The organism is Flavobacterium araucananum (assembly GCF_002222055.1).
GTDB classification, from domain to species: domain Bacteria; phylum Bacteroidota; class Bacteroidia; order Flavobacteriales; family Flavobacteriaceae; genus Flavobacterium; species Flavobacterium araucananum.
Window position 1 is genome coordinate 1 of the sequence record NZ_MUGS01000039.1, and the last position, 115,343, is coordinate 115,343.

Genomic DNA, 115,343 nt, shown 5'->3' on the forward strand with positions numbered 1-115,343 from the left:
AATCCGCCAAATCCGTGGGCCAAAAAAAATCTAGCTATTTCCTTTTTGATAATCTGCCAGAAAAGTTGCCAGACCAATATCTGTCAATGGGTGTTTCAATAAACCTTCGATAGCACTCAAAGGTCCGGTAATAACATCAGCGCCTGTTTTGGCACAATTAATAATGTGCATTACATTTCGAACCGAAGCTGCCAAAATCTGAGTTTCGAAACCATAATTATCATAGATTAATCGAATGTCTTCGATTAGAACCATACCATCAGTCGAGACATCATCTAACCGACCAATAAATGGCGAAACATACGTTGCACCTGCTTTTGCAGCAAGCAAAGCCTGTCCGGCAGAAAATATTAATGTACAATTGGTCCTGATGCCTTTGTTGGCAAAATAACGAATTGCTTTTACTCCTTCTTTTATCATCGGAATTTTTACCACAATCTGAGGATGTAATGCTGCCAATTTTTCTCCTTCGGCGATCATACCTTCAAAATCTGTTGCAATGACTTCGGCACTCACATCACCATCTACCAATTCGCAAATTTTTATATAATGATCTAAAATATTCTGAGCTCCCGTAATTCCTTCTTTTGCCATCAGGGACGGATTTGTCGTAACACCATCTAAAACCCCCAAATCATTTGCTTCTTTAATATCTTTTAGGTTTGCTGTATCTATAAAAAATTTCATTTTTTCTTTTTGTTTTATTAGATTAAAATTATTTTCTTGTAAACATTTAATGACTTCCTGAGCAGTATTATTAAATTCTAAATAGGTTTGTCCGGAACTATAAATAGAAGTATTACTGTGATTCTGGATTCAATTAAAAAATTAAGTGTAAAATTTACATTTACAAATGTATATAAAATTGTTTCACAAAAACAAAAAATTGTTTCCTTATTTTTTTTCCTAAAAAATTGATTATTTAATGCACTTAAACAAAAATAAATAGATTTTAAGCAATTTAAAGGGAGTTTCTCATAATGAGCGCTGATTTGTTTTCGATTTGTTCTTTCCTTCCTTTAAGCACCATATCTGCCAAAATTTTTCCCATCGTTTCAAATTGTGTAGAAATTGTTGTAATGCCGTTGGCTACAATCTTTTTTAATGGTGTTTCATTATAAGAAATAATTCCAAAATCTACGCCCAGCTTCAGATTTTGATCTCTTGCTTTTTCGATTACCCGAACTAAATCCCGGTCATTTGGGATAATGTACAAATCGCCCGAAGTAATTTCCCGATTGGTAAATTCTGTAATAATTTCCGAGTTAAAATTATATTGTTTACAAAAAGCTTCAAAACCCGTTTTCATTCCCAGAGGTTCTCTAAATCCCGGAAAAATCAATATCAGTTTTTTATACTTATTCAATCTTGTTTTGCCTTTAATCAGGCCTTCAAAAATATCTTTTTCGTGGTTTTGATAAATTGCGGGATACAATTTCAGCTCCGGATTGGTTTGATCCAGTATGATTACTTCGCCTACTGGTAGGGTTTTTATAAATCTGGCTACATCGTTTAAGTTGGTGGGCATAATGATGTATTTTGTATAGTTTCCGTTACTGTCGTTTATGAGTTTCTCGAAAACGGGAGCATTAAAATGATGAAAGAAAATATCGACCTGAACATTTTTTCCAATGTTCATTAAAAAGGAATTATAGATGTCTTCCTTAAAACTGTTTAATTCATCAAATAATAAAAAAACCTTTTGTTTTATAGTAGTTTCAACGCTTTTTACATAATATCCTTTGCCCGGAATGGCATATATTATACCTCTTTTTTTAAGTTCATCATACCCTAATAAAACGGTATCACGGGATAAAGAGAATGCCAGGCAAACTTTGTTTACGGAGGGAAGCCGATCGCCTTTTACCAATTTTTCTTCTTCAATTGCTTTTTCTATTGAAAGAATTATCTGCTTATATTTTGGTAAACCAATGTTATTTTGGATCGAAATAATATTCATAAAAAAAGGATTTTGGTGCAATATACAAAAAACTGGTAGGTACTGGTATGTAATCCTAATGAATGTTTCTATTTTTGAATTTCACTTTTGGCAAAAATAATATGAAAATAAAACATATATCTCATTTTCAAGACACATCTGTTTCTAAATTATTTGGTTTAACCCCAGATAACGAAGAAATACTGTCTTTTGAGTTATCAAATAAAAACGGAATGAAGGTGCAGATCATTAATTATGGTGCAACAATAACTTCTTTACAAATTCCGGTTTTAAATGGCGATCTTGTTGATGTTGTTTTGGGTTTTGATTCTCTTGAATCTTATCTTGCTTCTTATAATTTACCAAGTGCTCCTTATTTTGGTACAACCGTTGGGCGCTATGCCGGACGAATAAACAAAGGTCTTTTTACTTTAAATGATAAAACATATCAATTAAATACCAATAATAACCAAAATGCATTGCATGGCGGAAATATTGGTTTTGGAAAAAAATCATGGAATGTATCCAATATTACTTTCGGTAATAATCCATCGATAACAATGAGTCTTTCGAGTGCCGATTTAGACGAAAATTATCCGGGAGAATTACACGTAGATTTGACCTATACGGTAACCGAAGACAATGAATTGAAACTGGAATACAAAGCAACATCTACAGCAGATACAATTATAAATTTAACGCATCATAGTTATTTTAATCTTGATGGTCATGATTCTAATGTTCTGGATCAAACCATGTTTGTCGATGCTGATAAAATACTGGAAACAACTGTAGAAAACATTCCAACCGGAAATTTTACGGCTCTTGCAAATCATGATTTTGATTTTAGAACCGCAAAAAAATGTCCGGCTATAATAGATAATTCGTTTGTAATTGAATCCTCTAATGCTGTTGCTGCCCGATTGTACAGCTCAAAAAACAATTTGCAAATGAGCGTTTACACAGATCAGCCAAGTGTACATGTTTATGTAGGCGGATCTTGTTTTGATAAATTAAAAGGAAAAGAAAATGCAAATTATCATGCGTCAAGCGGAATTTGTTTTGAAACCCAGAACTTTCCGGACGCGCCAAATCATGAACATTTTCCAGATTCGGTTTTGAAAAAAGGTTCCGCATATCATCAAAAAACAGTTTATAAATTCGAAAATATAAACCAATAAAATTTAAAAAAGCACAAGATATTACCCTTTCAATTACCAAACAATGAATGACATTTTAATACAAAATACGACTACTTTTTTTGAAAAATCTTTTGGGACAACTCCTCAAAAAGTCGTGCTTTCTCCAGGAAGAATAAATATTATTGGAGAACATATTGATTATAATGACGGATATGTTTTGCCTGCTGCAATTGACAAGGTTATTTGTTTTGCTTTTGAGAAAAATGAGACTAAAAAATCTAAGATCATCGCTATCGATTTAAACGAAGAATTTGAAGCTGATCTAACTCAGGAAATCGTATTGAGCGACGTGGTCTGGACCAATTATATTCGTGGTGTCATCAAACAATTGCAAGACAACGGCTTTTTGTTCGAAGGTTTCAATTGTGTTTTTAGCAGTAATATTCCGGTGGGTTCAGGATTGTCGTCTTCGGCTGCTTTAGAATGCGGAATGATTTTTGGAATCGCAGCGCTTTTTGATCTTAAAATAGAAAAAACAGATATCGCTTTATTGGGACAAAAAGCAGAGCATTGGGTAGGTATTAATTGCGGTATTATGGACCAGTTTTCGAGCGTTCATGGTCTTGAAAATAAGGTTATAAAATTAGATTGCAATACGTTGGATTTTGAATACCACAATGCCGATTTTAAAGATTATTCGTTGGTTTTGTTTGATAGCAATGTAAAACATTCTCTTTTTACATCTGAATACAATACCCGAAGAATCGAGTGTGAACAAGGCTTAAAAATTATTAAAAATAATTTTCCTGAAGTAAAAAGCTTTAGAGATTGTACCGAAGTACAACTATTGAGTATTCAGGATAAAATAAATGAAACTGTTTTTAAAAGGGTGCATTTTGTTGTAAAGGAAATTAACCGCGTCATAAAAGCATGTGAGGCTTTGGACAACGGCAATATTGAGCTTTTAGGACAATTGCTTTTTGAGACTCATTATGGCTTATCGCAAGAATATGAGGTAAGTTGTGCTGAGCTGGATATGCTGGTTGATACGGCAAAAAAAGATCCTGCAATTATAGGTTCTCGCTTAATGGGAGGTGGTTTTGGGGGGTGTACCATCAATTTAATTAAAAAAGGTCACGAAAATGAGGTAAAAAGTAAGTTTTCAAATCTTTATTTAGATACATTTGGGATTGAATTAAAATTTTATGATGTAAAAATCTCAAACGGAACAACACTCCTTTAATACCTCAGCAAACAATGAAAAATTTTGACATTAACGAAGATCCTCACAGACGTTTTAATCCCTTACTTAACGAATGGGTTTTAGTATCCCCTCATCGCGCAAAACGCCCGTGGCAAGGACAAAACGAAAAAATTACAACTGAAACATTACCAAAGCACGACCCGAACTGCTATTTATGCCCGGGAAATGTTCGTGCAAACGGGGTAAACAATCCAAACTACGATGGCAGCTTTGTGTTCGAAAATGATTTTGCCGCCATGAAACAGGACGAAATTATTTTTGAAGAAGATATTAAGCATACCTTCTTTAAGGCAAAACCGGAACAAGGTATTTCGAGAGTCGTTTGCTTTTCGCCAAGACATGATCTTACATTACCGGAAATGGAAATTGAAGGTATCGAAAACATCATTGCTACGTGGCAAAAGGAATACACTGATTTAGGAAATATCAAATATATCAATCACGTTCAGATTTTTGAAAATAAAGGAAGCATTATGGGATGTAGCAATCCGCATCCGCATGGACAAATTTGGGCGCAATCATCATTGCCTACTCAGGTAGAAAAAACGCAAAATAGCCTTAAAGCTTATTTTGATAAAAATAAAAGAACGCTTCTTGAAGATTATCTTCAAGCCGAATTAAGAAATGGTGAACGCATTGTGATCGAAAATGATCATTTTGTAGCATTGGTTCCGTTTTGGGCAATCTGGCCTTATGAAACTATAATTATAAGCAAAAGAGCTCTTAATAAGATTACTGATTTTACTGCCGAAGAAACCAATTCTTTTGCTAAAATCTTAAAGCAATTAACCATAAAGTACGACAACTTGTTTAGTACCTCGTTTCCTTATTCATCAGGAATTCATCAAGCGCCAACAGATAGCTTAGAACATCCGGAATGGCATTTTCACATGCATTTTTATCCACCATTATTAAGATCTGCAACGGTAAAAAAATTCATGGTTGGATACGAAATGTTGGGCGAATCGCAACGAGATATTACACCCGAAAAAAGTGCCGAAACTTTAAGACAACAATCAGATGTGCATTATAAACTAAATATTAAATAAGCAGCAAAAAATCATTTTGAAGAATGGTCATTTTAAAATTTAACATAATAATTTGTTTATAAATGTAAAAAACACATTTGTTGTTGGGGTCTGTATGATAATTTGTTTTACATTTGGCTTTGACTCTCATTTTAATAAAAAAAAGACATAATAAAAACATATATCACATTTTTAAACTCATACTACTAACAAATCACAGTTTAAAAATACAATAAATTAATAATTCTTAAAACCCAATAAAACAAACAATCACCTATACTAATTTTTAAAATACTACTAACAATGAACCAGAACCTTGCTGTCGCAGATTATGCGGTTTTTATTATTTATTTTATCGTAGTTTCTGCCTACGGTTTTACTGTTTACCGTAAACGTAAACAGGACGAACAAGATGCCAAAGCATACTTTTTGGCCGAAGGAAACTTAACATGGTGGGCAATCGGAGCGTCTTTAATTGCCTCAAATATTTCGGCAGAACAATTCATCGGGATGAGCGGTGAAGGTTTCTTTTTAGGAATCGCTGTTGCTGCTTACGAATGGATTGCTGCTATTGCTTTAATTATTGTAGCTGTATGGTTTATTCCTGTATATCTTAAAAACAAGATTTACACCATGCCACAATTCTTAAAAACACGTTACAATGAATCTACTGCATTAATCATGGCGGTTTTCTGGTTGTTTTTGTATGTATTTGTAAACTTAACTTCTATACTATATTTAGGAGCTGTTGCGATCAATGGTTTGGCCGGCGGAGAGTATCTGCATGTTATCATGATTGGTTTAGCCATATTTGCTTTATTTATCTCTTTAGGAGGTATGAAAGTAGTGGCTTATACAGATGTAATTCAGGTTGCCGTATTAATCATAGGCGGTTTGGTAACTTCGTATATTGCCTTAACAACGGTTGGACAATATTTTGGAGTGGGCGAAAATGCTATTGCCGGTTTCAAAGTTTTAATGAGAGAAGCTCCTGAGCATTTTAAAATGATTATCCCAAAACCAACTGCAACATCTTCTCAGCTTGATATTGATAAATACCTGACCTTCCCGGGTTTGATGTCGTACCTTGCCGGTATCTGGATCATCAACTTAAACTACTGGGGTTGTAACCAATATATTACTCAAAGAGCTCTTGGTGCTGATTTGCAAACGGCCCGTACAGGTATTTTATTTGCAGGAATGCTAAAATTATTAATGCCGGTAATCGTAATGTTACCAGGTATTGCGGCTTATGTTTTATACCAAAACGGACATTTGCCTCAATTGGTTGGAGGAAAAGATGGCGCTTACTCTGCGGTATTAACTTTCTTGCCAACAGGTTTAAAAGGGCTTTCGGTAGCAGCGTTGACAGCTGCAATTGTAGCTTCGTTAGCCGGAAAAGTAAACAGTATCTCGACTATTTATACTTTAGATATTCATAAAAAATATATCCAGAAAGAAGCGGGCGAAAAACAACAGGTAAATATTGGTCGAATTGCCGTTTTTGCTGCAATGCTTTTGGCAGTATTATTTACATGGAATGATATTTTGGGAATTGGAGGCGTTGGAGGATTTACTTATATCCAGAAATACACCGGATTTATTAGCCCGGGAGTTTTTGCAATGTTCGTTTTAGGTATGTTCTGGAAAAGAACTACGGGAGCTGCTGCAATTGTGGGTGTAATTTTAGGATTTGTATTATCTGTACTATTCAACGAATATGCTCCAATGCTTTTTGGAAACGAGACCTTATTATACACTGCTTATCCTAACGGAAAAGGAGCATACGAAATTCCGTTTCATATCTGTATGGGATTGTCTTTCTTATTTACCACTTTGGTTATGGTTGCAATGAGTTTTGCAGGACCAAAAATTAATCCTAAAGCATTTGATATAGACTCTGAAATGTTTAAGGTAAAACCACAAACTACTGTTTTAATCGTAATTACATTATTGATTATTGTGGCTTTGTATGTTAAATTCTGGTAGTACTATTTTTTACTATATTATTTTTTGAAGAAAAAAGAGGATGTCATTCGGCATCCTCTTTTTGTTTACAAATGATTTTTAATACATTTGATTTCTAACCATCTAACTAAAACCAACCAGCATTAAAAAATGAAAAAACTATTTTTTACATTATTCCTTATTTCCGGAGCTGCGTTTTCTCAGGATATGAATGTCGTTAAGGGAAACTTTGATTTCCTAAAAGATCAAAAAGAAAACAAACCTGAAGCTCAATATGTAGAAGAACACAAAGCTGACTTAGATAAAAAAGCATACAAATAAAAATTATATAATATCGCGTAGGAATACCTCATCAGTAGAAAAAAAATAATTGTTTCGCATTGCATCATATAAGGCCACCTCTTTTTACAGAAATAATACATTTACCCAAATCAAACGTTCCTACTGAACGATCTATAACCGCAATTCAAATTCATTACTACCGATCAAACATTCCTATAAAATAATTTTTTTTAAAAGAGGCTCTCCGAAAAGTAGTTCTTTAGACAGCCTTTTTTACTATTACTTGACAGTTTTAGAAAACAGGATAGATAATTGCTCCTGCGGAGCATCCTATTTATAGTAAATTTAAAGGGTTTGGGGCAAAGCTACAGCGTAGCGATATTTTGGTTTTTCTTCAGATTGTTATATATGTCACCCGCCGCCGCGGGTTATTGAAATATGAATATTGAAATTTCTATAAATATGTCGCCCTTCCAGGACTTAGAGTATCATAAACTTACTGCCTGATTATTGAAATAGAATGTGAGCCCGGAGAGAATTCCCCCACTGCGAAGTCTACCAACTTTGTTTAGCCTCAATAGTCTTTCTTACACATCTTTCTCGCTACGAAGTCGGGAGACTACGCAGAGTGGATTATTAAAAAAAGCTTATCAATAGTATTTTACCAAAATATTTGTTTTTTACCCGTAACTATTCTAAAGAATTTTAAATACCTTTGAATTATGAGCACAGCAATAAAACCAAAGCATATAGGCCGAAATATCAGCCGTATCAGAGAACTTCGCGGTATTAAACAAGAAATACTTGCAGAAGCTATTGGAGTAAGCCAGCAAACGGTTTCCAGCCTTGAAGGAAGTGAGGAAATTGAGAATAAAAAGCTCGTAGAAATAGCAAAAGCACTTGGTGTTACTGTAGAAGCAATTGAAAATTTTTCAGAAGAAAATATGATTAGTTATTTTAATACTTTCAACGATAGTCCTAATAATTTTTTTGCAAATAATAACAACACTTGTACATTTAATCCTCTTGATAAAGTGGTTGAACTTTACGAACGTTTAGTTCAGGTTGAAAAAGAAAAGAATGAATATTTAGAACGAATGCTAAAAGAAAAATAATATTCTTAGAAGAACGTTTTTATAAAAAATGCGCAAAGATCTTTTAGATTTTGCGCATTTTATGTTTTATAAAAATATAAAACAGTTTTAGAGATCCTTTTTAATTTTACCATCAAACTCTTTTTCCGTTATATATTTCCAGCTGAGTATATTGCCTTGCTTCCATTTTCCATTCAAGAAAACAAATTCAAATAAATCATCTACCTCATAACCTTTTTTTTTAAAAAAATATAAATTATCATTTTCATTTGGTATAAAATCAAAGTCAAAGCAATTTTTTGAGTTTAATTGATTAACCACAAATTGTGAGGTTAAGCCGCTCCCCAGATCAGAACGTGGCTGTTCAAATATTCCCATAATATCTCCTCGTCTAAAATCGATAAAACGCTTCAATTCCCAGACATATTGAAATTCATCTACTTGATCGCCTTTTTTATTTTCTTTAGAGTTTTCGTAATCATTTGTTTTCTCTTCACAAGTACATAAGATAAATCCTTTGTTAAAATCACACATAAAAATTTGAATTATTGGTTATTAAATTTATAGCTGTTTATTTATACTTTTTATGGCTTACATTCTTACTCTCAATATATAGCTAATTTATTTAATATAAAACAAAACTTACAAAAGTAATTTTCTTGTTTTGTTAATCACCAAAAACAATAAAGCAGTTTCACGAATTGTAAAACTGCTTTATTTATTGTTACCCCCAAAAAAAAATTATCTACAAACCTATTCTTTACTTGCTTCGGCTTTCTGCATATTCAGTAAATACGCCATATTCTTAATTACATGATCGTGTTTTTTTACAAAAGGATTCTCTTCGTTCCAGACATACCCTGCCAAGACTGAACATATTTTTTCTTTTACTTCCGGATTTTCCGGTTGGTGAAAAAATAAAGTCTGAAGATTTCCGGTATACCATTCTTTCACGTAAGTGGTAAAAACAGCAATTCCGCGTTTCATGTATTCTGTAAATTCAACTTCCCAGTTTACTTCAATTCCTTGAGATTCTTTGAGGTATAATTTTGCTGCCAGCATTCCGGATTCTGTCGCAAAAGCAACTCCTGACGAAAAAACAGGATCTAAGAATTCAGAACTGTTTCCCGTAAGGGCAAAACCATCACCGTACATTCTTTTTACGGCTCTTGAATAATTCTCCAGTTTTACGGGTTCAAACAAAAACTCAGTTCCTTTAAATCTTTTAATATAATAATCCGATAACTGAATCGCATTTCGCAAAGCTTCGGCATTGTCTTTATTTTCAGAAAGTGAATTGATAAAATCCGTTGGCCCCACAACTCCTAAACTTGTATTACCGTTCGAAAACGGAATTACCCATAACCAAACTTCGGTTTCCAAAATATCAAAAGAAATCTGAGTTCCCTCCTCGCCTTCGGTTCTGTTAATATCTTTTACGTGTGTAAATATTGAAGAATGCGGATCTAGTTGCGATGGCGTATCAAGATCTAAAAGCCTTGGTAAGACACGACCATATCCGCTCGAATCAATGATAAATTTAGCATGGATTTCTTTTAGATTTCCGTCCTTATCTTTTACGATTGTTTTAGAATTTTTGCCTTCAAAAGAAACTTCCAATACTTCTGATTCAAATTCAAGATCGATCCCTTTTCTTATTACTTCCTGCGCCATAGTATGGTCAAAATCAGCCCTTGGCACCTGCCAGGTCCAATCCCAGCCTTCGCCAAATTTTTTACTGAAATCAAAAACACAAATCTCTTCTCCTCTTATAAAACGGGCTCCTAATTTTTTTTCAAAATTCATGGCATCGAGACTCTCAAAAAGCTCAGCCTCAGCAAAATGATCCATCACTCGCGGTATAAGACTTTCGCCAACTACCAGCCTTGGAAACTTTGTTTTTTCAACAACTTTTATCTTAACATTGTTTTTATGAAGATACGATGCTGACACACATCCGGAAGGTCCTGCACCAATCACCAAAACATCAACAAACTCCTTTATCATATTAAAAATATTATCAATTATTAGCCTACATTTGCCATCATCAAAATAACTACATTTATTTTGATAAATAAAATTAAATTAGCACAACCAAAAACAATTTAATGAATACAATTAATGAATATTTAAGTTTAGCAGAATTCGAATCCATCATTTTTGGAAATAACAAAGTTTCGATAAGCGATGCTGTATTAAACCGAGTGAATGAAAGCTTCAATTTCCTGAAGGAATTTTCAGGAAACAAAGTAATATATGGTGTAAATACAGGTTTTGGGCCAATGGCACAATACCGAATTAAGGAGTCTGACCAGATTCAATTGCAATACAATTTAATTAGAAGTCACTCTTCAGGAACAGGAAAACCTTTGAGTCCTGTTTGCGCAAAAGCAGCAATTTTAGCCCGATTAAATACACTTTCTTTAGGTAATTCCGGTGTTCACCCATCTGTAATTCACCTTATGGCAGAGTTGATCAACAAAGATATTACACCTCTTATTTTTGAGCACGGTGGTGTTGGTGCCAGCGGAGATTTAGTACAATTATCACACTTAGCTTTGGTCCTAATTGGCGAAGGCGAAGTTTTTTATAAAGGAGACAGAAGACCAACTCCTGAAGTTTTTGAGATTGAAGGTTTAAAACCTATTCAGGTAGAAATCAGAGAAGGTCTGGCTTTAATAAACGGTACATCTGTAATGACCGGAATTGGAGTTGTAAATGTACACCATGCCAATAAACTATTAGACTGGTCATTAAAAGCTTCCTGCGCTATAAACGAATTGGTTCAGGCTTATGATGATCACTTTTCTGAAGAATTAAACCAAACCAAACGCCATAAAGGGCAACAGGAAGTAGCGGCAAGAATGAGACAAAATCTTTCTGACAGTACTTTGATCCGTAAAAGAGAAGACCATTTATATTCTGGCGAAAACACAGAGGAAATTTTCAAAGAAAAAGTACAGGAATATTATTCGTTGCGTTGTGTGCCTCAAATTTTAGGTCCGGTTTTAGAAACAATAAACAATGTAGCTTCTATCCTGGAAGACGAATTTAACTCGGCAAACGACAACCCAATTATAGACGTAAAAAACAAACACGTTTATCATGGAGGAAACTTTCACGGCGATTATATTTCGCTTGAAATGGATAAACTTAAAATTGTTATTACCAAATTGACCATGTTGGCAGAACGTCAGTTAAATTATTTACTGAATTCTAAAATCAACGAAATTCTTCCCCCATTTGTAAACCTGGGAACATTAGGATTTAATTTTGGTATGCAGGGCGTTCAGTTTACGGCAACCTCAACAACTGCCGAAAGCCAAATGTTATCAAACCCAATGTATGTGCACAGTATCCCGAACAACAATGACAATCAGGACATTGTAAGTATGGGAACCAATGCAGCAGTTATTACCTCAAAAGTAATCGAAAACTCTTTTGAAGTTTTGGCAATCGAACTCATTACAATCGTTCAGGCAATAGATTATTTAGTACAAAAAGATCAAATTTCATCGGTTACCAAAAAATGGTACGATGATATTAGAAACATAATTCCTGTATTTAAAGAAGATCAGGTTATGTATCCTTTTGTTCAAAAAGTAAAAGATTACCTGATCAACAGTTAAAACTTTATTTTACATTATTAATATTGAAACCTAAAAAACCATGAAAAAACCACTTATTTTTTTATTCGTATTATTTATTCAATTTGTTAATAGTCAAGAACTGGCTTTGGTTAAGAAAAACGCTAAAATTGGATATATTTCTAAAGACGGGAATTTTAAAATTGAACCTCAGTACAAATCAGCAAAAAGCTTCTCTGAAGGTTTGGCAGCTGTAGAAGACAATGGAAAATGGGGTTTTATTGACACAAAAGGAACCTGGGTAATTCCGGCAACTTTTAAGGATGCCAAAGATTTTAACAGCGGAATTGCAGTCGTACAAAAAGATAAGGAATGGGTTTATATCAATACAAAAGGAGAAGTTCTAAAAGCACCTGCATCAGACAAAGTATTTGATTTTAATGATGGTGTTGCTTTTATAAGACAAGGCGACAAAGTGGGATTGATCAATTCGAAAATGGCAGTTGTTTTAGAGCCAAAATACGATCAGATCAAATCGTTTGAAAATGGTTATGCAAGAGTTGAAAATAATAAAAAATGGGGAATCATTAATACTGCCGGTAAAGAATTAGTAGAGCCTGTTTATGACGAAATAGGAAATTATTTTAAAAATACAACCTGGGCAAGAAAAGATAAAACTTTTGGACTAGTAAGTTCCGGAAACTTTGTTATTGTAGATGGTGCAGACAAAATCTGGGATTTTGAAACTCAGGATTTAACGTATGCCAGAAAGAATGGTAAAATTGGTTTTATTGATTTAAGATCAAATTGGACTATTCTCCCTATATATGATAAAGCAAGAGCATTTTCGAAAAATTTAGCTCCGGTTTGTGTAGGTTCAAAATGGGGATATATTAACCCTAAAGCCGAATTTGTTGTTCCGCCAACCTATAGCGATGCCGAAGTTTTTAGTACAAACGGATTGGCTCCTGTAAAGGAAAAAAACTGGGGATTTATCAATGAATCAGGAAAATTAATAATCCCAACGCAATATGGTATTACTGCAAACGGATTCGTAATTGCTTTATTTGTACAACAAGACAAAGGTTTTATTGATGGTCTTGCAAGAGTAAAAAATGAAGGAAAATGGGGGTTTCTTAAACCGGACGGAACTGTTTTAGGCAACCAATGGTTTGAAAACGCGGAACTGTTTTCGCAAACAAAAGAAAGAAATAACACAAGCGAAATTGCCCCTGAAAAGCCAAAAGCAGAAACAAAGTCAGAGACAAAACCAGCAACAAAAGCAACTACAAAACCAGTAGCCAAAAAGAAGAAATAAAAATATATTAATATCGTATCGGCAATAAAAATGTGATACCATATCTGACCCATAAAAACAAATTCTACATATATGAAATGTGTATTAGTAACTGGCGGTTCAAGAGGAATTGGAAGTGCTATTTGTAAAAAATTAGCCGTAGATGCCAATTATCATATCCTGATTAACTACCACTCGAATAAAACAGCAGCCGAAGAAACACTTCTGGAAATACAAAAATTAGGAGCAACGGGAGAAATCCTGGGTTTTGATGTTTCTAATTTCGACGAAGTACAAAAAATATTAACGCAATGGCAGGAAGCAAATCCTGACGCCATTGTAGAGGCAATTGTAAACAATGCCGGAATTACAAAAGACGGTCTTTTTATGTGGATGACTCCTCAGGACTGGAGCGGAGTTATGAATACAAGCGTAAACGGATTTTTTAATGTAACGCAGTTTTTAATTCAAAAAATGTTGCGCAATAAATACGGCCGAATTGTAAATATAGTATCCGTTTCTGGCGTAAAAGGAACGGCCGGACAAACCAATTATTCAGCAGCAAAAGGTGCGATTGTTGCAGCAACAAAAGCACTGGCTCAAGAAGTTGCCAAACGAAATATTACCGTAAATGCTGTTGCTCCGGGGTTTATAAGAACGGATATGACAAGCCAACTAGACGAAAAAGAATTATTAAAACTAATTCCGGTAAATCGTTTTGGCGAAGCCGAAGAAGTAGCAGATTTAGTAAGTTTCTTGATTTCAAAAAAAGCAAGCTACATTACAGGCGAAATTATCAATATAAACGGAGGAATATATTCTTAAAAATATTTTAAACACATAGAAATACAGCTTTTTATGTGATAAGAATACCAAAGAAAACACATTCCTTTCACATAGATCGCTATGTGTATTTCAAACTAAGTAAAATGCCTATTTTGAGTGTACAAAAGCTATGTTTCTATGTGTTGAAAAAAAACACGTAACGGATATAAAATTACTTTGAAAGATGATGAATAAGAGAGTTGTAATTACCGGAATGGGAATTTATTCTTGTATCGGAACTTCTTTAGAGGAAGTAAAAGAATCTTTATACAACGGGAAATCCGGGATTCAGTTTGATGCTGAAAGAAAAGAATTTGGATTTCAATCTGCCTTAACGGGAATGGTTCCGAAAGCCGATTTAAAAAATTTATTGACCCGCAGACAACGTATGAGTATTGGTGAAGAAACCGAGTATGCTTATATGGCCACAATCGAAGCCTTGAAAAATGCGAATATAGACGATGCTTTTTTTGATGATCGCGAAGTGGGAATCATGTACGGAAACGATAGTGTCTCAAAAGCTATTATTGATGCTACAGATATTGTTCGCGAGAAAAAAGATACTGCACTAATAGGTTCTGGCGCTATTTTTAAATCGATGAATTCTACCGTAACAATGAATTTGTCTACGATTTTTAAACTCCGCGGCATCAATCTAACTATAAGTGCTGCCTGTGCCAGTGGATCACATTCTATTGGGTTGGCTTATTTTTTAATAAAAAGTGGTTTTCAGGATATTATTATTACCGGAGGAGCTCAGGAGATCAATAAATATGCCATGAGCAGTTTTGATGGTTTGGGTGTTTTTTCGAATAGAGAAAATGAACCTGAAAAAGCTTCCCGCCCATTTGATGCTGATCGCGACGGATTAATTCCTAGTGGTGGCGGTGCAACGTTAATTCTCGAAAGTTACGAATCTGCGATTGCAAGAGGCGCAACTATTATTGCCGAAGTTGCAGGTTACGGGTTCTCCTCAAACGGAGGACACATCTCGACTCCTAATGTCGAAGGACCGTCTATAGCCATGCAACGAGCACTTGATGATGCCCAACTAAAAGCAACCGATATTGATTACATAAATGCGCATGCAACCTCAACACCTGTTGGAGACGGCAATGAAGCCAAAGCTATTTTTGAAGTCTTTGGTGAGAAAAATCCGTATGTAAGTTCGACAAAATCTATGACAGGTCACGAATGCTGGATGGCAGGAGCAAGCGAAGTAATCTATTCTATCTTAATGATGCAGCACGATTTCATTGCGCCAAACATTAATTTGGACAATCCTGATGAAGATGCAGCCAAATTAAATTTGGTTAAAACTACTTTAAACAAAAAATTTGACATATTTTTGTCCAATTCCTTCGGGTTCGGAGGAACCAACTCTGCGTTGGTGGTTAAAAAGTTTAAATTAAACGATGAATAAAGAAGAGATTATAGCAAGAATTAATGGTTTTTTAGTAGATGAATTTGAAGTAGATAATGATGATATTGAACCAGATGCTAATTTAAAAGACACACTTGGGTTAGATAGTTTAGACTATGTAGACTTGGTAGTTTCAATTGAAGCCAATTTTGGTGTAAAACTGGTTGAAGTAGATTTCGTAGGAATTGCTTCTTTTCAAAGTTTTTATGATCTTATTGAAAACAAATTAAAAGCCAAAACTGCTTAATGAGCAAATGGGATGGCAAATCAAAAGGAACTGTTTTAGGATATAGAATATTCGTTTTTTTAATACAAAAAGCGGGTGTTAAAGCTGCTTATGTTTTACTTTATTTTGTTGCTTCCTACTACTTTTTATTTCTAAAGAAAAGCAATAAAGCGATTTCCTATTATTTTAAAGAAAGACTAAAGTATTCTGCTTTCAAATCAAAAAAAATGGTTTTCAGGAGTTATTACACTTTTGGGCAAACCATTATTGATAAAATTTCCATTTCGGCAGGAATGCGAAATAAATTTACCTATGAATTTGACGGAATCGAAATCCTGAAAAATCTTTTGGCAGAAAAAAAAGGAGGCGTTTTAATCAGTGCTCATATTGGGAATTTTGAAATTGCCGAACATTTTTTAGGCGATATCGACATTGATTTTCAGATTAATCTGGTTACTACCGATCTGGAACATTCTGCTATTAAAAATTATCTGGAAAGCGTTACTCAAAAACCTACCGTTAAATTTATCATTATCAGAGATGATCTCTCTCATATTTTTGAAATCAATGCCGCACTTGCAAAAAACGAGTTGGTTTGTTTTACCGGAGATCGTTATTTTGAAGGCACTAAATCATTATCTGAAAAAATTCTGGATCAGGAAGCAAACTTCCCGGCTGGACCCTTTTTGATCGCTTCAAGATTAAAAGTTCCTGTAGTTTTTGTGTACGTCATGAAAGAGCCAAACCTGCATTATCACTTGTATGCACGAGAAGCGATAGTCAAACACCGTGACGAAAAAGGTTTATTAAAAGCCTATATCGAAAGCGTAGAATCTATGTTGACAAAATATCCATTGCAATGGTTCAACTACTTTGATTTTTGGAATCAACTCAAATAAAATGATCTCTTTAAAATCTGTGTGAAAAAATATTTAACACATAGCCTTAAGGCAAAGCTATGCGGTAATATTTTAAAATGAAATGTCTTTTAAGCTTTCTAGATCTATGCTTCTATGTGTTTAAATCAAAGCCATAGATTAAACAAGAAAATCTGCATAATCTGCGAGAAAAAACAATAAAGACTTATACTTATTTAAAAATCATCATAGAATCTATTTAAGATTTTTTTACGAATTACGACAAAACGTAAAAATCTTATAATTAAAAATCGTTCTTTTATACTTTACAATTCTTATGGTAAGATATGCAGGAATTTGATACAATTATTATTGGTTCAGGAGTTGGTGGTTTATCAACTGCTATATGTCTTGCTAGAGCCGGACAAAAAGTTTTGGTTCTCGAACAACATTATGTTCCCGGAGGTTGGAGTCATAGTTTTACTTTGCAAGGGCAGCGGTTTAGCCCGGGCGTACATTATGTAGGTCAACTTGAAGAAGGGCAATCTACCAACGAATTGTATCGCGGTTTAGGGATTGCCAATGATATGGTGTTTTTTAGAATGAACAAAAACGCCTACGAACATTGTTTAATAGGAGACGAAACTTTTGATCTTCCGGCAGGAGCCGAAAACCTCAAAGAAAAACTTTCCTCACATTTTCCAGACGAAGAAAAAAACATTCACGAATATCTTTCACTGGTGCAAAAAGTGAGTTATGAATTGCAATTAATTCCAAAACTAAAAGGTTTCTGGCAAAACATTACCGTTCCGTTTCGTACCAAGCATTTTGGTAAATTTGCACTCTTTCCATTAAAAAAAGTCGTTGGCTGGCATGTTAAAGATCCTAAACTAAAAGCAGTCCTGAATATTCAATGCGGCGATCATGGACTTCCGCCAAGTCGTGCTTGTTTCCCGGTTCATTGTTCTGTAATGAGTCATTATTTCGACGGTGGATTTTACCCAATGGGTGGCGGTGGCGGAATCGTAAAAGCCATGACAAACGGTGTAAAAAGACATAACGGAGAAATACGTGTCAAACAAAACGTGCATAAAATCATTATCGAAAACAAAAAAGCAATAGGTATTGAGCTTGAAAATGGCGAACAAATAAGAGCCAAAAATATTGTTTCGAATGCTGATCCTTCTATCACCTATCTCAATTTAATCGACAAAGAACATTTAAGTAAATCACTTCTTAAAAAACTCGACAAGACAAAATATTCCGTTACATCCTTGATTTTATTCCTGACACTTGACATTGATGTTACCCTATACAATATCGATTCCGGAAATTTCTGGATGATGAAAGATGAAAACGACGATGCCAATTTTGAGGCTTTAATGAGCAGCAACATTGATTCCGGAGATTCATTTCCTTCTGTTTTTATCAGTTGCACAACTCTTAAAGATCCCGCTAGTTTTAACGGTCGTTATCATAATTTTGAAATTGTAACCTATGTTAATTATGATCATCTCAAAGATTTTAATGGCTTAGACGATTATCACAATGAAGAGTATAAAATTTTTAAAGACAAGATCGTTAATAAACTGATGAACAACATCGAAAAAATAATTCCAAATGCGAAGCAACATATTATTCAGGCAGAATTAGGTACACCAAAAACCAATGAATTTTATATCAATTCGACAAAAGGCAATGTTTACGGAACTGAGAAAACATTAAATCAGGTTGGACCTTTCTCTTATAAAAACAAAACCGAAATCGAAAATTTGTTTCTTTGTGGTGCCTGTACCTTGTCTCATGGTGTTGCAGGTGCAACATATTCCGGTCTTGCAGCAGCCTCCGCGATTTTAGGTTGTACCGCTGATGATTTGTTAATTGAAGATGAAAATCAAAAAATTAGAATTTATGATGCCGAAGATTCTGCCACATGGCCTGATTGGGTACACACAAAACGAACAGACAAAATAAGGAAATTCGTTTAAAAAAAATACTTATTTTTGCGCAACCACCAAAGCAATCAACCAAAATGAAAAATGTTCTTGTTATTTATTACTCACAATCTGGACAATTAGAAGAGATTGCACGAAACATTGCAAAGCCTTTCTTAAACTCAGAAGAAATAAATGTCACGTTTCACGAAATACAATTAGAGAAACCTTTTCCTTTTCCTTGGGATAAAGATTCTTTCTTCGACGCTTTTCCGGAATCTTTTCTTCAAATTCCAACAAAATTAAAACCGGTTCGGGATGAAATTTTAAATACAAAATTCGACTTGGTATTATTTCATTATCAGGTTTGGTATTTATCGCCATCCATCCCTATAAACTCTTTTTTGAAAAGTGATGATGCCAAAAAAATACTAAACAATACCCCTGTTATTACCATAAGTGGTTCCCGTAATATGTGGATAATGGCGCAGGAAAAAATCAAGACTTTACTAAAAGAAGCCAATGCACATTTGGTTGGAAATATAGCTCTGGTAGATCGTGTTGGAAATTTAATTAGCGTAATTACAATCGTGGAGTGGATGTTCTCCGGAGTTAAGAAAAAATATCTGGGAATCTTACCTTTACCGGGAGTTTCAGACCAGGACATTCAGGAATCGAATAAGTTTGGAGAAGTCATAGTTGCTGCGCTAAATGAGAACAAATTTGAAGATTTGCAACCAAAATTACTCGCAATTGGTGCCGTAAAAATTAGTCCATATCTGGTTACGGTTGATAAAACCGCAAATAAAATTTTTAATAAATGGTCTAATTTGATTTATAAGCATCAAAAAAACAGAAAACAGCTTCTTAAAGTATTTAATGTTTATTTATTCCTCGCAATATGGTTAATCTCACCAATAGTATATATATTGCACCTTATTACCTACCCATTTAAGTTAAAAACCATTAAAAAGGAAACTCGATATTATCAAGGAGTTTAGAAGACGAAATTAGATTATGTTTGAAGTATATATTACCAAAGCCGCAAAGTATTTGCCAAATGAAGCTATTTCTAACGAGGAAATGGAAGATTATTTAGGACTCATCAATGATGCCGCTTCTAAAGCAAGACGCATTATTTTGCGCAATAATAAAATTACAAGTCGTTATTACGCCATAGATAAAACGGGAAAAAGTACACATAATAATGCTGAGTTAACGCGAAATGCTGTTGTGCAATTGTTCGATGAAAACTTTACTGCACAAGATTTAGAAGTGCTTTCCTGCGGAACCTCAACACCCGATATTTTCCTGCCTTCGCATGCGGCAATGGTTCATGGTTTATTAAAAAACAAATCGGTAGAATTAAATTCATCAACTGGTGTTTGTTGTGCCGGAATGAATTCATTAAAATTTGGTTTCCTTTCTGTAAGATCCGGAAATTCTACAAATGCGATTTGCACAGGATCAGAAAAAGTTTCGACCTGGCTAAATGCACAAATGTACAACCACGAAGCAGCCAATCTAAAAAGCCTGGAAGAACAACCAATTATTGCTTTCAAAAAAGATTTTTTGCGTTGGATGTTGTCTGACGGAGCCGGTGCTTTTTTATTAGAAAATAAACCTAAAGGGCCAATTTCTCTAAAAATCGAATGGATGGAAGCTTTTTCATACGCATACGAATTAGAAACCTGCATGTATGCCGGTGGAGATAAATTAGAGAATGGCGAGATCAAAGCCTGGAGCGAATATCCTCCCGAACAATGGTTAAACGAATCCGTTTTTGCCATTAAACAAGACGTAAAATTACTGGACGAATTTATACTTTCTAAAGGAGCTGAAAGTATGGGTGATGCCATGTCTAAAAATAAAATCACATCAGATCAGGTCGATTATTTTATCCCTCACGTTTCTTCTAACTTTTTTGTCGAAGGATTAAAAAAAGGATTAGCTGAAAAAGGAATTGGAATGGCAGACGAAAAATGGTTCATGAATCTTTCTCGAGTAGGAAATGTAGGTTCTGCCTCTATTTACCTCGCTCTTGAAGAATTGATGAATTCAGGAAATTTAAAAAAAGGAGATCGTATCCTTTTATCCGTTCCCGAAAGTGGAAGATTTTCATTTGCTTACGCTTATCTAACTGTTTGCTAATGGAAACAACATTACTTTTAGAAAAAGAAGCTGTTGAAAATTTACTGCCGCAAAAGTTTCCTTTTGTGATGGTAGATAAAATGTATTCGTTTACAGAAACCTCCTTAATTGCAGGTTTAGAAATTAAAAACGATAATATTTTTTTAGACAACGATATTTTTCTTGAAGCAGGTTTAATCGAACACATGGCACAATCTGTGGCTTTGCACACTGGTTATCAATTTTTCCTGAAAAACGAAATAGCCCCAACAGGATATATTGGTTCTATAAAGGAAATTGAGATTAAAAAGTTGCCAAAAATCAATGATACGATTCAATCTACCATAACTATTCTACAAGAATTTGCAGGAATAACATTAGTGGATATTGTAACGTATTTGAATCATGAAGAAATAGCAAACGGACAAATGAAAACTGTTTTAGCAAAATGATAGCAGGAATGAAAACCGGAGTCGATATACAAAATTACTTACCACACCGAGCACCAATGCTTATGGTGGATTTAATTTTGGATATAGATTCTAATTTTGTAGAAACTATCTTCGTGATCAAAGAAGATAACATTTTTATAGACAATAACGTTTTTATAGAAGCCGGTTTAATCGAAAACACGGCACAAACCTGTTCTGCTATTGTAGGTAAAAAATATTTTTTTGACGAAGACGGTACCGAAAATGAAAACGTAAATGTACTTGGTTTCATCAGTGCAATAAAAAACCTTAGAATACATTTGCTCCCAAAAGTAGGCGATACGATTATTACCAAAGCAACTTTGGTTTCAAAATTCGCCGGTGATGATTATACTTTGTGCACAATGCGCTGCGAAAGTTTATGGGGGCATAAACTACTTTTAGAATGCGAAATTAATTTGTTCATTCAAAAGACAGTTTCGGTTCCAGAATAATTCCAATTGAAAATAAAATAGGCCATGGAAAAAGAAAAAGTACCACAAGACAGAGGCAATTTAACCAAAAACAATCTGAAAGAACTTTTGTATGCTACCGATGAAAACGGAGATTATACTACTACTTTAAGTACCGGTTGGGAACCCAAAACTATCGCACTATCCAATTCTATAGACGAAATAAACGAGCGAATTGCCGAAGCAAAAATGCAGGTTGAAATTGGCGAAGTAAGTCCTGTTTGTTACTATATGGAAGTCAACAAAATGGATCTTACTATCTTGTCCAGTTATGTTGGATTATGGAAATGGCGTGTAAAACGACATTTTAAACCAACTGTTTTTGCCAAATTAAGTGACGCTATCTTAAAAAAATATGCCGATGCTTTTGAGATTTCAATAGCCGAATTAAAAAATATCAAAAAAGACTAATGCAAACGAATTTCACACATCATCAAGCCGCGCATTGCGAGAACGGAGTGGCCTCGAATTTGCTAAAAAATAGCGGACTCAACATCAGCGAACCAATGGTTTTTGGTATTGGCTCCGGGCTTTTCTTTGTGTATTTACCCTTTTTAAAAGTCAATTATGCCCCTGCAATCAGTTATAGAACTTTGCCTGGACAAATTTTTAATAAACTAGCAAGTCGTTTAAACCTTAAAATAAAAAGACAAAAATTTTCTTCGACAACAAATGCCAATAAAGCATTAGACGAAAATTTAAAAAACAATATCCCAACAGGTTTACAAGTTGGCGTGTATCATTTGAGTTATTTTCCGGATGAATATCGCTTTCATTTCAACGCGCACAATTTAGTTGTTTATGGAAAAACCGAAACGGATTATTTGGTCAGCGATCCTGTTATGGAAACCGTTACGACTTTAACGCACGACGAATTAGACAAGGTACGTTTTGCCAAAGGTGCTTTTGCTCCAAGAGGACAAATGTATTACCCAATTCAGATTCCGGCAGCCGTAGATTTGAAAAGTGCTATCCTTAAAGGAATCAAAAATACGTGTCGTGATATGTTGGCTCCCGTTCCTATTGTTGGTGTACGCGGAATTAAATTAGTATCCAGACAAATTAGAAAATGGCCTGTAAAACACGGTACCAAAAAAGCCAATCATTATCTGGCGCAAATGGTACGTATGCAGGAAGAAATAGGAACTGGCGGCGGAGGTTTCCGTTTTATATATGCCGCATTTTTGCAAGAAGCTTCGGTTATTTTAGGCAATGACGAATTGAAAGAACTGTCTAAAGAAATGACAAAAATTGGAGACTCATGGCGAGATTTTGCTGTTGAAGCTTCCCGAATTTACAAAAACCGAAGTGCCAAAGAAGATGCTTACAACGCCATTGCCGATGAACTATTGGACATTGCCAATCGAGAAGAAATCTTTTTCAAAAAATTAAAAAAAGCCATTAGCTAAACGATATTGAAACCCATTATAAAAATAGAATCCCTTTCGAAAAAGTACAAAGATGCCGACCAGTATTCTTTGAACGATGTTTCGCTGGATATATATGAAGGCCAGATTTTTGGATTATTAGGCCCAAATGGTGCCGGAAAAACCACTTTAATCTCGATGCTCTGCGGATTGATAAAACCAACTTCAGGACATTTTACCATAGATGATTTAAGCTATAGCAACCATTCATCTAAAATCAAAAAAATCATAGGAGTTGTCCCTCAGGAATACGCTTTGTATCCAACCCTGACAGCCAGAGAAAATTTACATTATTTTGGAAGTATGTATGGCTTAAAAGGTTCTTATCTAAAAGATAAGGTAATCGAAACTTTAGATCTTCTGGGTTTATTAAAATTTGCCGACAAGCGCATCGAAACTTTTTCGGGCGGAATGAAACGAAGAGTCAATTTGATTGCCGGAATTCTGCACAATCCCAAAGTCTTATTTTTAGACGAACCAACTGTTGGTGTCGATGTACAATCTAAAAACGCGATTATCGATTATTTGAAACTCCTGAATCAAAACGGAACTACGATTATATACACCTCTCATCATTTGGCTGAAGCCGAAGATTTCTGTACCAATATTGCCATTCTCGACCGAGGCAGAATTTTTGCACAAGGAACACCATCAAGTTTAATTGCTTCTACTGATGAAGCCCGTAATCTTGAAGAAGTTTTTATTTCATTAACCGGTAAAGATTTTAGAGATGGTCAATAAAATTTGGATGTCCGTTATAAAAGAATTCCTCCTGCTCAAAAGAGATTTAGGCGGATTGATTATTTTGTTTATCATGCCGCTGGTTTTGGTAATCACGGTAACTTTAATACAAGACAGCACTTTTAAAACGATTAGCGATAATAAAATCCCCATTTTACTGGTCGATAATGACAATGGTTCTGTTTCTAAAACTGTTTTCGATAATCTTGAAAAAAGCAATTTGTTTAGTGTTATCACACAAATAGACAACAAACCCATTACCGAAGAAGTTGCCAAAGAAGCCGTTTACAAAGGAAAATTTCAACTGGCGATTATCATCCCAAAAAATCTAAGTGTCGATTTACAATCCAAAATCGATCAGAATGTTACGAACATTGTGAGCAAAATGGGCTTAACAGAAACAGATAGTACGGCTCAAGCCGAAAAACCTAAAGTAATCAAAGAAAAAGAAGTGAAACTGTATTTTGATCCTGCGGTTCAAATGAGTTTCAAAAATGCCGTGATGAATTCGATTGATAAGATGATTTCTCAAATCGAAACCAAATCAATTTATACCACTTTCCAAAATCAATTGGGAGAGGGAAATATCGAATTCGAGCAAAAGAGTTTCATTACATTCAAAGAAATAATTCCTAAAATCAACAACAAAGAAGTTCGACCAAATTCCGTACAACACAATGTTCCCGCCTGGACACTTTTTGCGATATTTTTTATCGTGATTCCGCTGTCTATTAATATTGTAAAAGAAAAATCGCAAGGAACATTTGTACGTTTATTAACGAATCCGGTTTCTAATTTGGTGGTGATTATGGGTAAAACCATTACCTATTCTGCCATTTGTATGATTCAGTTTTACATGATGGTTGCCGTTGCGGTATTTTTATTTCCGCATATTGGTTTACCTTCTTTAAATATCGAAGGCCATTTATTTTTAATGAGCATCGTTGCTTTATTCTCTGGTTTTGCTGCCATAGGTTTCGGGATTTTATTAGGAACCGTCGCAAGCACACAGGAACAATCTGCACCCTTTGGCGCAACAAGTGTACTGATTCTTGCCGCTGTTGGCGGTGTTTGGGTGCCTGTTTTTGCAATGCCAACCCTAATGCAGTATATCGCAAAATCGTCGCCAATGAATTGGGGTCTGGAAGCCTTTTATGATGTATTATTACGCAACGTTTCTTTCCTTGAAATCATTCCAAAAATAAGTTTGTTATTTTTGTTCTTTATTATCACAACATCCATTGCCTTATTTTATGACAAAAAGAAAAGAACAGTATAACGAAGCCACTGCCCTAACCGTCTCCCACGAAATCAGAATTCGTTTTAACGAAACTGATCCGCTTGGAATTGTTTGGCATGGCAATTATATCACGTATTTTGAAGATGGACGTGAAGCGTTTGGTCGCCAACACGGACTTACTTATTTAGACATTGGCAATACAGGTTATACAACTCCTATCGTAAAATCGAAATGCGAGCATAAATTGTCTTTGCGTTACGGCGATGTCGTAACAATAGAAACAACGGTTGTTGATACACCTGCAGCAAAAATGATTTACCGTTTTAAGATTATAGATGCAAAAGGCGAAGTTGCCTGCACTGGCGAAACGGTGCAAGTTTTTTTAGACGGCGACGGAAATTTAATGTTGACCAATCCTCCTTTCTACGAAGAATGGAAACGAAAAGTGGGCTTATTGAAATAGAACGTGTTTCTTGTATCAATTATATAAACTTAAAAAAATATGATAAGCATAGACATATTATCTAATTTATTCACTTCAGCATTTGTTGTTGGTATTGCAACATATTTTATTCAAAAACGTATTGATAATCGTTTTAATAGAATCGAAGAGTTTCAAAAGACATTAATTACAATAAGAAAAGAACGTTATGATACTTTACTAAAAACTTTACAAGAAGTTTGGGAAAAGATTATTGAAACTGAATATTATATACGTCACGATATGCCTGATCAGTTCATAGAAGCTCAAAGAAATGAACTAAATCATATAAATTTTGATTCAACACCATTAAAAGAGGCTTTTATTTTTATTGAAAAACGAAGTATTTTATTGAATGAGTCGTTGAGCAAGGAGACCTCTGATTTTTTTGTTAATCATTTGCAAAGCACATATAATGGGTTCATAACAATTCTAAATAAAATACCACGAGGACAAGTGACGCTTGACGAAGTAAATGCATTCATTCCAACGGCATTAGGTAGACAATACAAAAATGACTTAAATACCTTGAAAAAAAAATACGAAGAACAATCTAAAAAAATACTTTATGAAGATAAACAGATTTAGTAATACCTAAAAATAAAGTATTAAAAAACAGTTAATTTAAACATCCGTTTTAAAGAGATGCAAATCGATATATTCGAAAAAAATCATAAAATGTCAAAAGAAATATACATCACGCAAACCAATTGTATCACACCTTTAGGATTTGATGTTCAGTCGAATATTGAAGCGATTGTTCGTGGCGATTCTGGAATTCAATTGCATGAAGATCCTTCTTTGATGCCAATACCATTTTATGCTTCTATTATTGATGATGAAAAAATAAACAGTGCTTTTGCAAAAATAAGCGCTGACACAAAATATTCTCGTTTAGAGAAAATGATGATTTTGGCTTTAGAGCCGATTATCAAAAATTCGGGAGTTGATTTAAATTCAAAAACTGCTTTTATACTTTCGACCACAAAAGGAAATGTTACCGCTTTAAAAGAGAATTCTGAAGAGAGTTTTAATAGTGCACATTTAGATGTTTTAGCTCAGAATGTTGCCAGTTTTTTTAAATTCAATACACAACCTATCGTAGTTTCGAATGCTTGTGTTTCCGGAATTTTAGCTGTTTCGGTGGCGAAAAGAATGATCCAGTCTGAGCTGTATGATAACATTTTTGTTATTGCGGGCGATGAAGTTTCAGAATTTGTTTTATCTGGATTTAATTCTTTTCAGGCCATGAGCGATTCGCCTTGTAAACCGTATTCTAAAAACAGAACCGGTGTTAGTTTAGGCGAAGCAACCGCTGCTGTTTTAATTTCGGCGAATCCGGCAACTGCCAAAATAAAAATTATTGGAGACAGTTCGATAAACGATGCCAATCATATTTCGGGTCCGTCAAGAACGGGCGAAGGTTTGTTTAGAAGTATTCAGAATGCTTTGAAAGAAGCCCAAATAGAAGTTGACAAAATCGATTATATCTCCGCACACGGAACCGCAACTCCGTTTAACGACGAAATGGAAGCGATCGCACTAAATCGTTTAGGTTTACAAAATGCCCCTATCAATAGTTTAAAAGGATTTTACGGTCATACCTTAGGCGCTTCAGGATTATTGGAAACGGTAATTGGGATTGAATCTGTAAATCAAAACATGCTGTTTGAATCGAAAGGTTTTGATGAAATGGGTGTAAGCGAAACGATTAATATTATTGAGAAAAATAAAGAGGCAACGATTAATTATTTCCTAAAAACAGCTTCTGGATTTGGAGGTTGTAATACGGCTGTAGTTTTTGAAAAGATGAAACACGAATTACACTAATTTTCACAAATTAAAATATAATAAAGTTTGAACTGTTCGGAAATTCCGAACAGTTCAAATGAAAATCGAACTTGTAAGGAAAATTTACAAGTTCAATAATTAAATTAAAATGGAAAACGAAAAAACGTTTAAAACAAAAACTGGTTTTTGTCATGTATTAGCAGATAAAATAATTTTGACTAGAGATGGAATAATTGGAAATGTTTCAAAAACAGTTGTTGGAAATGGCTTATCAAAAATCTTAATTATTTATTCCGGAATTGCCCTTTTCATGTTTTACAATGCTTTTACAAGTTTTCAAAATAACGAAAATGGTTCTGCAATTTTATATGCTCTATTTGCATTTTTTTTAATCTATAGCATTATAAAAAGCTTTAATAATTCTGCGACACCAATAATCGAACGAAATAAAATCAAAGACGCTAAATTTATAAATGGTAGAACTGGTGTTACACGCTCAAGATTCGAAATCATGTTTGAAGATGAAAATGGGAAATTAAAAAAACGCTTGATTTTGCTTCCTGGTTCTTTGAATGATGGACAAAATGAAACTGAAAAAGCATTGGCAATAATGAAAAGTGAAGGAATACTTTCAAATTAAGCAATTCGATTTAAAATGAAATTATCAAAATTCATATTTATAACACTAATTCTTCTTTCCTCTTTTGGATGTAAAAAGAAAGAAGTGTCTGAATCTGATTTAGAAAAAGAGGTGATGAATAGTGTCTTTCTTGAAATTGTAGATTCAATATATATGGATCGAAGAACTATGTATCCGCCTCCGATGCCAAGATTAGATTTTAAAACAAACAAAGAAGATACGATCGGTTATCATGATAAATTAAAAAGATATCAAGTTGAACAAGACAGTATTAAAAATGATAAAAACAGAATTTTAATTGGTGTTTATGATTATGTAGTAAACAATAAAATTAGAAATGAAAAATTTGATTTGACTCCTTTTAAAAATAATAAAAAGTTTGATTTTCAATACACGTCTAAATTTCCTGAAGAAATATATTGGGACATAAATGACAAAAAAAGCAAAATGCTTGTTGGAACAATTCAAATTTCTAATATTCAGTTTAATAAAACCAAAACTTCCGGCACTATATCTGCGAGTGCTTCATGCGGGGGAGGAAAATGCGGAAGAGGATTTGAGATTACAATTGAAAACAAATTTGGAGAATGGCATATTACAAATATTGTTGAAACTTGGGTTTCTTAAAAAATGCACAGACTAATTAGTGTAATTTAAACCCAAAACAATACGTGCTAATTTGTGGAATTAGTGTTAAACAAAAATAATGACTCAAAAAACTCACATACAATCCTACATCACGATCCAAAACAACGAAATTGTTTTGAACGGAACTTCTATATTCAAAATTGAACCAACCGATTTTGGTGATTTCTCAAAACAGGCGTATCGTAATTTTGATATTCAATACCCGAAGTTTTTCAAAATGGACGCTTTGAGCAAACTGGCTTTTTTAGGATCTGAATTGCTTTTGAGTCCAATAACTTCGGCTGAACAAGAAAATAATATCGCTTTGGTTTTGGCCAATAAATCGTCGAGTTTAGATACTGATGTAAAATATCAGGAATCGATTTCAGACAAAGAAAACTACTTTCCGAGTCCGGCAGTTTTCGTCTATACTTTACCAAATATTTGTTTGGGAGAAATAAGTATCCGCCATCAGCTAAAAAGTGAAAATTCTTTTTTTATATTTGATGCTTTCAATACTGAATTTCTGTCTAACTATTCGTCCATTCTATTAAACACAAATAAAGCCGATACAGTTCTGTGCGGTTGGGTAGAATTTTTTAATGACAGTTATAAAGCGTTTCTTTGCACAATTAGCAAAGAAGAAAGCGCAACATACAAAAACGAAAATATCAATACATTATATAATAAATAATCATGGAAGCATTAAAAGAAGAATTAAAAAACAAAATCATTACAACCCTTAACCTTGAAGATATCGCAATCGAAGATATTGCTGATAACGATCCTTTGTTTGGAGATGGTTTAGGTTTAGACTCAATTGATGCACTTGAATTGATTGTGATTTTGGATAAAGATTATGGAATTAAATTAGTGGATCCAAAAGAAGGAAAAACAATTTTTCAATCTATCGAAACTATGGCAGCTTATATTAGCGCTAATAGAACTAAATAGATTGCAGATTTTAGATTTTAGATTTTAGATTTCTTATCTCATTATCTAAAATCTAAAATGGTTTAAAAATCCGTCAACTTTGTCAAAGTTTTAAACTTTGACAAAGTTCTAAGAATCTAAAATCTAAAATCATAAATCTAAAATGACAAAGGGTGTTGCAATAACGGGAATGGGAATTATCTCTTCGATTGGAAATTCAGTCGAGGAAAATTATATTTCGTTAATAGAAAATAAAATTGGCATTTCTCGCATCTCCAATATTTCGACAGTTCATGAAAATGTTATTAAAGTTGGTGAAATCAAAAAAACCAATGATGATCTGATTGCTGAATTGGGATTAGGCAGTGACAATAATTTTTCGAGAACGGCAATGTTAGGTACTTTGGCAGCAAAACAAGCTGTTGAAAATGCCGGAATTACTTCGATAAACGAATTTAGAACCGGACTTATTTCGGCTACAAGTGTGGGCGGAATGGATATGACTGAAAGACATTATTACGATTATTTCAAACATCCTGAACTGGTAAAATATATTACCTGTCATGATGGTGGTGATGTTGCAGAGAAAATTGCCGAAGAATTGGGTCTAAAAGGAATTGTCACTACAATTAGTACCGCTTGTTCCTCTGCAGCAAACTCGATTATGCTGGGTGCAAGATTAATTAAATCCGGAAAATTAGATCGCGTCATTGTTGGCGGAACTGATGGTTTGGCAAAATTCACCATCAACGGATTTAAGACTTTGATGATTTTATCAGACGATTTTAATAAACCTTTTGACAATAAACGCAAAGGATTAAACCTGGGCGAGGCAGCGGCATATTTGGTTTTAGAATCGGATGAAGTTGTTGCAAAACAAAATAAAAAAGTGCTGGCAAGAGTTTCCGGTTATGGTAATGCAAACGACGCTTTTCATCAAACTGCCTCTTCAGAAAATGGTGATGGTGCTTACTTGGCAATGAAAAAAGCTTTTGAAGTATCAGGCTTAAAACCTTCTCAAATAGATTATATCAACGTACACGGAACTGCAACTCCAAACAACGATTTGTCTGAAGGAAGAGCTTTATTGAGAATTTATCAAGACGAAAAAGTGCCTGATTTTAGTTCAACTAAACCTTTTACCGGACATACTCTGGCAGCAGCTGCAGCAATTGAAGCGGTTTATAGCGTTTTGGCAATTCAGAATAATGTGGTTTACCCAAATTTGAATTTCGAAAACCCGATGGAAGAATTTGATTTGCAACCTCAAACTACTGCAAAGAATAAAAATATCGAACACGTTTTATCCAACTCTTTTGGTTTTGGAGGAAATTGTTCTACTCTTATATTTTCAAAAAGCTAAAATGAATAAAACATATATAAATGGAGTAGGTTGTATTTCGACTCAAAAAACATTTGATACTGTTTTTTTAGAAGAAGCCGTTGTCAATCATAATCAAAATGTATTGGCGATTGTTTCGCCGGTTTACAAAGATTATATTTCGCCCGCAGCAAGCAGACGAATGGCTAAAGGGGTGAAAAACGGAATCGTAGCTTCGGCATTGGCAATGAAAGACGCCAATATCGAAAAAGTTGATGCTATTATTACCGGAACCGGTTTGGGATGTATCGAAGATTCTGAAAAATTCCTGAAAAGCATTCTCGATAATAACGAGGAATTTTTAACGCCTACCTCTTTTATTCAATCGACACACAATACCGTTGGTGCACAAATTGCTTTGTTGCAACAATGCAAAGGCTATAATTTTACGTATGTAAACGGTGCTGTTTCTTTTGAGTCGGCTTTATTAGATGCTAAAATGCAAATCGAAGAAGACGAAGCTCAATCGGTTTTAATAGGTGGAGTTGATGAAAATGGCGATTATACCACCGCTCTTTTTAAACTTTCCGGACGCATTAAAGAAGACAATACAGGTCCTTATGACCTCTTGAATTCTGAAACAAGTGGTGCCGTTTACGGTGAAGGTGCCAGTTTTTTTGTTTTAGAAAACGAACGAAAAGAGCACACTTATGCTGAAGTTCTGGATATTGCAATTGTAAATACGCTTGCAGCAAACGAAATTGAAACCGAAATTAAATCCTTTTTGAAATCAAATAATTTAGAAATTTCAGCTATTGATGCTTTGATTTTAGGTTTTGACGGAAATGTAGTTTTCGAAAACTATTATAGAAATCTTACTGAAAATACTTTCTCAGAAACACCTGTTTTGTATTACAAACATTTAAGCGGAGAGTACGACACCGCATCTGCTTTTGCTTTATGGATGGCAGCTAAAATTTTAAAAACACAGGAAATTCCGGAAATCATAAAAGTAAATTCGGTTGAAAAACCAGTTTACAAAACCATTTTATTGTACAATCAATTAAACGGAAAAAACCATAGTTTTACGTTAATCACAAAATGATAACGCACAAAAACATATCACTATTTTTTGTTTTTTTATTGCTCTTATTATTTCTTCTGAATTTTTATGTAGCAATAAACATATGGTGGTTTGTAGTTATAATTTTAATTTGGTTGGGAATAAATGCTATTGGCTCTTCCCGGATTGCATCAAATTATCATCTAAAAGCTTTCTGTAATAATCCGTTAGCAACAGAAAAAAAAATTGCCTTAACTTTTGATGATGGTCCAAGTAAATTTACTTTGGACGTTTTAGAACTTCTGAAAAAATACGATGCCCGCGCCACTTTTTTCTGCATTGGAAAAAACATCGAAACCCATCCTGAAATTGTAAAAAAAATTATTGAAGAAGGTCATTTAGTCGGAAATCATTCCTACAGTCATTCTCCTTTTTTTGATTTTTATAATGCTAAAAAAATCAGAGAAGAAATTCAGAAAACAGATGATCTTCTGGAAAAATATACTTCCGGAAAAATAAACTTCTTTCGTCCGCCTTACGGAGTTACAACGCCATCGATCAGAAGAGCTTTAGAAAAAACCAAACATAAAGTAATTGGCTGGAATATTCGATCGCTCGACGGCGGAACAAAAAATCAAAGTTTAATTTTCAACCGAATTATAAAACGCGTTTCTCCCGGCGGAATCGTACTTTTGCACGACACGGCATCACATTCGGTTTTGGTATTGGAACAGTTTTTGCAATTTTTACAACAAAACAACTATAAAGTGATTTCGATAGAGGAACTTTTGAATCTTAAAGCTTATGAAATGGAACGCTGATTAAACGGATTCGCTAAAGCGAAGGCGCAGATAAAACAGATTTTTAACCAATAAGTTAATGCTAAAAAATTTAATTAAACACCTAGAAACATAGATTGTATGTGTTTAAAAAAGTAAATAAAAAGAAACTCGTTTCTAAAACATAGCTATGTTTGTTAATACAAGTGAAACGCCTTTTTTGAGTTCAATAATTCTATGTTTCTATGTGTTAAAAAATAATCTGTGTAAATCATTATCCGGAAAATTATCGGGAGTGGCAAAAAAAAAATTTAAAGCATAATTTCTAACAAAATATGAAAACTAAAATAGTTCTATTAATTCTATTTATTTCTGGCAATTTGTTCGCTCAGGAACAAAAAATGACAGATGCCGAAATTGCCACTTTTAAGCAAGATGTAAATGTAGTATCGAAAAAAATCAAAACCTTAAGTACTGATTTTGTGCAATACAAACACTTGGATTTTTTATCGAAGGATATTGAAACTTCCGGTAAAATGATTTTTAAAGAACCAAGTCTGTTACAATGGCAATATAAAAAACCATACAATTACAGTATTGTTTTTAAAAACGGGAAAATCCTGATTAATGACGAAGGCAAAAAAAGTGCGGTTGATATTGGTAACAGCAAAATTTTTGGCCGCATCAATAAATTAATCGTTGGCAGCGTAAGCGGAAATATGTTTGACGACAAAGAATTTACCATTTCGTATTTTAAACTAAAAGGTCAAAATCTGGCAAAATTCATTCCGAAAGATGCGACGTTGAAGAAATACATCAAACAAATCGAACTGACTTTCGACAAAGAAGAAGCAACCGTAGTTCAGGTAAAATTATTAGAATCATCTGAAGATTATACCCGAATTGTACTTAAAAATAAAGTGATCAATGCAAAAATCGACGACTCCGTTTTTAATAATTAATTGCTTTCTGGCGCTAGTATTCGTTTCTTGTGGATCAGTCACAAAAAACTATACTCCAAAAAAATTAGACAAAACGTCTTATGAAGTTCCCTATTTTTCAGATTCAAAAACAGATTATGTTTATAAAACCAATATAACGGTTTACGGAAATGAAATTAGCGGAATTTTTATTGCCAAAAAAATAAACGATACGACACACCGAATTGTTTTTACCACTGAATTTGGGAACAAACTAATGGATTTCGAAATTTCAGAAACTGATTTCAAAGTCAATTCGATTGTATCCGAGTTAGATCGAAAAATCCTGATCAATACATTGAAAGAAGATTTTCGATTACTTTTTAAAAAGGAATATTTAATTCAGGAACAGTTCGAAAACGATTCTGCTAACATCTACAAATCAAAAGACGGAAAAAGGGATAATTATCTTTTTATCTCAAAAAAGGACCAAAAATTAGAGAAAGTCGTTCATGCTTCTCAAACAAAAGAAAAATTTACGCTGACATTTAGTTCAGAAAACAATATTTTTGCCGAAAAGATTCAGATTATTCATCAGAATATCAAGTTGAAAATTGAGTTAAATTATTTTAAATCTGAATAATAATTTAAACTAATCATAAACTTTAAATCAAACCAAAATGAAAAAATTAACCGTAATTGCCTTTGTATTCTTTACAGGACTTTTAACATCAAATGCTCAGGTAACTGTGAGCCCTGGACTTCGCGGAGGTTTAAATATTTCTGATTTAAGTAATATGCCAGGAAACACTAACTCTAAATCTGATTTTTATATTGGTGGATTAGTGGCTATAAAGTTTAATAAATATTTTACGCTTCAACCAGAATTAAATTATTCCAGACAAGGTGCTAATTTTCATTTTTCTTCTTTAGCTTTTCAAAATCCGGGAGATCCAAATTTTTACTCCAGAAATACTAAAGCCGAAATAAATTATTTGACGCTTGGAGCAGTAGGTAAATTTCATTTTAAAGGAAAAGGTTTTCATGTATTAGCAGGACCTTCTATAGACTTTAAAACAGATGATAATTTTGATAAATTGGGGACTAATCCTGTTGGAGTTGATTTATCTATCGTTGCCGGTTTAGGATATACGCTGCCAAATGGTTTAACTTTTGAAGCCAGATTTAAACAAGGCTTAATTGATATTTATGGGTACGACGGAATCAATTATGATAATAATGATTATTACTATAACGATCTTATTTTAAATCAGGTTTTCCAGATTGGTATTAGTTACACTTTTAAAGTAAAATAAAAATTATGGTATTAAAAGACTTTTATAAAGTGCTTTCAGAAGAAAAAACAGGAGATGCTAAATATAATATTCGTATATTAGTTAATGCCAATCATGAGGTTTTTAATGGTCATTTTCCAGGAAACCCAATAATGCCGGGCGTTTGCATGATTCAGATCATTAAGGAACTTACAGAAGCGATTACCAAAAGTTCGTTGATAATACAAACACTGACCAATGTAAAATTCATGGCATTAATCAATCCGGAGACGAATCCGGAATTGCGTTTAGAACTTGATATTACAACCACAGAAGATGATTTGATAAAGGTGAAGAACACCACATATTTTAACGATACCGTTGCTTTAAAATTAAGCAATACGTACAAAAAACTATAACTATGAAATTACTATTGTCATTACTTCTATGGATAAATTTTGCCGGAACTCCAGATTTGGCATCCATCCGAAAAATGTATTCTGATGTTGCAAAATCAGAAACAAATGCTAAAGAATTTACCGAAAAACTTTCTGCCATTTCAAACAGTGACGAGAAAATTTTAGTCGCCTACAAAGCGGCTTCAATTTTGCTGGACTCTAAGTTTGAAAGTATATTAGGAAGTAAAATTTCGCGTTTTAAAGAAGGTGCTAAACTTCTGGAAGCGACATTAAAAAGTGATCCAAACAATATCGAAATCAGAATGATTCGATTGAGTATTCAGGAAGATGTTCCGGGAATTACAGGCTACAAAAAAAATATTAAAGAAGATAAAAAATTTATCACAACGCATTATGCTGAGCAAAATGCTACTTTAAAAGAATATCTAAAAGACTTTGTTTTACAATCGAAAAGTTTCTCTGAAAAAGAGAGGCAATTTGTGAAGTAGATAAAGAAAAAAATCCACAATGCAACCAACATTATCTCAGCAGGAATTACTGAATTCAACCAATTTTTGTGTTATTGTTCCAACATACAATAATCACAAAACGTTGAAAAAAGTGCTGGATTCTATTTTAGATTTCACTCAAAACATCATTATCGTCAATGACGGTTCAACAGATACAACAAGTGAAATTTTACAGCAATATTCGCAATTTACACAAATTCATCATCCTCGAAATACAGGAAAAGGAAGGGCGCTTCGAAATGGTTTTAGAAAAGCGATCGAACTAAATTTTGAATATGCCATCACAATCGATTCTGACGGACAACATTTTGCTGCTGACATTCCGGGTTTTATTGCTGCCATCCAAAACAAACCAAATTCTCTTTTGATTGGAAGTCGTAATATGACACAGGAAAATGTACCCAGAAAAAGTAGTTTTGGAAACAAGTTTTCGAATTTCTGGTTTAAGTTCGAAACCGGAATTGTGCTTGAAGATACCCAATCTGGTTTTAGATTGTATCCGTTAAGACTGATTCCGACTCAATTTTATACCAATAAATTTGAGTTCGAAATTGAGGTTATTGTACGATCTGCCTGGAAAGGTATTACAGTAAAAAACATTCCAATCCAGATATTGTACGATCCTGCAGAACGTGTTTCCCATTTTCGACCGTTTAAGGATTTTACCCGAATCAGTATTCTAAATACCGTTTTGGTAATCAATGCATTGTTGTATATAAAACCACGAGATTTTTTTAGAAGAGCAAAAAAAAAAGGGTTTAAAAGATTCTTTCTCGAAGATATTTTAGAAAGTTCCGACTCTAATTTCACGAAATCGGCATCAATAGCCCTGGGTATTTTTATCGGAATTTCGCCTTTTTGGGGATTCCAAACCGTTTTGCTTTTTACTTTTGCTGCATTATTCAGGCTCAATAAAGTCATTGCTTATCTGGCTTCGAATGTGAGTTTTCCGCCTTTTATCCCTTTTGTTATTTACGGTTCTCTAAAAATGGGAAGCTATTTTGTGTCTAATGATGCACCATTAATTTTAGATAGTTCCGTGACACTGGATGATATTCAAAAAAATGCTACCCAATATATCGTGGGAAGTCTTATTTTAGCATCCGTTTTGGCACTGACTTTTGGTCTTATAAGTTATTTACTTTTAACGGCTTTTAGCAAGAAACGCACCGAATAATATATATTTATTATTCGCCACAAATTTCACAAATTAGCACAAATCAATTTTTAAAAAATGCTTAAAAAAAGCCACAGATTAAAAGGATTAGAATGATTTTAAAATCTATATGTAAGTTTGCCACGACCCGAGCGACAGCGAACGGGCGAAGCAATTTCACAAATTAGCACGAATTAATTTTTAATAAATTGCGGAAACGCAACGTAAATGAATGCCACAGATTAAAAAGATTAAAATGATTTTTTTTGCCCCGAATTTCACTAATTAGCACAAATTAATTCGTGAAAATTCGTGAAATTCGTGGCGAACTAACACAGAACTTAAAAATCTTTTTAATCTTTTTAATCTGTGGCAAAAAAACTGTAGGCAAAAGAAAATAATAAAATAATTATGCATCAATACTTTTACGCCATTCACTTATTTGTAAACCGACGAAAATCTTTATCGGTGTTTTTGGCAGTTTTGATGCTGATCGCTTTTGGATTTTTTGCCTCCCGAATTAAATTCGAAGAAGACATTTCTAAACTTATCCCAACCAACGATAAAGCTGATGTTACTGCAAAAGTCCTTAAACAACTTAATTTCGCCGATAAAATTACCGTTATCTTCAAACTGGAAAAAAACGGTTCCGAAGAAGATTTAAAACAAATGGCAACTGCTTTTTCAGACAGCGTTGCTAAATCCTGCAAACCTTATGTAACCGGAATTCAGGGAAAAATTGATGAGGAAAATATTCAGGAAACTATTGATTTTGTTTACAATAATTTACCCCTATTTCTGGAGAATAAAGATTATGCTGCGATTCAGAATAAACTTCAAAAAGACAATATTGCGGCAACCGTTCAGGGAAATTACAAATCGATCATTTCTCCGTCCGGTTTTGTAACCAAAGATTTTATCCTGCAAGATCCGCTTGGGATTTCGTTTATCGCACTAAAAAAATTACAACAATTAAATATTGGTGACGATTTTACGCTCAACAATGGTTTTGTGATGACGAAGGACAAAACAAAATTATTGCTTTTTATTACGTCGAATCTACCGTCGAGCGAAACAGAGAAAAATACGATTTTTGCAAATAAACTAAAATCAATTCAGGAAAATCTAAATCAAAAATTTAAAAGTAAAACTTCGATACGTTATTTTGGTTCGGCTTTGATTGCCGTTGCCAATGCCAATCAAATTAAAAGCGATATCATTTTAACGACTTCGATCGCAATGATCACGCTGATATTAATTTTGATCTTGTTTTATCGAAAAATATTGATCCCGCTGATCATTTTTCTGCCTACGGTTTTTGGTGCTTTGTTTGCCGTTGCCTTTCTATATTTTGTAAAAGAGCAAATTTCAGCTATTTCTTTGGGCATTGGATCGATCTTGTTAGGAATCACGATTGATTATTCGATACATATCCTCACACATTACAAACACAACAGCGATGTAAAAACGTTATACAAAGACATTACAATGCCTGTTATTATGAGCAGCTCAACAACGGCTGTTGCTTTTTTATGTTTGCTTTTTGTAAAATCTGATGCTTTAAATGATCTCGGAATTTTTGCTGCCGTAATTGTTATGGCAACAGGAATATTCTCGCTTTTGATTGTTCCGCATTTGTATAAACCGAAAGAAAATAATTTTGAACACAAGAAAAATGTGATCGATAAACTGGCACATTTCTCTTTTCATAATAATAAATATCTAATTGGGTTTTGTGTTTTAATCACGATTATTTGCTGCTTTACGTATAACAATGTTGGCTTTAATAATGATTTATCGCAATTGAATTTTGTTCCAAAAGAAATTAAAGCTGCCGAAAAAGATCTGGAAGAAAGCACCAGCTTAACATCTAAAACCATTTATGTGGCTTCGTACGGAAACACAATGGAGGAAGTTTTGCAAAATAACAGCCAGCTTTTTGCCGATTTATCTAAAGCAAAACAAACGAACAAAATCTTGAATTTCAGTTCGGTTGGCGGAATCATGCTTTCGCAAAAAGCACAACAACAAAAAATAGATCAGTGGAATTCATTTTGGGATGCCAATAAAAAGCAAGTGTTACAATCTGAACTAATTGCCGAAGGCTCAAAACTAGGATTTAAAACTACAACTTATTCTAATTTTTACGATCATTTAAATTTTAATTTCAAACCTGTTTCAGCGCAGGAATATCTCAAAATTCAGGCTTTGCAACTAAAAGAATTTGTAACTGAAAAAAAGGGATTTTTTACGATTTCTACTTTGGTAAAAGTTACGCCGGAGCAAAGAGATGCATTTGTAAAATTGGCTTCAGCCAAAAAGAATCTCATTGCAATTGATCGTCAGCAAATGAATGAAACGTTTTTTAGTACACTAAAAACCGATTTTAATTCACTTGTTAATTATTCTTTTGTGGCTGTAATTCTAATTTTGTTTTTCTTCTTCCGCAGAGTCGAATTGGTTATTGTAAGTTGTATCCCGATTGCCTTAACCGGAATTGTCACGGCAGGAATCATGGGCATCTTTGGCATCCAGATGAACATTTTTAGTATGATTGTTTGTACTTTGATTTTTGGTCACGGTGTCGATTTTAGTATTTTTATGACGAGCGCTCTTCAAAAAGAATATACGACAGGCAAAAACGAAATTGCGATTTACAGAACTTCAATAATCCTGGCGGTTATCACAACTATTTTAGGAATTGGTGCTATGATTTTTGCGCACCATCCGGCTTTGCGATCTATTTCGTCTGTTTCGTTAATTGGGGTTTTTGCCGCGTTGATTATTACGTTTATTTTCTACCCTATTCTTTTTAAACTATTCATATCCAATCGTGCAAAAAAAGGAAATGCTCCCTTTGAGTTGCGAACTTTTATACATGGTATTATTTCGTTTACCTATTACGGACTTGGCGGTATTTTGATGTCGCTTTTTAGCATCACTATTATGCCGATCCTACCGATAAATGAAAAAAGAAAAATGAAAGGTTTTCGATATTTCATTTCAAGATTCATGAATTCGGTTTTATATTCAAATCCCTTTTTGCATAAAAAAGTCATCAATCCGTTTAATGAAAACTTCGAAAAACCAGCCATTATAATTGCCAATCATTCTTCGTTTATAGATATTCTGGCAATGGGAATGTTGAGTCCTAAAATTATTTTTTTAGTAAATGACTGGGTTTACAACTCTCCTATTTTTGGAGGAACGGTTAGAAAAGCAGGTTTTTATCCGGTTTCAGAAGGTATTGAAGGCGGCGTTGAACATTTGCGTCAAAAAGTAAACGAAGGATATTCACTAATGATTTTTCCGGAAGGGACACGTTCTGTAAGCAATCAGATAAATCGTTTTCATAAAGGGGCTTTTTATCTTGCCGAAGAATTTAATCTGGACATTGTTCCTGTTTTAATTCATGGTGCTTCAGAGGCAATCCCAAAAGGAGATTTTGTCATTCACCACAGTCATCTTACGTTGTCTATTTTAGAAAGAATTGCTCCGGATAATCTTTCTTTTGGTAAAAATTATGCCGAAAGAACAAAACTATTAAGTACTTATTTTAAAGAAGAGTTTCATAAAGTTCGTCAACAATTAGAAGGTCCGGATTATTTCAAAAAAATGCTGGTTCATAGTTACGATTACAAAGAAATTGAAATTATAAATTCTGTCAAAAATGATTTAAAAAATAATCTCGCAACGTATTATGAGCTTAACAAGCATCTTTCGGCAAAAGCCAAAATATTGCACTTAGCAAATGATTACGGTCAACTAGATGTTTTGCTAACCTTGCAGGAACCGCAGCGAAAAGTCTTCTCTTTTATTGCTGACGAAGAAAAAATTGAAGTTGCCAAAACGAATTATTTCCTTAAAAAGAGAAAGATCTCTTATCTGGACAATCTCGAACTGGTTGTGCCAAATGAATATGAGGCCGTTTTAATTTCTGATGAAAATTACAGAGACGATCTTCAAAAAATCGTTTCTACAACTTCCCGCATTATTTTAATCAATAGTTCGGGTTTAAAAAACACTTTAATTAACTTTGGTTTTGAATCTGTTTTAGATGAAAATTCTATAATCGTATTAAAGAAAAATTAGCATGAAGGAGCAATACGATGTAGTAATTGTGGGCAGCGGTTTAGGCGGATTGGTCTCGGCAATTATTCTGGCAAAAGAAGGTTATAGTGTTTGTGTGCTCGAAAAGAACAATCAATATGGCGGAAATTTGCAAACTTTTGTACGTGACAAAACCATTTTTGATACTGGAATTCATTATATAGGAGGTTTAGACGAAGGACAGAATTTGTATAAATATTTTAAATATTTAGGAATTATTGAACATTTGAATCTAAAAAAATTAGATCAAAATGGTTTCGACATCATCTCTTTTGAAGACGATCAAAACGAATATCCTCATGCACAGGGTTATGAAAATTTTGCCAATCAACTCGTGCATTTCTTTCCTGATGAAAAAGCAAATATTGAGGATTATTGCAAAAAGATAAAAGCAATTTGCGAATCTTTTCCACTTTATAATTTAGAATGGGACGGAAAATATGATAACGAAATCCTGACGCTTAATGCCAAAGAAACGATTGAAGAATGTACACAAAATGAGAAACTAAAAGCGGTTCTTGCCGGTTCTAATTTTTTGTATGCCGGTATTGCAGACAAATCGCCTTTTTACGTTCATGCTCTTTCTGTAAACTCCTATATTCAAAGTTCCTGGCGTTGTATCAATGGCGGAAGTCAGATTACGAAACAGCTTTTGAAACAGCTTAAAAAACATGGTGGTGAATTTTATAAATACAAAGAAGTTATTCGTTTTAATGTTGAAAACAACCAGGTAAATGGGGTCGAAATGAAAGACGGAACTCAGGTTTCCGGTTCTTATTTTATCTCGAACATAGAGCCCAAAACTACACTGAAAATGGCTGGCGAAGAGAATTTTAGAAAAGCATTTTACAGTCGTGTTCAAAGTCTCGAAGGCGTTATTTCGGCTTTTAGTTTATACATTGTTTTTAAACCGCAGACTTTTAAGTATATCAATCACAATCATTATCATTTCAAGAAAAGCAGCGAAGTCTGGACTGCTCATGATTATAATGAAGATTCCTGGCCAAAAGCTTTTATGGCTTCTATGAATGCCTCCAAAAAACAGGAAGAATGGGCCGAAGGAATGACTTTTATAACCTACATGAAATATGATGATGTTGCGCCTTGGATCGAAACTTTTAATACTACGGTTGACGAAAATGATCGTGGAGAAAGTTATGAAGAATTTAAATCCAGAAAAGCAGCTAAATTTCTAGTTGAAATCGAGCTAAAATTTCCCGGCATAAAAGATTGTATCCAATCTGTTCACACCTCTACCCCGCTTTCGTATCGGGATTATATTGGTGGTGATAACGGCAATATGTATGGTTATGTTAAGGATTCGAATAACCCGATGAAAACCTTGATTCCGTCAAAAACCAAACTCGATAATTTATATCTTACAGGACAAAGTATAAACATGCACGGGGTTCTGGGCGTAACGATTGGTGCGGTTGTAACCTGCTCAGAAATTCTGGGAAAAGAGTATTTAGTAACCAAAATTAATAAAGCATCTGATATATCTTGATTCATCAGAACATGACTTCGAAACGAAAACATTAAATTCCCAATTTTAGGAATTAAATTGTAATTTTGATTTCGACTTAAATTTGGTACAAAATCTTTATGAAAAATATTGACAAGAACAGTTTAGAAAATGCATATCGATTATTTGAATCGAATGATATAGACAAAATAGAAATTGGCACAACCAAAGGTCTTAAGGCAATTCACGATTATTTATTTCATGATTTATATGATTTTGCCGGAGAAATAAGAAAACTCAATATTTCAAAAGGTGGTTTTAGATTTGCAAATGCATTATATCTTAATGAAATTCTAGTAAAGATTGAGCAAATGCCAGAAAACAGTTTTGAAGAAATTATTGCTAAATATGTTGAGATGAATATTGCTCATCCTTTTATGGAAGGTAATGGCAGATCTATGAGAATATGGCTCGATATGATTCTAAAAAGTCGACTCAATAAAGTTGTTAACTGGCAATTTGCTGACAAAACTCTTTATTTGCAGTCAATGGAAAGAAGTCCTATTAACGATTTGGAATTAAGAACTTTATTAAAGGAAAATCTAACTGACGAAGTTAATAATAGAGAAGTTATTTTTAAAGGAATCGAACAGTCCTATTACTATGAAGGTTATGAGAAAGATAACAATGAATGAGTCTATTATTCCAGAATAGATGTAGATATGAAAAGCCGAATTAATTTATTTTTTTTCGTTGGTTTTTTGTTGATGTTAGCCTCTTGCGGAACATCAAAATCTATGCGTCATCTTCCTGAAATTGCCAATTATAATGGGACAAAACCTGTTGTCGTAAAACAATCTGACAGTATTTTTGTATCAGGAAAAAATTCACTTTTAAAAAACAAACAAGGCCTTTGGGAATTATATGTCGAAGGCGACCCGCTTGAAATTGGACTTAATACCGGTGCATTATCTGATTCTCTTTTAAAAAATCAGGAACATATATTCTTCTCGAAAATAAAGGATTTAATTCCTTCAAAATTCCAGCAGAAACTACTTCGTAATTTTCTAAAATGGTATAACAGAAAATTATATCTGAACGTTCCCGAAGAATATCAAACCGAAATCTTCGGCGTTTCGCAATACACCTCGCATGATTTCGATAATATTGCGCCACAATTTCAGCGTAGTTTGTATTTGCACGCCGCGCACGATATTGGTCATGCTTTGCAGGATTTGGCTTTGGTGGGTTGCTCCTCTTTTGCGGCGTGGGGACAAAAATCTCAAGACGGGAATTTAATTCTTGGTCGTAATTTCGATTTTTATGTCAGTGATGCTTTCGCAGAAAATAAAATCGTGGCGTTTATAAATCCAAAAGAAGGGAATCGGTTTATGATGGTCACCTGGCCCGGAATGGTTGGTGCGGTTTCCGGAATGAACGAGCAAGGTCTAACGGTGACCATTAATGCTTCGAAGTCTAAAATTCCGCTAATTGCCAAAACACCAATTTCGATTTTGACGCGTCAAATTTTACAACACGCACAAAATATTGATGAGGCAATTGCCCTTGCTAAAAAAAGTGAAGTTTTTGTTTCAGAATCTATAATGGTAGGAAGTGCACAGGATAACAAAGCAATTTTAATTGAAGTTTCACCAAAAAAAATGGACGTGTACGAAGTACCCAATAGTGATCAATTGTTTTGTTCGAATCATTTTCAGGGAGAAGATTTAAAAAACGAAAAACGAAATCAATCTCAAATAGCCAACAGCCATTCTGAATATCGCTTTGAAAGAATGCAGGAATTGTTTGCTGGCAATCCAAAAATCAATCCTAAAACTGCCTCCCAAATTTTAAGAAATAAAGATGGGTTACAAAACATGGCTTTGGGTTATGGCAACGAAAAAGCATTGAATCAGTTGATGGCACATCACGGTGTTATTTTTAAACCAAAAGAAAAACTCGTTTGGGTATCGGCGAATCCATACCAGTTAGGCGAGTTTGTTTGCTACAATTTAGATTCTGTTTTTAAAGAAAGAAAAACAAAATCTGTTGTTTCTTTTCAACAGGAAAATTTGAATATTGCCAGAGATCCTTTTCTGGAAACTATTCAATACAAAAACTATCAGAAATTTAGGATCGAAGATCATAAAATAGATTGGTATCTGAAAAAAAAGGAACGGGTTAGTACAGAATTTATAGCAAATTATCAATCCTTAAACCCTGATTATTGGGTTGTGTATTACAAAGCAGGGTTGTACTTTTATCAAAAAAAAGAATACCGGCTTTCTCATGCTAATTTTGAAAAAGCTCTAACCAAAGAAATTACAACAGTTCCTGATAAAACAGCAATTGAAAAATATTTAAAAAAAATCAAAAGAAAATTACAATGATTCCATTAATAGAAAAAAATTCTTTAGAAGAAATTAAAATTTTTCAGGAGCAGAAATTAGTAGAACTTTTACACTATATCAGTCAAAACTCCCCTTTTTACAAACGCCTTTTTGCGGGACAAAATATTGATATTTCAAAAATTAAAACCCTCGAAGATTTACAACATTTGCCTGTAACGACAAAAGAGGATTTACAGGAATACAACGATGATTTTTTATGTGTTGCGCAACATAAAATTATAGATTATGCTTCGACTTCAGGAACTTTAGGCGATCCTGTAACTTTTGGCTTAACAGATTCTGACCTGGACCGATTGGCTTATAATGAAGCCATTTCGTTTGCCTGTGCCGGAATTGCAGAAGGCGATGTGGTACAATTAATGACTACAATCGACAGGAAGTTTATGGCGGGACTGGCTTATTTTCTGGGATTGCGAAAATTAAAAGTAGGTGTAATTCGTGTTGGTGCCGGAATTCCGGAATTGCAATGGGATTCGATTTTAAAATACAAACCTTCTTATTTAATTACGGTTCCTTCGTTTTTATTAAAACTGATTGAATATGCAGAAGCACACGGAATTGACTATAATAATTCTAGCATAAAAGGCGCAATTTGTATTGGAGAATCTCTAAGAAATCAGGATTTTTCGATGAATATCTTATCAAACAAAATCACTGAAAAGTGGAACATTAAGTTGTTCTCGACTTATGCTTCTACAGAGATGAGCACTGCTTTTACAGAATGTGAACACGGAAACGGTGGTCATCATCATCCGGAATTGATTATTGTCGAAGTGCTCGACGAAAATAATATCCCGGTAAAAGAGGGCGAAGTTGGCGAACTTACTTTTACGACTTTAGGGATCGAAGCCATGCCTTTATTGCGTTTTAAAACCGGAGATATTGTTCAGTTGCACAATAGTCCCTGCGCTTGTGGCAGAAATACGTTGCGTGTTGGACCTGTAGTGGGGCGTAAAAAACAAATGATTAAATACAAAGGAACAACACTTTATCCGCCAGCGATGAACGATGTTTTGAGTGGTTTTGATAATATCGAAAATCACATTATCGAAATCTCGACCAACGATTTAGGAACAGATGAAATCCTGATAAAAATTGCCGTAAAAAATCAATCTTCTGATTTCCTGCAAGAAATAAAAGATCATTTCAGGGCCAAATTAAGAGTAACGCCAAAGATTGAATTTGCTTCAAAAGAAACTTTGAATCCGCTAGTTTTTAACCCAATGAGTCGAAAACCAATTCGATTTTTTGATTATAGGTAACTTTACAGGTGCAAAGTTGCAAAGTGACAAAGACTCTTAATCAACATTATAGAAAACCTTTGAACCTTTGAACCTTTGTTGCTTTGAACCTTTGAACCTCAATTTGGTACAAATTAAACTAAAAGTTGTAATTTTGCACAAAATATTGAAGATGGTCAAGATTGGCAACATAGAATTACCCGAATTTCCTTTATTACTCGCACCGATGGAAGATGTTAGTGATCCGCCGTTTCGCAGATTATGCAAAACGCATGGTGCTGATATGATGTATTCTGAATTTATTTCATCAGAAGGATTGATTCGTGATGCTATCAAAAGTCGAATGAAGTTGGATATTTTTGATTACGAACGTCCGGTTGGAATTCAGATTTTTGGTGGTGATGAAGAAGCAATGGCACTTTCGTCTAAAATTGTTTCTGCTGTAAAACCTGATTTAGTCGACATTAATTTTGGCTGTCCGGTAAAAAAAGTAGTTTGCAAAGGTGCCGGAGCGGGAGTTCTAAAAGATGTAGATCTGATGGTGCGTTTGACAAAAGCGGTTATTCGCAGTACGGATTTGCCTGTAACGGTAAAAACGCGTTTGGGCTGGGATGAAAACTCCATCAACATTGATGAAGTTGCAGAGCGACTTCAGGACATTGGTGTTCAGGCTTTAACGATTCACGCGAGAACCCGTGCGCAAATGTATAAAGGTCACTCTGACTGGTCGCATATTGCACGCGTAAAAAACAACCCTAGAATTACAATGCCTATTTTTGGGAATGGCGATATCGACAATCCTGAAAAAGCATTAAAATATAAAAATGAATACGGTATTGACGGTATTATGATTGGTCGTGCTGCAATTGGTTATCCATGGATTTTTAACGAAATCAAGCATTATTTTAAAACAGGCGAAAACTTGGCTGCTCCAACAGTTGCTGATCGCGTAGAAGCCGCCAGAAATCATCTTATGTGGTCGATGGAATGGAAAGGTGAACGTTTAGGAATTGTTGAAATGCGACGTCATTATACCAATTATTTTAAAGGAATTCACTCTTTTAAAGAATACAAACAAAAACTCGTTACTACTGATGAACCTGAAGCTTTGTTTGCTATTATGAAAGAAATTGAGCAGGTTTATGCTGGATATGAATTTGTTTAGATTATAATGGTCTTTATCAAAGTAAATTACTTCTAAAAGCAAAAATATGTAGATAAATTACTACATTTACGGGTTAAATTCTACGTAAATGAAAAATAATTATCCTATTATCACTTTCCTGTTTCTTACATTAACTGTTTTTGGGCAAAAACCAATTTTCACATCAGCTAAGGTAAAGTCTGCAATTGTATATTTTAATGCTGCCGAACTTTCGCAAACGATAAGTTTAAATCTTCCTGCGGGAACTAGTACAATTGTGGTAAAAAATGTCGCCAATTACATGGACGAAAATACCATTCAAATTGCAGTACCTTCTTCGGTAACTGTTTTATCCACTCAATTTATAGTCCATAAAGTTTCTGAATATGAGATTGATGAAAGTGATCCTGCTACTAAAAAAGTGAGAGATAGTATCTCTTTGGTACAAAAAGAAATTAGCAAGGTTCAGGTTGACAAACTTTCCTATACCAAAACAATTGAGCTTTTAGATAAAAATCAACAGGTTAATGGCGCTAACGGCTTAAACGTAGCTGAGCTAATTAAGATGGTTGATTATTATAAAATAAAACGTTCTGATTTATCTAATACTCTCAATTCATTAGCTGAAAAAGAAAATAACTGGAATAAAAAATTAGCCGGCTTAAATTCAAAATTAGAGGTAAATAGTAACAACGAAGACAAAATTTCGAATGGAATATTAGTTCTTCAGGTTATGAATGACAAAGCGGGTTTGGTAGATTTTAATATTAATTATTTAACCAATACTGCGCGTTGGTCTCCTTTTTATGAGCTGAGAGCAAATAATGTTACTTCTCCGATAAGTATGATTTATAAAGCACAAATTGTACAAAATACAGGTGTAGACTGGAAGAAAGTAAAACTAAGCCTTTCTAGCGGATCTCCTAATCAAAATAATACTGCTCCAGCTTTACAAACTTGGTTTTTGAGCTATTATGACCCGAATAAGGACACTAATTTTGGAAAGCCAATTATTAGTGGAGCTATAGAAACCAGTGCATATACCACAAAAAAACCAAAATTGAGAGAGATGTTAGTCGATTATTCTTTAGAGCAAACAACATTATCTGATTATACTAAAATCAATGAAAATCAACTTAATGTTTCATTTGATATTGATCTTCCTTATGACGTTTTATCAAATGGAAATATTCATAGTGTCGCTCTAAAAGATATCAAACTTCCTGCAACTTATAAATATTATGCTGCTCCAAAAGTAGATACTGATGCCTTTTTATTGGCAGAAGTTAATGATTATTCTAAATACAATTTACTACCGGGCAAGGCCAATGTAATTTTTGAAGGACTCTATATTGGTAAATTAAACATAAATCCGGGTCAAACAAAAGATTCTTTGTCTTTAAGTATGGGGCGTGATAAAAAAATATCTATTCTACGGGAGAAAGTAGTAGATAAATCCGGAACTAAATTTTTGTCGTCATACAAAGAGCAAATTTTCACTTATGACATCACCGTTCGAAATAATAAAAAAGAAAAGATCGAATTAAAATTAGAAGATCAGTATCCTGTCAGTACAAATACTGATATCACGATCGAATTACTTGAAAACGGCAATGCTAAAACCAACAAAGAAACAGGAATCCTGACCTGGAATTTAAAACTTTCTGAGAACGAAACAAAAAAAATAAGGATTAGTTATAAAGTAAAATCGCCAAAAGATTTAACCATAAACAATTTGTATTAAATACAAAAAAGACCTTCAAATTTGAAGGTCTTTTTTGTTATAAACTATACTTGAATGCGTTTCCATTTTCCTCTTTTGTAAAAGAAAATACTCGCCAATGTTATGGCAGTTTCAGCAACCGGAATTGCAATAAAAACTCCTGTTGGTCCCATGTTGAAATGTTTCGCCAATACATAGGCTAATGGGATTTGGAACAACCAAAACCCAAAGAAATTAATTCCGGTTGGTGTCCAGGTATCTCCTGCACCATTGAAAGTATTGATCAAAACCATTCCGATTCCGTAAAAGATAAATCCGATGCTCATTATTTGCAATGCTTCGACGGCTATTGTTTTTACCAATTCGTCGTTGGTAAAAAACGAAATAATATATTTTGCAAAACACAATGTAATGATCATGATTGTTGCCATAAAAATGACATTGTATTTGGCTGTTGTATAAACAGATTTTTCGGCACGATCTACTTGTTTGGCACCTAAATTTTGCCCTACCAAAGTGGCTGCGGCATTACTTAATCCCCAAGCCGGAAGTATAAAGAACATCATGATTCTAAGAGCAGTCTGATATCCAGCTGATCCGTGATCACCGCCTGTTGTTGCAACTAATTGTGCCAGAAAAATCCAGCTGCACGATGCTATAACAAATTGCAAAACTCCTGGTGCGGCAATTTTAACCAATGCTTTTATCTGATCAAAATCCGGGATAAAATAAGAAATCTTAATTTTTAGTGTGCCATTCCCAAAAAACAAATGATATAATTGATACAATACTCCAATGCTTCTTCCTAAAGTTGTAGCGATGGCTGCACCTGTTAATCCAAAAGCCGGAATTGGACCATAACCATTTATTAATAGCGGGCATAAAATAATATTACAAATATTGGCCAGCCAAAGACTTTTCATGGCAATGGCTGCATTTCCTGCTCCGCGAAATATCCCGTTAATCAGGAATAAAAGCATAATACATAAACTTCCGCCAATCATAATTTGGGTAAAAAGGTAACCATGTTCTGCCGCTTCTGCAGAGGCACCCATAAGTACCAGAATTTCTTTGGCATAAATAACACCCAAAATACTTATAATGCTATTTATTGCAAATGCAATAATAATGGCCTGCATTCCTGCCTTTGCAGCTGCAACAGGATCTTTTTCTCCTATTCGTCTTGCTACAACTGCTGTTGCGGCCATACTCATCCCTATAGCGACTGAATATATTATGGTAAGCACAGACTCTGTCAAACCTACAGTTTGAATCGCAAAACTGCTGTGCTCTAAATGCCCTACGAAATATAAATCGACTAAGGCAAAAACAGACTCCATCATCATTTCTAAAACCATAGGAATGGCTAATAGAATAACTGCTTTTTTGATACTCCCTACGGTGTAATCAAAAGATTCATCTCCTTTGATGGCTTGTTTTAAAGTGGTGAAAATTTTAGAAAATAAACTTTTCTTTATTGTTGTTTCTGTCATGATGTATTAGGATAAATGATAAAATGAGCCCAGATTCAATGATCTGAACTGAAGAAAATAAACGTAAGTATCCTAATTATTCAAAAAAATAAAATAGGATTAGGCAGAAACAATCATATACTGTAGTTTTTTAAGAGGATAAATATAAGTAATATTTTTTACGAAGAAATATTAATCCAATAACTTTTTGCTTACTCTGCTACTTGCGATTAAAGAAGCTACAAAACCAAGTGATACGATAGTACTCATAACGATGAGTACATTTTCGAGATTAAAAATCACGGGATATGCCAGAGTTGGCGTAAGCATAATGAAGTTAAATTGTTGCTGAAGTACGACCAAAATGATCCCTAAAATAAGACCAATAATACCTCCAAAAACACTTAGCAAAGTACCTTGAAGCAGGAAAACTTTTCGCAAGCTATTAATTTCTGTTCCCAGATTAAAAAGGGTTTTGAGGTTTCCTTTCTTTTCTAAGATCATCATAATCAAAGCACCAACCAAATTAAAAAGTGCCACAATAATCACCAAAGTAAAAATCAGATAAACAACTATATTCTCTGTATTTAGCATTTTGTACAAAGACTCATTAAGTTGTGCCCTGTTTTTTATGGTGATTTTGTTATTGAAAATTGCATTTAGTTTAGCACCAATAGCGTTTTCATTTGCGCCTTGTTTGATATGAAATTCTATTCCTGAAATTTGATTTTTTTTGTACATCAACAATTCCTGCGCCAGACCCAAATCAGCAAATACATATTTTGAATCCAGATCTTCGCTGATCGAGTAAATCCCAACCGGCAAAACATCTGTTTTATTAAATGCTTCATCCGGATTTTCGATTGCTCCTTTTCCTGGTTTTGGTGCAAAGATTTGCAATGGATTTTCGAAGTCAAGAATCCCCATCGAAAAATCCTGCGCAATTCCGTAACCAATAACCACCTGATAAGTATCCGGTTTAAGCCAATCGCCGTTAAAAAGTTTTTTTTTGATATTGTTAACGACAGGATAATTCTTGTCGACACCTTTTAAGTACGTTACTTGCTGTTTGTCTTTGAATAAAAATAAAACGCGTTCTTCGATAATTTTAGTGTACGAAACAACTCCTTCAATATTTTTTATTTGCTTTTCCTGCTCCGGTGTAACCAAAAAGGATTTTCCGTAGGTGCTGGTAATTTTTAAATCAGGATCTATTTCGTTTGTAAACGAAAGGCTAAAAACTTTTAATCCGCTAAAAACAGATAAAACGACAAACAAAGCCATTGTGCCAACAATAATTCCCATGCTGGCAATGCGATTAATAATATTTATGGCATTGTTTTTACTTCTGCTAAAAATATAACGTTTGGCTATGTAAAGGGGGAAATTCAATTTATGATTTTCTTCTTTTTTCTAAAAGATCACGATTTTCAATTGGGTTTTCTCTGTTTGATAAAGCGTTATCAATTTTTTCGATATAATCTAAAGAGTCATCGATAAAGAATACCAGGTTTGGTACACGACGCAATTGCAAGCGTACTCGTTGCGATAAATCATGCTTAATTAAGGTCGAATTCGATTTTATGCCTGCTAAAGTTTCTTTGGCTTTATCCTGAGGAAAAATGCTTAAATAAACTGTTGCCACAGATAAATCTGAAGTAACACTAACTTTGGATACCGAAATTACCAAATTATTAATTCCGTTTTTTCTCACTTCACCTTGCAAAATATCAACCAAATCTTTTTGGATGACACCGCCTATTTTTTTCTGTCTATTTGTTTCCATAGTGCAAAAATACTATTTTAAATTTCAATCGATACAATTTCAAATGAACAATAGAATGATTTTTATGTTCTTATCTGTTTTATCTTCTATAAAGCTACAATTTTGATCCTTTTTTTAGATAAAAATCTAAAACGGAAGTGGTTTTAATACAATCAAATTATAATTGCAAGATGACAAAAATCATGTTATTTATGCGAAATATTTGACACTTTTGATAGAACCTTAAAACATATTAATTATGAAAAAAAGAGAACCAATCAGTCATATAATGACTAAAAGTGTTGTAACTGCAAATGAAAATGATGACTTGAGAAAAGTGGTAGAACAAATAAAGAAACACAACATTCGCCATATTCCAATTGTTAGAGGCAAAGAGGTAATTGGTATTATTAGCCGAACTGATATTAACAGGTTAACGTTTGGTGCTTTGTTTGAAGGACAGGAAGGCGCTGATGAAGCGATTCTGGACATGTTGACAATTGCTCAGGTAATGACATCAAAACCACAAACAGTTTCATCTGATGCGGTTATAAGAGATTTAGCCGAAACCTTTGTAAAAGAGGAGTTTCACGCACTTCCGGTTGTTGATCATGGAGAACTTAAAGGTATTGTTACGACAACAGATGTTTTAAAATATTTTTTGGAGCAATATGATTAAGTAAAAAATAAATCATAAAAAAAGGGAGCTGAATAGCTCCCTTTTTTGTTATCTGTTTTGCAACCATCCTTCTGGATTGTTGTTTGATGTATTTTGAAGAATCAAAAACTTAATGATCGTTTTTCCTGTGTCTCCGCTGGTTCTTACTTTTCCAATAACTTGTTTTACTTTTACTTTATCACCTTGTTCAACAGATACCTGACTTAGGTTTTGATATACTGTAAAGTAATCTCCATGCTGGATAAAAACAGCTCTGTTTACAGGAGATAAGGCGATAACTTTTGATACTACTCCTTCAAATACGGCACGTGCACTTGCTCCTTGTTCTGTAGTAATCTCTACTCCGGAATTATGAACGGTAAGTGTTGGATATAGCGGGTGTGGCTGATCTCCGTAACCAAGAGATATAAATCCTTTCTCTACCGGCCAAGGCAGTTTTCCTCTGTTTGCTTTAAAATCGGCAGCCAGAATTTTTCCCTCCGGGGTTAACGTAATTCTGTCTGATGAATAACTTTTAGGTGCTGCCGCCTCTGCTTTCTCTGCTTCGCTGGCTTTACCTTCTGCAATTCTTTTACGTCTCTCTTCTTCTGCTCTTTGATTCGCTAATCTAATTTGTTCACGGATAAGATCTTTAATTTTTGCATCAATTCTTCTTGATTCCTGCTGTTTAGATTTTGTATCTGCAATAATTTTATTTTTATCCTTTTTAATCGAGTTAACTAATTTTTGCTGCTCTTGCTTTTCAACTTCTAAACTTTGTTTTTCTTTTTGATTTTCAGCAATAATTTTTTTCTTTACTTTTCTTTGTCCGTCCAATCTGGCATTATAATCAACTAATTGCGTGGTTTTAGATTGAATTTCTAAACCTTGATTTTTTCTGAAATTGGTATATTGTTTTAAATATTGTGCTCTTTTATAGGCTTGCAAAAAATTCTCCGATGATAATATAAACATGGCTCGACTTTGCTCAGATCTGCTTTTGTATGATTTTAAAATCATTTTCGAGTAATCTGCTTTTAATATTGCCAATTCTTTTTTTAGTTTATTAACCTGAACCTGGTTAATATACATATCATTGCTTAAAAGTTTTTCTTGTTTTGAGGTGGTATTAATTAGTTTCTCTTTCAGTTTAATTTTGTTTGCCTGAATTAAAAAAACATTAACAGCTGATTTTTCTTTTTTCTTTACAGACTGCAACATTTTTTCGTTGTCTCTAATTTCCTGCTGAATCTGAGCTTTACGCTGTTCAAGTTTTTCTTGTTGCGAATCTTGTGCCCACATAAATGTAGTGGCACATATAAAAATTAGGCTTAGGAGAAATTTTGACATGTTTATATTTTCTTTTTGCAAATTTACTTAATTATAACTTTTTTATAACCACTTGGCACACTATAAGGAAAAGAAAGTTCTTCATTAAATGAAATATTGTTGTAATTCAAATTAATATTCGTGGTTCCTTTTGGCTGGATTGCATTGATTTCAATACTCGTAGGCAATGTTCCCTGACTAAAAACTTTAGTGTCAGCATATGAAATTTGCAGCATTCTGTTTTCTGCAGGTTGTGATATCTCTTCTTTTTGCAACAAATATTTATCAGCATCCAGATAAAACGCTTTTTTCAGGCTGGCCTCTTTTGCATCCTCAAGTCGAAAAAGATTTTCTACAATTGTCTGTGTATATTTTCCTTTTCTTAAGTCGTCAAGCGCTTCTCCTACTAATAAATTCTGAACTTTACTGTAATCTAATTCCGTTCCCAGCCATTTGCTTAAACTGGTAAAATCGCCTTCGTAATAGGTACTGTTTATTTTTTCGTAGTAACTTACTGTTGTTGGTGTTATTAATGCTTTTGCCATTGTAATTCCTAAAAAGCGAACACTTACTAAAATCTGCTTGTCTTTCTCTATTTTAATTTCGGCAGTAACATTCTGACTTTGTTTTTCGTCGACATATCGCGCGCTTGATTTTATGTATAAGGTCGAAAAATCTAACTTATTGTCATAATGTTTGTCAATTGCTTTTTTGTCTTCTTTGGTAACAACTTCTTTAGTTTCGTTATTATTTTGTACTGCAACAGCTTTTGATTTGCAGGAAACCATAATTGCCGTGACTAATACTAGTGCTATATATTTTTTCATCTCAATTTAGTCTTTTACTTTTTCTTCTTTAATAATTCATTTGCTTTCAAAAAGTATTCCTCTTTTTTCTTCGCATCTCCCAAACCATTATACGCCTCTCCTAATTGAATATTAAAATTTGCTTCGAGCGTTTTATCTTCCACAACATAATCAAGTCCCATTTCTAAAACGGTTTTTGCGTTCTTAAATTGTTGCAACTTATTGCTTCCTAAACCTGCATAATAATAAAATTGAGGTTGACTTGGATAAACTTCAATCATGTTCAGGGCTCTTTTGGTCATTGGCTCGAATTGTTTTGCTTGCGTATAGGCCTCAAGCAATAACAAATTGGTTTCGCGATCTGTATCTGAATTTGTTTTTAAATCTTTTTCATAATACTTAATCGCATTCTCAAACTGACCTTTGCTATGATAAAATTTACCAATTTCTTTTGCTACATCAACATCTTTATCCTTGTCGAAATAGGCAATTGCTTTTTCTAAATCAGGAGCATATTGTGGATTTTTATTCACATAAATCAAAAATTCATTTAAGGTACGATGCTTTATCTTTGAATCAATTTTTGAACTTGACAAAATCACGTTCATCGATTTAATTGCTTTATCAGCCTGATTTGCATCTAAATATACTTTAAACAAACTTACTTGTCCCCACTCTGAAGTTGGGATTTCTTTTGCCAATTGTTTCGCAACATCCAACGCTTTATCTACGTCTTCATTTTTTGAATATAGAAAAATCAGATTTACATAATTCGATTCTTCTTTTGGATTTTGCTTTATCTGATCAAGCAAATTTGAAATTTCAGAATTTTGATATTTTCCCTGCGATAAAATCTGCTGTTTATAACGATCACGATCTTCTGATTTTCCAAACTTATCATTCATTTCATTAATCATTACAAGCGCTTTGTCTTGTTGATTGGTAATCATATACAGCGAAATCAGATCGTCTTTGTACTCTTCATCAAAAGCAATTATTTTTTGAATGGTTTCAATTGCCAAAGGATAGTTTTTAGTTTCATAACTTACATCGTAAATCCCCAACCAATACCATTTGTTTTTTGGATCTAACTGTGTTGCTTTTTCAAACGAATCCTGTGCGTTTCGATAGTCTTTTAAAGACAGGTAGTTTTTTCCTAATTCAAAATAAGCGACAGCATCATTAGGTTTTAGCTTTATACATTTATCCAGTGCTGCAATGGCTTTATCATAGTTTTCGATTCCTTTTTGTTTTAATGATTCATAAAAAGAATCCTGATACTCATCTGTTGCCATAGCAATATCTTCCGGTTCTGTTTGTGCCATAACCGAAATTGGATTGCCCAGCAAAACGAAAAATAGAATAACTATAACTCCTTTTTGTATCATCTTTAAAATTTTAATCTTTAAACAAAAACGAATTTCTTTAAAAAATACCTTATTCTAAAACCGAATAATCGCCAATACTAATGCTGGTAAATTTACCATCAAAAACCACGTGATTTCCGATCATAGCATTGTCTAAGTTCGCATTTTTTATTTGAGAATACGTTTGTACCAAACTGTTTTTGATCGTACTGTCTGTAACATGGCATCCTTTTCCTAACGATACATTAGGTCCAACGGTTGCATTTTTCAACACTACATTTTCGCCAATATAACAAGGAGGAATAATTGTTGCGTTTTCTAATTTTACATCATAGTCTACCAGATGTTCTCCGTCATTATGCAAGAATCCTAACATTCTGGTATTCGTTTCTACCGTTACATCTTTATTTCCGCAATCCATCCATTCGTCAACGCTTCCGGTTTTAAAAACTTTACCGTTAGCCATCATCGCTTTGATTCCGTCATTGATCTGATACTCTCCCCCATTCTGGATATTATTATCCAAAACACCCTGAAGTTCTTTTTTCAGATCGCCAACTTCTTTAAAGTAATAGATTCCGATAACTGCCAAATCACTTACAAATTCTTTTGGTTTTTCGACCAATTCTATAATTTCATTATTGGCATTCAATTTTACAACACCAAAAGCTTCCGGTTGCTCTACTTGTTTTACCCAAATTACAGCATCTGCAGCAGGATCTAATTCAAAATCTGCTCTAATCAATGTGTCTGCATAAGCAATAACTGCAGGTCCTGACAGAGAATCTTTTGCACACATAATAGCGTGACCGGTTCCTAAAGGCAAATCCTGACGATAAATTGACGCTTTTGCTCCCAGGCTTCCAGCCAATTCTTCGAGACTTGCTACAAGATCATCTCCAAAAAAAGCAGCATCGCCTAAAATAAAAGCAACTTCTTCGATTGGTTCTTTTAATATTTTAGCAATATCTTCGACCAAACGGTGCACAATAGATTTACCTGCAACAGGAATTAATGGTTTTGGAACAGTTAAAGTATGTGGTCTAAGTCTTGATCCCCGACCCGCCATTGGAACGATTATTTTCATGTTTTATTGGAAGATTAAAAAATTGAAAAAATTGAAAGATTTCCTAATCTTTCAATTTTAGAATCTTTAAATTATTAAATTTTATTTTACTCCTGTACTACCAAAGCCTCCTTCGCCTCTTGATGTTTCTGAAAGTTCTGCAACTTCGATCCATTCGGCTCTTTCGTGTTTGGCAATAATTAATTGTGCAATTCGCTCTCCGTTTTCGATTACAAATTCTTCATTGGATAAATTTACTAAAATTACGCCTATTTCGCCTCTGTAATCAGCATCAACCGTTCCGGGAGAATTTAAAACCGTAACTCCTTTTTTGGCTGCTAAGCCGCTTCTTGGTCGCACTTGTGCTTCGTAACCAATTGGTAATTCAATAAAAAGACCCGTTTTTACGATGGTTCTTTCTAATGGTTTTAATGTTATAGATTCTGTTAAATTAGCACGTAAATCCATTCCTGCCGAAGCAATTGTTTCGTAGTTTGGTAAAGCGTGCTGTGATTTGTTGATAATTTGTATGTTCATTTTTATTTATAAAGATTAAAAAGTAAAACTACTTTCTATTCATAATTCCTTTGATTGTTTCTTTTTCGTTGTGGTAAACAAAATATACGAATGCTAAAAATAATGGAACTCCAACGAAATAATTCTCTCTAAATCCGTAAAAAGAAATAGCCGAAAATACAATTGAAATTCCCAGATAAGCACCAATTTTGTTCATGTCGTAAGGTATTGGATAATATTTATTTCCTAAAACATAAGAAATCAACATCATACTTCCGTAAGCAGATATTGTTGCAATTGCCGAACCGTAGTAACTGTATTTTGGAATTAAAAAATAATTTAAAACCAATGTTACAATAGCTCCAACAATGGAGATATAGGCTCCAATTTTTGTTTTATCGGTTAGTTTGTACCAAACCGATAAGTTGTTGTAAATTCCTAAAAAGAAATTTGCCAATATAATTAACGGAACTACTTTCATAGCTTCCCAATACGATTTATTGTCAAGCAAAAGATATTTTAAAACATCGGCAAAAACAATTACCCCTAATAAAATCAGGGAACCCAGAATAACAAAATACTTTGTAATTACGGCGTATGTTTGTGGGGCATTGGCATTTTTTGAATGACTAAAAAAGAAAGGTTCGATTCCTAACCTAAAAGCGGTTGCAAACAAAACCATAAACAAACCTAGCTTGTAACAGGCAGAGTATGCTCCTACTTCAGATTTTGCAAGATTTTCCGGCAACAAATAGCCTAATAAAATTTTATCGAAATGCTCGTTAACCGCAAATGCAAGTCCGGCTACCAAAATTGGCAAACCATATTTCATCATTTTCTTCCAAAGTACGGGATCAAATTTTCTTCCCAGAGAAAGATAATTTGGCGAAAGCACTATAAAAGTGGCTAAACTTGCCAATAGGTTTGCAATGAAAATATACGCTATTTGAAAATTCTCTACATACAAATTATCCCAAACCGAATTGGGATTTGAAGCTGCCAGTTTAGGCAAGTATATTAAGAAGAATATATTGAGCAATAAATTGATTATTACGTTTCCTATCTTAATCGCTGCATAAACCATGGGTCTTTGGTTGGCCCTTAATTTAGAAAAAGGTATCAGTACTAATGCATCCAATACTAAAATCCAAACGGTATAGGTTACATATTGTACATCAACTTCGGCAAGATTTGCCAATGTATTTCTAAAAATTAAAGCGATAAATAAGAACGCAATCGACGACCAAAATATAGATATTGTCGAAGTTGCAATTACATTTTTCTTGTCTTCTTCGGCGCTGTAAAACCTAAAAAAAGCCGTTTCCATTCCGTATGAAAGGACCACATTAAAGAAAACCATCCATGACAAAACGATCGAAACCTCGCCATATTCTGCAGTTGGTAAAATACCAGTATACAATCTCACCAATAAAAAACTTAGCATTCTCGGTAATACCGTTGCTAGTCCGTAAATTGCAGTTTGCTTGAACAGATTTTTATATAATCCCAAAATAATTTTATAATAAAGTTTGTAAAACAAAAATAACCAATTCTTTGGTTTATTATTGATTTTGTTGGTTCAATAAAGAAAGTTGTGCTTAATTTATTGCGTTATTTTTTTTTCGTCCAGAATTTTGACAAAATGAAAACCCTTTGGTCCATAGCCCTGGTTGTAGTAAAAACGGTGTGCGGCAAAATTTCCGGTAAAAGCATCCAAAACTATAGAGCTGCACTCGAGATCTAAAGCTTTTTTCTCGATATAATCTGTCAGTAATTTTCCAATTCCTTTAGAACGATGTTCCGGACTGACCACAAAATTATCGATTTCGAGATATTTGCCGGTCCATAACTTTGTCGACGACCAACAACCGGTAATCCCAACACAAATATCCTGCTCAAATACACCAATCTGAATGTAATTATGAGGGACCATTTCAGAAAGATAGGCCTGATACTTTTCGACCGATAAATTAGGATAAAGAAATCGCATGGTTTCTATCTCAGTCAACATCGCTTCTATAGTGGTAAGCTCTTTTATTTGTAGTTTCATTGTAATAAAAAAATAGAGTTCAAAAATACTCAATTTTTTTTATTGCCCGTTATATAATTCCATCATAACGTGGTATGTGAAATCTATAATAAAGATCAAAAATTATATAATTTTTTAAAAGTACTTCTATGCTAACTTTGTATCAAGGGAATGAGCAAAGCTAAAATACAACCCTTTAAAAAAAGCAAAGCATTGGGACTAATAAAGCTAGTTTGTTCCCACAAAAGACAAAGCAAAGGGATTGATTCTGCTGAAATGTAACCCTCAAAAAAACAGAGCATTGGGACTGATAAAGCTAGTTTGTTCCCATAAAAGACAAAGCGCAAAGGGATTGATTCTGCTGATATGTAACCCTAAAAAAACAGAGCATTGGGACTAATAAAGCTAGTTTGTTCCCACAAAAGACAAAGCACGACAGAGTGATAAATCTGTAAATAATTTTATAAAATGGTACCGATTCTCGGTTTTTGGATAAATTGAGGATCACCATTTTATAAGTTAAATTAAAAAAAACTAAACTATTATAAAGAAAAAGAGCCAACAAATATTTGTTGGCTCTTTTTTGTTTTACAATCTTTTTAAATGTAAGTATTACAACTTCGCAAAAAAACCCTATTGTGTTATTTCCAAAACCTATAGTGGCTATTGTATTGCCAATATCTTGTCTAACTTCCTCTTTTATAATTTACTAAATAATAATCTTCTAAGGTGTTTTTACCCTTTTTAGTTCAGATTATTTAAGGTAAATCATTGCTTAAATATTCAATTATCGGAGTTAATTAAATTAATGTAATCTTATGAAACTACTAAACATCAAATTACTGATTTTTGCATTCTTACTTTTTTCTTTACAGAAAGTTTTTTCACAAAATGTCGCTATTCCCTCTGTAAAGATTAACGATCATAAAGAAAATACCGGCATAGTACCTATTGATTGCGATTACGACTTTCTGTTAAACAAACAAATTAAATTAACAGCGAAATTTCCTGATATAAGAGAAACGAACAGTTATGCTGTATCTTCTATTGATTATGCTCCCGTTGGAGATTTTAATCAGGGTGAAGTAGTTGATATAAAAAGAATGCCGGAACCAGATGGTACTTTCAAAAAGAACGATACCTATAGTGCTGCTATAGATTTACCTTTTATCTTTTGTTACTATGGCAATTCGTATTCCCAAATCATAATAAGTGACAATGGTGTCGTGAGTTTTAATACAAGTTTGGCACAACATGAATGTGGACTTGCACCTTCAGGACCAATTCCAAACGGGCTTGCCGTAAACTCTATTTTTGGCGTTTTTCATGATATGGAAAGAAAGGTAGATACGGGAAGAAAAGAGGCACATCAGGTATTATATCGGGTAGAAGGCAGTTATCCAAACAGAAGAGTTATTATCAATTATAATGATATTCCTCAATGGAGCTACACTAAAAACTCTACTTCGCAAATTGTACTATACGAAACAACCAATATAATTGATGTCTATGTAAAAGATCGGTTTAAGATTGAAAGCACTAACTCTGCTTATGACGGTGCGGGATCGTACAAAAAAAATGCTGCAATAGGGCTTACTAACTATGATTCAAGTGCCGGAATCGCTGCTCCCGGAAGAGACAGCGGAAACTGGGAAGCCCATAACGAAGCCTGGAGATTCTACCCAAATGGGAATACTAATAGTACTATTCAATGGTTTAATGAAAATGATATCGAAATTTCGGGAACGAGAAATTTAAAAGACATATTGGTTAATCCTACTCAAAACACAAAATATAAAGTAAGTGTAACTTATAATTTGTGTGTTCCAATAACGGTGACAGACAAAATAGAAGTAAAGTTTTCTATAGATTTTCCAACAGCAAAGGAAAAAACAACCGAAGCATTCTGTATTAATAATGGGGAAAATTATACTGTTGATTTAACGTTGTATGAAACCGAAATAAATCCAGATCCAACACTTTCTTTCTCTTATTTTGAAGACCAGAATATCACTATTCCCATAGCTTCTCCTAAACATGCGTACGTTTTTTCAAATAATAAAACGGTATTCGTTAAAATACTAAAAAGCGGAGTTTGCTATAGTGTAGGAATACTAAATCTGAGATTAAATAAAAAACCTGTAATTACTCCCTATCAGCTGTTTGAAAAATGCGACGAAAATAATGATGGTAAAGAGATTGTAAATTTAAGTACTTTAGGTATTACAGGCTTAAACAATACACGATATAAGTACTTTGAATCCTTAGAAACTGCTACTGCGGGAAGTCCTGAAATAAGTAATTTTATTAATTATGCACTAGATGTAACTACTGAATCTGATAATACAAAAGTTCTATATTTAAGGGCATGGAATGCTACTTACAACGATCCGGATTGTTATACTATAGTTCCGTTTAAAATAAAATTAAAACAATTTATAAAAGTTAAAAAACCAGAAAAGCCTTTTTTAATTTGCTATGTCGTTGAGGGACAAACCATAAAAAATTATGATTTAACTCAATATAAGGCACAACTTCTCGATTTTCCTGTTGTTGGAGTAAATTTAGATTATTACACTAATTCAAATTACTCTGCCTCTTACAAAATTCCTAATCCTGCTTCAGTAACGTTTAACATGAATAGTACTTTTTATGTAAAGGCATCAGCTATAGGATATTGTGATGCATTTACTGAAATAAAACTTGCTGCCGATGGTAATTGTGATGGTACTGCCGGAAGTGGCGGTGGCGGTGGCGGTGGTGGCACTGGTTCTGGTGGCCCTGGTGGAGGTGGTGGGTCAATTTGTGATACTAACAAAACTTCTTTTACAATAAATCTGGATACTGATTATCTCAAATTCTATTTATACGGAGGTCTTACTTTATCAGATATTACTATTATTGGTTTTTATGATTCTACTAATAATGCCTTATTGACTGATAATGCACCTTATACCTACACTTTTTCACCTCCTTTTTTTAAAGTAATTCAGGCACGATATAAAATAAATGCAACAGGGCTGGAATCCTATCTCAATTTTCCTGTAAGTGCTTCAAAAAAAGCGACAATAAATCCAGATTCTTTTGATATCTGTGATACTTATAATGACGGAACTGAAATCATAAATTTAAAAACAAATAACAATCCTAAACCTAAATGGCAGGTCGCATTAGAAAATGAATACCCAGATGCAATTATTCATTTTTTTACCAATACAACAGATTTGAACAATTATGAGAATGACCCTGAAAGCACTCTCAACAAAAGTAAAATTGTTAGCAGCATAAACTTGACACAACCGCTGACTACTGTATCTGTTTATGTAAAATATTATGGATGTATTTATACACATGAAATAAATTTTAATTTAATTGCGCTTCAGGAAAAATTGATAAATCCGTCTTATGTGGTTTGTGATTTTGATAATGACAAAAAAGAATTTGTTAACTTAATTAAAATAACAAATAATGAAACAGATCTAAAAAATGAATTGACAGCTGTGCAATTAACCCGATTGCAAACACCTGTGAGATATTACAGAACATTGATTCAAGCTCATGCAGGAGCAAATAATTATATTACTAATCTAACTAATTTTGAAATCAATAGTTCTCAAATGTCAGTATTTGCAAGACTAAATATAGAAAACGAATGTTCTGTTCTGGTTCAAGTTAAATTTCAGTTTACTACTGCTGTAGCTTTGCCTGTTCTTAAAAACCTGCTTATTTGTGATGTAAATAATGATAATCAGGAATTTGTAAATTTATATGAAGGACTTGTAAGCAGTGATTCAAATGCCGAAATTACTTTTTACGGAACGCTTGCTGCTGCCGAAACTGGAAATGAAACCTCACCATACTTTATATCGAATGCATTGGCATCAAATTATTTGGTAACGGTTTCTCCCGCTACCATTTATTTACGTGTATTTGATAAACTTACTACGTGTTGGAAAATATTAAGTTTTACTATTACACTGGTTAAAACTCCGGTAATTAATAATACTATTATAAACAGTTGTGATTTTGGAGATGATGGCAAAGAAATTTTAACTGCCAGCTATATACAAGCACAACTTATTAATAACAATAAAGGTCTACCTGCATTGATGACCTATAAGTTTTATGAAACTGAGGCTGAAGCTATAGCTATAACCAAAGCTTCACTTACAACTTTTGAAGCAACTGCAACCAATTCTATTTGGGCTAATATTAAACAAAATGTCGGTGATTGTCCAATAATTATAGAATTGAAATTTAATTTGGTAAAACCTCCCGCATTAGAAACAAAACCTCTTGTTTATACTATTTGTAATAATAATACAGGAAATGAAAACGGTGCAATTAGAGAAAATGTAATTCTAGATCAATACAGGAACGATATTCTGGGTTTTCCTACAACCGCGAATTATACATTTACCTATTATGACAGCAATGAAAATGATGCAATTGCAGGAAATTACGAAACCTCTTCGGCCTATACTATAACTTCTTTTCCTAAAACTATCTGGGCGAGGGTGACTTATACTCCTACGGAATGTGTCTCTGTGAAACCGATTGTTTTTCAACAAACAACTTCTTTAGAAAATATAATTAAAGATTCTGAAATTATAGCCTGTTCAAGCGGAGAAATGTCAAAGGAAATTGATTTAAGAGATTATCCGCCACAAATGATAACGGCGTCAGCAAGCCTAAGTGACTTTTATATAAGTTATCACACTTCCCGCGCTAATGCCGTTAACAATATTATTATAACTTCGGATATCACACATTACAGTGCAACAACAGCAAGTAATATATGGATAAAATTCAGGTCTAAAGCAACAGAGTGTTATATCGTTAAAAAACTAAGTGTAATTATGTACAGTACACCCAAAGCTCAGGATATTTCATTGGACATTTGTGATGAAACTGATGGGAAACTAGATGGAAATTATGTTATTCCTGATTTGCATCTTTACAAAAATACAATCATCACTGGAGAACCCTATCTTGATAATTTATATGTTTATACCTATTATAAAAATCTAGCGGATGCAACTTCCGGAAATGAAAATACCGTTAATAATCTAAACTATACTTTTACAGATGCAGATCTAAAACCCGGTGTTTATCCTAATACCAATTTACATCTTGTTTATGTACGAATTGATCGGCAGGACAATACCGGATGTTTTTCTGTGGTAAATATTAGTTTTCAAGTTAATAAAAAAGTTCCTGTGAACTCAATCCAGCCAGAGATTTTAAAATGTGATGAATCAGACAATGATGGAAAAACAAATTTTGATTTAACTTCTTTACAAGACTAAATTTCTACAACCAACGGAGTTCAATTTAATTATTATGCAACCAAAGAAGAGGCACAATATAATACCAATAAAATAATAGACTTTGACAATTGGCAAAACCTTAATCCTTATGAACATATCGTATACGTTAGAGTTAATGCTTCAGGTTATTGTGATAATATTGCATCCATAAAACTAAAAATATATCCCTACATTCAAGCCAATGATTATACTAATCTAAATATCTGTGAATTTGAATCAGACGGAAAAACAAAAAATACTTTAGATCTGCTGAATGAAGTTAAAAACATGACTTCTCAAATCAACAGCATTCCGGCATATCCTAATTTGCTCGACGATCTGGAAATTCTTTTTTACACCAGTTTATCAGATGCGCAAGACCCAACACTCATCAATGCAATTCCAACAGCAGATTTACACACCTATATGATTCCGGTAGGAATAACCGAAATTTGGGTACGATTTCATAGTAAAAACAGCAATTGTTTCGAGATTAAAAAACTGACTTTAAAAAAACTGCGAGCTCCGGAAATTAAGACCGAAGTAATCCCGTTTAGATGTTCTACGGATAATGAGTTACTTGAAGCTGTTATAACCATTGTTCCATCAAAAACAAATGCACAGCATAGTTACAGTTTTGATAATGGAGTTACTTTTTCTGCTTCAAAAAACACATTTACTGTTCATAACGAGCAAACCATAAAGTATGTAGTCATAGATGATAATGGCTGTAGCACAGCGGGAACTATAGATATTCCGGGCTATAATCCGCCAACAGATATGGATATTGAGACAATACCAATGGAGTGTAATACGACAGATGATTTCCCAACGATAACCGTAAAAAGTATAACGGGTCCGGCAACAGATACCGTTTATACCTATGAGATCATAAACCCTGTTGATGCTGCTCCAGCAAATACTTCCGGTATCTTTTCAGGATTATTACCCAATATCTATCAAATTAAAGCTACCGATAATGTGACAAATTGTTATATAATAAAATCTGTTGAAGTGTTGGATAATAGAGTGGTGCTAAAACCTCAGGCAACTATCAAATATGACTGTGTAAATAATACAACAGTAAATTTTGTAACGATTACAGTTCATGAAACGAATACAAATCCTTATGATTTAGATTATGCCCAGGATGGAAGTATTACATATCAACAAAGCAATGTCTTTGCAAATATTGCACCGGGTGTACATACTATTACAGTAAGACATACAGAGGGTTGTCAGGAAAGAACTTTACCTTTTACTATAGATGAAGTTAAACCCTTAACATTAATATTGACAGATGGCGGACTAAATGAAATTGTTGCCAAGGCCTCAGGCGCATATGGGCAATACAGATATTCTTTTAATGACGAATATTATGGCTTAGCAAATAATCTAATCGTATATAAATCCGGGATTTACACCGTAAGTGCAACAGATAAATATGGATGTATAGCAACCGTTTCTAAATATTTTGAATACATTGATCTTTGCATTCCTAATCATTTTACTCCTAATGGCGACGGAATCAATGATGATTGGGGACCGGAATGTGCTGTAAATTATAAAAATCTGACGTTTACTGTTTTTGACCGATACAATCGTATAATTGGCAACTATAAATTTGGTCAAAAATGGAACGGAAAATATAATAATACTGAATTACCAACTGGTGACTACTGGTATTTAATAAAATTAAACGATCCTAAGGATGACAGGGAATTTATTGGTCATTTTACTCTTTACAGATAGGTAAAATTGTTGCATAAAAAAGACCCGATAAGTATCGGGTCTTTTTTGTATGTCTTGAATAAATTATCCGTTCAAAGCTTCTGCTCCACCAACGATCTCAAGGATCTCATTGGTAATAGATGCCTGACGTGCTTTATTGTAAGTCAATTTTAATTGGTTTCTTAATTCAGTAGCGTTGTCAGTTGCTTTATGCATTGCTGTCATACGCGCTCCATGTTCTGAAGCAAATGAATCACGAATACCTTTGTACAATTGTGTTTTTAATGATTTAGGAATCAAAGTCAATACAATTTCTTCTTTTGAAGGCTCGAAAATATAATCTCCACCAGAAACCGGTACATCAGTTTTAATGGGCGCTAATGGCAAAAATTGTTCTGTCTGAACGATTTGTGTCGCAGCATTTTTAAACTGATTGTAGATCAATTCGATTCTGTCGTATTCTCCGGATAAAAATTTCTGAGTTAAGTTATCTGCAATTCCAGCAACATTTTCGAAAGTCAAATGATCGAAAATTGCATTATGATGACCGTGAACTTTAAAAGTTTTACTTAATACGTCATTTCCTTTTTTACCAATTGGAAAAACATCAACTTGTTTTCCTGCGTAAAAAGCTGTACGATTTTTAACTTCCTTAATAACATTTGAATTGAATGCTCCACACAAACCTCTGTTTGAAGTTATAGCAACAAGCAATACTTTTTTTACTTCACGTTGTGTTGTGTAATCTCCTCCAACTTCACCATCAAGTGTAGCCGAAAGGTTTTGCAACAACTCCGTTAATTTCTCGGCATAAGGACGCATTGCAGTGATTGCATCTTGTGCTTTCTTAAGCTTTGCAGCAGAAACCATTTTCATTGCCGATGTAATTTGCATCGTTGATGAAACGGAAGTAATTCTATTACGGATTTCCTTTAAATTTGCCATCTATTAATTAGAAAATGTGACAATTTGAAAATTAGATAATTAGAACGATGTTAAAACATTTTCTAATTATCTAATTTACTAATTCTCTTATTAGTTATATTTTGCTGAAATTTCTTTTGCTGCTTTTTCAATAACATCAGTAATGTTGTCATCTAATTTACCAGCTTTCAAAGCGTTAAGCGTATCTTTATGTTTACTGTTCAGGTAAGCTAAGAAATCAGCTTCAAACTCTTTTACTTTATTTACAGGAACGTTTCTTAATAAGTTTTTAGAACCAGCGTAAATAATAGCAACTTGATTTTCTACAGTATAAGGATCGTTCAAACCTTGTTTCAGGATCTCAACGTTTCTTCTTCCTTTTTCAATTACGTTTAAAGTAACAGAATCTAAGTCAGAACCAAATTTAGCAAAAGCTTCTAATTCACGGAATTGAGCTTGATCTAATTTTAAAGTTCCAGAAACTTTTTTCATTGATTTAATCTGAGCATTACCTCCAACACGAGATACAGAGATACCTACGTTAATAGCAGGACGAACTCCTGAGTTGAACAAATCTCCGTCAAGGAAAATCTGACCATCTGTAATCGAAATTACGTTTGTTGGGATATAGGCAGAAACGTCACCAGCCTGAGTTTCGATAATTGGTAAAGCAGTCAATGAACCACCACCTTTTACGATAGACTTGATAGAATCTGGTAAATCATTCATGTTTTTAGCAATTCCGTCATCTGCAATTACTTTACAAGCACGTTCTAATAAACGAGAGTGTAGGTAAAAAACGTCTCCAGGATATGCTTCACGTCCCGGTGGTCTTCTTAATAAAAGAGAAACCTCACGGTAAGCAACAGCTTGTTTAGATAAATCATCATAAACAATTAAAGCTGGACGACCTGAATCTCTAAAATACTCACCAATTGCAGCACCTGCAAAAGGAGCATAAACTTGCATTGGAGCCGGATCAGAAGCATTAGCTGCAACAATAACTGTATAAGCCATTGCACCTTTTTCTTCTAACATTTTAGCAATTCCTGCTACAGTTGAAGCTTTTTGCCCAATTGCAACATATATACAGAATACAGGTTTTCCTGCATCGTAAAATTCTTTTTGATTTAAGATTGTATCGATACAAACAGTTGATTTACCTGTCTGACGGTCACCAATTACAAGCTCACGTTGTCCACGACCAACCGGGATCATAGCATCTACTGCTTTTACTCCTGTTTGTAATGGCTCAGTTACTGGCTGACGGAAGATAACACCAGGTGCTTTTCTTTCTAAAGGCATTTCGTATAAGTCTCCACCAATTGGTCCTTTTCCATCAATTGGAAAACCAAGAGTGTTTACTACACGACCTACCATTTGCTCACCTACTTTAAGAGATGCAATACGTTGTGTTCTTTTTGCTGTTGATCCTTCTTTGATTCCTGTTGATGGTCCTAAAAGTACCACACCAACATTGTCTTCTTCAAGGTTCAATACAATAGCTTCAAGTCCGTTATCAAATTCAACTAACTCACCGTATTGTACATTCGATAACCCGTAAATACGAGCAATACCGTCTCCAACTTGAAGTACTGTTCCTACTTCTTCTAGCGTAGCACCAGATTCAAAACCTTCTACTTGCTTTCTTAATATTGCTGAAATTTCAGCAGGTTTGATTTCCGCCATCTTAATTTATAATTTAGACACTTTTATGTGTGATAAAACTAATTACTTAACTCTCTTTTTAATACCTGCAATCTGTTTGCAACAGATGCATTGTATTGTTGATCACCTATTCTTAAAATAAATCCTCCAATAATTGATGGATCTACGATATTTTCTATTGTTATTTTTTTATCTGATAAGGTAGCTACTTTTGCCAAAACTTTAGCTTCTAAAGCGGCATCCATAGCGATTGCTGTTGTAACTTTTGCTACTTCAACTCCATTGCTCTCATCAAATAATTTTTTATATTCTAAAGCAATTGCTTCCAGAATTTCGAATCTTTTGTTTTCAAATAATAAATGAAACAAACCTTTGGTTACGCCATTTACATCTGCAAAAACTTCTAAAAGAGCACTTTCTTTAACTTCAACTTTTGTTGTTGGGTTTTGAATAAAGGTACTCAATTCTTCATTTGATTCAATTGCCGTAGCAATTGACTTCATATCGTTACTAACTGCTTCGGCAACACCTTTAGAGTTTGCTAAGTCCAGAATTGCTTTTGCATAACGAATTGCTGCTCTTGTACTTGCCATAATCTTAGTTTAACTTTACGTCACCTAACATTTTCTCTACTAATTTAGTTTGAGATTCTTTGTTAGATAATTCTTCTTTCAATAATTTTTCAGCAATGCTCAATGATAAAGTTGAAACTTGTAATTTCAATTCAGCCATAGCAGCATTTTTTTCACTTTCGATAGCCGCTTTTGCTTGTGCGATCATTTTTTGACCTTGCTCTTGTGCTTCGTTTTTAGAATCAGCAATCAGTTTCTCTTTCATTTCACGAGCTTCTTTAAGCATCGCGTCACGTTCTGCACGAGCTTCATTCAAAATTCTTTGATTATCAGCTTGCAAATTTTCCATTTCTCTCTTTGCGTTTTCAGCAGAAAGTAATGCGTTTTTAATACCTTCTTCTCTTGCAGTAATAGATTCCATAATTGGTTTCCAGGCAAATTTTACTAAAAGCAAAATTAAAACCAACAAGATTAAAGCTTGCCAAAAGAATAAACCGAATGAAAAATCGTTAATTAACTTATCCATTTTATAACTATATTAAATATTTAATTTCTTTTTTTAAAAGTAACAACACCTTTAACCAACCGTTAAAGATGTTGTTATTTCTTTCTTTATTATTTTCCTAAGATTAAAGCAGCAAATGCTAAACCTTCTAATAAAGCCGCGATAATAATCATCGCAGTTTGAATTTTACCAGCAGCTTCTGGCTGACGAGCAATAGCGTCCATAGCAGATCCACCGATTTTACCTAAACCTAAACCTGCACCGATTACTACTAATCCAGCACCTACTAAAGTTGGAATTGTTCCCATAACTATTTATATATATAAAATTAAACTTCTAAAATTAGATAATTACATTCTCATCAGCGTGGTGATGATCATGTTCCTGAACAGCCATACCAATAAACAATGATGATAACATTGTGAAAATGAAGGCCTGTAAAAATGCAACTAAAACTTCGATAACCGAAATAAATAATGTTAATCCTAAAGAGATTGGCAAATCTGCAGCTAAATTTTTACCTACAAAGATCATTGCGATCAAACTCATAATTACTACGTGACCTGCAGTAATATTTGCATACAAACGAATTAATAATGCAAATGGTTTTGTTAGTGTTCCTAAGATTTCTATTGGAGCTAAAATAATTTTCATTGGCACAGGAACTCCCGGCATCCAGAAAATGTGTCCCCAATAATCTTTGTTTGCACTAAATTGAGTAATCAGGAAAGTAAATGCAGCTAAACAAACTGTAATAGCAATGTTTCCTGTAACATTAATTCCTAGTGGAGTCATACCTAATAAGTTTAACAACCACACAAAGAAAAATACGGTTAACAGGTAACCCATATATTTTCTGTATTTTTTTTCACCAATATTTGGAATGGCGATTTCGTCTCTGATAAAAATAATTAGCGGTTCTAATACTCTTCCAAATCCAGTTGGGATTGGTCCTTTTTTATATGATCTCGCTAATCCGGTAAACATTATAAATAATAATATTGACACAAAAAGCATTGACACTACATTTTTTGTAATAGAGAAATCTAATGGCTGTGGATTTTCAGGATGTCCGTGCTCATTAAATTCAATTGTTCCGGCAGCATCTGTTTTGTAAATTTTACCGTGAACTAATTTGTAGAAGTTTCCATCAACTTCTGCAACTTCTTCACCATGGTGCAATTTTGAAGAAGAGAAAATTTTCAAACCTCCGTCAATAAGAATTACAGGTAATGGAAAACCATAATGTTTATTTTCTTTTTCGTCTGAAAAGAAAACAAAATCATGAGAATCTTGTAAGTGATGATCAATAAAAGCATCTATTTTTGCTTTTGGATCCAGAGCTTCATGCTCCCCTTCTACAGGAGCGTTATGTGAAATTACTTTCTCTTCATGAGCAGCCTGAGTCTGTACATGCGTTGAGTCATTCTCTGAATTTGCAAAACTCATTACTGGAGAACAAGCTACTAAAGCTGCAAGAATAAATTTGAGCGGTTTGTTTGAAATCACCATATCTGTTAAAAATCTTATTTTTTTACGTTTCTAAAATTTGGTGCAAAGGTACATTTTTTATTAATATTCAAAAGGATATGAAAAATTATTTTTGAACCTTGTTTTACAGAATCCTTATTTTAACGCTTTTCATTTAATAATCGGATAGTTAAAAGCGTCTCAAATAACAAAAACAAAATAAATGTTACAAAAAAATTGATTTTTTCAACTAGTACCTCTCCCGATTTGTTTTCTAAAATAGGCCTTAAAATTAAATATCCCAATAACATTTGAGTAAAAGTCCCGAATAGGAAAGCCATTCCCACAATTTCGAAATTTTTCTTTTTTACTATTAATAATATAAGGTATAACAATGCTGATATTCCGAAAAAAATCAAATATAAAAATTCTATACTATAATAAAAGTTCTGAGCATTTATCTCTAAAACGATAAACGTTGCTTTGTGCAAAACATAAGCTGCCAAAGCAAAGAAAAATAAATGCAGAATTGGTTTGTAATTTTTTAAAAGCATTTCAACTATTTTTTTGCAAAGATGCAACATTTATTTAAAGCTGCTTTAAAACATAAATTACTTTGTTTTATTGATTTCGTTAACCTGACGTATCACATTATATAAGGCAAGTGCAACACCTGCCATTACAAAAATAGTATTGTAATATACTTTTGGGCTTGGATGATTTTCATCCAGCCAGGTACCGAAATAGGAAAACAAAAAAATAATAATTCCCATTTGAACAGGAATGTTAATAAGTGGCAACCATTTATTCCTTCTGTTTTTGTTCGGCTCCTTTTCCATCTTTTAGAATTACTTCTTTATTATTTGTAAGCATTGTACAGGTAGCTGTAAAATCGGCTCCTGGTTCTATAGACAGTTTTCCAACGGCAACTTCTCCATGAATCTTTGCGGTTGCTTTTATGTTCAGTATTTCTAAAACCTTTATTTTGCCCTGAAACTCTCCTTCGATATCTGCATTATTGCAAACAATTTCGCCTTTTACAATACCGGATACTCCTATAACTAGTTTTCCTTGTGAGGTAAAGTTACCTATCAATTCGCCATCTAATCTAAAATCAGCTTTAGAAACAATGTCACCTATAATCGATGTTCCTTCAACAATTCTATTGGTTTTTCCTAGAAGATCTGTTCCTGGTTTTTTTACTTTATCAAACATGTCATTACGGGTTTTTTGGAGCCAAATAAGCTTCAAGATTTTTTTTAATTTGAATTACTTTATAATTATCGCTGGATATTATAATTGCAGGATGTGAAACTTTGTATGGTTTTTCATCTCTTAAAAGTTCTGAAACGTCTCTTGCATAAGCTTCAGATTTTAAACCATGAATAACTACAAAACTCTCTGTTTTATTGTATTTATCGAAAGATGTTGTAAGTCGTTCGAAATTTTCAACTGATAAAAACTTCTTGATGGCTTCTTCAATTTGTTTTACCGTTTTTGTATCGCCTTTTGAAATTGCATAAATAATTTTCCAGTTTTTACTATCAACAGCTGTAAAATCAAGTTTCTCTAAACCAGGGATTTGTTTTTCAAGAATTTCACGTGCCTTTTTGCCTTCTTCGCTATTTGGATAGTTATCTGCAACTGACTCTAATGCTTTTTTATACGCTGCCAGACCATTTACTTTTCCTAAGGTATTTGCTTTCAATAATTCGTATTTAGAAACAATTTCATCACCGGAATATTGATTGATTAAAGCATCGATATTATCTAAGACGGTCTCAAATTGTTCTTCCTGATATAGTTTATACCATTTTTGATATTCTTTATCTGCAGATGCCAAATCATCTGAATTGTTATTGTTTAAAATCTGTGCATATCTCGAATTCGGATATTTTGTAGTGATATCAAACTTGACAGATTCTGCTTTTGCCGGATTGGTAATTTGATATATTTTATACAAATTATACATCGATGGCAAAATCAGTTTTTCTTCAGGATTGTTTTTTAATAATTGCTCTAATTTTCCACTTGCCAAATTATACTCCTTAAATTTCTCTTTATAGATAAGTCCTAATTGGTAGTAAGCAAAATTGCGCTCTACACCAATACTATCTATTGCAGACTGGGTTTTTGGAAGTTGCTTTTCGTAAAAAGCGGTAGTATATTTCTCGATAACAATTGAATCTTTTAATGCATTTGCTGCATCTTCATTGTTATTTATTGTATCATTTAATGCGGCATTGTTTGCAGATTTTACTGCTGCCAATCTCCAGTTTCCGCCTACAGTTCTATTACCCCACATTTTTTTAAACTGCAATTTACCGTATGCAACTGTTGTTGGATTATAAAAATAGAATGTACTTGTACCCGCAGTTTCATTTGCTCCCGGAGGATTAAATGCTCCCACACCAGGATCGGTTTTGCCAATTGCATTAGGATTTACAGCTGTTGGCGCATTACTTGCATTTGTATTGCGGTCAATATTGGCTAATCTTTCTTTTTCTTTTTCTTCTAAAATACGTTTCGCTTCGTCTTTCTTTTTAAGATCTGCGATATAATCTTCAAAATAAATTTTTCTGTCTGCTGGTGGTAAACCGTATACTTTGATTATACTGTCATTGCGTTTTGCAATTCCTTCGTATTTAATTACGTCGTCTAAGTTTTTTCTGTTTTTTTGAATAAAGGCAAACTCTCTTGTCTTAGGATCTAATTTTACCAATGTGCTGTCATAATATTTTGCAGCCATTGTATAATCTGTATTTTTAAAATACATGTTTCCAATATTTCGATAGCTTGAAGCAACCAGATAAGGATCTTTAGATTTTCTTGATAATGATTTGTTATAAAACATCAGGGCACTATCCTGTACTTTATAGTTATCATAAAAGACACCCATTTGATAAAAAAGTACATCATAATAAGGTCTGTTTTCACGGTCCGCAACTAGCTTATTAAACATCTTAAGAAACAATTGCTTATTATCATTTTGATAATCGAACATTTCTGCCTTTTTAGCATAAGCATGCATCATGTATTTACGATCGGCTTTTCGATTCATATCGATTACGCCATCATAAAAATAATATGCGCTGTCTTTTTTTCCGGCTTCCTGATACATTTGTCCCAGAATAAAACGGTATCGCGCTTTGTCTTCATTTATCCGGCTAAATTCTTCGGCAATTCTAAGTCTGGAAATCGCACTGTCTTTTTCTTCTAAATTTAAAAATGCTTCTGATAATAAAGCATTTGCATCAGAAAAAGTTTGTTTATTTAAATCTACATTTTTTAGCAGAAGTTTCATATTCTTTAAAGCAATGGCTTCGTTTCCTAAACGCATATTTGTTTTTTCGCGCCAGATTTTTGCGGTATAAATATTGCTGCTGTTGGGGTATTTATATAAAATATAATTGAAGGCTTCGAGTGCCGGAATAAAGCGCTGATCATAATATCTCGCCTTTCCAAGCATTAAATAAGCCTCATCAATTTGAGAGTTTTTTTCTCGTCCCCCAATATTCATGGAGTGTTTCTGAATGGCTTTTGTCGCCTTTGTTTCTGCCTTTTCAAAATCAGCATTTTTGGTTTTTTCTCCCTCTGAGAAATTCTCATCAAATTGCATTTTTTCAATAGGCAGCATCTTCCAGAAATTATCCTGATTATTGGCTTTAATCGATTTTAAACCTTTATCAAGACCAATACCTCCATTGTACAAAATGTTATATTTTGTACTTAAGGCATGCGAATTTCTAGCCAGAAAAGTGTCTTTTTTGGTAGAACAAGCTATCAAAAGAAACAAAAAGACAAGAAAAAAACTATATTTAAGAGTATTCTTTTTCAATAGAAAGAGTTTAAATCAATTAACTTCTAAAAAGGATTTTTAGTATAATGACTTGTAAAAATACGCTTCTTTTTGAAATATAGAAACTTATACTGCAAAAAACGATTCGAGTTCTTGTAAGGTTTCTTCCGAAGTTTGAATATCTTTTACTACTTCGCCTTTGTTCAGTGCCACAATTCGATCGCAAACCTCTACTGTATGCTGCAAATCATGACTGGAAACCAGTACAGTAACATTAGGATTATCGGCTAAATCTTTTATTATCTTTTTTAACCTGCTTACAGTTGTTGGATCTAAGTTTGCAAATGGCTCATCGAGAATAACAACTTCCGGATTACCGATAAGTGTGGCAATTATCCCCACTTTTTTCTGATTCCCTTTTGACAAGTCTCTTAAATATTTTTTATTATTCAGGATTTCTCCATTAAAAAACTCTTCATGTTGCGCCAGCAAAGCATCGATATCTGCTTTGTTTTGATTGCGCAAATCTCCAATAAAATAAAAATACTCCTCAGGGGTCAAATATCCTATCAGGAAACTCTCGTCTAAAAAAGATCCGGTAAAAGATTTCCAGTTCTCACTGGCATTTACCTGAATCGTATTGCTGATAATGTGTCCTGTCGAAGGCTGAATAAGATCTAATAACAAACTGAAAAAAGTTGTTTTTCCTGCTCCGTTATTCCCTACTAATCCAAAACTTTGCCCTTTTGGAATTTCAAGATTGTGAATGTTTAAAACTGTTGTTCCGTTATATTCTTTTGAAAGTTGATTTACTTGTATCATGATGATTTTAGATTTTAGATTGCTGATTTTAGATTGAAAAATCTTCCCTGTTTTTTTAATATTCAATTCTGTCTGATAAAATTATCTCATTATCAAATTGCCACATTTTCTAATTAATTCTTTTGCTTATAAGCACTTATAGTACTGTATTTTTCTATTTTATATCTTTTTTCGATCAGCGAAAAAACCTTGTCCTTTAAGATAAAACCTAAAACTCCTGCACCGGCAACTAAGGATAATCCAATGGATTTGTTTCCTAAATAAAGACCAATAGCATAAAGTCCCAACGGCAATAATATTTTGGGTAATGTTAATAACATGGCACTTACATTAAACGCTTTTTTATCTCCAAAAGCTCCGCCTGCCGAGCTTAAATCGATTGGTGTTTTTGTAAACGCTCCGCCCAAAAGTACTAAGTGGGAGTTGACTCCAATATTATAAATTGCACCAACAATAATGGTTAGATAAATTTCCCATCCAAAAAAAAGATAAAATGAAGCAATTATTGTTGAGATAATCGTTGCAATAACAATCAACCACCATTTTGAAGTGATATAACCGCGATACGGGATGTTTTGTGTCATCATTAGCTGATAATAAGAACTATCCCAACTTGGAACAAACTGACCAAAGACAAATAAAAATCCTCCCGAAACAAAAATTCCGGCAAAAATATGCATCACTTCAGGCTGATGAGTGTTTCCAAAAAAGAGGAACCCATAAAACAAAAAGAAAACACTCATAATTATAGTGGTTTTTGACCTTTTATTTCTTTTGATTAATTTGATGTCATTTTTAAGAAAAGTTCCCAAAGTCCCAAATTGATTGAGCCAGGAAAGATTTTGGGTTGTAGCAATATCTTCTTTTTTTGAAAGTCCGGCATCCAGAAAAAGATTGTTTTTGAAATACTTAAATGTAAATTGATACAATCCAATTAATACCAGAACCGGAATTAAAAACATACCTTTTGTTTCATAAAATCCCTGAAAAAACGGCGTTGTAAAAGTGGTAATATCAAACACTTTATAATATTGAGCTGCTGCCAAAACCAGAATGATTGCGATAAAAACAACAAATAATCTATCAATATTGCTTAAAATAATATTCAAAAAATTGTTGATATATACCACAGAAGTAGCCGCTAAGAGCCAAAACAAAACTCCGCTAATACTATAACCTTCCAGAACTAGCACAATAGAGAACGGAATAAAGAAAAGAGCGTGAACCCAATTAAAAAAAGACAAAGCTGTTTTGCCTAGTGAAAAATGTACAATTGTTGGTTTTTTGAACGGTAAAATCAGTAATGGTTTAATATTCAATACCGGGATTGCCTGCATTAACAAACGAACTACAAGGTCGAAGAGAAAATAATAAATCAAAAATTTATTGATGGTTACCAATGGTTCCAGATTCATTTTTCTTAATACATAAAATGCTCCTACCCCCATACCAATAAAAATTATCGAAAAATAGACCATCAAAAAGCCAATTAAAATTTTCATTGCCACATTAGCACCAAAAGAGGCAGATCTGGTAAAGGCTTTCCATTCGAGATAAATAAACTTTTTAATCATGGTTATTTGGTTTTCAGTTTTGTAGTAAGAGATCAAATGTAAGTAAACGTTACAAAAAAAGTTAAAAATAATAATTTCGTGCCTGACATTTAATCTCCGTTTGCTACTTTTGCATAAAATATACAATCATGCCTTCATTCTTAAAACTTATAATTAAAGAGGTAAAACGCGAAACAACCGATGCTGTTTCTGTGCTTTTTAATGTTCCGGAAGAACTAAAACAAGACTATAAATTTATAGCAGGACAATACATAAATCTAAAATTAACGCTTGATAATCAAGAAATTCGTCGTGCTTATTCTATTTGTTCTGCACCGGAAAGCGGTGAGTTGCGCATTGCGGTAAAAGCAGTAAAAAACGGTTTGTTTTCTCAATTTGCAAATACGAGACTTAAAGCTGGTGACGTTCTTGAAGTTGGTCATCCGGAAGGAAAATTTACTTTTGAACCTGATGCCGAAAAACAAAAAAACTACGCAGCTTTTGTTGCCGGAAGCGGTATTACTCCGGTTCTTTCTATTATAAAATCAGTTTTGAAAAGTGAACCAAAAAGTTCATTTGTATTGGTTTATGGAAACAAAACGCCCGAAGAAACTATTTTTTACCAGGAATTACATGATTTGCAATTGCAATATGTAGGTCGTTTTTTCGTGCACTATGTTTTTAGTCAGGCTAAAGCCGAAAATGCTTTGTTTGGCAGAATCGAAAAATCTGCAGTAAATTTTGTTTTAAATAACAAACACAAAGAATTACAGTTTGACAAATTTTTCCTGTGCGGTCCAGAAGAATTGATCAATACGGTTTCTGCAATTTTAAAAGAGAAAAACGTAAAAGAATCTGCTATTAAGTTTGAACTTTTTACCTCTTCAACCCAGGAAAATCAAATTCATACTTCGTTAGAAGGACATACAAAGATTACCGTTTTGGTTGATGATGATGAAGTTTCGTTCGAAATGTCTCAAAAACAAACCATATTAGATGCGGCTCTAAAACAAGGAATCGATGCTCCGTATTCCTGCCAGGGCGGAATTTGCAGCAGTTGCCTTGCCCGTGTAACTTCTGGTACTGCCGAAATGACTAAAAACTCTATTTTGACAGACAAAGAAATCGCTTCAGGTTTAATATTGACGTGTCAGGCGCACCCAACATCTGAGTCTATTTATGTAGATTATGATGATGTATAGAAATAGTAAATTCCAATAAAAAAATTCCAAATTCCAACTTTAAAATTGGTATTTGGAATTTTTTTTTGATTGATTGTTATTCTGACCCTTCTTACAGCTTAAAACTTTGAGAAAGATAAAAACCCCAATTTACACTCGATTGGGTTATGAAGTATCAAACTATAAAGTCCGGATTTTGAGTCCTAAAAGTTATATTTACAGCACCTGTAAATAGATGAAGATTCAATTGTAGTTAAAATTACAATTAAATCAAATTTTTATTAAAATATTGCCGAATTTTCATTATTTTAGTGGTGTAATTAAAGTAATCGCAATCTCATACCTTACAAGATTGTAGAGCTAAATAAGGTTTGTCAACACATTTAAACATTAAATATCATGACAATGCATCACTTACTCCGTTTATCATTTATAGCCCTTTTTGTAATAACAGCTTTGTTTTGTGTTTACTTTATAATTAAAAAACAACAAAATAAAAAAGGACCCAAATTACTTACCATAGATAAATATAACGCAACAATGATTGGAAAAATGACTGAAATAACAGTTTCTGATCAAAATATTTTTAATTTCTGGCCTTATATAAGTAAATTAAAAGCTGCTAAAGTAGTTTCTAACAAAATTAAGGAATCTAAATTGGTCCATAAAATCTACAGAAATTCAACCGAAGATTTTGAACATATTTTGCTGACTACAGAGAAAGAAAATCATTTTGTTGTAATTGTTGCCAATAGAAATAAAAAGAAAACAATTGGCTATTTTATCCATGATCTAAATGGATTATATGCTTAACTGTATTTTTTGAATGATTTCATTTGGAGAAATGCTTCTCATAGCATCTTCATAACCTTCAACAATTTTGTTTCCATAAACAGATGTTGGTAATTTTGGATATTGATTTCTATCCGACGTTAAAGCATTTTCCACCGTTTGGTTAAATGGCAAAAATCCTGCATAAGGATGTGTTGCGCCCCAAAGTGTAATTACTTTTACACCTAACATTGCTGCGATATGAGCATTTCCTGAATCCATCGAAAGCATGACATCGAGATTACTAATCAATTGCAGTTCTTGCTGAAATTTGATTTTTCCAGCCATATTTATTACATTTTCAAATGGTTGAGAAAGCGAATCCAATATTTCTATTTCTTTCTTTCCACCTCCAAAAAGTAATATCTTATAATCCTTATTCTGTGCTAATTTTGCAATTACTTCCTGCATTAAATCCTGCGGATAAACCTTGGAGTTGTATTGTGCAAAAGGAGCAATACCAATTAATTTTTGATTTTTATTGCCAATAATCTCCAAAATTTGTGAGCTTAAAACTGCTTTTTCAGGAAAGCCTGGATTCGATAAATCTAAAGAAAAACCCAATTGTTCGAACACTTTTGCGTGTCTTTCGAACATTGTTGGCAATTGTTTGAATATTTTATTTTCGGCGCGAGTCAGCTCTTTTTTGCCTTCTCTTCCTTTGTCAACTGTGGCTCTTTTTTTTCCGCTTAAAGCGAAAAGTAAACTCACAATTTTAGATCTCAAAACATTGTGAAGATCTGCAAAAGCATCAATTTTGAGTTTTTTTACATCGCTAAATAATCTCAAAAGTCCTGCAAAACCTTTGTGACGTTCTTTTTCATCAAAAGCAAAAAAGTCAAGATTTGGAATTCCGTCAAAAAAAGGCTTGAAAAACGGACGTGAAATAACAGTCAATTTTACCTCTGGATATTGTTTTACAAAAGCGCGTAAAACAGGAACCGTCATGGCGACATCTCCCATTGCAGAAAGTCTCATGACGGCTATATGCTTAATGTTATTGGACAATTTTGCCAATTATTTCTTGTTTTGGTATAAAACAGGATTCAATTCATCGTCATTGTACATTTTCATTTGTTTGTACACTTTCATGAATTTATCTCCATTTTCGATGTCTGCAAGCAAATCATCAATCGCTGTAGATAAGTCACTTCTTTGCTCTAAAAGAATATTTAATTTTTCCTGACATTTATCTCTGTGTTCTTGCGAAGCTTCAGCGCGAGTAGCTTCTTCATTCATGTGATAAATTTTTAAAGCCAAAATCGATAATCGGTCAAAAGCCCATGCAGGACTTTCAGAATTGATTTTTGCACCATCTTTCACTAATACATCGCTGTATTTTTGTAAAAAATAGCTATCAATATATTCTACCATATCAGTACGTTCCTGATTCGATGCGTCGATTCTTCTTTTTAAAGTCAAAGCTGCTGCCGGATCAATTTGCGGATCACGAATAATATCTTCAAAATGCCATTGAACAGTGTCAATCCAGTTTTTTAGATATAATAAATGTTCGAATTTATCTTTAGGATAAGGATTGTTTATAGGTTGGTCAACATTATCAAATTGATGATAATCCTTTATGCTTTGTTCGAAAACAGAATATGCTAATTTTGAAAACATGTCTTTATTTGTTAGAGTTACAAAGATACTTTTTATACTTTTATCGTGCGAATAAAACGAATTTTTTTTCGTTATCGTACTTTAATCCATTGATAATTCTAAACTTTTATTATGAAAATCCATTATATCTCTGAAAATAATAGCGTATTAAACCACTTTTTAGGTCAAATTAGAAATATTAACGTTCAGAACGACAGTATGCGTTTTCGAAAAAACATTGAGCGAATTGGCGAAATTATGGCATACGAACTAAGCAAAGATTTGTCGTATAAAAATGTCGATATTCAAACACCGCTTGGTATTAAAAAAACAACCGAAATAGAGAGCGATTTGGTTTTGTGCTCCATTTTAAGGGCTGGATTACCGCTTCATAATGGTTTCCTGAACTACTTTGATCATGCAGAAAACAGCTTTGTTTCGGCTTGCAGATACCACCCCAATAATGATGATGAATTTGAAATTCGGGTCGAATATCAAGCCCTTTCAAATATAAATGATAAAACCGTTTTATTACTTGATCCAATGTTGGCAACGGGACAATCTATAGTTGCAGTTCATGAAAAATTAATTCAAAATGCAACCCCAAAAGAAATCCATATTGTAGTCGTTATTGCTGCACCGGAAGGAATTGCACATCTTGAAAAAAATCTTCCGGCAAACTGTCATTTATGGGTTGCCTCTTTAGACGAAAAATTAAACGAGAAAAACTACATTGTTCCCGGTTTAGGAGATGCTGGTGATCTTGCCTACGGAAGTAAGTTATAGTTGAGAGAAAAAGGTAAACAAACTACACAAAATCAGTACATAAAAAACAATTTCGTTATTGAGTTTTTGCTGCATGTATTCGACATGACTGGAAGCCATAATAGTCAAAGGACCGATACTAAACAATAGTAAATCGTTGCTTTTATCAGGTGAAACAATGTAAACAAGCGCCGCAATAAAAAAACAGGCGACAATTTTTTTGTACGAAGAATGTACAATTTGTGGTCTGTTTGACAATGTGGTTAATATTGACGTTATAAAAAATAAAGCAACTGCAACATAAATGGAGAGTGCCCCGTTCTCATAATTATTCTTGAAATAATCAATATTGAAATCGACTACCGCACGTTGCTGAAAAAATTCAATTATATCAATATGGAAGATTAGAGAGATCAGTAAAAAAATTATTGATACGGCTAAAAGTGCAATAAAAGGCAAAATCCAATTTCTATAATCTCTCGAAGCATGAAAAACAATCGATATAAAAACCAATATCAGGAACAGAATAGACCAAAATTGAAATAAAGAAGCTATTAAAATCCAAAAAGAAGCATCGAATATTTTTTCTTTTGAAGCTTTCAGGGATTGCAACGAAATCAATCTGCGAAGGGCCAACAAAACAAAAAAGTTGGCATATATTACATTCGAATTATTAAATATCGTGGGGAAAAACAATATAAACAATAAATAAAAAAATATCGTGTAACCATTGTCTTTGCTGAGCCCGTTCTTTTTTACAATAAAATTAATCAGGAAAAAAGAGGCTAAAATAAAGCACAGTAAACTTATTTTTTGGAACGCCAAAAAATAAGAACTCACCCATGATGGATCTTTAATTTGAAAAATAAAAAAGAAAACCAGTATTAAAATTACGACCAATGAATAATTTAATGGTGTAGATTTTTTAAAAACACTTGTTATCATAAGGATATTTTATACTTTTGTGATTGTAAATATAATACTTGTTTAAAAAGGAAAACCAACAAGTTGAAAAAAGATTCTTTATTGAATTTTGTCTTCAATGCGTTAAAAACAATAAATAACATATAATTTTATAAATTATGACAGCTTTTTTTGAAGGAATACAATACTTATTCGTTAACATTTTATTTGCTCCGCTTGACTTTTTACGTCATCTAGAACTTATTACTTGGTTTGGTGCTAATACTATTAACTGGATTTTTATGATCATCTGTGCATGCGCAATCGTTTATTGGATTAAACAATTACGCATTTTTGATGACGCCGGAACAGAAAATCAAGATACTACAGCTCACTCTTTTTTAAAGTAAGTCGAAGCCAATATCTTTTCTAAAATACATCTTATCAAAATTTAGTTTATCTATATTTTGGTAAGATTTTTTTATGGCCTCTTGAAAATCGTTCCCATAAGATGTTACAGTCAATACACGTCCGCCATTACTAACGACATTATTGTCCTCTAATTTTGTACCTGCGTGAAAAACTATAGAATCTGTAATATTTTCTAATCCGGTAATTACTTTTCCTTTTTCAAAATCTTCAGGATATCCACCGGAAACTAGCATAATTGTAGTAGCACTTCTTGGATCAACTTCTAATGTAAATTCATCCAATTTTTGATTGGCTACTGAAAGGAACAATTCGACCAAATCAGATTTTAATCTTGGCACCACAACTTCGGTTTCAGGATCACCCATTCTCACATTGTATTCAATAACAATTGGTTCATTTTTTACATTAATCAAACCAATAAATACAAATCCTTTATATTCGATTCCGTCTTTCTGGAAACCTTCGATCGTTGGTTTTACAATACGTGTTTCTATTTTCTCCATCAAAACAGCATCAACATAAGGAACCGGAGAAACTGCTCCCATTCCGCCTGTATTTAACCCTGTATCACCTTCGCCAATTCGTTTGTAATCTTTTGCTGTTGGAAGAATTTTATAGCTTTTACCGTCTGTTAGAACAAAACAGCTTAATTCGATACCGTCCAGAAATTCTTCGATCACCACTTTAGAACTTGCTGCTCCAAATTTTTCATGAACCAGCATGTTTCTCAATTCCGTTTTTGCCTCTTCAAGATCCTGAATAATCAAAACTCCTTTTCCTGCCGCCAAACCATCTGCTTTTAGAACGTATGGAGGTTGCAAAGTTTCAAGAAATGCACATCCTTTTTCAACTGTTTCGGCAGTAAAACTGTCATAAGCAGCAGTTGGAATGTTGTGTTTGATCAGGAATTCTTTAGCAAACTCCTTGCTTCCTTCTAATTGAGCTCCTAATTTTGATGGTCCGATAACCGGAATATGTTGCAGACTTTCGTCATTTTTAAAATAATCATAAATTCCTTTTACCAAAGGATCTTCTGGTCCTACGACCACCATTTTTACATTTTCCTGAAGCACAAATGTTTTTATGGCATCAAAATCTGTTGGAGACATTGCAACATTTGTAGCAATTGCCGCTGTTCCTGCATTTCCTGGTGCAACAAAAAGTTTTTCGCAAAGTGGACTCTGAATCATTTTCCATGCAAAAGCATGTTCTCTTCCGCCTGATCCCAATAGTAAAATTGTCATGTGTAGTTGTATTTAGTTGTGGTGCAAAAATAGTGGGTTTTAACCTTAAATAATAATTTTTTTTACTTACTTTTGACGTTAGTAATGCGAAAGGTATGATAATCTCATTTGGATCTAAACAAACTGAAAAAATTTGGACTGGTATTGTTGTCAAAAAACCTTCAATTGAGATACAGCAAATTGGCAGAAGAAAACTTAGAATGCTGCACAACTCTCAAAACTTAACCGATTTGAGAATTCCGCCTTCTAACCATTTAGAAAAGTTAGCAGGTAATCTAAAAGATTTTTACAGCATTAGAATTAACAATCAATGGCGGATAATTTTTAGTTGGGAAAACGGAAATGCAGCAAATGTAGAAATTGTTGATTATCATTAAAAAAGGAATAATGGAAAAACTAAAAAACATACATCCCGGAGAAATTTTGTTGGAAGAATTTTTAATTCCGTTAAACATTACGCCTTATCGTTTGTCTAAAGATTTAAAAATTCCGCAAACCAGAATTTCTGAAATTATTAAAGGAAATCGTAGAATCACTGCTGATACTGCTTTGCGACTAAGTCATTATTTTGGAAATTCGGCTAAATTTTGGCTTGGTCTTCAGAACGATTTTGATATCGAAGAAGAAGAATCAAACAAAGGTCAGGAATTGAAATCGATTAAACGTTACGATTTAAAAGAAGCAGTTTAATGATTTCTATTTTTGATATTTCTCTTAAATTAAATGGTTTTCCAATAAAAGAAGCCCAAGCCGAATTGGATAAAATCGTAAATTTATCCGAAGAAGAATATGTTCTTTTTCTTCAAAATAAAAAAGAAGAAATTGTGGCTTTTCATTTGAAAAACAATGCTTTTTATGCCGAATTAGTTGGTAATGAAAAAGTTGACAAATGGGAAGATCTGCCCATTTTGAACAAACAAAATCTACAAAAACCTCTTGAAGAAAGACTTTCAAAAGGTTATTCTATAAAAAATGTTTACTGTAACAAAACGTCCGGATCAAGCGGAACTCCTTTTGTATTTGCCAAAGACAAATATTGTCATGCGTTAACATGGACCTCAATTTTTATGCGTTTTGGCTGGTATAAAATCGATTTTAATCATTCGTATCAAGCCCGTTTTTATGGCATTCCGATGGATTTTATTGGATATCAAAAAGAACGGATCAAAGATTTTTTGACCCATCGTTTTAGGTTTCCTGTTTTTGACTTATCTGATCTTGTTCTGGAAAAATTCCTTGGGAAATTCAAAACTAAAAAATTCGATTATATCAACGGTTATACGAGTTCGATTGTTTTATTTGCAAAATACTTAGAACAGAAAAACATTATTTTAAAAGAAATCTGTCCCACTTTAAAAGCTTGTTTTGTTACTTCGGAAATGCTTTTTGAATTGGATAAAAAACTCTTAGAAAAACAATTCGGAATTCCGATTATCAATGAATATGGCGCATCAGAACTGGATTTAATTGCTTTTGAAAACCCAACCGGAGAATGGCAAATAAATGCTGAAACACTTTTTGTCGAGATTCTAGACGAAAATAATACTGTTCTCCCTTACGGAAAAGAAGGCCGTATTGTGATTACTTCTTTGTTTAATAAAGCGCATCCGTTTATACGATATGAAATTGGTGATATTGGGATTTTAGATGAAAAAAGTACACCACAAAAACCAATTCTTAAAAAACTAATTGGAAGAACCAATGATGTTGCAATCTTACCAAGCGGGAAAAAATCTCCAGGATTGACCTTTTATTATGTAACGAAAAGCATTATTGAAGATGACGGAAATGTAAAAGAATTTATTATCAAACAAACTCAATTAGATACTTTTGAAATTGAATATGTGAGTGATCGTGAATTAGATATTGCTCAAATTCAAAAAATAGAAAAGGCAATTACGGTATATTTAGAGCCTAACTTAAACTTCACTTTTATCCGAAAAATGGTTTTAGAAAGAAACAAAAGTGGAAAACTAAAACAATTTAAATCTTATTTATAATATAAATAAAATCTTATATTTGTTTTTGCAAATAAAAAACTCATGGACGATCAATCTTTGCCTTCTGAAGAAACTATTTCTAATAAAACATATTATATCCGCAATCAAAAAGTAATGCTTGATCGTGATTTGGCTTTACTTTACGGAATTGAAACTAAAGTTCTAAAACAATCCGTCAAAAGAAATATTTCAAGATTTCCTGAGGATTTTATGTTTGAATTATCACAAACTGAATTTAATAGCTTGAGGTCACAAATTGTGACCTCAAGTTGGGGAGGAACTAGAATATTTCCTTTTGCTTTCACTGAACATGGCATTCTAATGTTATCAAGCGTTCTAAAAAGCGACAAAGCAATTCAAACCAATATTCAAATCATGCGAATTTTCACCAAAGTGAGACAAATGCTTTTGGATACAACAGAAATTAAGGTTGATATCCTACAGATTCAAAAGAAGTTAGAGAATCACGATAAGAATATTGAACTGGTTTTTTCTTATTTAGATGAATTGACTGAAAAGAAAGAAGATGAAAATGAAAGAGTGAAAATTGGCTATAAAAAATAATATTTAATTTTCAAGGTCGCAAATTGCGACCTCCAATTCTGACAAGATAAGCTTTGATATACTCCAAAAATCATTTAAACATTCAAGAAAGTACTTCAATTTATCCAGATTCCAATTTAAACTTTACTTTTGCCAAAAGAAAGTTTTTAGAAAGAATCCAATCCAATTATGAAAATCACTATAATAGCTGGCGCAAGACCTAATTTTATAAAAATTGCACCCATTATTAACGCCATAAAAAGCAAGCAAAAGGAAGGTTTTGATGTTTCTTTTCGATTGGTTCATACCGGTCAGCATTACGATAAAAACCTAAGTGATACTTTTTTTGAAGAATTAAATATTCCTAAACCTAATGTAAATCTAGAAGTAAAAAGTGGTTCACAGGCAGAACAAACTGCTGCCATTATGATTGCTTTTGAAAAAGAATTACTTCAAAACCCTTGCGATTTGGTTTTGGTTGTTGGCGATGTCAATTCGACTATGGCGTGTTCGATCGTGGCTAAAAAATGCAATACAAAAGTAGCACATGTCGAAGCAGGAATTCGTTCCGGAGATTTAACGATGCCGGAAGAAATCAACAGAATGCTGACCGATAGCATTACAGATTACTTTTTTACAACCTCAGCTTCGGCCTCAAAAAATTTACTAAAACTGGGTTCAGATCCAGAGAATGTTCATTTTGTAGGTAATGTAATGATTGATACTTTATATCAAAATATCAATAGAGCTTCGGCTCCTGATTTTTGGAAAGAACATAATCTTAGCGAAAAAAATTATATCATTCTAACCTTGCATCGCCCCGGAAATGTTGATGAAGTTTCGTCACTTCTTGAACTTCTTCACGGTATTGATGATTTGGTTGACGACAAAAAAATACTTTTCCCAATTCATCCAAGAACACAGGCAATTTTGAGTGAAAGCGAAACCAAATTTAAAAACATCATTTTTGTTGCACCTCAAGGTTACTTAAACTTCATGTATTTAATCAAAAATAGTTTTGCTGTTATTACAGATAGCGGAGGGATTTCTGAAGAGACAACTGTAATGGGAATTCCGTGTTTTACGATGCGAAATAATACTGAAAGACCTGAAACAGAAACTATTGGTTCTAATACAATTGTAGGAACATCATTAGAAAATTTGCAAAATGTCTTTGGTTTGTTCTTAAAAAATGGTCCACGAAAAAGTGGTATTCCGGAATTATGGGACGGGAAAGCATCAGAAAGAATTATTTCTCTTTTATTGGATAAAAAATAATGAAAGACATTTTAATTATATCCAATTATTATCCGCCCGAAAAAGGCGCTGCCGCAAATAGAATTGAACAACTGGCTTTGAAATTAAATCAAAACGGTTATGAAGTTTCGGTAATTTCACCGTTACCCAATTATCCAAAAGGCGAATTGTTTCCAGAATACAAAGGTCGTTTTTGGGTTACCGAAAAGATTCAGAACATTACCTTAAAACGTCTCTGGATTTATCCCAGCAATAGTTCGAATATCTTTAAACGAATTGTTTCGACTCTTTCTTTCTCAACGACTTTATTTTTCTATTTGTTGTTTGCCAAAACTCCCAAAAAAGTTATTGTGCAATCGCCACCACTGTTGCTTTCTTTTATTTCGGTATTAGTACTTTGGCTTAAGCGTAAAACTATAATTCTAAATGTATCTGATCTTTGGCCAACAGCTGCCATTGAACTCGGAGTGTTGAAGAAAAACAGTGTTTCGCACAAAGTTTTGCTATTTATAGAACGTTTTATTTACAAAAAAGCAACGCATATTTTTGGACAATCGAATGAAATTATTGCACACATCCATTCTATCTTTCCAGAGAAAAAATGCTTTTTGTATCGCAATTATCCAGATCATTTTACAGAAGATTTTCTGGAGGAAAAAGACAATTCGAACGAACCAATTAAATTGTTTTATGCCGGATTGCTTGGTGTTGCTCAGGGTGTTTTTGAACTCATACAGCAATTGAATTTAGAAAGTGATAATATCGAATTGCATATTTTTGGCGATGGTGCAGAGAAAGCTCAGATTGTAAATTACCTGAATGAAAATCTGTCAAAAAAAATAATTTTTCATGGCATGTTAGAACGCAATGTTCTGCACGAAAAATTAAAAAATTTAGATATTGCTCTTGTACCGCTTAAAACAAGAATTTATGGTTCTGTTCCTTCAAAAATATTTGAATATAGTGCATTAGGATTTCCTGTGTTTTATTTTGGTGGTGGTGAAGGTGAAAATATCGTTGAAGACAATAATCTGGGATGGGTTGTTCCTGTAGAGGATTTTCAGCAATTGAATGCTACTTTAATCGAAATTTCGGAATTAGGAAAAGAAAACATTCAAAACAGGAAAAAGACTATTTTTCTTCACGCCAAAAGTCATTTTAATCTTGATCAGCAAATAAAGGAACTTATTGAAAGTAATGCTTTCTAGTAAATCGTTTAAAAAGAAAATGGGCAAATATCCAATAGATATTTGCCCGTTTTTTTATTTTATATAATTCGAAAAATCTTTGTGTTCTTCTTTTGATAATTCTTCTTTAGAAAGTGATCTGAAATAATCGTATGTAATTTTCATTCCTTCAGAGCGGCTCACTTTTGCTTCCCAACCCAATAACTCTTTTGCTTTTGTGGTGTCTGGCTGGCGCTGTAACGGATCATTTACAGGTAAGGGATGATAGACTACCTTTTGATTGGTTCCGGTTAATTTAATGATCTCTTCTGCAAAATCTTTAATGGTAATTTCGTCCGGGTTTCCAATATTTACAGGATATACATAATCTGAGTGTAATAATCTAAAAATACCTTCGACCTGATCATCTACATAACAAAAAGAACGGGTTTGCATTCCGTCTCCAAAAATCGTTAGATCTTCGCCTCGTAAAGCCTGACCAATAAATGCAGGTATTACACGTCCGTCGTTTAATCGCATTCTTGGTCCGTAGGTATTAAAAATGCGAACGATTCTGGTTTCTACACCGTGAAACGTGTGATATGCCATTGTAATTGATTCCTGGAAACGTTTTGCTTCATCATAAACACCTCTTGGTCCAATTGTATTTACGTTTCCGTAATATTCTTCGGTTTGTGGATGAACCAGCGGATCTCCATAAACTTCAGAAGTTGAAGCAATCAAAATCCGGGCTTTTTTAACTCGTGCTAATCCTAACAAATTATGTGTTCCAAGAGATCCTACTTTTAAGGTCTGAATTGGAATTTTTAAATAATCTATTGGACTTGCGGGTGACGCAAAATGTAATATATAATCTAAATCACCCGGAATGTGTACAAACTTGGTGATGTCATGATGGTAAAATTCGAAATTCTCTAATTTGAATAAATGTTCTATATTTTTAAGATCTCCCGTAATCAGATTATCCATTCCAATAACATAATAGCCCTCTTTAATGAATCGGTCACACAAATGTGATCCTAAAAAACCTGCAGCTCCGGTAATAAGTATTCTTTTCATAGTAATTATTTATACTTGGCAAATGTAACTGATTTCAAAATTATAAAAATATATTTGAGTTGATCTTTTCAAACTATCCTGCTTTAAAAAGTTTATATTTCTCTTCGACAAAAGCTTTCATTTCTTTTTCAAAACGTTTCTTGGTAAATTTCTGAGCATGTTCACGAATTGTTTTTGGATCAAATTGCATGTTTTCGAAACTAATGACCGCTTCTCTTATTTTTAGAGCTGATTGTTCCTGAAAAAAAACGCCTGTCTTATTTTCAACAACTGTCTCGAGTGTTCCGCCTTTACCAAAAGCAATTACGGGAGTTCCGCAAGCTTGTGCTTCGACCGGAATGATTCCAAAATCTTCTTCGGCAGCAAAAACAAATGCTTTGGCTTTTTGCATATATTTTTTTAATATACTAACCTCTACAAAGCCTACAAATTCTATATTACTTTTCGCTATTTTTTGAAGTTTTTCGAACTCTGGTCCGTCGCCGGCAACAATCAATTTTAAATGAGGTAATTCATTAAAAGCCTCGACTATTAGTTGTGTCTTTTTATAAGAAACTAATCGGGAAGCCGTAAAATAATAATCCTCCTTTTGTTCCTCCAGACTAAAAAAATCAACATCGACCGGTGGATAAATAACGGTTGATTCGCGGTTGTAAACCTTCTTTATTCTTTGCGAAATATGATTGGAGTTGGCAATAAAGTAATCAACGCTTTCAGAATTTGAAACATCCCATTTTCTAATTTTGTTCAAAACATATTTTGCATAAACTCCCTTTAACCCTTTGTCTAATCCTGAATCTTTTAGATATTGATCTTTTAAATCCCAGGCATATCGCATAGGCGAGTGACAATAACAAATGTGCAATTGATTTTTATGCGTTTTAACACCCTTTGCCACTGCTGATGAAGAACTAATAATTAATTCGTAATCTTTTAGATCGAACTGTTCTATTGCGATTGGAAATAATTGTAAAAACTTTCTATGATTTTGTTTTGCCGTTGGTAGTTTTTGAATAAAACTTGTCTTGGCTTTTTTTCCATCTAAAATGTATGCGCGATCATTATCATCCAAAAAATCGATCAATGCAAAATGATCGGAGTCTTTCCAGATAGAATTTATAGAATGAATTACTTTTTCAGCACCTCCATTTACATAATACCAATCGCTAATTATTGCTTTTTTCATTTAAATTTTTGTTTTGAAAAAATAGTAAAGAATTAAAAAATCCAAAAAAGATAACGCCGTCATGTCTGCTTAAAATATTCTCAAAACAAAAATTAAGAAAAATGAAAAACACAAATGAAACATACATTCCTAATTTTCGATTAAAGGCTTTTTTAAGAAAATAAACCTGTGAAAATAAAAATAAAATAAGTCCAATAATTCCTGAAGACAAAATAATATTTAAATATTCATTATGCGAATTATAGCTAATGACTTTATAAGTATCTGTATTGGTAAACTTCTCATCGTAACACGATTGCAATTTAGTATCGACATCGCCTACACCATATCCTAAGACGGGTTGCTGTTTTAGGGCTTCGAAACTACAAAAATAGATTCCGTTTCTAATTTGTTCGTTGCTGATATTGGGATAGTTATCTTCGTACTTTCCTTCTGGAAAAGTGAAATTATAATTTTTTAATTTTTCGAATCTTTCGCCTATTCGATCTACTTTAGAAATAACCACTATGACCAAAATACTAACTATGATACTGGCAATTATCATTTGTTTTAGATTTTTGAATAAACAAAAAAAACATACAATAAGGGTCGCTGCAAAAGGCATTCTGGATGCTATAATATATTGCCAGTAGAAAAAATAGGCAATAAGCAATAAGGATATAATAATGAAGAAATACTTTTTTAATGAAATTTCGCTTTTAATTTTATAAACTAAAACAATCGTCGCAAAACCAATCCACATTGCTAAATAAGTTCCATGTACTTTTATTTTACTTTCGATAAGTTGTCTAAAATCCCAAAAATTTATACTTGAATTGTATAATTGGGGAAACAATGTTAGGTGCAGAAACAATAAAACTAACAAAACAGCTAAACAATAGGTATTTATGATTGTCCTGAATTGTTTCGCACTTAGAAATTGCTTGTCGTTGAATAAAAAAATTGCCGGAAATAAAACGGTTGGTAAAAGTCGAATTATAAACTTAACTCCTGTCTTCATATCACTGGTATAGAACAATGAAATTGTAAAAATTAAAAAGAGAGCAGAGAAAAGTAAGAGTTGTACTGTTTTGTCTTTGTTCCAGAATTTTTTTCCTTCTAAAATAAAATAACATACAGAAAATAAAAACCCACCAAACATTAAAACGCTTTCAACACCAGTTGGTAAGACCGGAAAGAGCGCTAATGCAATTAAAAAAAAATAGATAACTGAATTATTATGTCGTAAAATAAATTGTTTCATTCTAGTTTTTTGAAAGCTTTTAGATGTTTTTCTATCGACTTCTCCCAAGTAAATTTCTCTAATTGTTTCTCTCCTTCAGCAAATAAAAACTCATTGTTTGATGAATCTTCAATACTGCTTTTTATTATTTTGGCAAGCTCAACATAATCCTGCGGGTTAAAATAAACGACTGCTTCTCCCCCAATTTCCGGCAAACTTGCAGCATTTGAACTTAACACTTTTGTTTGGGTTGCAAGTGCCTCAAGAATAGGCAAACCAAAACCTTCGTAAAGTGACGGAAATACAAATAAACTTGCGTTATGATAAATTCCGGGAATTTCTAAATCGTCTATATAACCTGTAAATATAATCTGTTTTTGCAAATCATTACTTTCTATAAAACCCTCAATGTTATGATCCTGCGTTATGAACCCGTCTCTCCTGCCTATTAAAACCAATTTATATTTTGATTTAAATTCTTCTGAAAAAGTATTATACGCTTTTAATAAAACAATTAGATTTTTATGTGGCTTTATGTTACCAACGTACAAAATATAATTTTTAGGAAGTTTATTATTGCGCCCTGTTTTTATATTTTGAAATAACGATTTGTTCACACCACAGTATACAACTTTAATCTTCTGAGCATTGGCTTGAGTATATTTTAAGATTTCGCTTTTTGAAAATTCTGAAACCGTAAAAATTAAACTTGCTTTTTTAACTGCATTTTTAAATAATATCCCTGCGTATTTTTTCTTTAAATACGAAATTGCCGCACCATTTGTCAAATGATATACATCATGAATTGTGGTGACTATTTTTTTTGCCTTTACTGGTAAAAGAGGCACATTAAAATGTGGACACCACAAGATATCACATTCCGGAATTATCGATGGATACTGAAATTGCTCTTTTAAAGAATAAATATCAGCATTAAACTCGATTATTTTTACCTCAGTACTCCAATCAAAAGACTTTATTTCCTGAGTATTGCCTAAAACCAGAACCTCATCAAAAGCTTGTAAAATTCCAGGAATTACATTCTTTAAATAAGTTCCAATGCCAGACGCATTTATTAACCGAATATCAATTACTAATTTCATCTATATAATTGTTTCTGTAAGCCAAAATAACGGCAAGTAATACCCAAGGATATAAAAAGTAAATTTGTACTCCAAAGCAATAAATCAGTAAAAAACCAAGCACTAAAACGATCCCTTTATTTATGCTCCTTATTTCGTAATACACGCCATAAACTATAAACATAAAGAAGAAAAAACCAAGCAATCCCATTTCTACAATAATATCAATAATACCACCAAATCCGTGTGCATCGATATCTATGACTTCTTTTGGTGGTTTAGGGAAAAAAGTTCGATACTCGGCATTATTTCGCAATAACGGATAATTACCAAGACCAATACCAAAAATTGGATTTTCTTCTATCATATTAGGAACAATATAAACTCCTGAAACTCGCCCTAAGATTAAATTAATATCCTCAGGTCTTTCTTTTACAGATTGTTTTACCCTGTTTAATTCTGTTACATACATTGCACTTATGTTCATAAACAAGAGATAGAATCCAGTCAAAAAAACGAGCATTATTGGAAATATAAAGGCTCTTAACTTATTTTTTAAAATCTCAAAATTGAACAACGCAATCCAAATTACAACAAATAAAATTCCTGCTTTTGATCGGGCAAAAAAAGCAATAATTATAAATAAAAACAATTGTTTAAGAAGTCTTTTGTTTGTGTTATCCTGAAAAAAAGAAAGCATAAAAATAAAAGAAAGCATTAGTCCAAAAGGACCACCTTCATTATAAAGTCCTCTTAATCTATTACTATCGTATATAACGATACTATTGTGTATGGGTAGTAAACCTATTTTGACAAATATATATATCAAAAAGAAAAAAGCCGTGATCAGAACATTCCAATCCACTAGATAATCAATTATCTTTTTAGATTGATCTGTATTCCTTTTAAACAGTCGAAACGTAATTATGCATAAACTAATACAGGAAATTAGCTCAAAATAGCGACCAATCGTGATAACATAGGGTGCTTTAAATTTTGAGGGTCCAAGTATGTCAAAATGATGTGTGGAAGTGATAATAAGCCCTAAAATGGCTTCGATAGTAAAGAAAACGAAAAAGTAGAATATAAATTTATTAACTGATTTTTTTAAAAGAAATGGCGTTATTAACAACAATAAAACTTCAGAAATTTTTACAAATCCTACTTTAACATCAGGTGTCTGAATACAAAACGTAATCAAACAAATTGTCAAAATCAATTTAAGATTAATGGTATTTATTTTCACTTCTGGTAAAATCGTTTTATAATTTGAGCTTCCTTATTTATTTTTTAAGTTGAACCTCAACATTATATGCTGGTGCAAAACTGCGAAAGAATGTTTCTTCATAAACTTTTCTGGTGGTATCATTAATATTTACCCAAATAAGAACTGGCCAGTTTAAAGGGTTTTTATGCATAAATGTTATTTTTGAAGATACCAATTCGCTAAACTGAAAATCAAAATAATAATTACGACGGTACCTGATATTGTCAACAAAAAAGCTAAATGTCCGGAACGAAAACATTTTTTTATGCGTGGGATCAATAAAATTATTACTGGACGTAAAATGAGGCACTCTAATTTCTACAATTCCGCCTGGTTTTAAAATCCTGTGAATTTCTTTCAAAACCCTTATGTATTCTACATGTTCTAAAACATCGTTGCATAAAATATATTCAAAAAAGTTGTCCTCAAACGGAAGTTGGCTGTTTTCAATATCGCAAACTACATCAACACCTGGCAATTGCGCTATATCTAAATTTACAAATCCCTCTTTAATATCATTTCCGCAGCCTATATTAAGCTTATTTGTCATTTTTCAAGAAGTTAAGTTTTGGGAATTTTAATGTTAAAATTGTCCATAAAGATATAGAAATAAACAATTCTGTAATATAAATTCCTGTTGCCATACCATAGATTCCAAATTTCTTTGATAGAATTGCATTTAATCCAACATTCAATACTACAGAAAATATCATAATCAAGGTTACTCTTTTTTGCTTGTTAAAAACCATAAATGTCATATATGGTACCATATTTAAAACCACTACAAAAGGAATCCAGGCATTATAAATTAAAAAATTACTACAGGCTAATCGATTGGTTTTTAAAAAATAAGAGACGATCAAATCTGAAAAACCAGTTAAAAACAATCCGGCAATAATCATTGAAATCAATAAAAAGACAAATAATTTTTGGGCAAATAATTTATAATCCAGAATACTTTTGGCTGCCAATTCGCAAGCTTTTGGAAAAATACTCTGAATGATAAAAGAACCACAAAATTTAGCAACCAATATAATTTTTTCGACCACACAGTAAATTCCCAGAGCATACTCATTTACAAATAAACCTAAAATCATAGGGTTAAGATAAGCGTTTGCATTAATAGAAATGACCTGTATAAAAATAGCAAAGCCTGTTATAATTTCATTTTTAACAGCTAATAAATCAGGTTTGTAAAACTTCCATTTCATTCTAAAAATTAAAATAATGATCGAAAAAAAGCAAGTCAAAAAATCAGATGCTCCAATAGTTAAATTCACTAAAAATAAATTATTGATATCTTGGAGAAAAAAGTAAATTATTAAAAAACTTACTACTTTACACACCATAAAAAAGTAGAAAAAATACTTGATTTTATGCAACGATCTTAATATCCATAGCGGATTAAAAGCTCGGCCAACTAATATTGATAATGACGAAAAGTACAAAAACGAATACTCATTTGCTTTGGGTAAAAAAGCATAAATTGCTATCGAAAAAACAAGAGCTATTATAAAGAGAAAGGCTTTTGTATAACCAATTACAAAAAAATGCCTGTTTGCAAATTGTTTGTTTTCCTGGTTTAAAGTAACATCCCGCGTTGCATTAATATTAAAACCATAATCTGTGATTGAGGCAATAAAAATAAAAACAGACTGAAACAAAATAACTAAACCAAAACCCTCAAGACCACATTTTTTTATGATTATTGGAGAAATTAACAACGGATAAATAAAGTTGACAAAATTGATCGAAAACAAAAAAAAGGAGGAATTGATATGCCTTTTATTTGCAACAATCGTTTCTGCAAATTTACTTTTAAACATTTTTTGAGCGTTAATACTAAAGGTTTTTTTGAGATTGTTTTCTATAAAATGCCTTAAAAAGAAAAATAAAACTAAACATCAAAATAAATAAAATTGGCAAAACAATTTTTAGCTTTCCATTAATAGAGTGCATGTTTTTAATATTTAAAGTAACATTAATCTCTTTTATCGTTTTATCTGATCTTAATAATTTTAATCTGTTTTCTCCCTGGTCAGCAATTAATTTTTGTTTGTTTTTTAAAATATCATTCAATTGAATGTTTTCGTTATAATAAACCAGTTTATCATTTTTTGCAGCGTTTTTTACTGTACTCGTAAAACCACTTAAAACATTGTCAATCTGAGTAATTATCGTATCGTTTTGAGCAATTTCCTGTTCCAGATTTTTGAATCCTGTTTTTTGAACTGAGTCAAAATATTCTGAACTATTCAGGTATTTTAGTAATGGTTTTATAAATCCGTTTTCATCAACGATTTCATTCGAAATAAATGAAATTGCATGATACGTATAGTTTTTACTGGTTACATTGTCTACTAAAACTTTATTGATATCGCCATCTTCTGCCATTAATTTTATAAGCTCAAAGTTTTGTTCTTTGTCTTCAATAAATTTAAAAGCATCAGAAATGGGCTTAATTTCGATTTTACTTATTTTTTTGGGCTGCGAAATCCCAACGACCTCTTTTAGAAAAACAGTATCACCGGCAATAATTTTTGCGTCGAGTAAATCTATTTTAGCATAGAGATAATCTGCACTTCCAAAATTTGGTGTTACAATGACCTCATTTTGAAATGATTTTTTATTGGAGTCCAGGTACCAGCCTAATCCAAATCCTACTATAAATAGAGACAGAACAATAATCCAGTTTCGAACAAAAAAATGAATCGATCTAAAAGTATAGACGTTGATTCTATCGAAAAATCCGCCTATACTTTTTGAAATTTGAAAGATATCAATCTCTTGATCTTCATTATTCTGGGGTACTTTTGTACTCATTTATTGTTTTTATTTTACGTTGAAAATTTGCTCTAAAATTTTAATAGTAATCAAATAAGTTGGTTTCACACCCGTAGTTCCTAATCCGCCGGATGCTAATGTACTACCGGTTTCAAGAGGATTATCTGAGGCATAATAGGCATAACGAACTTTAATATCATGCGGTACGCTTTTTCTGATTTTTGATGCAGACTGAATTGCTTTTTGATAATAAGAACCTTCCATTTCTAGTCCAATTACTCCCCAGGTCGATTCGTGAAAGAATTTCAGTAAATCTCTGTTTTGCAATGACGTTCCTAACACGGTAACCATTGCGCCTTCAAAAACTGCAATATCGTTTCCTTCAAACATGGCACCTGTCAATTCATTTTCGAAGAAATAATTATCCGCCGTTCCTTCGTTTATATGTGCTGTCGGGATCATGATATCTCCTTTTCCGCCTTCCAGAATTCCGGCTTTACCCATTATCGAAACTGATTTTACATTTAGTAAAGTTTCTTTTTTATAAGGTTTTAAAAGTTCGTCAATCGTTTCGTAAGCTTGCTCACCAAAAGCATAATCCATTACAACAATAACCGGTGCTGCTTCGTCAAGAACTGCTTTAGGAAAAGCTGTTTTTGCCCAATCAATTTTTGCGGTGTCAAAAATCTGCACATCGATATTCGTTCCTGAACTATCAAGAAGCGAAATCATACCATTTTTTAAGGCCAGTTCTTCGACCTGGCTTCTAATTTCTTTAGCGCCGGATTTACTTAACTCTTCATAAATATAAAAATCAGATTTGTCTTTGAATTTTGTTTTCAGCAACGGTGTTGCAAAAATAGAATTCATCACACTATGCATGTTGGCACTAATTACGTGTATTGGACGTTTTAAAAGGTTATTTGCCTTTAGAACTTCCTTGATATTAGTAGCCCAGATTTCACCGTGAATATGGTGTCCTAAACGTTCTCTTAATACGGGACTAAAAGTTATGGTACGTTTATTATTGTCAATAACTTCTTCTATGGCTAGTTTTCCTAACCAATAAATAACGTGCAAGAAACGATCCGGAGCGTTTTCTGACCCAAAAGCGTCATAAATATCAAGAACCTCCTCAAAAGTTCGTGCCAGAATATTGGCAACATGCGAGATTGCTTTTTCCTTTTCGATTTGCGAAAGCTTTTTAGTCTGTAAAACCGCTTGCTCCAGTTTCATCCAATCGCGCGAAACTTCGCCGCCATCGTCTAATAAAACTCTATTTTTTATTTTATGCGATTCGATAAAGATAAACGTCAAATGCGTCAAAATATCATATATGTCTGATCGCCCGCGGGTGATTTCAACATTCATTTGTTCCTCATCGATTCTATAGCAATTTCTTCTTCTTTTTGGAGGAACAATTGCCTGAAAATGGGATCTCGAGTATCCTTCATCTGAAGTTAAATTAATAAAGCGACATTGTTCGATTCCTATTGGTAAACGTTCTATAACATACAAAAGCCCGTTAAGTTCTACTTTTTCTTCGCCTATATTTCCGTAAATTTCAGGACGTAATGCCAATAAAGATTCACGTAAACTATCCCCAGAAACTCCCATTGGTTTATAAAAACCACGGTTGAATAAATGGCGCATTGTAATGTACATTTTTTCGATTGCTGCAGATGATTCCTGTGCTCTTGATCTTGATATATGTTTGGTTTCTTTCATGCTGTTTTATTTTAAAAATCTTCTTTTTAAGAAGCGGTAATGTGTATTTTTTATCGAACGAAATTAGTAATTAAAAATTAAAGCTTTATTATCTTAAAACTAATATCAAATTGTTTTTTATTTATAATCCTCAAAATTAACTTCTATTTTTTGAAAATTTTGATCTTTTAGTAACATTAAATTTATTTTGTTGAGACATTCCTGATGGTCATCTGACAGTATAAAAGCAAAGCCCCAAATGTCTTTTGAAATAGAAAAAGAACCAATCTCTGAACTAACATCGAATATATATTCGTCATTCATCCAAAGGTCACTAATTTTATCAACTATGGGATTTATTTCTGTTATAGAATCAAAAAAATCTGAAAAAAACGCTTCATTTTCGGCCCCGCCAAAGATCTCAATTAATAATTTTTGAGATTTGTAGGCTGGTCTTAAATGATATTTATATTTCATAAATACAAATTTTTCGCTATTTCAAATTATCCGCAATATCTCTGTTATTCGATAATCTCGGAATTTTATTCTGTCCTCCTAATTTCCCTTGTGATTTCATGTACTCCTGAAACCCGTTTTTCGAAACTTTGGTCACGACTACTTTTCTAAGTACATTTCCGGTAATAAGGTCATCGTAATAAATATTTTGTTTTCGCATTGAATCATCAAGCGCTTCGGCAAAAGTCTCGATGTTTTCCGGTTCTGTTTCAAATTCTACCAACCATTCATGATAAGGTAATCCGCTTGAAGGATTAATTTGTGGTGCAACAGTAAATTCGTTGATTACAATTTTGGTTCCTTCTGTTGCTTCTTTCATTGCCTTTTCGACCTCGTTGGCAATAACGTGTTCTCCAAAAGCCGAAATATAATGTTTGATTCGTCCGGAAACGATCACTTTATGCGGAAACAATGAAGTAAACTGCACTGTATCACCAATATTATAACGCCAAAGTCCGGCATTTGTCGAAACAATCAAGGCATAATTAACACCAATTTCTACTTCTCCAACGGTATAACTTTTTGGGTTTTCTGAAAAAAATTCGTCTGTTTTAATAAACTCATAGAAAATCCCGGAATTCAGTAACAGCAACATTCCTTTTTCTTTTTGAGAATTCTGATAGGCAAAAAATCCTTCAGAAGCCGGAAACAACTCAATGCTGTCTACCTTTCGCCCAATCATGTTTTCGAACTTGGCGCGATAAGGTTCGTAATTGACTCCTCCGTAAATAAACAAATTAAAATTCTTGAATAATTCGCCTATTTTCTTTCCTCCACTTTTTTCCTGCAAACGTTCAAAATACATCTGAACCCAGGACGGAATTCCCGAAATTATGGTCATGTCCTGTTCAATCGTTTCCTCAACAATAGCATTTACCTTCGTATCCCAATCTTCGATGCAATTGGTTTCCCAGGACGGCATTCGGTTTTTTTGAAGATATTTAGGTACAAAATGTGCCCCTATTCCGGATAATCTTCCAAATTTAATTCCGTATTTTTCAATTAAAATTGGACTTCCCTGCAGGAAAATCATTTTGCCATCGACAAAATCAGCATTTCCGGTTTCATATATATAATGCAAAATGGCATTTCGGGATGCTTCGATATGATAAGGCATTGATTCCTTGGTCAACGGAATGTATTTTGCTCCGGATGTTGTTCCGGATGTTTTGGCAAAATAAATAGGTTTCCCTTTCCACAGAATATTTTTTTCGCCCATTCGAACTTTGTCGATATAAGGTTTTAAATCCTCGTAATCGCGAATCGGGACACGTTTCCTGAAATCATGAACCGTTTTTATTTTATCAAAATGATGATCTGTACCAAACTGGGTTTCTTTTGCACTATTTATTAAACTTTTAAATACGGCTTGTTGTGTTTCAACCGGTTTATTGGCCCAAGCCTGAGTTTTATAGTATATTTTTGTCGCAAATAATTTTGCTGCTACTGATTTAATAGACATTTGTTCTGGTATTATTTCTTGTCACTTTTGTTTTTATTTCGCATTTTTTTACCCGACTCCTGCTCCATTTTGGTCACTTCTTCTCTTAATTTGATTTCCTCTTCAGACGGTTTCATATTTACCTCAGACGGTTCATCTGTTTCTCCTATAATCGAATCTTTATTGAATTTTGCATACTCTAATTCGCCTCTTAATACTTTCTGAATGCCTTTTATATAAGCTTCATTTTTCTTTAAAGCGGTTTCTAATGAGTCTGATTTAATGGCTAATTTGGTTGCATTCTTTTTTAATTCAGTCGAAGAATATCCCGGAATTAATTCGCGCAAAGGCGTAAAAGCAATGATAAAAGTAGTAATTAAAATTAAAAATATTCCTCCTAATGTGAACGTTACAAAAACATTCATCAAATTTAGTTTGAATGAAAAAATTTCTTCAAAAGTGTTTTCATTCAATATTACCAATCGGTTCTTGATGAATAAATTTTTTCTGAAATTGAATTTCTTCTTAGCCATTTATGGGTGTTTATACGAGCAAATATAATAATTAATCGTCTTGTTAATGCGACTCAAATTCTCCGCAATGCACTTAATTTACGATTTTATGGAATATTTAACGCTATAACAAACAAATATTTTAATCCAAATCCTGTTGTTCTTCGTATATTCTATATACATTTGCGGTACAATTAGAAAACAATTTGCTTCGGCATTAAATATACAAACCATGGGAAGATTAGGTCTTACAGAAATCCTCGTAATAGTAGGTATCGTTATATTACTTTTTGGAGGTAAAAAAATTCCGGAATTGATGAAAGGTTTAGGAAGCGGAATTAAAGAATTTAAGAACGCTGCTAAAGACGATCAAACTGCACCTGCGCCTCCTGTTAAAAAAGAAGAGGAAGAAATAAAATAAGTAATTTATTTACTGTATTTAAAACCCCAAATTACAAAATGTAGTTTGGGGTTTTGTTTTTATCTAAAAAATCTTACTTTTAGAGTCCCTAAATTAAATAACAATAATTATGAAAAACCTACTTCTGATTACTGTTGCTTTTTTGTGTCTCAAAAGTTATTCACAAAAGCAACCTTTTCCGGCAAATATTGTATTTGCTAATGGTCTAATGGCTTCAAACAAAAATAGCCAGGATGCCCAAAACAATTATAATACCTGGAAAACCAATTTTGTTGAAGCCTGTTCTAATGGCCGCTACCGAATAAAATTCGACAATCCTTCTGAAACTGTCTCCGAAGGAATTGGTTACGGAATGCTTCTTGCCGTTTATGCAACCGACAAAACACTTTTTGATGGGCTTTGGTTGTACTACAAAGACAATGTAAATTCTAACGGCGTAATGAATTGGAAAATTAATGGCTGTTCTGGAATTAATGGTGCTAATGGTGCTACAGATGCTGAACTTGATGCTGCTTTTGCCCTTATTGTTGCCGATTATCAATGGGCAAGTACCGGAACAATTAATTATAAAAACGATGCCAAAACTCTAATTGCCGCCATTAAGGCCTATGAAGTCGAAGCAAACACTTTTGTACTGAAACCCGGAGATCAATTTGGCGGAAGCCAGATTACCAATCCTTCTTATTTTTCTCCTGCCTATTACAGATCTTTTGGAACTTTTACGAACGATGCAACTTTTTGGAATCAGGTTGCTGCAAAATCGTATACTGTTATCAACAGTAACTTAACAGTAAATAATGCCGTTGGTGGCTTAGTTTCTGACTGGTGTCAGGCATCCGGCGCTTATTCTCCACAGGCTGGCGGATATAATAGAGAAGGAAAAACATATACTTATGATGCTGCCAGAACGCCTTGGCGAATTGCTGTTGATTATGTATGGTATGGCACGCCCGAAGCTAAAACATATGCTAAAAAATCGTCTGATTTTGTGCGTGTAAATCTGGGAGGGTCTGCAAATATCAAAGACGGATATAACCAGAACGGAACTTTAAACGGACAATGGCATAATGCAACTTTTGTTGGTGCTTTTGCCTGCGCTGCAATGGCGGGCGAGAATCAAGCACATTTAAATGCGTCTTACACAGATTTAAATCAGTTAAATGAGCCTAACAGCTATTTTAATCATACCTTAAAAACATTATATTCATTTTTATTAACGGGTAATTTTTATTTGCCGCAAACCCCTGCTACTTTATCAACAGGCAATTTTGATATCGAAAAAGCAACCGTTACTTTATATCCCAACCCAAGCAACGATAAATTTACCGTTTTTGCTCCCGAAAAATCAGTGATTTCAGTGATTTCTGCTCAAGGAAAAATAATCTCAGAACAAGAGGCAACAGCTGAAAACACCGAGATTAATTTAGCCAATCAGACTCCTGGTTTGTATTTAATAAAAATTACAAATGGCAGTAAAAGCGTTACTAAAAAAGTAATTCTAAAATAATCTAAAAACAGAAAATCCCAAATTACAATTGTAATTTGGGATTTTTTTATTTCTAAAAATAGGTTTTAAATATTCCGGTTTTTTATAAAACCATCGTCAACTGAATTCTCTTTCTATCCTCATCAACTTCAGTAACTTTAACATCCACGTGTTGGTGCAATTTTACTACTTCGTTTACATCGCTTACAAATCCGGCTTTTAATTGCGAGATGTGAACCAATCCGCTTTCTTTAATTCCAATATCAACAAAGCAACCAAAATTGGTAATGTTGTTCACAATTCCGGGTAAGATCATTCCGGTTCTTAAATCTTTTATAGATTTTACATTCGCATCAAATTCAAAAACCTTAGCCGACTTTCTTGGGTCTAATCCAGGCTTTTCAAGCTCTTTTATGATGTCTTTTAGGGTTAGCAAACCAATTTCAGGCGTAATATAGTTTTCAGCCTTAATCAAGGCTGTTTTCTCTTTGTTTGCAATTAAGTCGTTTACCGAAAGTTTTAAATCTTTTGCCATCTTCTCCACAACAGGATAAGCTTCCGGATGTACTGCTGAATTATCCAGCGGATTTTTAGCATTCGAAATTCTAATAAAAGCCGCACCCTGCTGATATGCTTTCTCGCCTAAGCGAGGCACTTTTTTTAGCTGTTTTCTGTCCTCAAACGGACCATTTTCAGAACGATATTGAACGATGTTTTCGGCCAGCTTCTCTCCTATTCCGCTCACATAACTTAGTAAATGTTTGCTCGCGGTGTTAATATTGATTCCAACCGAGTTCACGCAACGAATTACGGTATTATCTAATTCTTCTTTAAGTTTGGTTTGATCAACATCATGTTGATATTGTCCCACTCCAATTGCTTTCGGATCAATCTTAACCAATTCAGCCAACGGATCTGAAAGTCGTCTACCAATAGAAACAGATCCACGAACGGTTACATCATAATTAGGAAATTCTTCACGAGCAATTTTTGATGCTGAATATACCGAAGCTCCAGCTTCAGAAACGATGAAAACTTGCAGCGGTTTATCAAACGCGATTTTTTTTATGAAAAATTCCGTTTCTCTCGAAGCAGTTCCGTTTCCTATAGAAATGGCATCAATTTGATACGCATTTACCATCGAACGGATTTTCTTGATCGCCATTGTTTCCTCATTTTGAGGTGCGTGCGGATATATGGTTTCGTTGTATAACAAATCTCCTTTTTCGTCCAGACAAACTACTTTACAACCACTTCTAAATCCCGGATCAATTGCCAGAATTCTTTTTTCGCCCAAAGGCGGCGCTAATAATAACTGTCCTAAATTGTTGGCAAAAACCTGAATAGAATTCGCATCAGCTTTTGCTTTTGCTTCCTGCAATGTTTCGTTCCCAATCGCGGGATTCAACAATCGTTTGTAACTATCTTCGATTGCCAGTTGCAAATGTGCCGTTGTACTATTTTGTTTTTTAATGACAATTTCATCAATAACATCATAAGCTTCATCGATATCAACATCAACTTTCATCTTAACAAAGCCTTCGTTTTCTGCACGAAGCATTGCTAATAAACGGTGCGATGGCGCTTTTGTCAACGGTTCTTCCCAATCAAAATACTGACTGAATTTTTGTGCTCCTTCTTCTTCAGCTTTCTTTTTTACAACTTTGGTTCCAATCGTTGCTTTTCGCTGATATAATCGACGCAATTGTTTACGAACATAAATGTTTTCGTTAATCCATTCGGCAACAATATCTCGTGCGCCTTGCATCGCAGCCTCTTCGTTAATAACATTTTCATTAAGATATTGTGTCGAAATAAAATCGATATCAACATCATTTTCAGACATAATGATTTTTGCCAAAGGTTCTAAACCAAATTCGCGCGCAACATCTGCCTTTGTTTTTTTCTTCTTTTTACAGGGAAGATAAAAATCTTCTATCTCTTGTAAATCAAAACTTTGTTCAATTTTCTGTTTCAATTCTGGCGTAAGTGATTTTTGTTCTTCGATCGATTTTAGAACCGCTTCTTTACGTTTTACAATCGTTTCATATTCTTTTTGAAGCTTTGCAATATTCTCAATCTGAACTTCGTCCAGATTTCCGGTTGTATCTTTTCGGTAACGGGAAATAAACGGAATCGTACAATCTTCCTCTAATAATTTTACCGTGTTTTGAATGTTAATCGCTGCTGTTTGAACAGTCTTGGCAATGAATTGAATATTAGTCATACTTTTAATGAAATAATTTCTTGATTACAAAATGAGATAATCTGTTATTTTAAAACCATGAACAGATTAATAAATCACTCGGCTAAAATAATATCTTTGTTTTTAATTTTTAGCCTATGAAAGTTTTATTACTGTATTTTTTATTTATAAATATCTTCGTTTTTATTCTTGCCGGATATGATAAAAATCAAGCCCGAAAAAATAAACGCAGAATTCCCGAAAATACACTGTTTTTCTTTGAAGCAATTGGCGGTACAATAGGTTTATTGTTAGCAATGTTATTCTTTAGACATAAAACGAGTAAAACTTCTTTTATTATAAAATTCTCGCTTATTTTTTTAATTCAAATTGTATTGATTTATCTAATACTAAATGATAAAATCTAGATAATTGCTTTTATTAATTACATTAAAAACTGCTTCTGGATACGCTTTTGCAAACGCAGTCGGAATTTTTGCTTTTCTCTTCTCATTCCATTTAAATTCATAGCCACTCAAAATACCATTTTCTTCTTCCAACCAATCCAATTCTTGCTGATCATAAGTACGCCAAAAATAATTTGTAACTGATTTTTGTGTATAATTTTGATATTTGATACGCTCTGACGAAATATAATTTTCCCATAATGCGCCCACATCCGTTCTCGCATCCAACCGAGTAAAGTTGGAAATAATTGCATTGCGAATGCCATTATCATAAAAATACCATCTGTTAGATTTTGTTATTTCTTTTCGCAAATTTCTACTGAAACCAGTCACTTTATAGATTACAAAAACTTTAGAAAGTAAGTCTAAATAACTTTCTACCGTATTTTTGGAAATACCTAATTGTCTTGCTAATTCTTGTAAAGAAACCTCCTGACCTACTTGAAAAGCTATTAATTTAAGCAAGTCCAAAATTTTGTTGGATTGTTTGATCCCTTCGTAAACTAAAATATCCTTTAATAAGTAAGAATTTATTATCTCTTTTAAATAATTTATTTTGTCATTCCAATCAGTATATTGCTCAAGTTCAGGATAGCTTCCAAAAAGTAAACGTTCTTCTAATTTTTGTTGAGTTTCTTTAAAATTTTCATATTTAGCAAATTCCATTTGTGCGAATGGAAATAAATAGATAGTATTTTTTCTACCAACTAGTGGTTCTCCCAATTTATTTGATAAATCGAAAACCGATGATCCCGTTGCAATTATTTTAATACCTTCAATAGAGTCTACAATCAATTTTAAAATTAGTCCAATGTTTGGTATATTTTGTGCTTCGTCAATAACCAATATTTTAATATTAGACAAAAGTCGGCTATAGTTATTTACTGAACGCTCTTTTAATAAATTAGCATCATCAATATCTTCTCCATTAAGTTGTAAGTAATCTTGTTTTGGAATAATAGAGAGATAATTTTTTATAAAAGCAGTTTTTCCAACACGTCTTGCACCCAATAAAATCAACACCTTATTAGGTAAAACCTTTTTAGTAAACAATGTCCCCATACCTCTCTCTAAAAAAACCATATTTTCGAATCTTAAATTTAAGATACAAAGATAAATAAAAAACATTAATTCAGTCAGTACATTGACCGAATTAATGTAAATTCAGTCAGTACATTGACCGAATTTACATTTTTTTTAAAAAAAACCGGATGAATTTTAAAAATCCGCCCGGCTTATTATTCTTATAGGTGCGAAGCACCCGATTTTTTTTTTGACTTTTTACGAACAAGCGATTTTATTCACTCTGTTTTGGTGTCTTCCACCTTCAAAAGCAGTTGTTAAAAACGTTTCAACAATTTCTACCGCTTGCGGGATCGACGTAAAACGCGCCGGAATGCTCACAATATTAGCATCGTTGTGTAAACGTGTTAAATAAGCAATCTCTTTAGTCCAGCATAAACCAGCTCTTACTTTCGGGTGTTTATTAACCGTCATTGCAATTCCGTTTCCGCTTCCGCAGATAACGATTCCAAAATCAGCTTTACCTTCAGATACATCATTTGCAACCGGATGACCATAATCAGGATAATCTACAGAAGCATCTGTATCTGTTCCATAATTAGTTACTTCATATCCTTTTGCTTTAAGCATTTCAACAATTGCTTTTTTATATTCTGGTCCTGCGTGGTCGTTTCCTATCGAAATTTTCATTTTTTATATACTATTAAGTTGTGTAGTACAAATTTACTCATTTAATAAATGTTTGCCACGAATTTCACTAATTTTCACTAATTTCTTTTTCATCGTTAGTTTTAAATCTTGTTCAAAACACAACAATTAAAATTCGCGTACAGTGATCCCGATAGCTATCGGGAGTGGTAAAAAAACATAAAATTACAACTCGCTTTATATCAAAAACTTAACAGTTATTAACATTATTAACAACTCTGTAAGTAACTCATAATCAATAAATAATAATCAATGATTTTGTTAAAATTTTATAATGTTAATAGTAAAACGTAATTCGTTGATATTCAATTAACTTTAAGTTAACATTATTTGTTAATAAGTTGAGATAGAAAATTAGAAGTTTTTTTTGGTTGTGTCGAAAAAAAACCTAATCCAAAACCGGAATGAAATAACCTAATAAAGTTTGATGAATTTTTGGAAAAGTTATCAATATCAAAAATGCCATTTTCAACAAAAATCAACCTATCAACTTATCTACAAAATCAATTACTTTTTGGTTGTTAACCGTTGTTAATTAAAATACAAAAAGTCTTATAAACTAGACTTTTAACCAAATATAAGTATGTTGATAACTCAATATAACTAAGCGAAACTTGATTTCAATACTTTTAAAAATAAATTTATAGCACATATTAACAAGCTATAATAACAACCATAAATTAATTTAAATTAAATTTTTCTTTTTGTTGTATTTAATATATGTTGACAACTTTGAAAGTTTAAAAAGAAAAATAATTTTTTGAAATTGAAAAATAGATGTGTCTAAACAATTTTAAGTGGGTTATTAAGATTGTCCAGAATTTGTTGAACTTCTTCGAAATCGTTTGGATGAACTTTGAGTTTAATTCCACCCAGTGCCGTCGTGTACATTGGGACGACAGATAAGGTCATTTCGTTTTCAAAATAATACGGAATCTCTTCTTGTTCTAATAAGTGTTTTAGAACTACAGTTTCGTGCAGATAATTGAATATGGCAATAGTTTGAAAGCTTTCCATAAAGGGTCTTTTTGTAAAGATACGAAATGAGCATTACTAAAAATTTGTCGCTGGTACTAATTTAAATAAGTGAATTGCAAATGACACTTGAAAATCAATAAATAGCTGCCTTTGAAAGTTATATTTTTAATAATTTATTTGTTAAAATCTATAATCTGATATCTTATTTGTAATTTTAACTTTTTAAGAAAAGATATATGAGTAAGAAAATTAGAAAGCCGATAAAAAATGAGAAAGATTTCTCCAGTAAAATAATAAAAATTTTATCGCAAAGTCCTAATAAAGCATTTAATTACAAACAGATAGGAGCAAAGCTTGAACTTGATGATACAAAAAGCAGAAACCAGATTATAAAAGATTTAAAAATTCTGGCTGCTTCAAAGAAAATTATAGAATCTGAACCAGGCAAATATTTAGTAAAAGCCGAAAGTCAGGATTATTACGAAGGAACAATTGATATGACCAGCAGAAAAACGGCGTATTTTATTTGTCCTGATTTTAGTGAAGATGTTTTTATCCCAACCAATAATTTGAATCGTGCTTTAGACAAAGACAAAGTAAAAGTTTATGTTTATAACCGTAGAAAAGGAAAAAGACCTGAAGGTGAAGTAATTGAAGTTGTAGAAAGAAATAAAACAGAGTTCGTAGGAGTGATAGATATTCAGGCAAATTTTGCTTTTGTATCTACGGCAAATCCTAAAATGTATACCGATATTTTTATTCCAAAGGATAAAATTGGTGAAGCAGAAAATGGTGATGTTGTTTTAGTTACCATCGAAGATTGGCCCAAAAGAGCAGATAGCCCGTTTGGATCCGTGATTAGAGTTTTAGGAAAACCAGGAGAACACAATACTGAAATTCACGCTATTTTGGCTGAATATGGTTTACCATCAGATTTTCCGGTAGAAGTAGAGGTTTATGCACAAAAGATAGATACCTCAATCCAGGAATCTGAAATTGCAAAACGTCGTGATATGCGTGATACACTTACCTTTACGATAGATCCAAAAGATGCAAAAGATTTTGATGATGCCTTGTCTTTCAAAAAGTTAGAAAACGGAAACTACGAAATAGGAATACATATCGCCGATGTTTCGTATTATCTTGAAGAAGGAACAATCCTGGATGATGAAGCCTATCAAAGAGCAACATCAGTTTATTTGGTCGATAGAGTAGTGCCAATGCTTCCGGAGGTTTTATCTAATTTTGCGTGTTCATTGCGTCCAAATGAAGAGAAATATACATTCTCAGCAATTTTTGAAGTTTCAGAGAATGCACAAGTTATTAACCAATGGTTTGGCAGAACGGTAATTTATTCAGATCAGCGTTTTGCTTATGAAGAAGCACAGTATATCATTGAAACAAAAGACAATACCATTCCGGTTGATATTTCGATTACCGGAGATTCTTATGTGGTTTCAGATGAAATTGTCGAAGCGACTTTAAAATTAGATGAATTAGCTAAGATTTTAAGAAAGAAAAGAATGGCCAATGGCGCTATTTCTTTTGATAAAGTCGAAGTAAAATTCAATTTAGATGAGCAGGGAGAACCAGAAGGAGTTTACTTTAAAGTTTCTAAGGATGCTAATCATCTAATCGAAGAATTCATGCTTCTTGCCAACAGAAAAGTGGCAGAATATATTGGTAAACAAAAGAAAACATTTGTTTACAGAATTCACGATGAACCAAACGAAGACAAATTAATTGCGATGCAAACCGTAATTGCCAAATTTGGTTATAAAATAGATTTTAGAAACAAAGGAGATATTTCGAAATCATTGAATGCTTTGATGGAAGAAGTAAATGGTAAAAAAGAGCAAAACTTAATTGATACTCTTGCGATTAGAAGTATGAGTAAAGCCAAATATTCGACAGAAAACATTGGACATTATGGATTAGCTTTTGATTATTATAGTCATTTTACTTCGCCAATTCGTCGTTATCCAGACGTTATGGTACATCGTTTGCTGCAATATTATCTGGATAATGGCGCTTCTGTAGACGAAGAAGTTTATGAAACGAAATGTTTACATTGTTCGAATATGGAAAGTTTAGCGACTAATGCTGAACGTGATAGTATAAAATACATGCAGGTTAAATACATGCAGGATCATCAGGACGAAGAATTCCTTGGAGTTATTTCGGGTGTTACCGAGTGGGGAATTTATGTTGAAATTGTTTCTAACAAATGCGAAGGAATGGTAAGAATCAGAGAAATTAAAGATGATTATTATACATTCGATGAAAAGCAATATGCTTTGGTTGGAGCAACTTCAAATAGTATTTTGCAATTAGGTGATGAAATATACGTAAAAGTTAAAAATGCCGATTTAGTAAAGAAACAACTGGATTTTCATTTTTTGCGACGAGCAGAATAGAGGTTTAATTATAAAAATAAAAGTATGAAAAAGTTAATTATAGGAGCGGCAATTTTATTTGTTCAAATGTCTTTTGGTCAGGTTACCAAAGAATTAGGTGATTTTGATACGGTTAAAGTATTTGATAAATTAAGTGTAAAATTAGTTCAGTCAACTGAAAATAAAATTGTTATAAAAGGAACAAGAGAAGCAGAGTTAGAAGCTGTTAATAAAAACGGAATATTAAAATTAAGAATGCCTTTTCCTAAACTATTGTCAGGAAACGATCTTCAGGTAACTTTGTATTATAAACATATCGAATTAATTGATGCTAATGAAGGTGCCGATGTTACAAATACAGAAGCGATAAAAGCGACTTCGTTTAAAGTTAGTGCACAGGAAGGTGCTAAAATTAATGTAGTTTTAGATGTTGATAAACTTAAAGTAAGCTCAGTTTCTGGTGGAGAAATTACAGCAACTGGTAAAGCAGATAACCTTGATGCAAGTTTAGGAGCTGGTGGATATTTCTTAGGAAGTAAATTAGCCACGTCTCAAACTAAAGTAAGCGTTTCTGCGGGAGGAAAAGCAGATGTGAATGCTTCTACCCTTGTAGATGCAAAAGTGAGCGCAGGAGGCTCTATTTACATTTATGGAAAACCAAAACAAATTAATCAGAAAACAGTTTTTGGAGGTAAAATAGAAGAAGTAAAATAAGAAATCGTATTTGAATGATAAATGATATTTTGGCTGGACTGCCATGGGGACTTTTTTTAAGTTTTATGGTAGGTCCGGTATTTTTTATACTACTGGAAACCAGTATTACAAAAGGGTTTAGAGCAGCAATAGTCTTTGATCTTGGCGTAGTGTTAGGTGATATTTTTTTTATAGCAATTGCCTATCTGGGGAGTTACAGATTAATTCAGAGCTTAAAAGATAAACCGGCACTTTTTATTTTTGGCGGAATTATTATGCTGGCTTACGGACTAATTTCCTTTGTGAGATTACGAAACGAAGAAAAAATTGATGATGAAGAAATTGATCGTGATATCATCAAAAGAAATTATGGCAGTTTGTTTGTAAAAGGCTTTTTACTCAACGTTATTAACATTGGTGTATTAGGTTTTTGGTTAGCAGTTATTATTTCTGTAGGACCAAAATTAGAGATGCAAAACTCAAGGATGTTTACTTTTTTTACTGCAGTTATTATCACTTATTTAGTAGTAGATTGTATTAAAATATTATTAGCCAAACAGTTAAAATCAAAAATGACACCAACTAATATTCTAAAAATTAAAAAAGGAATTAGTATTGTTTTAATGATTTTTGGATTGGTGTTAATAACTCAGGGTTGGTTTCCTAAAGAAAAGGAAATGGTTAGAAATGCTTTTGAGAAGATTGATAAAAAGTAGTTGTTAATAACTCAAAAATATAAATTTAAACCTCTGAATTTCAGAGGTTTTTTTATGCTTATAAGTCTCAGTTAGTCTTTGCGAGGAACGAAGCAATCTCACTAGCATGAGTTTACAAATTGTTATACACTTAATGTGATTGCTTCGTTCCTCGCAAGGACAATAATGCGGTAAAATTTAAACATAAAAAAACCTTCAAATTGCTTTGAAGGTTTTAGAGGCATCGTCCGGATTCGAACCGGAGTAGGAGCTTTTGCAGAGCCCAGCCTAGCCGCTCGGCCACGACGCCGTAGTTGAACGGATGGCAAAAGTAACTAAAATCTTTAAATTTCAAAAGATTAAAAGTAACTATTTTAAAAAATTAGCTTTTTTCGGGAAAGAATTAATGTCTAATTTCAGACATTTTTATAGTAACTGATTCAACATCACCACCAATAGGAGGATTTATTTTAGAAACCCAAACTGTTGTTTTTTCTGCAGTTTTGATCTCTGCCAGCACACGAATATTGATTCTTTTGGCTACATGTTCTAATAAATGGGAACGAATTGCCATTTCTTCGGTAACAATTTTATTCAAATGTACATAATCAACGGTGTCTGCAAGGTGATCTGTTTGAGCTGATTTTTCTAAATTAGTTTTAATTTTTAGATCGACAGTATAATCAGATCCAATTTTTCCTTCTTCAATCATGCATCCGTGGTAGGAAAAAGTACGAATGTTTTTTAATTTTATGATTCCCATTTTTATAATTTTATTCTAGTAATGTTTGGATCTTGGTGATTGGATGTTACAGCCATTTTTCATCCATTTCTTTTTTAGATTCTTCCCAGCTA

General features: G+C 33.1%; 111 protein-coding genes and 1 tRNA gene (1 of these 112 running past the window's edge). 63 read left to right on the forward strand and 49 right to left on the reverse strand.

Annotated elements, in window-relative coordinates:
* Window positions 1-30: 30 nt before the first annotated feature.
* Together fsa and B0A64_RS17215 are read right to left on the reverse strand one after the other, a co-directional pair.
* Complete coding sequence (gene fsa / locus B0A64_RS17210) at window positions 31-687, reverse strand: fructose-6-phosphate aldolase (RefSeq protein WP_089480737.1); 657 nt, start codon at window positions 685-687, stop codon at window positions 31-33.
* A 274-nt stretch (window positions 688-961) separates the two neighbouring features.
* A complete protein-coding gene (locus B0A64_RS17215) occupies window positions 962-1,960 on the reverse strand; it encodes a GntR family transcriptional regulator (protein WP_089480738.1) in 999 nt (332 codons plus the stop codon).
* A gap of 101 nt (window positions 1,961-2,061) precedes the next feature.
* Between B0A64_RS17215 and B0A64_RS17220 the strand changes: the two genes are divergently transcribed.
* The 6 genes from B0A64_RS17220 (at window position 2,062) to B0A64_RS17245 (ending at window position 8,738) form a co-directional block, all read left to right on the forward strand.
* Window positions 2,062-3,120, forward strand: a complete 1,059-nt coding sequence (locus B0A64_RS17220; RefSeq protein WP_089480739.1) for an aldose epimerase family protein — start codon at window positions 2,062-2,064, stop codon at window positions 3,118-3,120.
* 43 nt (window positions 3,121-3,163) lie between these two features.
* Entirely contained in the window at window positions 3,164-4,324 is a 1,161-nt protein-coding gene (gene galK, locus B0A64_RS17225; protein ID WP_089480740.1) for a galactokinase, read from the forward strand.
* A 14-nt stretch (window positions 4,325-4,338) separates the two neighbouring features.
* Entirely contained in the window at window positions 4,339-5,394 is a 1,056-nt protein-coding gene (locus B0A64_RS17230) for a UDP-glucose--hexose-1-phosphate uridylyltransferase (RefSeq protein ID WP_089480741.1), read from the forward strand.
* Between the two features lie 282 nt (window positions 5,395-5,676).
* Window positions 5,677-7,362 carry a sodium/sugar symporter gene (locus B0A64_RS17235; protein ID WP_089480742.1) on the forward strand — a complete coding sequence of 562 codons (1,686 nt, stop codon included), beginning with the start codon at window positions 5,677-5,679 and terminating at the stop codon, window positions 7,360-7,362.
* Between the two features lie 129 nt (window positions 7,363-7,491).
* The gene (locus tag B0A64_RS25245; protein WP_165769844.1) at window positions 7,492-7,662 is read left to right on the forward strand and encodes a hypothetical protein; all 171 of its coding nucleotides are present in this window, start codon (window positions 7,492-7,494) and stop codon (window positions 7,660-7,662) included.
* Between the two features lie 683 nt (window positions 7,663-8,345).
* Window positions 8,346-8,738 carry a helix-turn-helix domain-containing protein gene (locus B0A64_RS17245; RefSeq protein ID WP_089480743.1) on the forward strand — a complete coding sequence of 131 codons (393 nt, stop codon included), beginning with the start codon at window positions 8,346-8,348 and terminating at the stop codon, window positions 8,736-8,738.
* Window positions 8,739-8,825: 87 nt separating this feature from the next.
* Here B0A64_RS17245 and B0A64_RS17250 read toward each other — a convergent pair whose 3' ends face one another.
* Both B0A64_RS17250 and B0A64_RS17255 read right to left on the reverse strand, forming a co-directional pair.
* Window positions 8,826-9,251, reverse strand: a complete 426-nt coding sequence (locus B0A64_RS17250; RefSeq protein ID WP_089480744.1) for a hypothetical protein — start codon at window positions 9,249-9,251, stop codon at window positions 8,826-8,828.
* Between the two features lie 219 nt (window positions 9,252-9,470).
* Complete coding sequence (locus B0A64_RS17255; protein ID WP_089480745.1) at window positions 9,471-10,724, reverse strand: NAD(P)/FAD-dependent oxidoreductase; 1,254 nt, start codon at window positions 10,722-10,724, stop codon at window positions 9,471-9,473.
* A 101-nt stretch (window positions 10,725-10,825) separates the two neighbouring features.
* Here B0A64_RS17255 and B0A64_RS17260 point away from each other — a divergent pair, with 101 nt between their 5' ends.
* From B0A64_RS17260 to B0A64_RS17445, 38 genes are all read left to right on the forward strand, one after another.
* The gene (locus B0A64_RS17260; RefSeq protein ID WP_089480746.1) at window positions 10,826-12,346 is read left to right on the forward strand and encodes an HAL/PAL/TAL family ammonia-lyase; all 1,521 of its coding nucleotides are present in this window, start codon (window positions 10,826-10,828) and stop codon (window positions 12,344-12,346) included.
* A gap of 40 nt (window positions 12,347-12,386) precedes the next feature.
* Window positions 12,387-13,622 (forward strand): WG repeat-containing protein, encoded by a 1,236-nt coding sequence (locus tag B0A64_RS17265; RefSeq protein ID WP_089480747.1) that lies wholly within the window; start codon window positions 12,387-12,389, stop codon window positions 13,620-13,622.
* A gap of 72 nt (window positions 13,623-13,694) precedes the next feature.
* Window positions 13,695-14,426 carry a 3-oxoacyl-ACP reductase FabG gene (gene fabG, locus B0A64_RS17270; protein ID WP_089480748.1) on the forward strand — a complete coding sequence of 244 codons (732 nt, stop codon included), beginning with the start codon at window positions 13,695-13,697 and terminating at the stop codon, window positions 14,424-14,426.
* 187 nt (window positions 14,427-14,613) lie between these two features.
* A complete protein-coding gene (locus tag B0A64_RS17275; RefSeq protein WP_089480838.1) occupies window positions 14,614-15,849 on the forward strand; it encodes a beta-ketoacyl-[acyl-carrier-protein] synthase family protein in 1,236 nt (411 codons plus the stop codon).
* Window positions 15,842-16,096, forward strand: coding sequence for an acyl carrier protein (locus tag B0A64_RS17280; RefSeq protein ID WP_055097667.1), 255 nt, complete (start codon window positions 15,842-15,844; stop codon window positions 16,094-16,096). Before B0A64_RS17275 ends, B0A64_RS17280 begins: the two co-directional genes overlap by 8 nt.
* Window positions 16,096-16,974, forward strand: coding sequence for an LpxL/LpxP family acyltransferase (locus tag B0A64_RS17285; protein WP_089480749.1), 879 nt, complete (start codon window positions 16,096-16,098; stop codon window positions 16,972-16,974). Before B0A64_RS17280 ends, B0A64_RS17285 begins: the two co-directional genes overlap by 1 nt.
* Window positions 16,975-17,279: 305 nt before the next feature.
* Window positions 17,280-18,920, forward strand: a complete 1,641-nt coding sequence (locus B0A64_RS17290) for a phytoene desaturase family protein (protein ID WP_089480750.1) — start codon at window positions 17,280-17,282, stop codon at window positions 18,918-18,920.
* Window positions 18,921-18,964: 44 nt separating this feature from the next.
* A complete protein-coding gene (locus B0A64_RS17295) occupies window positions 18,965-19,867 on the forward strand; it encodes an NADPH-dependent FMN reductase family protein (protein WP_089480751.1) in 903 nt (300 codons plus the stop codon).
* A gap of 16 nt (window positions 19,868-19,883) precedes the next feature.
* Window positions 19,884-21,017 (forward strand): beta-ketoacyl-ACP synthase III, encoded by a 1,134-nt coding sequence (locus tag B0A64_RS17300; protein WP_089480752.1) that lies wholly within the window; start codon window positions 19,884-19,886, stop codon window positions 21,015-21,017.
* Window positions 21,017-21,448 (forward strand): hypothetical protein, encoded by a 432-nt coding sequence (locus B0A64_RS17305; RefSeq protein WP_089480753.1) that lies wholly within the window; start codon window positions 21,017-21,019, stop codon window positions 21,446-21,448. The genes B0A64_RS17300 and B0A64_RS17305 overlap by 1 nt, the downstream gene beginning before the upstream one ends.
* Before the next feature lie 8 nt (window positions 21,449-21,456).
* Window positions 21,457-21,921, forward strand: a complete 465-nt coding sequence (locus B0A64_RS17310) for an ABC transporter permease (RefSeq protein WP_089480839.1) — start codon at window positions 21,457-21,459, stop codon at window positions 21,919-21,921.
* A gap of 24 nt (window positions 21,922-21,945) precedes the next feature.
* Window positions 21,946-22,350 carry a hypothetical protein gene (locus B0A64_RS17315; RefSeq protein WP_089480754.1) on the forward strand — a complete coding sequence of 135 codons (405 nt, stop codon included), beginning with the start codon at window positions 21,946-21,948 and terminating at the stop codon, window positions 22,348-22,350.
* Window positions 22,350-23,348, forward strand: a complete 999-nt coding sequence (locus B0A64_RS17320; RefSeq protein ID WP_089480755.1) for a BtrH N-terminal domain-containing protein — start codon at window positions 22,350-22,352, stop codon at window positions 23,346-23,348. The genes B0A64_RS17315 and B0A64_RS17320 overlap by 1 nt, the downstream gene beginning before the upstream one ends.
* Window positions 23,349-23,354: 6 nt before the next feature.
* Complete coding sequence (locus tag B0A64_RS17325) at window positions 23,355-24,107, forward strand: ABC transporter ATP-binding protein (RefSeq protein WP_089480756.1); 753 nt, start codon at window positions 23,355-23,357, stop codon at window positions 24,105-24,107.
* A complete protein-coding gene (locus tag B0A64_RS17330; RefSeq protein WP_165769845.1) occupies window positions 24,097-25,386 on the forward strand; it encodes an ABC transporter permease in 1,290 nt (429 codons plus the stop codon). Before B0A64_RS17325 ends, B0A64_RS17330 begins: the two co-directional genes overlap by 11 nt.
* On the forward strand, window positions 25,361-25,810 hold the full coding sequence (locus tag B0A64_RS17335; RefSeq protein ID WP_089480757.1) for an acyl-CoA thioesterase: 450 nt from the start codon (window positions 25,361-25,363) through the stop codon (window positions 25,808-25,810). The genes B0A64_RS17330 and B0A64_RS17335 overlap by 26 nt, the downstream gene beginning before the upstream one ends.
* Before the next feature lie 39 nt (window positions 25,811-25,849).
* Complete coding sequence (locus B0A64_RS17340) at window positions 25,850-26,416, forward strand: hypothetical protein (protein WP_089480758.1); 567 nt, start codon at window positions 25,850-25,852, stop codon at window positions 26,414-26,416.
* Window positions 26,417-26,506: 90 nt separating this feature from the next.
* A complete protein-coding gene (locus tag B0A64_RS17345; RefSeq protein ID WP_089480841.1) occupies window positions 26,507-27,658 on the forward strand; it encodes a beta-ketoacyl synthase N-terminal-like domain-containing protein in 1,152 nt (383 codons plus the stop codon).
* Window positions 27,659-27,767: 109 nt separating this feature from the next.
* Window positions 27,768-28,259 (forward strand): phosphoribosylaminoimidazolesuccinocarboxamide synthase, encoded by a 492-nt coding sequence (locus B0A64_RS17350; RefSeq protein ID WP_089480759.1) that lies wholly within the window; start codon window positions 27,768-27,770, stop codon window positions 28,257-28,259.
* 15 nt (window positions 28,260-28,274) lie between these two features.
* A complete protein-coding gene (locus B0A64_RS17355) occupies window positions 28,275-28,886 on the forward strand; it encodes a hypothetical protein (protein WP_089480760.1) in 612 nt (203 codons plus the stop codon).
* Between the two features lie 79 nt (window positions 28,887-28,965).
* Complete coding sequence (locus tag B0A64_RS17360; protein WP_089480761.1) at window positions 28,966-29,580, forward strand: beta-ketoacyl-[acyl-carrier-protein] synthase family protein; 615 nt, start codon at window positions 28,966-28,968, stop codon at window positions 29,578-29,580.
* 2 nt (window positions 29,581-29,582) lie between these two features.
* A complete protein-coding gene (locus B0A64_RS17365) occupies window positions 29,583-29,840 on the forward strand; it encodes a phosphopantetheine-binding protein (protein ID WP_017496902.1) in 258 nt (85 codons plus the stop codon).
* Between the two features lie 142 nt (window positions 29,841-29,982).
* Complete coding sequence (locus B0A64_RS17370) at window positions 29,983-31,182, forward strand: beta-ketoacyl-[acyl-carrier-protein] synthase family protein (RefSeq protein ID WP_089480762.1); 1,200 nt, start codon at window positions 29,983-29,985, stop codon at window positions 31,180-31,182.
* Between the two features lies 1 nt (window position 31,183).
* Entirely contained in the window at window positions 31,184-32,245 is a 1,062-nt protein-coding gene (locus tag B0A64_RS17375) for a beta-ketoacyl synthase N-terminal-like domain-containing protein (RefSeq protein WP_089480763.1), read from the forward strand.
* 113 nt (window positions 32,246-32,358) lie between these two features.
* Entirely contained in the window at window positions 32,359-33,024 is a 666-nt protein-coding gene (locus B0A64_RS17380) for a polysaccharide deacetylase family protein (protein WP_244285442.1), read from the forward strand.
* Window positions 33,025-33,317: 293 nt separating this feature from the next.
* On the forward strand, window positions 33,318-33,944 hold the full coding sequence (locus B0A64_RS17385) for an outer membrane lipoprotein carrier protein LolA (protein ID WP_089480765.1): 627 nt from the start codon (window positions 33,318-33,320) through the stop codon (window positions 33,942-33,944).
* The gene (locus B0A64_RS17390) at window positions 33,910-34,545 is read left to right on the forward strand and encodes a hypothetical protein (RefSeq protein ID WP_089480766.1); all 636 of its coding nucleotides are present in this window, start codon (window positions 33,910-33,912) and stop codon (window positions 34,543-34,545) included. The genes B0A64_RS17385 and B0A64_RS17390 overlap by 35 nt, the downstream gene beginning before the upstream one ends.
* A 37-nt stretch (window positions 34,546-34,582) precedes the next feature.
* The gene (locus B0A64_RS17395) at window positions 34,583-35,218 is read left to right on the forward strand and encodes a porin family protein (protein ID WP_089480767.1); all 636 of its coding nucleotides are present in this window, start codon (window positions 34,583-34,585) and stop codon (window positions 35,216-35,218) included.
* Window positions 35,219-35,223: 5 nt separating this feature from the next.
* Window positions 35,224-35,595, forward strand: a complete 372-nt coding sequence (locus B0A64_RS17400) for a 3-hydroxyacyl-ACP dehydratase (protein WP_089480768.1) — start codon at window positions 35,224-35,226, stop codon at window positions 35,593-35,595.
* Window positions 35,596-35,597: 2 nt separating this feature from the next.
* Window positions 35,598-36,083 (forward strand): hypothetical protein, encoded by a 486-nt coding sequence (locus B0A64_RS17405; protein ID WP_089480769.1) that lies wholly within the window; start codon window positions 35,598-35,600, stop codon window positions 36,081-36,083.
* Window positions 36,084-36,102: 19 nt separating this feature from the next.
* Entirely contained in the window at window positions 36,103-37,281 is a 1,179-nt protein-coding gene (locus B0A64_RS17410; RefSeq protein WP_089480770.1) for a DUF2062 domain-containing protein, read from the forward strand.
* A 390-nt stretch (window positions 37,282-37,671) separates the two neighbouring features.
* Window positions 37,672-41,352 (forward strand): 1-acyl-sn-glycerol-3-phosphate acyltransferase, encoded by a 3,681-nt coding sequence (locus tag B0A64_RS17415; protein ID WP_089480771.1) that lies wholly within the window; start codon window positions 37,672-37,674, stop codon window positions 41,350-41,352.
* A 1-nt stretch (window position 41,353) separates the two neighbouring features.
* Window positions 41,354-42,877: a phytoene desaturase family protein gene (locus B0A64_RS17420; RefSeq protein ID WP_089480772.1), complete on the forward strand. Its 1,524-nt coding sequence runs from the start codon at window positions 41,354-41,356 to the stop codon at window positions 42,875-42,877.
* A 98-nt stretch (window positions 42,878-42,975) separates the two neighbouring features.
* Window positions 42,976-43,530 carry a protein adenylyltransferase Fic gene (fic, locus tag B0A64_RS17425; RefSeq protein WP_089480773.1) on the forward strand — a complete coding sequence of 185 codons (555 nt, stop codon included), beginning with the start codon at window positions 42,976-42,978 and terminating at the stop codon, window positions 43,528-43,530.
* Between the two features lie 27 nt (window positions 43,531-43,557).
* Window positions 43,558-45,225, forward strand: a complete 1,668-nt coding sequence (locus tag B0A64_RS17430) for a C45 family autoproteolytic acyltransferase/hydolase (RefSeq protein ID WP_089480774.1) — start codon at window positions 43,558-43,560, stop codon at window positions 45,223-45,225.
* Window positions 45,222-46,508 carry a phenylacetate--CoA ligase family protein gene (locus tag B0A64_RS17435; protein ID WP_089480775.1) on the forward strand — a complete coding sequence of 429 codons (1,287 nt, stop codon included), beginning with the start codon at window positions 45,222-45,224 and terminating at the stop codon, window positions 46,506-46,508. The genes B0A64_RS17430 and B0A64_RS17435 overlap by 4 nt, the downstream gene beginning before the upstream one ends.
* 151 nt (window positions 46,509-46,659) lie before the next feature.
* Entirely contained in the window at window positions 46,660-47,652 is a 993-nt protein-coding gene (gene dusB / locus B0A64_RS17440; RefSeq protein ID WP_089480776.1) for a tRNA dihydrouridine synthase DusB, read from the forward strand.
* Between the two features lie 88 nt (window positions 47,653-47,740).
* Window positions 47,741-49,375 (forward strand): DUF4139 domain-containing protein, encoded by a 1,635-nt coding sequence (locus B0A64_RS17445; RefSeq protein ID WP_089480777.1) that lies wholly within the window; start codon window positions 47,741-47,743, stop codon window positions 49,373-49,375.
* Window positions 49,376-49,419: 44 nt separating this feature from the next.
* On the opposite strand, the gene B0A64_RS17450 is transcribed toward B0A64_RS17445, so the two are convergent.
* The 3 genes from B0A64_RS17450 to rbfA form a co-directional block, all read right to left on the reverse strand.
* A complete protein-coding gene (locus tag B0A64_RS17450; protein WP_089480778.1) occupies window positions 49,420-50,847 on the reverse strand; it encodes an MATE family efflux transporter in 1,428 nt (475 codons plus the stop codon).
* 171 nt (window positions 50,848-51,018) lie between these two features.
* Window positions 51,019-52,218, reverse strand: a complete 1,200-nt coding sequence (locus B0A64_RS17455) for an ABC transporter permease (RefSeq protein ID WP_089480779.1) — start codon at window positions 52,216-52,218, stop codon at window positions 51,019-51,021.
* Between the two features lies 1 nt (window position 52,219).
* Window positions 52,220-52,612, reverse strand: coding sequence for a 30S ribosome-binding factor RbfA (gene rbfA, locus B0A64_RS17460; protein ID WP_089480780.1), 393 nt, complete (start codon window positions 52,610-52,612; stop codon window positions 52,220-52,222).
* Between the two features lie 238 nt (window positions 52,613-52,850).
* Here rbfA and B0A64_RS17465 point away from each other — a divergent pair, with 238 nt between their 5' ends.
* On the forward strand, window positions 52,851-53,270 hold the full coding sequence (locus B0A64_RS17465; protein ID WP_089480781.1) for a CBS domain-containing protein: 420 nt from the start codon (window positions 52,851-52,853) through the stop codon (window positions 53,268-53,270).
* 48 nt (window positions 53,271-53,318) lie between these two features.
* Here B0A64_RS17465 and B0A64_RS17470 read toward each other — a convergent pair whose 3' ends face one another.
* The 7 genes from B0A64_RS17470 to B0A64_RS17500 all read right to left on the reverse strand — a co-directional run bounded on the left by B0A64_RS17470 (window position 53,319) and on the right by B0A64_RS17500 (window position 60,383).
* Window positions 53,319-54,599: a murein hydrolase activator EnvC family protein gene (locus B0A64_RS17470; protein WP_089480782.1), complete on the reverse strand. Its 1,281-nt coding sequence runs from the start codon at window positions 54,597-54,599 to the stop codon at window positions 53,319-53,321.
* A gap of 23 nt (window positions 54,600-54,622) precedes the next feature.
* Entirely contained in the window at window positions 54,623-55,405 is a 783-nt protein-coding gene (locus B0A64_RS17475) for a DUF4292 domain-containing protein (RefSeq protein ID WP_089480783.1), read from the reverse strand.
* A 14-nt stretch (window positions 55,406-55,419) separates the two neighbouring features.
* Entirely contained in the window at window positions 55,420-56,772 is a 1,353-nt protein-coding gene (locus B0A64_RS17480; RefSeq protein WP_089480784.1) for a tetratricopeptide repeat protein, read from the reverse strand.
* 49 nt (window positions 56,773-56,821) lie between these two features.
* The gene (locus B0A64_RS17485; RefSeq protein WP_089480785.1) at window positions 56,822-57,838 is read right to left on the reverse strand and encodes a sugar phosphate nucleotidyltransferase; all 1,017 of its coding nucleotides are present in this window, start codon (window positions 57,836-57,838) and stop codon (window positions 56,822-56,824) included.
* Window positions 57,839-57,919: 81 nt separating this feature from the next.
* The gene (gene dut, locus B0A64_RS17490) at window positions 57,920-58,354 is read right to left on the reverse strand and encodes a dUTP diphosphatase (protein WP_089480786.1); all 435 of its coding nucleotides are present in this window, start codon (window positions 58,352-58,354) and stop codon (window positions 57,920-57,922) included.
* 28 nt (window positions 58,355-58,382) lie between these two features.
* Window positions 58,383-59,843, reverse strand: coding sequence for a lipopolysaccharide biosynthesis protein (locus tag B0A64_RS17495; RefSeq protein ID WP_089480787.1), 1,461 nt, complete (start codon window positions 59,841-59,843; stop codon window positions 58,383-58,385).
* Between the two features lie 93 nt (window positions 59,844-59,936).
* Window positions 59,937-60,383, reverse strand: coding sequence for a GNAT family N-acetyltransferase (locus B0A64_RS17500; protein WP_089480788.1), 447 nt, complete (start codon window positions 60,381-60,383; stop codon window positions 59,937-59,939).
* Window positions 60,384-61,180: 797 nt separating this feature from the next.
* Between B0A64_RS17500 and B0A64_RS17505 the strand changes: the two genes are divergently transcribed.
* Window positions 61,181-65,671, forward strand: coding sequence for a hypothetical protein (locus B0A64_RS17505; protein WP_089480789.1), 4,491 nt, complete (start codon window positions 61,181-61,183; stop codon window positions 65,669-65,671).
* Between the two features lie 288 nt (window positions 65,672-65,959).
* Window positions 65,960-67,423 (forward strand): T9SS type B sorting domain-containing protein, encoded by a 1,464-nt coding sequence (locus tag B0A64_RS17510; RefSeq protein WP_089480790.1) that lies wholly within the window; start codon window positions 65,960-65,962, stop codon window positions 67,421-67,423.
* A gap of 63 nt (window positions 67,424-67,486) precedes the next feature.
* Here the strand turns inward: B0A64_RS17510 and atpG are convergent, their stop codons facing one another.
* The 12 genes from atpG to B0A64_RS17570 all read right to left on the reverse strand — a co-directional run bounded on the left by atpG (window position 67,487) and on the right by B0A64_RS17570 (window position 78,736).
* Window positions 67,487-68,347 carry an ATP synthase F1 subunit gamma gene (gene atpG, locus B0A64_RS17515; RefSeq protein ID WP_089480791.1) on the reverse strand — a complete coding sequence of 287 codons (861 nt, stop codon included), beginning with the start codon at window positions 68,345-68,347 and terminating at the stop codon, window positions 67,487-67,489.
* Between the two features lie 90 nt (window positions 68,348-68,437).
* Window positions 68,438-70,015: a F0F1 ATP synthase subunit alpha gene (gene atpA / locus B0A64_RS17520; protein ID WP_056243728.1), complete on the reverse strand. Its 1,578-nt coding sequence runs from the start codon at window positions 70,013-70,015 to the stop codon at window positions 68,438-68,440.
* A gap of 38 nt (window positions 70,016-70,053) precedes the next feature.
* Entirely contained in the window at window positions 70,054-70,587 is a 534-nt protein-coding gene (gene atpH, locus B0A64_RS17525; RefSeq protein ID WP_089480792.1) for an ATP synthase F1 subunit delta, read from the reverse strand.
* 4 nt (window positions 70,588-70,591) lie between these two features.
* Window positions 70,592-71,092 (reverse strand): F0F1 ATP synthase subunit B, encoded by a 501-nt coding sequence (locus B0A64_RS17530; protein ID WP_089480793.1) that lies wholly within the window; start codon window positions 71,090-71,092, stop codon window positions 70,592-70,594.
* An 89-nt stretch (window positions 71,093-71,181) separates the two neighbouring features.
* On the reverse strand, window positions 71,182-71,379 hold the full coding sequence (gene atpE, locus B0A64_RS17535) for an ATP synthase F0 subunit C (protein WP_008465835.1): 198 nt from the start codon (window positions 71,377-71,379) through the stop codon (window positions 71,182-71,184).
* Between the two features lie 34 nt (window positions 71,380-71,413).
* Window positions 71,414-72,583 carry a F0F1 ATP synthase subunit A gene (atpB, locus tag B0A64_RS17540; protein ID WP_089480794.1) on the reverse strand — a complete coding sequence of 390 codons (1,170 nt, stop codon included), beginning with the start codon at window positions 72,581-72,583 and terminating at the stop codon, window positions 71,414-71,416.
* 119 nt (window positions 72,584-72,702) lie between these two features.
* Window positions 72,703-73,095 (reverse strand): hypothetical protein, encoded by a 393-nt coding sequence (locus tag B0A64_RS17545; RefSeq protein ID WP_089480795.1) that lies wholly within the window; start codon window positions 73,093-73,095, stop codon window positions 72,703-72,705.
* A 57-nt stretch (window positions 73,096-73,152) separates the two neighbouring features.
* Complete coding sequence (locus tag B0A64_RS17550; RefSeq protein ID WP_089480796.1) at window positions 73,153-73,380, reverse strand: AtpZ/AtpI family protein; 228 nt, start codon at window positions 73,378-73,380, stop codon at window positions 73,153-73,155.
* Window positions 73,346-73,756, reverse strand: a complete 411-nt coding sequence (locus B0A64_RS17555) for a bactofilin family protein (RefSeq protein WP_089480797.1) — start codon at window positions 73,754-73,756, stop codon at window positions 73,346-73,348. Before B0A64_RS17555 ends, B0A64_RS17550 begins: the two co-directional genes overlap by 35 nt.
* Before the next feature lie 4 nt (window positions 73,757-73,760).
* A complete protein-coding gene (porW, locus tag B0A64_RS17560; RefSeq protein WP_089480798.1) occupies window positions 73,761-76,379 on the reverse strand; it encodes a type IX secretion system periplasmic lipoprotein PorW/SprE in 2,619 nt (872 codons plus the stop codon).
* A gap of 87 nt (window positions 76,380-76,466) precedes the next feature.
* A complete protein-coding gene (locus tag B0A64_RS17565) occupies window positions 76,467-77,162 on the reverse strand; it encodes an ABC transporter ATP-binding protein (protein WP_089480799.1) in 696 nt (231 codons plus the stop codon).
* A 113-nt stretch (window positions 77,163-77,275) separates the two neighbouring features.
* Window positions 77,276-78,736, reverse strand: a complete 1,461-nt coding sequence (locus tag B0A64_RS17570) for a DUF5687 family protein (protein WP_089480800.1) — start codon at window positions 78,734-78,736, stop codon at window positions 77,276-77,278.
* Between the two features lie 128 nt (window positions 78,737-78,864).
* On the opposite strand from B0A64_RS17570, the gene B0A64_RS25735 reads away from it, so the two are divergent.
* Both B0A64_RS25735 and B0A64_RS17580 read left to right on the forward strand, forming a co-directional pair.
* Window positions 78,865-79,917 (forward strand): ferredoxin--NADP reductase, encoded by a 1,053-nt coding sequence (locus B0A64_RS25735; RefSeq protein WP_089480801.1) that lies wholly within the window; start codon window positions 78,865-78,867, stop codon window positions 79,915-79,917.
* 384 nt (window positions 79,918-80,301) lie between these two features.
* Window positions 80,302-80,709, forward strand: coding sequence for a hypothetical protein (locus tag B0A64_RS17580; RefSeq protein WP_244285443.1), 408 nt, complete (start codon window positions 80,302-80,304; stop codon window positions 80,707-80,709).
* On the opposite strand, the gene B0A64_RS17585 is transcribed toward B0A64_RS17580, so the two are convergent.
* Window positions 80,698-81,705, reverse strand: coding sequence for a glycosyltransferase family 9 protein (locus B0A64_RS17585; protein WP_089480803.1), 1,008 nt, complete (start codon window positions 81,703-81,705; stop codon window positions 80,698-80,700). The genes B0A64_RS17580 and B0A64_RS17585 overlap by 12 nt on opposite strands.
* Before the next feature lie 39 nt (window positions 81,706-81,744).
* Entirely contained in the window at window positions 81,745-82,350 is a 606-nt protein-coding gene (locus B0A64_RS17590; protein ID WP_089480804.1) for a DUF4254 domain-containing protein, read from the reverse strand.
* Window positions 82,351-82,461: 111 nt separating this feature from the next.
* Between B0A64_RS17590 and upp the strand changes: the two genes are divergently transcribed.
* Window positions 82,462-83,115, forward strand: coding sequence for a uracil phosphoribosyltransferase (gene upp, locus B0A64_RS17595; protein ID WP_089480805.1), 654 nt, complete (start codon window positions 82,462-82,464; stop codon window positions 83,113-83,115).
* Here upp and B0A64_RS17600 read toward each other — a convergent pair.
* Window positions 83,110-84,039, reverse strand: a complete 930-nt coding sequence (locus B0A64_RS17600; protein WP_089480806.1) for a DUF6427 family protein — start codon at window positions 84,037-84,039, stop codon at window positions 83,110-83,112. The two genes, upp and B0A64_RS17600, sit on opposite strands and share 6 nt — an antisense overlap.
* 137 nt (window positions 84,040-84,176) lie before the next feature.
* On the opposite strand from B0A64_RS17600, the gene B0A64_RS17605 reads away from it, so the two are divergent.
* The gene (locus B0A64_RS17605; RefSeq protein WP_041519835.1) at window positions 84,177-84,407 is read left to right on the forward strand and encodes a DUF6341 family protein; all 231 of its coding nucleotides are present in this window, start codon (window positions 84,177-84,179) and stop codon (window positions 84,405-84,407) included.
* Here the strand turns inward: B0A64_RS17605 and purD are convergent.
* Entirely contained in the window at window positions 84,399-85,673 is a 1,275-nt protein-coding gene (gene purD / locus B0A64_RS17610; protein WP_089480807.1) for a phosphoribosylamine--glycine ligase, read from the reverse strand. The genes B0A64_RS17605 and purD overlap by 9 nt on opposite strands.
* A 95-nt stretch (window positions 85,674-85,768) precedes the next feature.
* Here purD and B0A64_RS17615 point away from each other — a divergent pair, with 95 nt between their 5' ends.
* The 6 genes from B0A64_RS17615 to B0A64_RS17640 all read left to right on the forward strand — a co-directional run bounded on the left by B0A64_RS17615 (window position 85,769) and on the right by B0A64_RS17640 (window position 90,681).
* Window positions 85,769-86,050: a type II toxin-antitoxin system RelE/ParE family toxin gene (locus B0A64_RS17615; RefSeq protein ID WP_089480808.1), complete on the forward strand. Its 282-nt coding sequence runs from the start codon at window positions 85,769-85,771 to the stop codon at window positions 86,048-86,050.
* 10 nt (window positions 86,051-86,060) lie between these two features.
* Window positions 86,061-86,363, forward strand: a complete 303-nt coding sequence (locus tag B0A64_RS17620) for a HigA family addiction module antitoxin (RefSeq protein ID WP_089480842.1) — start codon at window positions 86,061-86,063, stop codon at window positions 86,361-86,363.
* The gene (locus tag B0A64_RS17625; protein ID WP_089480809.1) at window positions 86,363-87,673 is read left to right on the forward strand and encodes a phenylacetate--CoA ligase family protein; all 1,311 of its coding nucleotides are present in this window, start codon (window positions 86,363-86,365) and stop codon (window positions 87,671-87,673) included. The genes B0A64_RS17620 and B0A64_RS17625 overlap by 1 nt, the downstream gene beginning before the upstream one ends.
* Window positions 87,674-87,715: 42 nt before the next feature.
* Window positions 87,716-88,237, forward strand: a complete 522-nt coding sequence (locus B0A64_RS17630) for an ORF6N domain-containing protein (protein ID WP_089480810.1) — start codon at window positions 87,716-87,718, stop codon at window positions 88,235-88,237.
* 168 nt (window positions 88,238-88,405) lie between these two features.
* Window positions 88,406-89,494 carry a non-hydrolyzing UDP-N-acetylglucosamine 2-epimerase gene (gene wecB / locus B0A64_RS17635; protein WP_089480811.1) on the forward strand — a complete coding sequence of 363 codons (1,089 nt, stop codon included), beginning with the start codon at window positions 88,406-88,408 and terminating at the stop codon, window positions 89,492-89,494.
* Window positions 89,494-90,681, forward strand: coding sequence for a glycosyltransferase family 4 protein (locus B0A64_RS17640; RefSeq protein ID WP_089480812.1), 1,188 nt, complete (start codon window positions 89,494-89,496; stop codon window positions 90,679-90,681). Before wecB ends, B0A64_RS17640 begins: the two co-directional genes overlap by 1 nt.
* A gap of 54 nt (window positions 90,682-90,735) precedes the next feature.
* On the opposite strand, the gene B0A64_RS17645 is transcribed toward B0A64_RS17640, so the two are convergent.
* From B0A64_RS17645 to B0A64_RS17700, 12 genes are all read right to left on the reverse strand, one after another.
* Window positions 90,736-91,719 carry a UDP-glucuronic acid decarboxylase family protein gene (locus tag B0A64_RS17645; protein WP_089480813.1) on the reverse strand — a complete coding sequence of 328 codons (984 nt, stop codon included), beginning with the start codon at window positions 91,717-91,719 and terminating at the stop codon, window positions 90,736-90,738.
* Between the two features lie 73 nt (window positions 91,720-91,792).
* The gene (locus tag B0A64_RS17650) at window positions 91,793-92,905 is read right to left on the reverse strand and encodes a glycosyltransferase (protein WP_089480814.1); all 1,113 of its coding nucleotides are present in this window, start codon (window positions 92,903-92,905) and stop codon (window positions 91,793-91,795) included.
* Window positions 92,886-94,148: an O-antigen ligase family protein gene (locus tag B0A64_RS17655; protein WP_123875932.1), complete on the reverse strand. Its 1,263-nt coding sequence runs from the start codon at window positions 94,146-94,148 to the stop codon at window positions 92,886-92,888. The genes B0A64_RS17650 and B0A64_RS17655 overlap by 20 nt, the downstream gene beginning before the upstream one ends.
* Window positions 94,145-95,230 (reverse strand): glycosyltransferase family 4 protein, encoded by a 1,086-nt coding sequence (locus tag B0A64_RS17660; protein ID WP_089480816.1) that lies wholly within the window; start codon window positions 95,228-95,230, stop codon window positions 94,145-94,147. The genes B0A64_RS17655 and B0A64_RS17660 overlap by 4 nt, the downstream gene beginning before the upstream one ends.
* A complete protein-coding gene (locus B0A64_RS24960; protein WP_123875933.1) occupies window positions 95,214-96,455 on the reverse strand; it encodes an O-antigen ligase family protein in 1,242 nt (413 codons plus the stop codon). Before B0A64_RS24960 ends, B0A64_RS17660 begins: the two co-directional genes overlap by 17 nt.
* Before the next feature lie 37 nt (window positions 96,456-96,492).
* Window positions 96,493-97,026 carry a class I SAM-dependent methyltransferase gene (locus B0A64_RS17670; RefSeq protein WP_089480818.1) on the reverse strand — a complete coding sequence of 178 codons (534 nt, stop codon included), beginning with the start codon at window positions 97,024-97,026 and terminating at the stop codon, window positions 96,493-96,495.
* Window positions 97,016-98,302: an oligosaccharide flippase family protein gene (locus tag B0A64_RS17675; RefSeq protein WP_089480819.1), complete on the reverse strand. Its 1,287-nt coding sequence runs from the start codon at window positions 98,300-98,302 to the stop codon at window positions 97,016-97,018. Before B0A64_RS17675 ends, B0A64_RS17670 begins: the two co-directional genes overlap by 11 nt.
* Before the next feature lie 16 nt (window positions 98,303-98,318).
* A complete protein-coding gene (locus tag B0A64_RS17680) occupies window positions 98,319-99,299 on the reverse strand; it encodes a hypothetical protein (RefSeq protein WP_089480820.1) in 981 nt (326 codons plus the stop codon).
* 9 nt (window positions 99,300-99,308) lie between these two features.
* Window positions 99,309-100,988, reverse strand: a complete 1,680-nt coding sequence (locus tag B0A64_RS17685; RefSeq protein ID WP_089480821.1) for a DUF6909 family protein — start codon at window positions 100,986-100,988, stop codon at window positions 99,309-99,311.
* 117 nt (window positions 100,989-101,105) lie between these two features.
* Entirely contained in the window at window positions 101,106-101,444 is a 339-nt protein-coding gene (locus B0A64_RS17690) for a hypothetical protein (protein ID WP_089480822.1), read from the reverse strand.
* A gap of 16 nt (window positions 101,445-101,460) precedes the next feature.
* A complete protein-coding gene (locus B0A64_RS17695) occupies window positions 101,461-102,945 on the reverse strand; it encodes a GH3 auxin-responsive promoter family protein (protein WP_089480823.1) in 1,485 nt (494 codons plus the stop codon).
* 11 nt (window positions 102,946-102,956) lie between these two features.
* A complete protein-coding gene (locus B0A64_RS17700; RefSeq protein ID WP_089480824.1) occupies window positions 102,957-103,457 on the reverse strand; it encodes a peptidase in 501 nt (166 codons plus the stop codon).
* Between the two features lie 211 nt (window positions 103,458-103,668).
* Here B0A64_RS17700 and B0A64_RS17705 point away from each other — a divergent pair, with 211 nt between their 5' ends.
* Complete coding sequence (locus B0A64_RS17705) at window positions 103,669-103,857, forward strand: Sec-independent protein translocase subunit TatA/TatB (RefSeq protein WP_089480825.1); 189 nt, start codon at window positions 103,669-103,671, stop codon at window positions 103,855-103,857.
* A gap of 109 nt (window positions 103,858-103,966) precedes the next feature.
* Window positions 103,967-105,364: a glycosyl hydrolase family 8 gene (locus B0A64_RS17710; RefSeq protein WP_089480826.1), complete on the forward strand. Its 1,398-nt coding sequence runs from the start codon at window positions 103,967-103,969 to the stop codon at window positions 105,362-105,364.
* Between the two features lie 82 nt (window positions 105,365-105,446).
* Here the strand turns inward: B0A64_RS17710 and B0A64_RS17715 are convergent, their stop codons facing one another.
* Window positions 105,447-107,570, reverse strand: coding sequence for a Tex family protein (locus B0A64_RS17715; RefSeq protein ID WP_089480827.1), 2,124 nt, complete (start codon window positions 107,568-107,570; stop codon window positions 105,447-105,449).
* Between the two features lie 116 nt (window positions 107,571-107,686).
* Between B0A64_RS17715 and B0A64_RS17720 the strand changes: the two genes are divergently transcribed.
* Window positions 107,687-107,956: a DUF1294 domain-containing protein gene (locus B0A64_RS17720; RefSeq protein ID WP_089480828.1), complete on the forward strand. Its 270-nt coding sequence runs from the start codon at window positions 107,687-107,689 to the stop codon at window positions 107,954-107,956.
* On the opposite strand, the gene B0A64_RS17725 is transcribed toward B0A64_RS17720, so the two are convergent.
* The 3 genes from B0A64_RS17725 to B0A64_RS17735 form a co-directional block, all read right to left on the reverse strand.
* Window positions 107,939-109,078 carry an ATP-binding protein gene (locus B0A64_RS17725; RefSeq protein WP_089480829.1) on the reverse strand — a complete coding sequence of 380 codons (1,140 nt, stop codon included), beginning with the start codon at window positions 109,076-109,078 and terminating at the stop codon, window positions 107,939-107,941. The two genes, B0A64_RS17720 and B0A64_RS17725, sit on opposite strands and share 18 nt — an antisense overlap.
* A gap of 198 nt (window positions 109,079-109,276) precedes the next feature.
* Window positions 109,277-109,708 carry a ribose 5-phosphate isomerase B gene (gene rpiB, locus B0A64_RS17730; RefSeq protein WP_089480830.1) on the reverse strand — a complete coding sequence of 144 codons (432 nt, stop codon included), beginning with the start codon at window positions 109,706-109,708 and terminating at the stop codon, window positions 109,277-109,279.
* Between the two features lie 801 nt (window positions 109,709-110,509).
* Window positions 110,510-110,743 carry a DUF2007 domain-containing protein gene (locus B0A64_RS17735; RefSeq protein WP_089480831.1) on the reverse strand — a complete coding sequence of 78 codons (234 nt, stop codon included), beginning with the start codon at window positions 110,741-110,743 and terminating at the stop codon, window positions 110,510-110,512.
* A 197-nt stretch (window positions 110,744-110,940) separates the two neighbouring features.
* On the opposite strand from B0A64_RS17735, the gene rnr reads away from it, so the two are divergent.
* The 3 genes from rnr to B0A64_RS17750 are packed head-to-tail and all read left to right on the forward strand — an operon-like array spanning window position 110,941 to window position 114,509.
* A complete protein-coding gene (gene rnr, locus B0A64_RS17740; protein WP_089480832.1) occupies window positions 110,941-113,121 on the forward strand; it encodes a ribonuclease R in 2,181 nt (726 codons plus the stop codon).
* 24 nt (window positions 113,122-113,145) lie between these two features.
* The gene (locus B0A64_RS17745) at window positions 113,146-113,814 is read left to right on the forward strand and encodes a head GIN domain-containing protein (RefSeq protein WP_089480833.1); all 669 of its coding nucleotides are present in this window, start codon (window positions 113,146-113,148) and stop codon (window positions 113,812-113,814) included.
* Between the two features lie 14 nt (window positions 113,815-113,828).
* Entirely contained in the window at window positions 113,829-114,509 is a 681-nt protein-coding gene (locus B0A64_RS17750; protein ID WP_089480834.1) for a LysE family translocator, read from the forward strand.
* 218 nt (window positions 114,510-114,727) lie between these two features.
* Here B0A64_RS17750 and B0A64_RS25250 read toward each other — a convergent pair.
* From B0A64_RS25250 to B0A64_RS17760, 3 genes are all read right to left on the reverse strand, one after another.
* A tRNA-Cys gene (locus tag B0A64_RS25250) sits at window positions 114,728-114,798 on the reverse strand.
* Window positions 114,799-114,891: 93 nt separating this feature from the next.
* On the reverse strand, window positions 114,892-115,251 hold the full coding sequence (folB, locus tag B0A64_RS17755; protein ID WP_089480835.1) for a dihydroneopterin aldolase: 360 nt from the start codon (window positions 115,249-115,251) through the stop codon (window positions 114,892-114,894).
* A gap of 46 nt (window positions 115,252-115,297) precedes the next feature.
* Window positions 115,298-115,343 carry the 3' portion of a hypothetical protein gene (locus tag B0A64_RS17760; RefSeq protein WP_089480836.1) on the reverse strand. Its footprint extends 170 nt past the window's final position, so the window shows 46 of its 216 coding nt (coding positions 171-216); its start codon lies off the right edge, out of view; it ends in the stop codon at window positions 115,298-115,300.

Excerpts from the sequence above, each read along its gene's own strand:
- fsa (WP_089480737.1), bottom strand. The coding sequence starts at position 687 with ATGAAATTTTTTATAGATACAGCAAACCTAAAAGATATTAAAGAAGCA.
- B0A64_RS17215 (WP_089480738.1), bottom strand. The coding sequence starts at position 1,960 with ATGAATATTATTTCGATCCAAAATAACATTGGTTTACCAAAATATAAG.
- B0A64_RS17220 (WP_089480739.1), top strand. The coding sequence starts at position 2,062 with ATGAAAATAAAACATATATCTCATTTTCAAGACACATCTGTTTCTAAA.
- galK (WP_089480740.1), top strand. The coding sequence starts at position 3,164 with ATGAATGACATTTTAATACAAAATACGACTACTTTTTTTGAAAAATCT.
- B0A64_RS17230 (WP_089480741.1), top strand. The coding sequence starts at position 4,339 with ATGAAAAATTTTGACATTAACGAAGATCCTCACAGACGTTTTAATCCC.
- B0A64_RS17235 (WP_089480742.1), top strand. The coding sequence starts at position 5,677 with ATGAACCAGAACCTTGCTGTCGCAGATTATGCGGTTTTTATTATTTAT.
- B0A64_RS25245 (WP_165769844.1), top strand. The coding sequence starts at position 7,492 with ATGAAAAAACTATTTTTTACATTATTCCTTATTTCCGGAGCTGCGTTT.
- B0A64_RS17245 (WP_089480743.1), top strand. The coding sequence starts at position 8,346 with ATGAGCACAGCAATAAAACCAAAGCATATAGGCCGAAATATCAGCCGT.
- B0A64_RS17250 (WP_089480744.1), bottom strand. The coding sequence starts at position 9,251 with ATGTGTGATTTTAACAAAGGATTTATCTTATGTACTTGTGAAGAGAAA.
- B0A64_RS17255 (WP_089480745.1), bottom strand. The coding sequence starts at position 10,724 with ATGATAAAGGAGTTTGTTGATGTTTTGGTGATTGGTGCAGGACCTTCC.
- B0A64_RS17260 (WP_089480746.1), top strand. The coding sequence starts at position 10,826 with ATGAATACAATTAATGAATATTTAAGTTTAGCAGAATTCGAATCCATC.
- B0A64_RS17265 (WP_089480747.1), top strand. The coding sequence starts at position 12,387 with ATGAAAAAACCACTTATTTTTTTATTCGTATTATTTATTCAATTTGTT.
- fabG (WP_089480748.1), top strand. The coding sequence starts at position 13,695 with ATGAAATGTGTATTAGTAACTGGCGGTTCAAGAGGAATTGGAAGTGCT.
- B0A64_RS17275 (WP_089480838.1), top strand. The coding sequence starts at position 14,614 with ATGAATAAGAGAGTTGTAATTACCGGAATGGGAATTTATTCTTGTATC.
- B0A64_RS17280 (WP_055097667.1), top strand. The coding sequence starts at position 15,842 with ATGAATAAAGAAGAGATTATAGCAAGAATTAATGGTTTTTTAGTAGAT.
- B0A64_RS17285 (WP_089480749.1), top strand. The coding sequence starts at position 16,096 with ATGAGCAAATGGGATGGCAAATCAAAAGGAACTGTTTTAGGATATAGA.
- B0A64_RS17290 (WP_089480750.1), top strand. The coding sequence starts at position 17,280 with ATGCAGGAATTTGATACAATTATTATTGGTTCAGGAGTTGGTGGTTTA.
- B0A64_RS17295 (WP_089480751.1), top strand. The coding sequence starts at position 18,965 with ATGAAAAATGTTCTTGTTATTTATTACTCACAATCTGGACAATTAGAA.
- B0A64_RS17300 (WP_089480752.1), top strand. The coding sequence starts at position 19,884 with ATGTTTGAAGTATATATTACCAAAGCCGCAAAGTATTTGCCAAATGAA.
- B0A64_RS17305 (WP_089480753.1), top strand. The coding sequence starts at position 21,017 with ATGGAAACAACATTACTTTTAGAAAAAGAAGCTGTTGAAAATTTACTG.
- B0A64_RS17310 (WP_089480839.1), top strand. The coding sequence starts at position 21,457 with ATGAAAACCGGAGTCGATATACAAAATTACTTACCACACCGAGCACCA.
- B0A64_RS17315 (WP_089480754.1), top strand. The coding sequence starts at position 21,946 with ATGGAAAAAGAAAAAGTACCACAAGACAGAGGCAATTTAACCAAAAAC.
- B0A64_RS17320 (WP_089480755.1), top strand. The coding sequence starts at position 22,350 with ATGCAAACGAATTTCACACATCATCAAGCCGCGCATTGCGAGAACGGA.
- B0A64_RS17330 (WP_165769845.1), top strand. The coding sequence starts at position 24,097 with ATGGTCAATAAAATTTGGATGTCCGTTATAAAAGAATTCCTCCTGCTC.
- B0A64_RS17335 (WP_089480757.1), top strand. The coding sequence starts at position 25,361 with ATGACAAAAAGAAAAGAACAGTATAACGAAGCCACTGCCCTAACCGTC.
- B0A64_RS17340 (WP_089480758.1), top strand. The coding sequence starts at position 25,850 with ATGATAAGCATAGACATATTATCTAATTTATTCACTTCAGCATTTGTT.
- B0A64_RS17345 (WP_089480841.1), top strand. The coding sequence starts at position 26,507 with ATGTCAAAAGAAATATACATCACGCAAACCAATTGTATCACACCTTTA.
- B0A64_RS17350 (WP_089480759.1), top strand. The coding sequence starts at position 27,768 with ATGGAAAACGAAAAAACGTTTAAAACAAAAACTGGTTTTTGTCATGTA.
- B0A64_RS17355 (WP_089480760.1), top strand. The coding sequence starts at position 28,275 with ATGAAATTATCAAAATTCATATTTATAACACTAATTCTTCTTTCCTCT.
- B0A64_RS17360 (WP_089480761.1), top strand. The coding sequence starts at position 28,966 with ATGACTCAAAAAACTCACATACAATCCTACATCACGATCCAAAACAAC.
- B0A64_RS17365 (WP_017496902.1), top strand. The coding sequence starts at position 29,583 with ATGGAAGCATTAAAAGAAGAATTAAAAAACAAAATCATTACAACCCTT.
- B0A64_RS17370 (WP_089480762.1), top strand. The coding sequence starts at position 29,983 with ATGACAAAGGGTGTTGCAATAACGGGAATGGGAATTATCTCTTCGATT.
- B0A64_RS17375 (WP_089480763.1), top strand. The coding sequence starts at position 31,184 with ATGAATAAAACATATATAAATGGAGTAGGTTGTATTTCGACTCAAAAA.
- B0A64_RS17385 (WP_089480765.1), top strand. The coding sequence starts at position 33,318 with ATGAAAACTAAAATAGTTCTATTAATTCTATTTATTTCTGGCAATTTG.
- B0A64_RS17390 (WP_089480766.1), top strand. The coding sequence starts at position 33,910 with ATGCAAAAATCGACGACTCCGTTTTTAATAATTAATTGCTTTCTGGCG.
- B0A64_RS17395 (WP_089480767.1), top strand. The coding sequence starts at position 34,583 with ATGAAAAAATTAACCGTAATTGCCTTTGTATTCTTTACAGGACTTTTA.
- B0A64_RS17400 (WP_089480768.1), top strand. The coding sequence starts at position 35,224 with ATGGTATTAAAAGACTTTTATAAAGTGCTTTCAGAAGAAAAAACAGGA.
- B0A64_RS17405 (WP_089480769.1), top strand. The coding sequence starts at position 35,598 with ATGAAATTACTATTGTCATTACTTCTATGGATAAATTTTGCCGGAACT.
- B0A64_RS17410 (WP_089480770.1), top strand. The coding sequence starts at position 36,103 with ATGCAACCAACATTATCTCAGCAGGAATTACTGAATTCAACCAATTTT.
- B0A64_RS17415 (WP_089480771.1), top strand. The coding sequence starts at position 37,672 with ATGCATCAATACTTTTACGCCATTCACTTATTTGTAAACCGACGAAAA.
- B0A64_RS17420 (WP_089480772.1), top strand. The coding sequence starts at position 41,354 with ATGAAGGAGCAATACGATGTAGTAATTGTGGGCAGCGGTTTAGGCGGA.
- fic (WP_089480773.1), top strand. The coding sequence starts at position 42,976 with ATGAAAAATATTGACAAGAACAGTTTAGAAAATGCATATCGATTATTT.
- B0A64_RS17430 (WP_089480774.1), top strand. The coding sequence starts at position 43,558 with ATGAAAAGCCGAATTAATTTATTTTTTTTCGTTGGTTTTTTGTTGATG.
- B0A64_RS17435 (WP_089480775.1), top strand. The coding sequence starts at position 45,222 with ATGATTCCATTAATAGAAAAAAATTCTTTAGAAGAAATTAAAATTTTT.
- dusB (WP_089480776.1), top strand. The coding sequence starts at position 46,660 with ATGGTCAAGATTGGCAACATAGAATTACCCGAATTTCCTTTATTACTC.
- B0A64_RS17445 (WP_089480777.1), top strand. The coding sequence starts at position 47,741 with ATGAAAAATAATTATCCTATTATCACTTTCCTGTTTCTTACATTAACT.
- B0A64_RS17450 (WP_089480778.1), bottom strand. The coding sequence starts at position 50,847 with ATGACAGAAACAACAATAAAGAAAAGTTTATTTTCTAAAATTTTCACC.
- rbfA (WP_089480780.1), bottom strand. The coding sequence starts at position 52,612 with ATGGAAACAAATAGACAGAAAAAAATAGGCGGTGTCATCCAAAAAGAT.
- B0A64_RS17465 (WP_089480781.1), top strand. The coding sequence starts at position 52,851 with ATGAAAAAAAGAGAACCAATCAGTCATATAATGACTAAAAGTGTTGTA.
- B0A64_RS17470 (WP_089480782.1), bottom strand. The coding sequence starts at position 54,599 with ATGTCAAAATTTCTCCTAAGCCTAATTTTTATATGTGCCACTACATTT.
- B0A64_RS17475 (WP_089480783.1), bottom strand. The coding sequence starts at position 55,405 with ATGAAAAAATATATAGCACTAGTATTAGTCACGGCAATTATGGTTTCC.
- B0A64_RS17480 (WP_089480784.1), bottom strand. The coding sequence starts at position 56,772 with ATGATACAAAAAGGAGTTATAGTTATTCTATTTTTCGTTTTGCTGGGC.
- B0A64_RS17485 (WP_089480785.1), bottom strand. The coding sequence starts at position 57,838 with ATGAAAATAATCGTTCCAATGGCGGGTCGGGGATCAAGACTTAGACCA.
- dut (WP_089480786.1), bottom strand. The coding sequence starts at position 58,354 with ATGAACATACAAATTATCAACAAATCACAGCACGCTTTACCAAACTAC.
- B0A64_RS17500 (WP_089480788.1), bottom strand. The coding sequence starts at position 60,383 with ATGAAACTACAAATAAAAGAGCTTACCACTATAGAAGCGATGTTGACT.
- B0A64_RS17505 (WP_089480789.1), top strand. The coding sequence starts at position 61,181 with ATGAAACTACTAAACATCAAATTACTGATTTTTGCATTCTTACTTTTT.
- B0A64_RS17510 (WP_089480790.1), top strand. The coding sequence starts at position 65,960 with ATGACTTCTCAAATCAACAGCATTCCGGCATATCCTAATTTGCTCGAC.
- atpG (WP_089480791.1), bottom strand. The coding sequence starts at position 68,347 with ATGGCAAATTTAAAGGAAATCCGTAATAGAATTACTTCCGTTTCATCA.
- atpA (WP_056243728.1), bottom strand. The coding sequence starts at position 70,015 with ATGGCGGAAATCAAACCTGCTGAAATTTCAGCAATATTAAGAAAGCAA.
- atpH (WP_089480792.1), bottom strand. The coding sequence starts at position 70,587 with ATGGCAAGTACAAGAGCAGCAATTCGTTATGCAAAAGCAATTCTGGAC.
- B0A64_RS17530 (WP_089480793.1), bottom strand. The coding sequence starts at position 71,092 with ATGGATAAGTTAATTAACGATTTTTCATTCGGTTTATTCTTTTGGCAA.
- atpE (WP_008465835.1), bottom strand. The coding sequence starts at position 71,379 with ATGGGAACAATTCCAACTTTAGTAGGTGCTGGATTAGTAGTAATCGGT.
- atpB (WP_089480794.1), bottom strand. The coding sequence starts at position 72,583 with ATGGTGATTTCAAACAAACCGCTCAAATTTATTCTTGCAGCTTTAGTA.
- B0A64_RS17545 (WP_089480795.1), bottom strand. The coding sequence starts at position 73,095 with ATGCTTTTAAAAAATTACAAACCAATTCTGCATTTATTTTTCTTTGCT.
- B0A64_RS17550 (WP_089480796.1), bottom strand. The coding sequence starts at position 73,380 with ATGGAAAAGGAGCCGAACAAAAACAGAAGGAATAAATGGTTGCCACTT.
- B0A64_RS17555 (WP_089480797.1), bottom strand. The coding sequence starts at position 73,756 with ATGTTTGATAAAGTAAAAAAACCAGGAACAGATCTTCTAGGAAAAACC.
- B0A64_RS17565 (WP_089480799.1), bottom strand. The coding sequence starts at position 77,162 with ATGATACAAGTAAATCAACTTTCAAAAGAATATAACGGAACAACAGTT.
- B0A64_RS17570 (WP_089480800.1), bottom strand. The coding sequence starts at position 78,736 with ATGATTAAAAAGTTTATTTATCTCGAATGGAAAGCCTTTACCAGATCT.
- B0A64_RS25735 (WP_089480801.1), top strand. The coding sequence starts at position 78,865 with ATGCCTTCATTCTTAAAACTTATAATTAAAGAGGTAAAACGCGAAACA.
- B0A64_RS17580 (WP_244285443.1), top strand. The coding sequence starts at position 80,302 with ATGCATCACTTACTCCGTTTATCATTTATAGCCCTTTTTGTAATAACA.
- B0A64_RS17585 (WP_089480803.1), bottom strand. The coding sequence starts at position 81,705 with ATGAGACTTTCTGCAATGGGAGATGTCGCCATGACGGTTCCTGTTTTA.
- B0A64_RS17590 (WP_089480804.1), bottom strand. The coding sequence starts at position 82,350 with ATGTTTTCAAAATTAGCATATTCTGTTTTCGAACAAAGCATAAAGGAT.
- upp (WP_089480805.1), top strand. The coding sequence starts at position 82,462 with ATGAAAATCCATTATATCTCTGAAAATAATAGCGTATTAAACCACTTT.
- B0A64_RS17600 (WP_089480806.1), bottom strand. The coding sequence starts at position 84,039 with ATGATAACAAGTGTTTTTAAAAAATCTACACCATTAAATTATTCATTG.
- B0A64_RS17605 (WP_041519835.1), top strand. The coding sequence starts at position 84,177 with ATGACAGCTTTTTTTGAAGGAATACAATACTTATTCGTTAACATTTTA.
- purD (WP_089480807.1), bottom strand. The coding sequence starts at position 85,673 with ATGACAATTTTACTATTGGGATCAGGCGGAAGAGAACATGCTTTTGCA.
- B0A64_RS17615 (WP_089480808.1), top strand. The coding sequence starts at position 85,769 with ATGATAATCTCATTTGGATCTAAACAAACTGAAAAAATTTGGACTGGT.
- B0A64_RS17620 (WP_089480842.1), top strand. The coding sequence starts at position 86,061 with ATGGAAAAACTAAAAAACATACATCCCGGAGAAATTTTGTTGGAAGAA.
- B0A64_RS17625 (WP_089480809.1), top strand. The coding sequence starts at position 86,363 with ATGATTTCTATTTTTGATATTTCTCTTAAATTAAATGGTTTTCCAATA.
- B0A64_RS17630 (WP_089480810.1), top strand. The coding sequence starts at position 87,716 with ATGGACGATCAATCTTTGCCTTCTGAAGAAACTATTTCTAATAAAACA.
- wecB (WP_089480811.1), top strand. The coding sequence starts at position 88,406 with ATGAAAATCACTATAATAGCTGGCGCAAGACCTAATTTTATAAAAATT.
- B0A64_RS17640 (WP_089480812.1), top strand. The coding sequence starts at position 89,494 with ATGAAAGACATTTTAATTATATCCAATTATTATCCGCCCGAAAAAGGC.
- B0A64_RS17645 (WP_089480813.1), bottom strand. The coding sequence starts at position 91,719 with ATGAAAAGAATACTTATTACCGGAGCTGCAGGTTTTTTAGGATCACAT.
- B0A64_RS17650 (WP_089480814.1), bottom strand. The coding sequence starts at position 92,905 with ATGAAAAAAGCAATAATTAGCGATTGGTATTATGTAAATGGAGGTGCT.
- B0A64_RS17655 (WP_123875932.1), bottom strand. The coding sequence starts at position 94,148 with ATGAAACAATTTATTTTACGACATAATAATTCAGTTATCTATTTTTTT.
- B0A64_RS17660 (WP_089480816.1), bottom strand. The coding sequence starts at position 95,230 with ATGAAATTAGTAATTGATATTCGGTTAATAAATGCGTCTGGCATTGGA.
- B0A64_RS17670 (WP_089480818.1), bottom strand. The coding sequence starts at position 97,026 with ATGACAAATAAGCTTAATATAGGCTGCGGAAATGATATTAAAGAGGGA.
- B0A64_RS17675 (WP_089480819.1), bottom strand. The coding sequence starts at position 98,302 with ATGTTTAAAAGTAAATTTGCAGAAACGATTGTTGCAAATAAAAGGCAT.
- B0A64_RS17680 (WP_089480820.1), bottom strand. The coding sequence starts at position 99,299 with ATGAGTACAAAAGTACCCCAGAATAATGAAGATCAAGAGATTGATATC.
- B0A64_RS17685 (WP_089480821.1), bottom strand. The coding sequence starts at position 100,988 with ATGAAAGAAACCAAACATATATCAAGATCAAGAGCACAGGAATCATCT.
- B0A64_RS17690 (WP_089480822.1), bottom strand. The coding sequence starts at position 101,444 with ATGAAATATAAATATCATTTAAGACCAGCCTACAAATCTCAAAAATTA.
- B0A64_RS17695 (WP_089480823.1), bottom strand. The coding sequence starts at position 102,945 with ATGTCTATTAAATCAGTAGCAGCAAAATTATTTGCGACAAAAATATAC.
- B0A64_RS17700 (WP_089480824.1), bottom strand. The coding sequence starts at position 103,457 with ATGGCTAAGAAGAAATTCAATTTCAGAAAAAATTTATTCATCAAGAAC.
- B0A64_RS17705 (WP_089480825.1), top strand. The coding sequence starts at position 103,669 with ATGGGAAGATTAGGTCTTACAGAAATCCTCGTAATAGTAGGTATCGTT.
- B0A64_RS17710 (WP_089480826.1), top strand. The coding sequence starts at position 103,967 with ATGAAAAACCTACTTCTGATTACTGTTGCTTTTTTGTGTCTCAAAAGT.
- B0A64_RS17715 (WP_089480827.1), bottom strand. The coding sequence starts at position 107,570 with ATGACTAATATTCAATTCATTGCCAAGACTGTTCAAACAGCAGCGATT.
- B0A64_RS17720 (WP_089480828.1), top strand. The coding sequence starts at position 107,687 with ATGAAAGTTTTATTACTGTATTTTTTATTTATAAATATCTTCGTTTTT.
- B0A64_RS17725 (WP_089480829.1), bottom strand. The coding sequence starts at position 109,078 with ATGGTTTTTTTAGAGAGAGGTATGGGGACATTGTTTACTAAAAAGGTT.
- rpiB (WP_089480830.1), bottom strand. The coding sequence starts at position 109,708 with ATGAAAATTTCGATAGGAAACGACCACGCAGGACCAGAATATAAAAAA.
- B0A64_RS17735 (WP_089480831.1), bottom strand. The coding sequence starts at position 110,743 with ATGGAAAGCTTTCAAACTATTGCCATATTCAATTATCTGCACGAAACT.
- rnr (WP_089480832.1), top strand. The coding sequence starts at position 110,941 with ATGAGTAAGAAAATTAGAAAGCCGATAAAAAATGAGAAAGATTTCTCC.
- B0A64_RS17745 (WP_089480833.1), top strand. The coding sequence starts at position 113,146 with ATGAAAAAGTTAATTATAGGAGCGGCAATTTTATTTGTTCAAATGTCT.
- B0A64_RS17750 (WP_089480834.1), top strand. The coding sequence starts at position 113,829 with ATGATAAATGATATTTTGGCTGGACTGCCATGGGGACTTTTTTTAAGT.
- folB (WP_089480835.1), bottom strand. The coding sequence starts at position 115,251 with ATGGGAATCATAAAATTAAAAAACATTCGTACTTTTTCCTACCACGGA.